The organism is Amorphus sp. 3PC139-8, assembly GCF_040750475.1.
GTDB lineage: Bacteria > Pseudomonadota > Alphaproteobacteria > Rhizobiales > Amorphaceae > Amorphus.
The window spans coordinates 115,344-229,882 of sequence record NZ_JABJVY010000001.1 but is presented as its reverse complement, the minus strand read 5'-3'; the positions used below and the strand labels follow the sequence as shown (position 1 = coordinate 229,882).

Sequence of the window (114,539 nt, the reverse complement as noted above, 5' to 3'; positions counted from 1 at the left end):
GCGCAAGGTAGAAGCGGGATGAGGGCGGACGAGAACTGGGTGTTCGGCCGCGGTTCAAATTCTCTAGTCTAGGAGTGCTGGTCCCTTGGACGGAGTCGACGTCTCCTATCTCGTCACCGTCTACAACAAGGCCGAGGCCCTGCCGGCCGTCTGGGCGAGTCTTAAGGCACAGACCGGATCGCACAGCCGGGAGTTCGTGTTCGTCGACGACGCCTCGACCGACGACTCCGTCGAGGTGTTGGAGGGGTTCGCGCGGGAGGATGATCGTGTCCGGCTGATCCTGCACGCGGACAACAAAGGCCCGGCGATCCGGCTCAACGAAGCGGCGGATGCTGCGCGGGGGCGCGTCCTGCATCCGATAGACGGCGACGACCTGCTGCCGGAAAACGCCACCGACTGGATGCTTGCGAAGCTCGCTGAAACCGGCGCGCCGCTGATCTATGGTCGGCGGAAGAAGGCGACGCTGGCGCCGATTTCCGACGATGCGGCCGTTATCGTGAGCGAGGCGCCGCTGGTGATGGCGGCCCGGCGGCCGATCGTGCATATCGCGCTTTTGGTGGCTCGGGATCTCTTTCTTGCCTCCGGCGGCTGCGACGAGGCGGTGTTCATTCAGGATCAGTCGCTGTCGCTGCGTCTGGCGGCGAAGGCGGATCGGATGGCGCTCACCGACGCAACCGTCGTCTGTGCGCCGGAGCAGGCGGCCTCGACGCTCTCGGCCGACAAGCGGCAGCAGCACCACGACCGGTTCGTGTCCGCCTACAGGCTGTTGGCGGGCCTGCCCAAGGATCACCCCGCCCGGCCGGCGCTGACCAGGCTGTGCGTGTCGGCGGCTTGGAAGCTGCGGCGCGATCAGGGCGGTCTCGCCTGGGCATCGCCGGCGTTCGCGCGCTATCTGTCGGGCGAGCTCGGCCTTCGGGTGGGGTCGGCCGTGCTGGAGAGAATTGCCGCGGAGATGGCGGCGCTTCCCGGCATCCGCCGTCCTTGAGCGTTATTGCGTTTCCGTCTGAACGGGAAAGGTTCTTGGCACGCGCACGCGGCAGCGCCAGAGAAGCGTCAGTCCGCGCAAGCCGACGAACGTGACCAGCGCCAGCCACAGGCCGTGATTGCCCAAGAGCGGGTGCGCCACCGCCCAGACCGCGAAATAGGCGGCGAGCGAAACCAGCATCATGTTGCGCATGTCGTCGGTCCAGGTCGCGCCGATGAAGACGCCGTCCATCTCGAACGCCAGCACGCCGGCGAGCGGCATCAGGATTGCCCAGACCATGTAGTGGCGTGCGGTTTCGCGCACCTCCGGCGCAGTGGTGATCAGGTCGATCAGCGCGCCGCCGCCGAGGATGGTGGCAAGCGACAGGATGGCCGCCATCGCGAACCCCCAGCCGACGCAGAGCCGGACCGCCCGCTCGAAGGCGGGGCGATAGCGCGCGCCCAATGCCCGGCCGGTGAGCTGCTCGGCGGCGGTCGCAAAACCGTCCAGGAAGAAAGAGCAGATCATGAAGAAGTTCATCAAGACGGCGTTCGCTGCCAGCGTGACGTCGCCTGTGCGTGCACCCTGGGCGGTGAAGAAGGAGAACGCCACCATCAGCGTGATGGAGCGGATCATGATGTCGCGATTGACGCTGCCCATGCGCAGGAATTGCGTTTTGTCGGAGATCCGGCTCCACGAAGGCCAGGCATTTGTCCGCGAGACCCGCAGCACGAGAAGGATGGCGACGATCAGCGCCGTCGCCTCGGCCGCGACGGAGGCCCACGCGACGCCGGCCACGCCGAAGTCCCAGACCAGCACCAGGAGGATGTTCAGTGCGACGTTGACGGCGCAGAGCACGAACTGGATCGCAAGCCCGGTGGCCGCGCGACCAAGACCGAGCAGCCAGCCGAGCAGCGCGTAGTTCATGAACTGGAGCGGGGAGGCCAGCACGCGCACGCCGAAATAGGTGCGGGTGGCGGCGTCGACCTCCCGGCTCGCGCCCATCAGCGCCAGGAAGGCCGACAGGATCGGCCCCTGCAGCACGATGACCAGCAGTCCGGCGCCTGCCGCCACGATCAGCGCACGCACCAGAACGGCCTGCACCTCTGCAAGGTCGTCGGCGCCGAGCGCCTGGGCGGTCAGGCCCGTGGTGCCCATCCGCAGAAAGTTGAACGTCGTCCCGAGAAAATCGAACAGCACCGCGCCAACGGCGATCGCGCCCAGCACGGCGGCATCGCCGAGCTGGCCGATCACCGCGGTGTCCGAGATGCCGACCAGGGGCGTGGTGACGTAGGCGAGCGTCATCGGCACGGCGATCGCCAGCACCATCCGGTGGCTCACCGCGAACGGGCGGATGCGAGCGGCGGCGACGCTGTCCATGTCGGATGGTCCTCAGGCGGGCGATCGAGCGGCTGTCGGCTTGACGCAAATCCGGATGGAAAAGCCGGTCCCCACCTTTCCTGGATTTGCTCTAAAGCATGAACCCGATTGCCTCGGCGGCCGCAACCCGAGATCCCGTCGTAGGCGTAAAAATGCGGGGTTTCGGCGCCGGCGATTTGGCGGTGCAATATCGCCATTGCCGTCGGCAATTTCTGCCCCAAAATGGGGAGCGTCATGACCCTGCCGATCGTTCACAACCCAAGCTACAATCCCGAGTTTCCGGCCGACCATCGGTTTCCGATGGGCAAGTTCAAGCGGATCGCGGAAATTCTGACCGAGGAAGGGCTCGCCGGCCCGGGCACCTTCCATATCCCCGGCGAGGCGCCGGCGTCCTGGATCGCGCTCGCCCACGACCGCGCGTATGTGGACCAGGTGTTCGCCTCAGAGGTGCCCACCGCGATTGCCCGCGAGATCGGCTTTGCGATGACGCCGCCGGTGGCCTTGCGCGCGCGCTGCGCCAGCGCCGGCACGCTTCTGACCGCGCGGCTTGCATTGGAGCATGGCCTTGCCTGCAACACCGCCGGCGGCAGCCACCATGCGCGGCGGGCGCAAGGGGCGGGTTTCTGCGTCTTCAACGATGTCGCCGTGGCGATCCGTGTGCTGATGGCGGATGGGGCGATCGAGCGGGCGATGGTGATCGATTGCGACGTGCACCAGGGCGACGGCACCGCCTCGATCTTCGCCGACGATCCGGCGGTGTTCACGCTGTCGCTGCATGCGGAGAACAACTATCCCGTCCGCAAGGTGCCGTCCTCGCTGGACGTGCCGCTTGTCGACGATTGCGAGGACGACAGCTATCTGGAGGCGGTGCGCGCGGTGGTCGCTCCGGCGCTGGCGGCGTTTCGCCCCGACATCGTGTTTTACAATGCCGGCGTCGACCCGCATCGCGACGATCGGCTCGGCCGGCTGGCGCTGTCGGACCAGGGGCTGATCGACCGCGACCGGTTCGTGATCGACGCGGTGCGCGAGGCCGGCATTCCGCTCGCCGGCGTGCTCGGCGGCGGTTACGAGCGCGATATCGATCGGCTTGCCCGCCGCCACGCGACGCTGCATCGGGTGGCGGCGGAGTTTGTGTGAGGGGAGATCCTGCAGCGAAGCGTCCAAAATTTTGTGGACGCTCTGTGCGAAAAGGTTGGCGCAAGGCAATTTCTGCAATTGCTCGGCCGTCGTGGTCGCTCCCGAAAAGCGAATCCATCTCAAAGAGATAGGGAGAACCTTGAACGATTCATCAAAGCCAATGTCGCAGAATGCCTGAATTATAACCGTTGACTAATGACTCTGTGTGATTCAATGTCCAGCGAATCATGGCCGCTATGCGATCAACGCACCCTTGTCAACCCTCTTCGCAGGGGCCAATTCCGATATCGACATCTCACAGACATAGGATCGAAGCAATGACGGTGCTTTCGCTTACCGATCTCCTGCGATCTATGATCGGTGGGGAGAAAAAAAAGAAATCCGCATTTCGCAGTGAAAAAGAAGCTTACGATTTCTGCCGGCAAGTGTACAAAGAGTCGGGCGGCATAGCTCCGGAGCTTCGCCGCGCGTACGAAGCATACATGCGGCATACCGAGAACTGCGATCAGTTCGTTGGACCTGAACACAGTAAAAATAGCACCCCTGGCCTCGAAAGATAGTGTTCGCAGATTCCATTGCGGAGTCAGCGAAATTGACAATTGGGCCAAAGAAAAAGCATATAAATGGCACGATCAAGGGAGAGTGCGCGTTTTCTGCGCTCATGAAGCCCAAAGCTCTTCACCCTCCGGTTTTTATGTATTGACTTTTTCCTCTGAAAATTCAGAGAAAATAGACTATAACCGATGGGGAGCAACCAAGACTCAGGCGGTTCCGCTACTCTATATTCATTACCTTGCAATTCAGAGAAGTTGCCAACGTTCAGGGCTTGGCGGGCACATGTTGGTTGACGCGCTGCATCGCGCATACATCGTTTCGAACCATGTAGCATTTTATGGTGTAGCGCTGCGCTCGTTAAATGAAGACACGACGAAACTTTATTCGCGCTACGGATTTAAGATTGCCCCTAAGGAGAAAAACCATCCCCTTATGGTATTACCAATATGGTCTATTAAGGATTTGTTCCAAATCCGGAACTAAATATATAAAAAGACTAGCTTCTCGATAGTTTTCCCAAGAATTGACCAGCCAACATGCCTTTCCTCACGGGCTGGTCAATCCCTGCTTTTACGCTGCGATCGCCCCGTGCGGGTCGATGACGAACTTCTTGGCCGCGCCGCCGTCGAAGTCCGCATAGCCCTGGGGCGCCTGGTCCAGACCGATCATCTGCACGTTCACCGCCTTGGCGATCTCGACCCGGTCGAACAGGATCGCCTGCATGAGCTGCCGGTTGTAGCGCAGCACCGGGCATTGGCCGGTGTGGAAGGAGTGCGACTTCGCCCAGCCGAGGCCGAAGCGGATGCTGAGCGAACCGGTCTGGGCCGCCTTGTCTTCCGCACCGGGGTCTTCGGTGACGTAGAGACCGGGAATGCCGATCTGGCCGCCGGCCCTGGTTAGTGCCATCGCGGAATTGAGCACGATGGCGGGCTGCTCGTGGGAATGGTCGTGGCCGCAGCCATGGGCCTCGAAGCCGACGCAGTCGACGAAGGCGTCGACCTCGGGCTCACCGACGATCTGGCGGACCATCTCGCCGAGATCGCCGTCCTGGCGCAGGTCGATGGTCTCGCAGCCGAAGCTTTCCGCCTGATCCAGGCGCTCCGCGATCATGTCGCCGACGATGACGCAGGCCGCGCCCAGGAGCTTCGCCGAGGCGGCTGCGGCCAAGCCCACCGGGCCGGCACCCGCAATATAGACGATGGAACCGGGGCCGACGCCGGCGGTTACGCAGCCGTGGAAGCCGGTCGGGAAGATGTCGGAGAGCAGCGTGAGATCACGGATCTTGGCCAGCGCCTGGTCGCGGTCCGGAAAGCGCAACAGATTGAAGTCGGCGTAGGGCACCATGACGTATTCCGCCTGGCCGCCGACCCAGCCGCCCATGTCGACATAGCCGTAGGCCGCGCCCGGACGCGACGGGTTCACGTTCAGGCAGATGCCGGTTTTGCCTTCCTTGCAGTTGCGGCAGCGTCCGCAGGCGATGTTGAACGGCACGGAGACGATGTCGCCTTTGTGGATGAACTCCACGTCGCGGCCGCACTCGATCACCTCGCCGGTGATCTCGTGGCCGAGCACAAGGCCCTGCGGCGCCGTCGTGCGCCCGCGCACCATGTGCTGGTCCGAGCCGCAGATGTTGGTCGTCAGCACCTTCAGAATCACGCCGTGATCGCAGCGCCGGCTGCCCAGGGCGAGCTCCGGAAACGCGATCGTCTCGACGGTGACCTTACCCGGCCCCTGATAGACGACGCCTCGATTGCCACTCATGGTTTCCTCCAGATGAGTTGTTATGGAAGCGAGTGTCTGCCGATCGGGCGTTCCTGTCTGAACTGGAAGCGACAGGAAGCGCATCCGCAGCGACGTGGATGGGCCGGCTCACAGGACCACATCCGCTCCGTCTTTGCGCACGTCGCGCGACATGCTACATTTTAGCCTGACCGGCTTTTTGGCTTGTGGGCATGCGATGATCCTCAGCTTCCGCCACAAGGGACTGAAGCGCTTCTATGAGAAGGGGGATCGCAGTCGATCGCCGGCGGAGTTGGTGGAGCGGATTCGGGATATCCTGACGGCACTCGATACTGCAGACAGCCTGGAGACGATCGATCGTCCATCCTTTCGGCTGCATCCGCTGAAGGGCACGCGTAGCGGAGAATGGGCGGTTACGGTTCGAGCCAACTGGCGGATCGTCTTCCGGTTCGAGGTTCCAAATGTCGTCGACGTCAATCTCGAAGACTATCACTGAAGGGTCGGATCAATGGCGATGCACTCTCCGTCTCATCCCGGTCGCCTGATCGCGGCTGATTTGGACGCGCTTGGGCTAAGCGTCGCAGACGGCGCCCGCGCGCTCGGCGTAACCCGATCCCAGCTTTACCGTGTTATCAAAGGCGAAAGCGCTGTCTCTCCTGAAATGGCGCTCCGGCTCGAAGCCGTGCTCGGTTCCACGGCCGATCACTGGTTGCGCATGCAGGCGGCCTTCGATCTCGCCGCACTCCGCAACGACCCCGAAAATCCTGCCAAAAGTCTCAAGCGGCTCCACGCTGCTTGAGACTCCAAAGGCCGGCTCACAGGGCCGGCAGGATCCGCGCCATGATCTGAGCGGAGGAGGCGGAAACGGCGTCGACGAAGGCGTTGAAGTCGAGACGGGACGAGTGGCCGGCGAGGTCCGACAGCGCCCGGACGACGACCCAGTCGACACCGTGCATCTCCGCGGTTTGGGCAAGTGCCGCCCCTTCCATCTCCACGGCCTGACCGCCATAGGTGCTGAAGAGCCGCTCCCGGGTCGCCTCGCAATTGACGTACTGGTCGCCGGTGAGGACGGTGCCGAACACGACCTTTGGCGTCCGCGCCGCGCCGCCGGCGGCACTCGCCTCCATCGCCGGCAGCGCGACCCCTTCAAGGGCTGCTTCCAGGCGGGAGCGGGTGTCCGGCTTGAGATCGTAGCCGAAGGTCTCTGTGGCGTTGAAGAAGGGCAAATGTCCAGCCTGGTAAGGCTTCATTTCGCCTCGGTCGAACCAGCCGAAATCATGCTGGACCAGCCGCTCCGCGACCACCACGTCGCCGATGGCAAGCGCCGGGTCGAGCCCGCCCGCGACGCCGGAAAACACGATCGTCTCCGCGCCGAAGCGATCGATCAGCAAGGTGGCGACCATCGCGGCGTTGACCTTGCCGATGCCGGTTCCGACCAGCACGACGTCGCGCCCGAAAAGGGTGCCGTGATCGAAGCGCAGATGGGCGATTTCGACGCTTTCGCGGTGGTCGAGCTCGGCGCGGAGCACGGCCAGCTCCTGCGGGATGGCGCATTGGATGGCGATGGTCATGGGGCATGGTTCCGCTTGCAGTCGGTGGCGCGCCATGAAAAGCCGAGCAGAGCCCAGGCGGCAAGCGGCGCAAGCGCGCCCCCGAGGAAGAGGGCAATCGGCATCGGTGGGCTTGGGTTTGCCGTTTCGAGGCCCATTTTGTGGTGCAATAGAGGGGCTTCGGCTTCGTTGTCGATGCGGTACGGTCCGGCCGGATCAAGTCGTATCGATACCGATTCCAATAGGTTAGAGCAGAGTGTGGCGGGGAACCGGTTCCCACTTTTCCTCGTCCCGCTCCCAAGCTGTTGCCCGATTGTTCCATTCGGCTCAGGATCAGCGAATGATTCGCTCCACTGACGGCTCGGCCATGCCCGCGATCGCGGGGTTCGAGGAAAGTGCGCCCGCGCCCCGGCCCGGCGGCATTGCCGCGCGGGCGCTCGGTGGTGCGCGCCCCGAGGCCAGCTATCTCGACAAGCTGAACCCGGAACAGCGGCGCGCGGTGGAAACCGTCGACGGTCCGGTGTTGGTGCTGGCCGGCGCCGGCACCGGCAAAACGCGGGTGCTGACGACCCGCATCGCCCATATCCTCGCCACCGGCCGCGCCCGGCCGAGCGAAATCCTCGCCGTGACCTTCACCAACAAGGCCGCGCGGGAAATGAAGGAGCGGGTCGCCGGCCTGGTCGGCCCGTCGGCGGAAGGCATGGCCTGGCTCGGCACCTTCCACGCCATCGGCACCCGCATTTTGCGCCGGCATGCCGAGCTCGCCAATTTGCGGCCCGATTTCACCATCCTGGATGCCGACGATCAGATCCGGCTTGCCAAGCAGATCATCCAGGCCGAGGGCCTCGACGAGAAGCGCTGGCCGGCCCGTCAGCTCCATTCCTTGATCGATAGCTGGAAGAATCGCGGCCTCGGCCCCGAGGAAGTGCCGCTCGGCGAGGCGCGCGCCTTTGCCAACGGGCGCGGCGGCGAACTCTATAAGGCCTATCAGGAGCGGCTGAGGGTCCTGAACGCGGTCGATTTCGGCGATTTGCTGCTGGAGCCGATCCGGCTGTTCCGCAGCCATCCCGACGTGCTCGCCTCCTACCAGCAGCGCTTCCGATACATGCTGGTCGACGAATATCAGGACACCAACGTCGCACAGTATCTCTGGCTGCGGCTTTTGGCCCAAGGCAACAGGAATCTCTGCGTGGTCGGCGACGACGACCAGTCGATCTATGGCTGGCGCGGGGCCGAGGTCGACAACATCCTGCGGTTCGAGCACGACTTTCCCGGCGCCGTCGTGGTCCGGCTGGAGCACAACTACCGCTCCACGGCGCCGATCCTGGCGGCCGCCTCGCACCTGATCGGCCACAACGAGGGCCGGCTCGGCAAGACGCTGTTCACGCAAGACCTGGACGATGACGCCGACAAGCTGACGGTCGCGTCCGCCTGGGATTCGGAGGAAGAGGCGCGCGCGATCGGCGAGGAGATCGAGCAGCTTCAGCGCAAGGGCCTGTCTCTCGACGAGATGGCGATCCTGGTGCGCGCCTCGTTCCAGATGCGCGAGTTCGAAGACCGCTTCGTCACTCTGGGGCTGCCCTACCGCGTGATCGGCGGCCCGCGCTTCTATGAGCGCAAGGAAATTCGCGACGCGCTGGCGTACTTCCGCGTCATTGTGCAGCCGGCCGACGATCTCGCCTTCGAGCGGATCGTGAATACGCCGAAGCGCGGCATCGGCGAAGTGGCGGTGAAAACGCTGCACGACACCGCCCGCGCCCGCCGGATCCCGCTGCTGCAGGCGGCCGCCGAGCTCACCCAGACGGAGGAGCTGAAGCCGAAGACGCGCACGGCGCTGAAGGACCTGATCACGTCGTTCGCCCGCTGGCGCTCCGAGCTCGATCGGCTGACCCACACCGAGCTTGCCGAAATCGTGCTCGACGAGTCCGGCTACACCGAGATGTGGCGGATGGACCGCTCGGCCGATGCGCCGGGCCGGCTGGAAAACCTGAAGGAGCTCGTCCGCGCCATGGACGAGTTCGATTCCATGGCGAGCTTCCTGGAGCACATCTCGCTGGTCATGGACACCGACAGCGACAGCGGCGGCGAAGCCGTGACCATCATGACGCTGCATGCCGCCAAGGGGCTGGAGTTCGACACCGTGTTCCTGCCGGGCTGGGAGGAGGGCCTGTTTCCCCACCAGCGCGCGGTCGACGAGAACGGCCAGGCCGGCCTGGAGGAAGAGCGCCGCCTCGCCTATGTCGGCCTCACCCGCGCCCGCAAGCGCGTGTTCGTCTGGTTCGCCGTCAACCGCCGCGTCCATGGGCTGTGGCAGTCGACCGTGCCGTCGCGCTTCCTCGACGAATTGCCGGAAGCGCACGTGGAGGTGCGCGAGCAGGGCGGTTACGGGGGCTATGGCGGCTACGGCCAAAGCCGCTTCGACCGGGTCGAGCCGTTCTCGTCCACCTATTCGACGCCGGGCTGGGAGCGCGCCCAGCGACGCAAGTCGCAAGGCGGCGCGAGCCGGACCCGCGAACCGATGACGATCGAGGGCGAGCTGGTGGCCAAAAGCGTGGCCGATCACGCGCCCGCCTTCGAACTCGGTGCGCGGGTGTTCCACCAGAAATTCGGCAACGGCACCATCGCCGCGGTGGAGGGCAACAAGCTCACCGTCGATTTCGACAAGGCCGGCCGCAAGCGCGTGTTGGATTCGTTTGTCCAAAAGACGTGATCCCGATCGGTGCGCCGCGCTTGCACCTGGCGCGCCCGTAGGCTAGTTGCGTTGGTCCTTCGGGGGGCGCCACGTTTGAAGGAACACGGCTCATGGATCGGATTCGGCTGAGGGGTGGTGCCCCGCTTGAGGGGACGATCCCGATCTCCGGCGCGAAAAACGCTGCCTTGCCGCTGATGATCGCGAGCCTTCTGACCGACGAGACGCTGACGCTGGAGAACGTTCCGCGCCTGCGCGACGTTCAGCAGCTCTTCCACATCCTGTCGAACCACGGCGTCGACTGGTCGGTGGAAGGCAAGCGCGCCGGCCAGGACGGCATGTCCGGCCAGACCATTCATCTCTGCGCCCGCGCCATCGTCGACACCACCGCGCCTTACGAGCTGGTGTCCACCATGCGCGCGAGCTTCTGGGTGATCGGTCCGCTGGTCGCCCGGATGGGTGTCGCTCGCGTGTCGTTGCCGGGTGGCTGTGCCATCGGCACCCGGCCGGTGGATTTCTTCATTCAGGGGCTGCAGCAGCTCGGGGCCGAGATCGAGATCGATCAGGGCTACGCCATCGCCAAGGCGCCGAATGGGCTCAAGGGCGGTCGGGTCGATCTGCCGCGCGTGTCGGTCGGCGCCACCCACACGCTGATGATGGCGGCGAGTCTGGCGAAGGGAGAAACGCTGATCACCAACGCCGCGCGCGAGCCGGAGATCACCGATCTCGCCGCCTGCCTGACCGCCATGGGGGCGAAGATCGAAGGGGCGGGAACGCCGGAGATCGTGATCCAGGGCGTGGATCGGCTTTCCGGCGCCCGTCACCGGGTGCTGCCCGACCGGATCGAGACCGGCACCTATGCCATGGCGGTCGCCATGACCGGGGGCGACGTGACCCTCGATCACGCCCGGGCCGACCTCCTGTCGGCGCCACTCTCCATCCTGGAAGAAGCCGGCGCGGAGATCACCAACACCAACCGCGGCATTCGCGTGCGGCGCAATGGCGCCGGCATCCGTGCCGTGGATGTCACCACCGAGCCGTTCCCGGGCTTTCCGACCGACCTCCAGGCCCAGTTCATGGCGCTGATGACGCGGGCGCGGGGCACCTGCCGGATCACCGAGACGATCTTCGAAAACCGCTTCATGCACGTCCAGGAGCTCGCCCGGCTGGGTGCCAAGATCCATCTCGACGGCCAGGTCGCAACGGTCGAAGGCGTCGACCAGCTCCGTGGCGCGCCGGTGATGGCGACCGATCTGCGCGCGTCCGTATCGCTGGTGATCGCCGGTCTTGCCGCAGAGGGCGAGACCATGATCAACCGCGTCTACCATCTGGATCGCGGCTTCGAGCGGCTCGAAGACAAGCTCGGCCGGTGCGGTGCGGACATCGAGCGGATTTCGGGGTGAGATTCCTGGTCCGTCGGTGATTTCGCCCGGCGCCGGATTGCGCTAGGAAGAGCGGAGGCGCCGGCCGGCGCTCCTGTCCGCAGCTAGACGACGGATCGACCCCTCGCCATGGCACCCTTGAAGCTCGCGGCTTTCGACAGCGAAGACCTCGCGGTCCTTTCCGCGCACGTCCAGGACGCGGTCCTGACCGTCGGCGATCTGCGCTGGCGTCCGAACGACCAGCGTTTCGTCGTGGTTCTGAATCGGTTCGCTTGGGAGGCGGACGGCAAGAAGCGCCGGCAACCGGGCGAGCGCCGGCGCGCCGTGTTGGATTTCGCCCATGTGCTGTCGGCGAAGGCGACGAAGTTGCGCCGCGATGCGCCGGAGGCCGTTCTGTCGCTCCTGGCGGTCACGTTCGAGGAGGGCGAGGCGCCGGGCGGACATGTCACGCTCGATTTTTCCGGCGGCGGTGCGATCCGGCTCGAAGTCGACTGCATCGAGGCGACGCTGACCGATCTCGGGCCGGTCTGGGCGGCGCGGGCGCGTCCGGCACACGAGCTTGATGAATGAAAGCGAACCCGACGGGAGCCGGACTGTGCCTGTGAGGCTGACCACCACCGACGCCGATTTCGAGGCGCGTTTCGTCGAGCTCTTGTCGACCAAGCGGGAGGCTTCCGCCGAGGTCGACGAGACCGTGCGCGCGATCGTGACCGACGTACGGGCGCGCGGCGATGCGGCGCTGATCGACTATACCGAGCGGTTCGATCGCATCGACGTATCCGGATCGGGCCTTGCGATCGATGCGGCGACCATTGCCGATGCCGTGGCCCAGGTGCCGGAGGAGGAGCGCGACGCGCTGCGCTTCGCCAAGGCGCGGATCGAAGCCTATCACCGCCGCCAGCGGCCGGATGATCTGAGCTTCGTCGACGAGGCGGGGGTCGAGCTCGGCTGGCGTTGGTCGGCGGTTCCGTCCGTCGGCCTCTACGTTCCGGGCGGGACGGCGGCCTATCCGAGCTCGGTTTTGATGAACGCGATGCCGGCCAAGGTGGCCGGTGTCGAGCGGATCGTGATGGTGGTGCCCACGCCGGACGGCAAGATCGTGCCGGCGGTGCTGGCGGCCGCCGAGATCGCCGGCGTCGACGAGATCTACCGGGTCGGCGGGGCCCAGGCGGTGGCCGCGCTCGCCTACGGCACCGAGACGATCGACCCGGTCGCCAAGATCGTCGGTCCCGGCAACGCTTACGTAGCCGCCGCCAAGCGGCAGGTGTTCGGCACCGTCGGCATCGACATGATCGCCGGCCCCTCCGAGGTGGTCGTGGTGGCCGATGGCGCCAACAACCCCGACTGGATCGCCGCCGACCTATTGGCCCAGGCCGAGCACGACGTGGCCGCCCAGTCGATCCTGATCACCGACGATGCCGCGTTTGCCGACCAGGTGGCGCGGGCGGTGGAAGCTCAGCTCACCACGCTGAGCCGTGCCGACATCGCCGCGGCGAGCTGGCGCGATTTCGGCGCGATCGTGCTGGTCGCCGATTTCGACGAGGTTCCGCCGCTGGTCGACCGGCTGGCCCCGGAGCATCTGGAGCTTGCCGTTGCCGATCCCGACGCGCTTGCCGGACGCATCCGGCATGCCGGGGCGATCTTCCTCGGCGCCTACACGCCGGAGGCGGTCGGCGACTACGTGGCCGGATCCAACCATGTGCTCCCGACGGCGCGTTCGGCGCGCTTTTCTTCGGGGCTTTCGGTGCTGGACTTCATGAAGCGGACATCGCTTTTGCGCTGCAATGCCGACAGTCTCGCCCGGCTCGGCGGCGCGACCCGAACCCTGGCGGCGGCGGAAGGGCTCGATGCCCACGGTCGCTCCGTCGCGATCCGGCTGAATAGGTAGCTCACGGCCATGGCGTCATCCCCGACCTTCGGCGAAACCAAATATCTCGTCGCGGTCGATCTCGACGAGGCCTCCATCGCGCGTTCCACCCCGGACATCGAGCACGAGCGCGCGGTCGCGATTTACGATCTGATCGAAGAGAACGCGTTCGCCCCGGTGGGAGACGCCCCTGACGCCGGCCCCTATCGGCTGGCGCTGGCGATCGTGGAAAATCGTCTGGCGTTGGCTGTGACCCGGGAGGACGGCAGCGAGGTTGTCACCCATGTCCTCTCGCTGACGCCGTTCCGGAAGATCGTGAAAGACTATTTCCTGATGTGTTCGAGCTATTTCGAAGCCATCCGGACCGCCTCTCCCAGCCAGATCGAGGCCATCGACATGGGCCGGCGCGGCGTTCACAACGAGGGCTCCCAGATCCTGATGGATCGCCTGGCCGGCAAGATCGAGGTGGATTTCGACACTGCGCGCCGCTTGTTCACCCTGATTTGCGCGCTCCATTGGCGAGGTTAGCCGGTGACCTCCGCGCATGGTGGTCGCCCGGGATCTGTCTTGTTCGTCTGCCGGCAGAACGCCGTGCGCTCGCCGATGGCGGCCGAGCTGGCGCGCCACTATTTCCCGCACAGCCTCTACGCGCGCTCTGCCGGCGTGGTGCATGGCGAGGCCGATCCGTTCGCGGTTTCGGTGATGCAGGAGCTCGGGCTCGACATTTCCAAACATCATCCGCGCACGCTGGAGGAGCTCGCCGACACCAGCTTCGACCTGGTGGTGACGCTTGCGCCGGAGGCCCATCACCGCGCCCTTGAGATGGCGCGCACGGAAGCTTTCGACGTGGAATATTGGCCGACGCCCGATCCGTCGGTCACATCGGGTGCGCGCAACCAGATCCTGGATGCCTATCGGGCCGTGCGCGATGGGCTCGGCGCGCGTATCAAGGCGCGGTTCGCGGAATGACGGCAGGTGCGCCCCCTAGTTTTTTGGTCTAGCGCCCTGGCCCTCGATGCGAGAAGTGTTTCCAAGCGCGGTGTGATTCGGTAGTTTCTCGCGACCTCGGACCCGCAGAGATCCCCGAAGCGCATGGCCAAAGAAGAAGTTCTGGAATTTCCCGGCACGGTGACGGAGCTTTTGCCGAACGCGACATTTCGAGTAAAGCTCGAGAACGACCACGAGATCATCGCCCATACCGCAGGCCGGATGCGCAAGAACCGCATCCGCGTGCTCGCGGGCGATAAGGTCCTGGTTGAAATGACACCCTACGATCTGACCAAAGGGCGGATTACCTATCGCTTCAAGTAGGCGCGAGGCCGTGGCCGTCCCCTTCGTTCCGGCATAGTAAGTCTTAAGTCTCATGACCGATCGTCCCGTTCTCGTCCTCGCCTCCGGCTCCCCCCGACGGCTGGCGCTTCTCGAGCAGATCGGGATCGTCCCCGACCATCTCGCCCCGACCGATATCGACGAAAGCCCGCTGGAAGGCGAGGCACCGGGCCGGCTTGCCCAGCGGCTGGCACAGGCCAAGGCCGAAGAGGCGGTGGAGCGCGTGCGGGCCGACAAGTCGGTCGGCAAGGCCTATGTGCTGGCCGCCGACACGGTGGTTGCGGCGGGGCGCCGCGTGTTGCCGAACGCGGAGGACATTGGCGAGGTGGAGACTTGCCTCTCCACGCTGTCGGGGCGCGGCCATCGCGTGTTCACCGGCCTCTGCCTGATTTCTCCAAAGGGTCGGCTGCGGGTACGCACGGTGGAGAGCCGGGTGCGCTTCAAGCGGCTGTCGAAGGAGGAAATCGAAGCCTATCTCGCTTCGGGCGAGTGGCGCGGCAAGGCCGGCGGGTACGCGATCCAGGGCTTGGCCGGCGCGTTCGTCACCAAGCTGGTGGGCTCTTATTCCAACGTGGTCGGGCTGCCGCTGTTTGAAACCGCGACGCTGCTGACCGGGGAGGGGTATCCGGTCACGTCCGGGTGGCGGCCGGGCGGTCGCGACGAGGCCGATACGCCTTCCGAGATCAAGGCGGTGCCGGCGTGAAACCAGAACGGATGATCACGCGTTCGCGCAGCATGCTCGACGAGACAACGCGTCCTGATGCGTCGTCCGAGGGCCCGGCCGACGATCGCAGCGGAACCGGCGATGGCGGCGCGCCGTCGGGCGGATCGAGCCGCAACGGCGGGCGGCGTTGCCCGATCTGCGGCAAGCCGACGGTGCAATCCTTCCGTCCGTTCTGCTCCAAGCGCTGTGCCGACGTGGACCTCCACAAATGGCTGGGCGGCGGCTACGCGATCCCGGTCGTGGAAGAGGACGGGTCTGCGGGGGACGGCGGTCCGGAACCGGAGGACTGAGCGTTCGCCGGTGTTGACAGCGACCGTCCGAAGCCCCATACATCCGGCCTTCGGATGAAAGTGGGCGCGCGCGGAGCCCGTGCGCGCCTTTGTCGTTTGCCCAGGGTCCGACCGATGAAAATCAAGAACTCGCTCAAGGCGCTCCTGAAGCGCGACCGCAACAACCGCCTCGTGCGCCGCAAGGGCCGCGTCTTCATCATCAACAAGAAGGCGCCGCGCTACAAGGCGCGTCAGGGCTGATCCTGTTCCGCATCGCGTGGCATCGGCGCGCGCGATCGTGATCGTCGGCACCGCGTGTGGTCCTTTGACGGAGCCGGGTCCGCGCCCCATAATTCGGGCATGACGATCCGTCTTCCCTCAGTGCTGATTTGTGTCGGCGTTCTCGCCGCTGCACCCGCGTTCGCCCAGTCCGAGCTGGATCAGATTCCGCAGGACGAGGAGCGCCTGGAGCGGGCGATCGAAGCGCCTCCCGAGGCCCCGCCGGAGGTGGAGGAAAGTCGAGAGGTCCGCCTCGACCGGCTGTTCGCGCGCCTGAAGGTGGCGAAGACGCCGGAGCAGGCGCGGCAGATTTCCGGGACCATCCAGCGCGAGCTGTTGCGCTCCGGCAGTCCGACGACGGATCTCCTGATGAAGGAGGCCGCTGCGGCGATCGAGTCGAAGGATCTGCCGGTGGCGCTCGACGTGCTCGATGCCGTCACCCGGCTGTCGCCCGACTATGCCGAGGGCTGGAACCGCCGCGCCACGGTCTATTTCATGCGCGAGGAGTATGGCCGCTCGCTCGCCGATCTGGAGCGCACGCTTGCGCTCGAGCCGCGCCATTGGGGCGCGATCAACGGCCTCGCCACCATTCTCAGAAGCCTCGACGACACCGAGGCGGCGGCCGAGGCCTACGACCGCGCGCTGGCGATCTATCCGCTGCAGGAGCAGATCCAGAAGGCGCGGGAAAGCCTCCACGACGACGTGGATGGGGAAGAGATTTAGGGCCCTTTCCGCTCAGATGAAAACATCTGAGCGATAAGAAATGGCTGCAAATTCACTCGGTTGAGCAAGTCCCGAGACGCAGGGATCGGTTCGCCCGTTCCGAAGGCGCCGCCAGGGCACGCCGCGTGTCCCGCGACCTTCCCCATAGATTTCCTGTTTTTTGCGGACCGAGCCGGAAAACCTCCCGGCGCTTACGCGCCGGGTTTGGGACCGCCCTTGGAAACGCCGACCTTTGCCGGGCGCAGCACCCGCTCGCCGATCAGGTAGCCGGGCTCGACCACCTGCACGATGGTCATGTTCGGCACGCTCTCATTGGGGACCTCGAACAGTGCCTCGTGCTTGTTCGGATCGAAGCGCTCGCCTTCGGGATCGTCCTTCACGATGCCATGCTTCTGAAGCGTGTTCAGAAGCTCGCGCTCGGTCATCTCGATGCCTTCGATCAAGGCCTTCACGCTCGGATCCTGGGCGATCTCGCCCTCCGGGACGGCCTTGAGCGCACGATTGAAGTTGTCGCTGACCGACAGCATGTCGCGCGCGAAGCTCGCGATCGCGTAGCGCCGGGCATCGGCAAGGTCGCGTTCTGCGCGGCGACGGGTGTTTTCCGTTTCCGCCAGGGCGCGCAGGAGCTGGTCTTTCAGGTCCGCGGTTTCGCGCTCCAGCCGCACGACCGGGTCGTCGACGCCGCTCTCGTCAGCCTCCGACGCCGGCGCCTCCGTGCTTTCGGAAAGGTTCGGGTCGACCTCTTCGTTGGCCTTGTTCGCCGTCTCGTTGCTCATCATCGCTCGTCTTCGACTTTCTGTGAGCGGGTGTGTCCCGATTAGGAACCGACCCATCGCTCAAAGGTAGCGGGTCGAGCGGAACGCGTCATGCTATTCCAGCCCGGCCGGTATTTAGTCACTCCGACACGAAAATACGAGCCCGACCGTCGCTGGCCGGACTCGCGCGTGTCCTCGCCGCAAGGGGCGTCAGATCGAACCGTTGATCCACTCGACGAGCTTGCCCTTCGGCACCGCGCCCACCTGGGTCGCCGCCGGGGCGCCGTTCTTGAACAGGATCAGGGTCGGAATCGAGCGGACGCCGTACTTCATGGCGGTCTGCTGGTTCTCGTCGACGTTCAGCTTGGCGATCTTCACCTTGCCGCCCATCTCCTGAGAGATTTCCTCCAGCGCCGGCGCAATCATCTTGCACGGGCCGCACCATTCCGCCCAGAAATCGACAACGACCGGCTCGTTGGAATCGATCACGTCGCTCTGGAACGAGGAATCCGTAACTTTGGTCGTCATGGCAATACCTCGATTGAAGGGCCATGGCGCGCCCAAGACTATGCTTGCGCGACACCTTGCCCAAAGGAAAAAAGCTCGGGATACGAGACCGCGAAAGCTGCCGCGCCCCCGGCATTTCAGGTTGTCCGAAAGTTAGGGAGCGGGACCTTGAGCGTCAAGCGACCGGCGTGTCACGTTGCCGTTCTCCTCAGTCTCCCGCCGCATGGGCGTGGACTGCGGCAAGGGCGCCATCCAGCGCATCGGCCGGAATGGTCATGAGGTGCGCCGAATCGGTCCAGATCAGGGCCGCCTCGACCGGCCGGCCGGCCGACAGCGGCCCGAGGATCTCGCGATAGAGCGCAAGCTGGGCCAGATAGGCATCGGGCACCTCGGCAAGCGCCTCGGGTGCCGGACGGTCGCTCTTGTAGTCGACAATCAGGATGCGCTCGGGACCGTGCACCAGCCGGTCGACCCGACCGGTGACCAGCCGGCGCTCCGAGCCGATCGTCAGATGGCCGGCAAGGCCGACCTCGGCGCGGCTTCCCGGCCCGAATACGGGCGCGATCGCAGGGTCCTCCAGGATCGCGAGAACGGCCGCGATCATCGCGGTGCCGTCGATCTCTGCGCTTCCCGCCTGGGCCTCGAAGACCCGTTGGGCCGCCTCCGCCCGCCGCTCCGGTGACACGTCGGGCAGGACCTCGAGCAGGCGGTGGGTCAGGGTGCCGCGCAAGAGCGCGGTCCGGCGGGCGATTTCCGGATCGATGCGCTGCGTGATCTCTACGGATTGCGATGCGGGAGCGGCCTTGCGGCGCGCATCGTGGGGCAAGGCGCCGGAGGGGCTCAAGGCGGGCGCGCGAATGATCGGAGGCGGTGCTGCGACCCGCGCCCAGTCCGGCAACGGTGTCGGCGCCGGCGGGGGCGGCGCGGTTTCGCCGCTTTCGGCCGGCCCGCGCCGGTACGCCACCCCGCGCCAGTCCCGGGCGAGCAAGGTGCCGTCGGCGTCGGTGATATCCTCCAGCGCCGGCTCGAGGCCGGCTTCCACCAGCCGGTACCAGGAGCGGGGATGCGGCCCCTTCTTCGGCTGCCAGCCGCAGACGATGAGCTGATCTTCCGCGCGGGTCATGGCGACGTAGAGCAGGCGGGCGTACTCGTCCTCCTGGCGTGCCTGATCTGCTTCGATCACGGCCGAGACGGGCGCCGGCCGATGCTCCCCGTTGGGCGTCCAGACCAGCGGCGGAGGCGCGTTCGGATGCTCGGCCGGCGGGATGGCGACGATCTTCGGCGCCTGGCTGCCGTGAACCGGCGCACCGCAGCCGTCGGCCAAAAACACGATCGGCGCCTCCAGCCCCTTCGCGCCGTGCACGGTCATGATGCGGACGGCTTCCGCGGCGGTGTCGCTCTCGCGCTTCAGCTCCGCGGCGGTGGCCGTCAGCCGGGCGAGAAAGCCTTCCAGAGTCGGAACGCCGGTGTGCTCGTAGTCGAGCGCAAGGTCGAGGAAGGCATCCAACACCTCGTCCACCTCCGCGCCGAGCCGGGCGCGAAACAGGCGCCGGCCGTCGTCGGCGCCGAGCACGGTGGCGTAGAGATCGAACGGGCGATCGGCGAGCGCGATCCGCCGCCAGCGGGCGAGCCGGTCCGCCATGGCGGCCAGCCGCGGATCGTTGGCGCCGGCGGTGCGCAGCGCCGATTCCAGGGTGCCGGATCGGTTGCAGGCGAGACGGAACAGCTCCTCCTCGCTCACGCCGAACAGAGGACTTTTTAGAACCGCGGCCAGCGACAGGTCGTCGGCCGGCGTCAGCAGTGCGCGGCCGAGCGCGATCAGGTCCTCCACCGCGATGTGTTCGGTCACGGTCAGCCGGTCGGCGCCGGCAACGGGCACGCCGGCGGCCTTCAGCGCACGGATCACCACATCGGCGAACGGCTTGCGCTTGCGCACCAGGATCAACACGTCGCCGGGACGGATCGGGCGCCCGTCCGCGCGGCGTTCGCCGCCGTCCAGCCAGCCGCGGATGGTGGCGGCGATGCGCTCCGCCAGCCGCCAGGGGCCGGAGGAGCCGGCCTCATGGTCGATCGGCAGGGTCCAATCGTCGGGCTCGTCGACGGCGATGGTTTCGGTGAGCGGCCAGAGCGTCACCCGACCGGGATGGTGGGCGCGGATCGGCTCGTGCACCAGCGCGTCGCCGGAACTCTCGATGCGGCGATGGAGCTCCGGATCGGCGAACACGGCGTCGACTGCGCCCAGCACGTCCGGTGTGGAGCGGAAGGATAGCGTCAGCCGGACCGCGTTGAAGGTCATCTCCGCACCGGCGGCCTGACCCTGGAAATGGCGAAGTTGGCGGTCGAAGGCTTCCGGCGCGGCCCCTTGGAAGCCATAGATCGACTGCTTCTCGTCGCCGACGGCGAACACGGTGCGCGGGCCCGGCCGCGCGCCGGCGCCGGCGAAAAATTCCGAGGCCAGCGCGTTCACGATCTCCCACTGGCGCGGGCTGGTGTCCTGGGCCTCGTCCACGAGGATGTGGTCGATGCCCTGATCGAGCTTGTAGTGGATCCAGGCGGCGGCATCGGCGCGCGCGAGAAGCGTGGCGGTGCGGGCGATCTGGTCGTCATAGTCGACAAAGCCTTCGCGCGCCTTCTCCGCCTCCACGTGGGCAATCACCCGGTCCGCGAGCCGGGCAAGGGCTGCGGTCGCCTCGACGGCGCGGATCGCCTTGGCCTTGTCCAGGAGATCGACCAGGCGGGCCTGTTCGGCGGCGAAGCGCTCGCCGAGGTCCGGGAGTTGCGCCTGAACCGCCTTGGTGCCCGCGCCGGTGGCGCTGCGCGGTTCGCGCTTGGCTGTGAGGAAGATGTCCAGCCAGGCCTCCGCGCGGGCGTCCTGCGACTTGGTGGCGTCCTGCGCGGCTTCGATGCGGGCGAGCTGCTTCTGGTCGTTGGCGCTGCCGGCGGCGAGCGCGGTCGCGTAGCGGGCCGCGAAGGCCGGGTCGATGTGCGGGGAGACCAGGATCTCCTGGGCAAGGCCCTGCAGCGTGTCGCGGGGAGACAGGCCGAGGGCGGCCTGCAGCCGGGCGATGGCGTTGTCGAAATCATTACAGTCGCGAAGCCAGAGCCGGAACGCCTCGCGCTGGCTCACCATGGCGCGGATCGCGCCGATCAGGGTCAGGTCGGCGGAAAGCGGCAGGATCGTCGCGATCGCCTCGGCGAGCGGGCCGTCCGGATCCCCAGCGGCTTCGGCGAGCGTAGCGGATATCGCGCTGTCGACCAACTCAGCGGCGGCCGCATCGTCCAGCACGGTGAAGCGGGCCGCCAGGTTCGCCTCCAGCGGAAATTGATGCAGGAGGGCTGCGGAAAAGGCGTGGATGGTCTGGATCTTAAGGCCGCCCGGCGTCTCCAGCGCCTCGGCGAACAGCCGGCGGGCCCGGGCTCGCTCCTCCGCACGGACAGGGTGCGGTAACCGAGGCGCAAGCAGCTCATCGAGTGCGTCATCGTCGGCGCGGGCGAAATTGGCCAGCCGATCGAACACCCGCTGGGACATCTGGGCCGCGGCGGCGTTGGTGAAGGTGAGGCACAGGATCCGGCCCGGCGCGACGCCGGCAAGCAGCAGGTTCACCACCCGCTCCACCAGAACATGGGTCTTGCCTGAGCCGGCATTGGCGGAGACCCAGGCGGAAGCGAGCGGATCGGCCGCGCGCGCCTGGGCGATCCGGGTCGCCTCGGGGATGTCGCGCGGGCTCATTCGCCGCCCTCCACCGAAAGCGCCCACTCCCGTGCCCGGGCAAGATGGTCATAGTCGCCGCCGAAGGCGCCTTCGAGCTTGACGCGGGCGCGGGAGAGGTAGCGGCTTCCTTCAAGGGCATAAGCGCCGAGCAGCCGCGCAAGTTTGGCATCGACCTCGGCGACCAGGGTGGCGGCGTCCTTGCCTTGGGTGTTGGCGAGCACGGAACGCAGGCGAAGCGGCTCTTTGGCGCCTTTCAGCTCCAGATAGGCCATCTCCGAAAGCGGCCGACCGACGGGCACGCCCTTGAGACCACCTTCGGCCGCCATCAAGGCTTCGATGGTGAGCTGAGGCTCCAGATGGGCGGCGACCTCCTGAGGTGAGGGCGCAGTGCCGGTCTTGTAATCGTAAAGGGCAAGCGTGCCGTCGCTGCGCTCGTCGACGCGGTCGGCCCGGCCGGTGATCTCGAACAGCCCGGCAGGGGTGTAGCGGGTCAGACGGCCGGAAATCTCTACGTGGCGCGTGGCAATTCCGCCGGCGCTCTCCGCCTCGAACGCGACGAAGGCTTCCGCGATGCGGGCAAAGCGCGGCAGCCAGAGCGCGGTCACCTCCGGCTCGTCATGCTCGGCGAAGGTCTCCCTGGCGATTTCCACAAGGGTGGCGACCGCGCTGGCATCGTAAGGCCCGGCATAGCTGCGCCCGAACCCGGCCAGGATCTCATGGATCGCAGTGCCCCGCTCGGCCGCTTCCAACGGCGGTGCGATCGGGTCGAGCGGGCGCAGGCCCAGCACATGGCGGGCGTAGATCGCGTAAGGGTCGCGGATCAGGGTCGCGATCTCGGTGACGCTCAAGCGCGACGGCCGTTCGATCACCGGCGGCGCCGGTGCGGGTCGCGGTGCCGGCACTGGTGGCCCGGCGGGCGCGTCGAGGGCAGCCGCCCAATCCTGGTAGATGCGGCCGCGAGCACGGACGGTCTCGGCCGCCTCCTTTCCGGCCACGGCCAGAAGCCGCTGCAGCCAACGCGAGGCGACGGTGGGTGCGCCGGAGACCCGCTTGGCACGGGTGACGATCACATCGCGCGCGCCAAGCGCCTGGGCGACGTCATGGGCGGCGAGACCGATCCTCCGTTCCGGCGGCTCCAGCCCGAAGGTGTTCATCATCGGGCGCGACATCCACGGCCCGATTTCCACGGCGGCCGGCCAGGTGCCCTCGTTGAGGCCGGCGATCACCAGCCGGTCGACGGACTGCAGTCGGGCTTCCAGCGGCCCCCAGATGAAGAGCCGGTCGTCGGTGGGAACCGGACCGCGCACGGCCGCGTCGCCCGCCAGCGCCTCGACCAGAGGCGGCCAGTCGACCGGGCGGACGTCGAAGTCCACGTCGCCCGCCGCCGGGATGCCGTCCAGAGCCGCAAGCAGGACCTGGCCGTCGGTGCGGCGGGCCAACGGATCCGGCCGGTCGGGATCGGCGGCGAGGGCGTCCACGACGGCGCGATGCGCGATCGCGAGCTCCGAGATCGCGACCGGCGCTTCCGCCAGGGCCAACGTTTCCAGCGGGGCGAGCGCGCCGGCAAGCCGGGCGATCAGGTCGGCGGCGCGATCGAGCGTCTCCGGCGGACAATCCTCTTCGAGCGGTTCCGCCCGGCGTCGATCGAGGGCGGCGCCGAGGGCGGCCGTGCCCGGACGCAGCCGATAGCGGCGCAGCACCTGTCGCTCCAGCGCGTCGACAGCGGCGAGGTGTTCCGCCGGGGGTTGGCCCAGCCGGCAGAGCGGATGCTTCAACAGAGCGATCAGCCCATGGGCATCGCCGATGGTCGCCGCGGAGGCGGCAAGTCGGGCGAACACGCCGGCGGTGGTGGTGCCGAGCGGGCGCCCGGCGGAATCGTCGACGGCGATCTCCCAGCGCTTCATTTCGGCGGCGACGCGGCGGGCGATCGCGCGGTCCGGGGTCATGAGGGCGGCGGTCGCACCCGGCGTCTCAAGGGTTTCGCGCAGGGCGAGCGCGATCGAAAGCGCCTCCTCGCGCGCGGTTTCCGCCTCGATCAGCGCCAACCCGCCCGCCGCCTCGCTGGAGGCTGCGGCATCGAAGCTACCGGCCCAGGCGTCGGTGGCGGCCGCTGGGCGGAAGGCGGCGGAAACGAGCCGGCTGCGCGCCGTGGTCGCGTCGGTCGCCGGTGCTGCGGCGAGATCGGGCACGTCGTCGCGGTTGAGGCGGATCCGCTTCAGGAGCTGCTTGAGGCCGTATTGGGGATGGCTGAAGGCCGGAGAGGGAGCGGCATCGATGGCCGCCCAGGCATCGTCGTCCAACTCCCGGTCGAGCCCCGGCAGCACCACGGCGCCGTTGGGCATCCGCGCGATGGTGGCGATCAGGCGCGCGGTGGCGGGGATCGAGCCGGTGGAGCCGGCCGCGATCACGGGACCTTTCGGGGGCGCCGAAGCCAACCGGCGGGCTTCGGCATCGACCAGCAGCCGGCGGCGGCGGGCCGGCTCGACCGCGCCGCGCTCGTCCAGAAAGGCCGGCCAGGTCTCGATCGCGATGCCCAGGAAGGTGGTGGTCACCTGCCAGTAGGCGGCAAGCTCTTCCGGCACCAGGTGGGCGAGCGCGTCCCAATCGGCCTCCTGGGTCTCCACCTGGTCCATCAGGGCGAGAAGATCGATCGCAAGACGGGCGGCATCGGCCGGCGAGGTGGGGACGGCCACGGTCTCGCCGGGCAGGAGCTCGAGCGTGGCGGCGGTGAGCCGCGCGGCCCAGTGACGGACGAGTCCGGCCATGGCGATCCGGCGCGTCAGCGGAGGGAGTTCCGGTTGGAGCGCGCCGTCGCCGCCGGCCTCCTCGTCGAGCACCAGGAGATCCTCGGCGACGTCGCCGATCGCGCGGATGTCGGGCAGGACCGCGCTATCGCCGGGGGCGGCGGCCAGAACCGCGGCCTCCAGGGCGCGCACGGCCCGTCGGGTCGGCAGGTAGATCGTGGCGTCGGCAAGGGCCAGCGGGTCGTCCGGCAACTTGCCGCCCGGCCACAAAGTGCCGTCCGTCAGCGCCCGCACCAGGGTCGGCAGGAACGGGACAGAGGGGGGGATGGTGAAGACCCGGGCGTCCGTCACGATGTCGGTGAGACCTCCCGTGTCTCGGTTAAGCCGCGCTTTCGGAGATCGCGGTCTCTGCGTCGCGGATGGCACGCGGCGTGCCGACATGGAGCCAGAGCCCGTCCATGCGCAGCCCGTACATGCGGCCGGCGTCGATCGCCCGGTCGAACAGCATGTTCAGCGAAAAGGCACCCTGGGGCGCGCCGGCGAACAACGCCGGTGACAGGATGCCGGCCCCGGCATAGGCGAACGGCGCCACCTGTCCCTCGTCGCGGCGCGCAAGCCGCCCATCCGGCGCGAGCTGGAAGTCGCCGGCCCCGTCATAGCCCACCGAAGTGACCGTCGGCGCGAGCATCAAAAGCCCGTCCATGACCTCAGGGTCCCATCCCTCCGACAGAAGTTCCAGGTTCGGGCGAACGCCCTCCAGCCAGAAGGTGTCGGAGTTCAGCAGGAAAAACGGCTCGTCTCCGAAATGGGAGAGCGCTTTGGCGATGCCGCCTCCGGTGTCGAGCAGCTGGTCGCGCTCGTCGGAGATGATGACGCGTGGCGTCTTCCGCCGGACGAGATGCACTTCCACCAGATCCGCCAGGTAGTGCACGTTGACCACCACCTCTTCGACACCCGCCGCCTCCAGCCGGTCGAGGCCGTAGTCGATCAGCGCGCGGCCGGCGACTTCCACCAGCGGCTTCGGCGTTGTCGCCGTGACGGGACGCATGCGCTTGCCGATGCCGGCGGCAAGCACCATCGCGCGTTTCGGGTGGTTGTTCTTCTTGATCATGGCCGGTCGTTGTCGGGTATCGGGCGGAGCCCTGTTGCAGGTCAGGAGCGAGAGAGATCGATCGCGGACAGCGCCGGATCGTAAAAGGCTCTCAGGTCGGTGAAAATGGGGTCGGCGAGCGTCCGCCGGAGATCGTCGGCCAGGCGGGGCAGGTGGGAGAGATAGGCGGGCTTGCCGTCGCGCACGTTGAGGCGGGCAAAAATGCCGAGCACCTTGGTGGTGCGCTGGGCCGCCATGAGCGCGTAGGCGCGCCGGAAGCCGGTTTCGTCGAAGGCGGGATCGCCGGCGCGGCGCGCGGCGATGTAGCGGGCCAGGAGCCGGGTCTCGATGTCGGCTGCGACAGTGACGCGAGCGTCCTGCAGGAGCGAAGCGAGATCGTAGGCGGTCGGGCCGATCAAGGCGTCCTGATAGTCGATCAGCCCGATCCGGGCGAGGCCGTCGCGCTCGGCAAGCCACATCAGGTTGGGCGAGTGGAAATCGCGCAGAAGCCAGCCCATTTCGGCGTCTTCGACCAGCGGCCAGAGCGCGTCCCAGGCGTCGAGAAAGTCTTCGCGGGTCGCCTCGGGCATCGGAGCGCCGGTGGCGTGCGGCACGAACCAGTCGGGATAGAGCGACAGCTCGATCCTGAACACGCCGGGATCGAACGGGGGGAGCTCGTAGGTGGAGCCATCGGGGAGCGCCACCGTGCCGGGCATCGGCCCGGCATGCATGTCGGCGAGGAGGTCGGTCGCGACCGCGTAGCGCTCCTCCACGACAACGCCACGCTCCAGTACGGTGGTGGTGCCGAGATCCTCCAGGAGCAGGAAGCCGTGGTCCAGATCGAAGGCGAGAATCGCCGGGGCGGCATAGCCACGGCTGCGAAGGGCTTCCCCGATCGCCACGAACGGACGCACGGACTCCGCCAGATGCGCCACCCGCGAATAGGGCTTGCCGTCGTAGATCGGGTCGCCGTCCGGTTGGGTCGGCGCGTTCATCAGCACCGCTTTGGGTGACGGTGAACCGGTGCCCACTTCACCCGGAAACGCTTTGAGATCGACGCGCTCGTAAGTGCGGCTGGAGGCGTCGCCCTGCAGATAGCGACGGCGGGCGGCCGGGTAGCCGGCCCTGTCGAGGAAGGCGCGGACTTCGAGACTTCGTGCCAGCCGGCCTGCGAGCCCTGGCGCTGCCGTGAAGGTCACGGTGCGGGCCTCGGCGGCCTCGCCGGGGGCGATGTCGATTGCGAGATCGGCGGGTGGCAGAACGCCTGCGCCCTGCTCGGGCCATTCCACCAGTACCGCGCCGTCGGAAAGCAGATCTTCCAGGCCGAGTTCGATCGCCTCCTCCGGATCCGCGAGCCGGTAGAGATCGATATGGGCAAGCGTCAGGCGTCCGAGCGTGTAGGGCTGCAGCAGCGTGTAGGTCGGGCTCGGGACTTCCAGCGCCTCGTCGTCGGCGATAGAGCGCAGAAGCGCTCGGGCGAATGTGGTCTTGCCGGCGCCGAGCGGGCCGGAGAGGGTGACCAGATCGCCACGGGCGAGAAGCGTGGCGATGTCCTCCGCCAGCCGGCGCATTGCGGCTTCGTCGGCAACGGCGATCGTCAGGGAAGCGGCGGTCATGCGCGGGGCGGCAACGAGAGGATCTGGGCGTCGCCGGCGGGCGTGGCGGCGACATCGGGGCGGTTCGGGAAACGGACGGTCACGGTGGTGCCCGCCCCCGGCTCGGAATGGATCTCCACCGAGCCGCCGTGAAGTTCGACGAAGCTCTTCACGATGGCAAGCCCCAAACCGGCGCCGCGCCGGCGTCCGCCAGAGGGATCCGACACGAAGCGGTCGAACACCGCCTCGATCTGGTCCGGCGCGATGCCGCGACCCTGGTCGGCGACGGTCAGCACCACATCGTCGCCGTCGCGCCGGCCGGTGATCTCGATGGTGCTGTCGTCGGGCGAGAAGGTCACCGCGTTGGCGAGCAGGTTGTAGACCACCTGCCGCACGCGCTTCTCGTCGGCGGCGAAGGTCCCAACCTCCGGCGCGATCCCGGTGCGGACGGTGAGCCGCGCCTCCTTGATGCGGTCCTGCAGTCCTTCGGTGGCCGATGCCACGATGCTTGCGACATCGACCTCTCCCAACTCCAGCTCCATGATACCGGCGTCGATGGTGGTTAGGTCCAGAATGTCGTTGACGATCGCCAGCAGGGCTTCCGTGGAGGAGTGAATGTAGCTGGTATATTCGCGCTGCTTTTCGTTGAGCGGGCCCACACCCGGCCCGGTCAGAAGCTGGGTAAAGCCGATGATGGAGGTGAGCGGCGAGCGCAGCTCGTAGGAGACGTGGCCGATGAAGGCGCTCTTCAGCCGGTCGGCCTCTTCCAGTGCCTGGTTGCGCTCCTTCAGCGCGCGCTCGACCTTCACGGTGTCGGTGACGTCGACGAAGGTGGCGAGCGTCGCGCCGTCGGGCAGGGGCACGGTGGCGAAGTCGATCACGCTGCCGTCGTCGCGCTCCAGACGGTCGGCGATCGGGACCCTTCGATCGTCGAGGCTGGTGACGGCGGCGGCAATCTTGACCCAGGCGGCGCGGTCGGCCGGGCTGGTGGCAGAGGCGTGGCTGACCCGGGTGATGTGGGTGCGGTCGGCGAGCGCGCCTTCCGGCAGGCGCCAGAGCTGGGAGAACACCGGGTTGCACAGCCGTAGCCGGCCGTCCGGGCCGAACACCGCCACGCCTTCGGCCAGATGATCGAGGGTCTCGCTCTGCACCCGGATCAGCGCGTTGTAGCGGCTTTCCAGATCGAGCCGCTCCGTCACGTTCTCGTAGACGTAGGTCACGCCGCCATGGGGATGCGGATTGGTGATGACGCGCAGCGTCTGCCCGTCGGGCAGGTGCCACCACTCCTCGAAGCTCTCCACCGCCTGGTAGCCACGGGTGACATGGGCGACCCAGGCGTCGAAATCGGCCTGTTCGGGCAGCTTGCGTTCGGCGCGCAGAGCCTTCAGTAGCGCTTCGTCCTGGGGGTGGCTGTCGAGATAGCCGGCATCGAGGCCCCAAAGTGCGCGGTAGGCGGGGTTGTAGAATTGCAGCCGCCGGTCGGGACCGAACACGGCCACGGGAGTCGCCAACTCGTCCAGGGTGCGGGCGTGAAAGTCGACCGTGCGGCGCAGCACCGCATGGGTCTGCTCCAGTTCGGTGACGTCGATGGAGACGCCGACGCTGCCGTTCGGGCCGGTGATCTCAACCACGTCGAGGGTGCGGTTCTCGCCGTGAATGACGGTGGAGACCCGGACCTCCGCCCGGCCCGACCCGCCGCGCGCGGCCGCCACAGCCTGTCGGCCGGCGGTGTCCAGAAGTTCGTCGCCCGCCGCCACGGCCGCGGCCGCATCCGGATGATCGACGGCGGCGGCATAGGCGGCGTTGACCCAGCTCAGCCGGCCCTCCGGCGTGCGCATCCAGACCGGATAGGGCAGGCGCTCCAGGAAGGCCGCCAGCGCATCCTCCGACGGAGTGGGAAGCGTCGGCGCGAGGGCGCCCGCTCTCGAAGGCGCAAAGGCGATCGCGACCGCAGCCCCCGCCACCCGGCCGGTGCAAGCGACCGGATCGCCGGCTGTGGTCTGGACGATACGCTCGAAGCCGCGCCCGCTCTCGGTAAGGGCGGCGACATCGTCGGCAAGGGCTTTAGCGTCCGAGTCGGAGAGCCAGGCTGAAAAGTCCCTAAGCTGCGCGGGGTCGCGCGGCACACCCGCGAGTTCGCCGCTCCCCACCACCGTGGGTACGGCGTCGCCAAGCGGCAGCACCAGGATCCGGAGATCGCCGGTTTCCAGCAACAGCTCCGCCTGCTCGGCGCGCACTGCGGCCTGGTCTGCACGCGCGGCGTGAAGATGCGCCTGGCGCCGGAACCGCCAGGCCAGCGCGCCACATGCCAGCGCCGCGATTGCGGCCGCGGCTGTTGCGGCCCAGGCGAGCGGGGCCGTCTCCACCTTGCCCGTCGCCGCGGCGGCAGGCGCGATGCCGGCTGACAGCCATGCGGCAGAGACGAGCAGGCCGGCGATCGGCCGGGGTGAAGGAACGGTCATGGTCGGCGCGGTGGCTCTCGAGCAAATCCAGGAAAATGGGAATCGGTTTTCCGTAAGGATTTGCGACAATACAGATAGTCAGAGCAGGTTCGTCGGCATTGGTGTCAAAGAACCGGCTCCGGGTCCGGAACGGGATCGCGCTCTACGCGAATCGCGTGGTGGCGATGGTAGTCGATCGGCGGTGCGGATGGGACCCGCCGCGTTGGCTCCATGCCGTCTGGAGACGACATAAAAAAGGCACCGGCCCGGATGGGTCGATGCCTGAGAGTTGCCGCCGGGAGGTCCCGGCGGCGATGCGGAAGGACCGCTTATAGATCATTTGGAGTTCAAGCGGGATCCGGGCGGAAAACCGGTTCCCACTTTTCCTGATCCCGCTTTAATACCGATACAGATCGGACTTGAACGGGCCGCTGACCGGCACGCCGATATAATCGGCCTGCTCGTCGGAGAGTTTGGTGAGCTCGGCCGACAGCTTGCGCAGGTGCAGCTCGGCGACCTTTTCGTCCAGATGCTTCGGCAGCACGTAGACCTTCTTGTCGTACTGGTCGCCCTTGGTCCAAAGCTCGATCTGGGCCAGCGTCTGGTTGGAGAACGACGCCGACATCACGAAGCTCGGGTGGCCGGTGGCGTTGCCGAGGTTCACGAGGCGACCTTCCGACAGGAGGATCATCCGCTTGCCGTCCGGATACTCGATCAGGTCGACCTGCGGCTTCACGTTCTTCCACTTGAAGTTCTTCAGGCCGTCGACCTGAATCTCGTTGTCGAAGTGGCCGATGTTGCAGACGATCGCCATGTCCTTCAGCGAACGCATGTGATCGACGGTCAGCACGTCCTTGTTGCCGGTGGCGGTGACCACGATGTCGGCACGCGGCGCGCCTTCCTCCATGGTGACGACCTCGAAGCCGTCCATGGCGGCCTGCAGCGCGCAGATCGGGTCGATCTCGGTGACCAGCACCCGGGCGCCGGCGCCCGACAGCGACTGGGCCGAACCCTTGCCGACATCGCCGTAGCCGGCGACGATCGCCACCTTGCCGGCCATCATCACGTCGGTGCCGCGACGGATCGCGTCCACCAGGGACTCACGGCAGCCGTACTTGTTGTCGAACTTCGACTTGGTGACGGAGTCGTTGACGTTGATCGCCGGGAACGGCAGCTCGCCGCGCTTCTCCATCTGGTAGAGGCGCATCACACCGGTGGTGGTCTCTTCCGAGACGCCCTTAATGTTGGCCTTGCAGCGCGAATAGAAGGTCGGGTCCTTCTCCAGACGACGCTTGATGGTGGCGACGAGCGCCTTTTCCTCGTCGTTCTTCGGATTGTTCAGCACCGACGGATCGCTCTCCGCCTTGGAGCCGAGCATGACGAGCATGGTGGCGTCGCCACCGTCGTCGAGGATCATGTTGCAGGTCTCGCCGTCGCCCCAGTCGAGGATCTTGTCGGCGTAGTCCCAGTATTCCTCAAGCGTCTCGCCTTTGACGGCGAACACCGGCGTGCCGGTGGCGGCAATCGCCGCGGCGGCCTGGTCCTGGGTGGAGAAGATGTTGCACGACGCCCAGCGGACGTCGGCGCCAAGCGCGACCAGCGTCTCGATCAGGACAGCGGTCTGAATGGTCATGTGGAGCGAGCCGGCGATGCGCGCACCCTTCAGCGGCTTGGTGGCCGCATACTCTTCGCGCACGGCCATCAGGCCCGGCATCTCGGTCTCGGCGATGTCGATCTCGGTGCGGCCCCAGTCTGCCAGGCCGATATCCTTCACGACGTAGTCGGTGGCGGGCTTGTCGAGCATGTGTGGCGCTCCTTGTTCGTATTTGCGGGTCGAAGGCGCGCGCGAAAGGGCCGCGGCGCGCCACGTGGGGCCGGATATAACGGGACTGGCCGCTAGGTGCAATAACGATATAAAGATTTCTTTATATTGACTAGAGGCTCGCTCCGGTCCGAATCCCGGCATGGCGGGACCAAGCGGGGCCGCTCGCCGGCGGGGTGGAGCCGTCGCGTTCCTCGCCTATGATCATGAAATAATTGGAGGCTTCAGCCGCCCGGCAGGCTGTCTTCGCCGAACCCGTCTTCGATCAGCTTGGTCAGGGCGGCGATGGCCTCATCGGCTTCGGCGCCCGAGGCGCTGACCACGATCTGGGTGCCCTTGCCGGCGGCGAGCATCAAAAGGCCCATGATGGACGTGCCGCCCACGCTTTGGCCATCGCGTTCCACCGTAACCGCCGCATCGTAGGCCTCGACGCACTTCACGAACTTCGCCGACGCACGGGCGTGCAGTCCGCGCTGGTTCACGATCGTCAAGGTGGCGGTGCGTTCTGCGGTGGATGGTTCGCTCATCGACCGGTGAGGACTTGGCTCGCGACGCTGATATATTTTTGACCGGCGGTCTTGGCGTCATCAACCGCCTTTACGAGATCCGTCTCGCTTCGGATGCTGGCGAGCTTGACCAGCATCGGCAGGTTCACCCCGGCGATGACCTCGATCGCACCGGCGCGCATCACCGAGATCGCGAGATTGGAGGGCGTGCCGCCGAACATGTCGGTGAGCACGACCACGCCCGACCCGTCGTCGACGGCGCTGATCGCGTCCACGATGTCGGTGCGGCGCTGCTCCATGTCGTCGTCCGGGCCGATGGAGATCGTCGCGACGCGCTCCTGGGGCCCAACCACATGTTCGAGGGCTGCCTTGAGCTCCTCGGCGAGCCGGCCGTGCGTAACAAGAACGAGCCCGATCATGAAACCTCGCGATCCATCGACCCTGGACGGCGGCGGCCGGAGCCGGGCGAGCGTTTGGAAGAGTGAGGCGACAGGGTGATAATCGAACAACCTCGCAAAATGGAGGCCGGACAAAAAGCCGGCGTGCCGGCCAAAATCGGCCAGGGCGCTATCCGATTCAAGTTAAATCGACGGCAACCTTGCGTTCTCTCCCGCCGAAAGCGCGCGTATGCACGCCCGGATTGCGGGAAGTGCCTGGACGCGATCTTGCGGTACCGCAATTCGGGCCAGACGCACGCCCGCCACATGCGTCCACAACGCCTCGGGTTCCGGTATCCGCTCCACTGTTGTGGGGTCGACCAGATCCACCACGAGGCGAACGACGGCCGCTGGCTCATGATCGACGCGCTCGATCCCGAAGCCGCGCACCTCTATTCGGCCGGCGATCGCTGCCGGCGCGCGGGCGATGAGCCGGCCGTGGCTCTTGGCGATCGCGACCCGGTCGTCGGCGACGAGCGCGGCGAACCCGCCATTTCGCCGGGTCTCCTCGATCAGGTCGGCGGCGAGTTGGCTCTTGCCCGAACCCGACGGTCCACGGATCAGCACGCCGATACGACCGACCAGAAGACCGGTGGCGTGGATCGTGTCGGTCACGATTTTTCGCCGTAGAGCGCGGGCAGCCGAACCACGAAGCGCGCGCCTTGAACGTGCTCGTCTTCGATCCGGTTCTCCGCGGAGATTGTACCGCGATGGGCCTCGATGATCTGACGCGAGATCGACAGACCGAGACCGGAATTATCTCCGAAGCCCTGGGCCTCCGGTCGGTCCGTGTAGAAGCGCTCGAAGATCCGCTCGATCTGCTCGGCCGTGATGCCGTGCCCGCAGTCGTCGATCACCACCTCGATCCAGTCGTCGACGCGCCGGGCGGTAACGCTGATCGTGCTGTCGGGGGGCGAGAAGGAACGGGCATTGTCCAACAGGTTGGTGAAAACTTGGCTGATCCGGCTGTCGTGGCCGTTCACCAGATAGGCGTCCCGGCCGCCACGGCCGCTCGCTGTGTCGATGGCGAGCGAAATCGCGATCCGGTTCGGCCGGGCGAGTTCGCGCTGGAGTTCGACCACCGCCTCCAGAAGGGCGGCGAGATTGAGCGGTTCGGCATCGCGCCGGGCCAGTTCGGCATCCAGGCGCGAGGCATCGGAAATATCCGAAATCAGCCGGTCGAGCCGGCGCACGTCATGCTGGATGATGCCGAGAAGGCGCTCGCGGGATTCGTCCGTCTTGGCCCGTGGCAGCGTCTCCACCGCGCTTCTGAGCGATGTGAGCGGGTTCTTCAGCTCGTGCGCCACGTCGGCTGCGAAGGCTTCGATCGCATCGATTCGATTGTAGAGGGCGTCGGTCATCTCCTTCAGCGCCCGGCCGAGATGGCCGATCTCGTCGGTGCGCTCGGAAAAGGAGGGGATCGCATGCCGGCCGCGCACGCCCCGGCGCACGCGCTCGGCCGCCGCCGCCAGCCGGCGGATCGGCCCTGCGATGGTGCCCGCCATCAGGATCGACAGCACGGCCATGACGCCGGCGGAGACCAGGAACACCCGCACGATCGCCAGCCGCTCGGCGCGCAGGATGGAATCGATGTCGCCACCCTGGGTGGACAGCAGCAGCACGCCCAGGATCGCCCGGAAGCGCTGGACCGGAACCGCGACGGAGACGATCAGCTCGCCCTTGTCGTTGACCCGGACCTTGCTGGAGGGGGCGCCGGAAAGGGCGCCTTCGACTTCCGGATATTCCTTGCCGTTGGCGCCGCCGATCTCCTTGTAGGCGGGCAGGTCGCCATGCAGGGTCCAGGCCTTCAGCCGCTCCCAGATCCGCTCCAGCATGCCCGGCTCCGCCTCCTGGGGTGGCGGTAGGTCGAAGCGCAGGATCTGTCCGCGGGAATAAAGATGGCGAGAGTCGAGCAGCAACAGCCCGTCGCGATCGTAGATTCGGGCGCGGGTGCGGGTCGGCGAGATCAGCCGGCGCAGGATCGGCGCGACCCGCTCCGGGTTGATGGGAAAGTCGAGGGCGTGAGCGCCCTGGTCGATCGGCGCGACGCTCTCGCCGGCCTGCAACTCCAGGAGACGTTCCGGATCGACGGAGATGGTGTCGGTGTCGACGGTCGCGGAGGCGGCGATCGCGGCAGCGATGATCTCGCCCTGGATCAGCAGGCTTTCCACCCGGGCGTCGATCAGCCCGGCGCGGAACTGGTTGAGATAGAGCGTGCCGGAGACCAGGGCGACGAGGCCGACCAGGTTAAGGACGAGGATGCGTCGGGTGACGCTGGAAAAGACGTAGGTCGACAGCACTCCTCCGAGCGCGCGGCCGAGCCGGGCGACCACGCGGCCGGCAAGCCGGATCGGTCGACGCCGACGCCGGCCAGGCTTGGTCGTGCTTGCGCTTTCGGTCTCGACCGTCATCTCGGCCGGTGCAGCCTCCTCCACGTGAACGGCGTCCAATTCCGAATGTGCGCCGATTTCGGCCCGCCGAAATCAGACGCGCGACCGCGGCAAATCTCTAAATTTCTTTGAACCGGTAGCCGACGCCATAAAGCGTCTCGATCATGTCGAAGTCGTTGTCCACCGATTTGAACTTCTTGCGCAGCCGCTTGATATGGCTGTCGATGGTGCGGTCGTCGACATAGACCTGATCGTCGTAGGCGGCGTCCATCAATGCGTTGCGGCTTTTCACCACGCCCGGGCGCTGGGCGAGCGCGAACAGAATCAGAAATTCCGTCACCGTCAGCGTGACCGGCTCGCCCTGCCAGGTACAGGTGTGGCGCTCCTGGTCCATCTTGAGCTGGCCGCGCTCCAGGATCTTGCTGGCATCAGTCGCCTTCGGCGCCGAGCCGTCGCGCGGCTGGGCTCGGCGCATCACCGCTTTCACACGCTCCACCAGCAGGCGCTGGGAAAACGGCTTCCGGATGAAATCGTCGGCGCCCATCTTGAGGCCGAACAGCTCGTCGATCTCCTCGTCCTTGGAGGTGAGGAAGATCACCGGCATGTCGGTCTGCTGGCGCACGCGGCGCAGAAGCTCCATGCCGTCCATGCGCGGCATCTTGATATCGAAGATCGCGAGGTCGGGCGGATCCTGGGACAGACCCTGCAGGGCCGAAGCCCCGTCGGTGTAGGTCTGCACCCGATAGCCTTCCGATTCGAGCGCGATCGAGACGGAGGCCAGAATGTTCCGATCGTCGTCGACGAGGGCAACCGTCGCCATGAAGCGTCCTTTCGTCGCGGAGCTGTGCGCATAAGGTCCAGGCGCATCTCCTGCGCATTTGCCTGGAATCGTGCCTGTTGGTGTCGTAAGAGGCAGCAATTACGAGGAAAATATGGCCTTCGGGCCAGCATATAGAAGCCCCGATAGGGTTGCAGCGGTTGCGGTGGGTCGCAATTCGGGCCCTAAAGGGGGCCTTCCCTTCCTTCAGATCGCTTTCCGGCGCCAGGTCGATACCGCGCCTTTGCGATCTCTTCACTCAGAGACGGGTGGCCGATGTCGAGCGAATTCGATGCGATTGCGACGACCAAGGATCTCATTCGCCGGGCGTTTCATGGCGCGCTCGGAACCCTCGAGCCCGAAGGAGGGGCGCCGCACGTCTCGCTGGTGACGGTTGCGACCATGCCCGACGGCGCGCCGATCCTGCTTCTGTCGGATCTGGCGGTGCACACCCGCAATCTGCGCGCCGATCCGCGGGTGTCGCTGATGGTGAGCCAGCCGATGCTGCCGGGCGATCCGCTCGCGTTGGCCCGCGTGTCGGTCGCAGGCCGTCTGACGCGCTTGGAAGACCCGAGCGAGGCGCGCCGGCGTTTTCTCGCGCGCCAACCCGAGGCAGCGGAATATGCCGACTTTCCCGATTTCGGCTTCTATCGGCTGGAGCCGGACGAGGCGCGCCTGGTTGCGGGCTTCGGCCGCATCGTGACGCTTTCTGCCGCCGACTTCATGACTGATGTGAGCGATTGCGCCGATCTGCTCGCCTCCGAAGAAGGTGCGGTGCAGCATATGAACGATGATCATGCTGACGCCGTTACCCTCTACGCCACCCGCCTGGATGGCCAGCGGGAGGGGCACTGGCGGGTGAGCGGTCTCGATCCGGACGGGGTCGATCTGGTTGCCGGCCATCGCGCGGCACGGGTCGGTTTTCCGGATCGGGTGACCTCGCCGGGCGCGCTGCGGAGCGCGCTCAAACAGCTCGCGGAGCGGGCGCGAACAATTTGAGCACGCCGCCTAAGCGTGCAAGTCGCGACGAATTGGCGCGTATGCCCCCCGAGTCGCACTTGTTTCGCTTGTCACCATCATGGCGGTTTACTAGGGTCTCGCGAGTTTTCGCGCGGGGGGTGCGAGTGGAGCGACAGTCGCTGGCGACTGAGAATCCGTCTTATGCTGCAATGCAAAATAAAACACGGATCGATCCTCCGACGCGCCGGCTGATCAACGAGAGGTAAAACTGTGAAAGAAATCGGCTTGCGAAATCCTGTCGCTGGGGTCGAGACGATCGGGCTGGCCGGTCTCGCGTCGATCCGGTGGAACCTTACCGCTCCGAACCTCTATGAGGAGGCCCTCCGTCGCGAGGAAGGTGTTCTGACCGCAGCGGGGACGCTCGCGGCCGATACCGGCGTGCACACGGGCCGCTCGCCCAAGGACAAATATGTTGTCCGCAACGCCGACACCGCGGATCAGGTCTGGTGGGACAACAACGCCGCCATGGAGCCGGCGTCGTTCGACGTCCTGATGCAGGACATGCTGGACCATGCCAAGGGCATGCACCTGTTCGCCCAGGATCTCTATGGCGGCGCCGATCCGGAGCACCGCATCAGCGTGCGCGTCTACACCGAGTATGCTTGGCACTCGCTGTTCATCCGCAATTTGTTGATCCGGCCGGACCACGACGCGATTGCCAGCTTCGAGCCCGAGCTTACGATCATCGACCTGCCGAGCTTCTCAGCCGATCCCGCGCGCCATGGCTGCCGCTCCGAGACGGTCATCGCCTGCGACTTCACCCGCAAGATCATTCTTATCGGCGGTACGTCCTATGCCGGCGAGATGAAAAAGTCGGTGTTCACGCTGCTGAACTACCTGTTGCCGCCGAAAAAGGTGATGCCGATGCATTGCTCGGCGAACCTGGGATCGGGCAACGACACGGCGATTTTCTTCGGCCTGTCCGGCACCGGCAAGACGACGCTGTCGGCCGATCCGAAGCGCAAACTCATCGGCGACGACGAGCACGGCTGGAGCGAGAACGGCGTCTTCAACTTCGAAGGCGGCTCCTACGCCAAGATGATCAAACTCTCCGCCGAGGCGGAGCCGCAGATCTGGGCGGCGACCCATCGCTTCGGCGTGATCTACGAGAACGTTACCCTGGATCCGGAAACCCGCGAGCCCGACTTCGACGACGATTCGAAGACGGAAAACACCCGCGGCGCCTATCCGATCGAGTTCATGCCGAACATCGCGCCCGGCTCGGTCGGTCCGCATCCCAAGAACATCATCATGCTGACGGCGGATGCCTTCGGTGTGATGCCGCCGATCGCCAAGCTGACCCCGGCCCAGGCGATGTACCACTTCCTCTCCGGTTACACCGCCAAGATCGCCGGTACGGAGAAGGGCGTGACGGAGCCGCAGGCGACGTTCTCCACCTGCTTCGGTGCGCCGTTTCTGCCGCGCCACCCGGTCGAATACGGCAACCTCCTGCGCGCGCTGATCGCCGAGCACGAGGTCGATTGCTGGCTGCTCAACACCGGCTGGACCGGCGGCGCCCACGGCGTTGGCCACCGCATGCCAATCGCGGCAACCCGCACGCTGCTCGACGCCGCGCTCGATGGCTCGCTGCATGAGGCGACCTTCCGCACCGACGCGAACTTCGGCTTCGCGGTGCCGGTGGCGGTTCCGGGCGTCGATGCCACGATCCTCGATCCGCGCGCGACCTGGTCCGACAAGGCCGGTTACGACCGCCAGGCCGCCAAGCTGGTCTCCATGTTCGTCGATAATTTCGGCCGCTTTGCCGACCACGTCGACGCGAGCGTGCTGAAGGCCGCACCGGAGCTGAAGACCGCCGCGGAATAACGTTCGCCTCGATCCCGAGGATCGAGCGATCGGTTCAGGAGAGAGGTCCGCGTCGTGGTGACGCGGGCCTCTTTCTCTGTCTACGAAGCCACTTCCAGGATCGTCACGGCGGTGTCGCCATAGTCCCGGCGTTCCAGCACGGTGAAGCCGTCGAGCGCGTCGATCTCCTCGCGGGCGGTTTCCTCCAGAAGACACAGCGCGCCGGGCTTCAGCCACCCGCCGGCACGCGCCGAGGCAAGGGCCGCCGTGCCGAGGTCTTGGCCATAGGGCGGGTCGGCGAAGCAAAGATCGAACGGGGCGAGCGTGCCGACCGGCCCGAGCTTGGTCGCGTCGCGCCGCCAGATCCGGACCAGGCCGGTCAGCCCCAGCCCGTCGGCATTTTCCCGGATGACGGCGCGGGCGCCGGCCGCTTGCTCCACGAACAGGCAGAAGGCAGCGCCGCGCGACAGAGCCTCGAACCCGAGCGCGCCGGTGCCGGAGAAGAGGTCGAGCACTCGGGCACCTTCCACCGGGTCGTCGTAGCCGTGCTGCAGCACGTTGAAGAGCGCCTCGCGCAGCCGGTCGGTGGTGGGACGCGTGGCCTGGCCCGAAGGAGCGGTAAGGGGACGCCCTCGGAACCGGCCGCCGACGATCCTCAAGAGCGCGGTCCCTTGCTCGGTCCCTTACCGGGGCCGCTGCGCGGGCCGGAGCCGGGTCCCGGCCGACGTGGCTTGCCGCTGGGCGTACGAGGCCCCTGACCGGGCTTGGCCGGACGCCCGCCGGGCTTGGCCGGACCGGAGCGGCGCTCACCCTGGGGCCGGTCGCTGCGAGGCCTTGTGTCGCGCGGACTGTCCTGCGCGGGCCGCTCGTTGCGCGAGCGGTTCGTGCCGCCGCGCTCGTCGCGATCGCGGGGAGGCCGCGAGGGGCCACCCCGGTCCGGACGATCTCCGCGCTTGCCCCAAGGGGCCTCGCCCGAGCGGTCCGGTCCGAAATTCTCGCGCGGTTTGCTGCGCTCGCCACGGCCTCCGCCGGGCCGGTCCTGCCTCGGCCGTTCGCCGGATGCTGCCCGGGCCGGCCGATCGCCGCGCGGCGCGCGATCGGGACGCTCGCCCTGCGGACGATCGCGGTTGCCGTCGCGGGAATAGGGGCGCGGCCTCTGCTCTGTGTCATCGCGGCGCGGGCGCGGACCCGGCGGGCCGGAGCGGCGGGCATCGCTCTGGTCCGTGCGCTCCTCGAACCGGCGTCCGCCGCCACCTGGGCGATAGCCGCCGGGACGAGGCGCGCTGCTGCGCGCGCCCGGTCGCCGGGCGGGGCCGCCGGTCTCGTCATGTCGGGGCCGCTGCACCAGCGGGGCGTCGAAATCGGCGCCGGCCTCGGTCGCGAGCTTCTGGCCGAGCTGGTCGCGCAACGTCCGCCCGGCCACCTCCACGGCCTCGCCGACCGGGATCTCGCCGAGCTGGAACGGACCGAACGAGATCCGGATCAGGCGCGAGACCTGCAGCCCGAGCGCGCCGAGCACATTCTTGATCTCGCGATTCTTGCCTTCGCGCAGGCCCATGGTGATCCAGGCATTGGTGCCCTGAACCTGGTCCAGCGTGGCGGTGATGGACCCGTAGAGCACGCCGTCGACGGCGATGCCGTCCTTCAGCTTGTCGAGATCGGCCTGGGTGACGTGGCCATGGGCGCGCACCCGGTATTTGCGCAGCCAGCCGGTGGCCGGCAGTTCCAGAACGCGTGACAGGCCGCCGTCATTGGTCAGAAGCAGGAGGCCTTCGGTGTTGATGTCCAGCCGGCCGACGGTGACGACGCGCGGCAGGCCGTCCGGCAGCCGGTCGAATACGGTCGGGCGGCCCTCCGGATCGCGAGCGGTGGTCACCAAGCCGCGCGGCTTGTGGTAGAGCCACAGCCGGGTGCGCTCCTTGACCGGCAGCGCGCGGCCGTCGACGGTGATTTCGTCGTCCGGGCCGACGGTGACGGCGGGCGTGGTGAGCGTTTGGCCGTTGACGGTTACGCGGCCGTCGGCGATCCAGGCTTCCGCTTCGCGGCGCGAGCACAGCCCGGCGCGGGCGATCACCTTGGCGATCCGGTCTTGGGACGAGGGGGCGGATGGTTCGGTCATGACGGAATGTCTAAGTAGCGGGCGGCCGGCGGCCTCGTCCTTCATGGCCGAGGCGCTAGTGGCGGCACGGGACGCCGCAGGTCGGGGAGAGGTGCCCGTCGGCGCGGCAATCGTCAAGGACGGAAACGTGATGGCGGTCGCGGGAAACCGCACGCGCGAGCTTTTGGACCCCACCGCGCATGCCGAAATCCTGGCAATTCGGGCCGCCTGCCAGGCGCTGAACGACGAGCGGCTGAGCGGTTGCGATCTCTATGTCACGCTGGAGCCGTGCCCGATGTGCGCCGCGGCGATCTCGTTTGCCCGCATCCGCCGGCTTTATTTCGGCGCGGCCGACCCCAAAGGCGGCGGGGTGGAGCACGGTCCGCGCATCTTTGCCCAACCCACCTGTCACCATGCTCCCGAGGTCTATGGCGGCATCGCCGAAACGGACGCCGCCGACCTGCTCAAGACCTTCTTCCGAGACCGACGCTGACGGCGGGTCCCGCCCCGGCACGTCAGCCGTTCGCCACATCCGAGAGCAGACTTGCCGCCACCGCCAGCCGGGAGACGGTGATGGTTTCGGTTTCGCCGAGCTGGGTGACGGTTTTGAGCGTGCGTTCTACCTCGTGGGCGCGCTCCGCGATCCAGTTCTCCACCGCCAGCGACGCCTCGCTCGTGCCGGCGTCGGCGACCACCTTGCGGGCGATGACCCGGTGGGCCTCCGCGAGCGTGCGCCGCGCCCGATCCAGCGCGAGGCCGTCGAAATAATCCTCCACGACCATGGCCCGGGCGAGTTCCTCGATCCGGCCGATGCGGAAGCGGCCGTCGATGGCGAAATAGATTTCGGCCGCCCGCTCCAGCGAGGCGCCGGTGGCCTCGGAAACCAGCACGATGTCGGGAACGGTGGTGGTGGTCGCAAGCCGGGCCACGCGCTGGGCGAATGCGGCCGGAACGCCGGCTTCCGCCCAGATGCGGGCGGTTTCGTCGGTCGCCTCCTTGACGTGCGCCGGCATCACCCGGTCCAGGTTCGGCTCCAGCGTCTCGATGCCGGAGCGGAAGCGCGCGACTTCGGCCTCGATGCCGTTCTCGTAGCGCACATTGCGGATGAACCAGACGGTTGCATCGATCACCAGATCCTGGACGGCGCGATAAAGCTCGATCTGAACGCCGCCGGGAACCTTGGTGTCGAGGGCGTCGATTTCGCCGTTGAGGGCGGTGAGCTGGAACGCATCGCGGCAGGTGGCGAACGCCTGGGCGATCCGCTCGACTTCCGCCCCGGTTTGGTCGCTCATGCGAACGACGAAGGTCGGCCCGCCGCGGTTGATCATCGAATTGGCAAGCATGGTCGCGATGATTTCCCGGCGAAGCTGATGGGCTTCGATCTGGCCCAGGAAGTCGGCCTGCATGCGTTGGGGGAAGTAGCGCCGCAACTCCCGGCCGAGATAGGGGTCGTCCGGCACAGAACTTCCCAGGATCTGGTCGTAAAGCGTGATCTTGGCATAGGCCAGAAGCACCCCCACCTCCGGCCGCGACAGCCCTTCGCCACGGGCGGCACGGGCGGAAAGTTCGGCATCGGTGGGCAGCGTCTCCAGCTCGCGGTCGAGGATGCCGCGTTCGCCGAGAAGCTGCATCATCCGCATCTGGAAGCCGACATCCTCCACGCCGAGAGCCCGGCTGAGCGAGATCGCCAGCGTCTGCAGATAGTTGTTGCGCAGCACGATGGTGCCGACCTCGTCGGTCATCGCGGCCAGGATCTCGTTGCGCTGTTCCCGGTCGATCACGCCTTGGGTCTCGGCGGCGCCGAGCGCGATCTTGATGTTGACCTCCACGTCGGAGGTGTTCACGCCGGCGGAGTTGTCGATGGCGTCGGAATTGCAGCGCCCGCCGGCGCGGGCAAAGGCGACACGGGCCTTCTGGGTGACGCCGAGATTGGCGCCTTCGCCGATTACCTTGACCCGCAGTTCCTCGGCGGTGACGCGGATGGAATCGTTGGCGCGGTCTCCGACGTCCAGGTTGGTCTCGCCGGCGGCGCGAACATAGGTCCCGATGCCGCCGAACCAGAGCAGGTCGGCGTTGGCCCTCAAAATCGCGCGCATCACCTCGAACGGCGTGGCATGTGCCTTGTTGAGGCCAAGCAGCGCCTGGATCTCCGGCGACAGCGGGATCGACTTCGCCGCACGCGAGAACACGCCGCCGCCCTTGGAAATCAGCTCGGTGTTGTAGTCCTGCCAGCTCGTGCGCGGCGCATCGAACAGGCGCTTGCGCTCCTCCCAGGAGGTCGCCGGATCCGGATCGGGATCGATGAAGATGTCGCGATGGTCGAAGGCGGCGACCAGCCGGATCGCCTTCGACAACAGCATGCCGTTGCCGAACACGTCGCCGGACATGTCGCCGACGCCGACGACGGTGAAGGGTGTCGACTGGATGTCTACGTCCATTTCGCGGAAATGGCGTTTCACGGCCTCCCAGGCGCCCCGGGCGGTGATGCCCATGGCCTTGTGGTCGTAGCCCTGGGAGCCGCCGGACGCGAACGCGTCGCCGAGCCAGAAGCCGCGGCGCTCCGCAATCGCGTTGGCGGTGTCGGAGAAGGTCGCCGTGCCCTTGTCGGCCGCCACCACGAGATAGGGGTCGGCGTCGTCGTGGCGCACCACGCCCTGAGGCGGCACCACCCGGCCTTCCACCAGATTGTCGGTCACGCCCAGAAGCGCGTTGATGAAGATCTTATAGGATTCGGTGCCTTCGGCGAACACCGCCTCGCGGCCGCCCGCCGTCGGCAGCTTCTTCGGCACGAAGCCGCCTTTCGCGCCGACCGGAACGATGACGGCGTTCTTTACCTGCTGTGCCTTGACGAGGCCCAGGATCTCGGTGCGGAAGTCTTGGGCGCGGTCGGACCAGCGCAACCCGCCGCGGGCGACCTCTCCGAAGCGCAAGTGCACGCCTTCCACGCGCGGGCTGTAGACCCAGATCTCCCGGAACGGGCGAGGGGCCGGCAGAATGTCGATCGCGCCCGGATAGAGCTTGAAGGCGAAGGTGTCCGGCGCATTGCCGCTCTCGTCGACCAGGAAGAAGTTGGTCCGGAGCATGGCGTAGAGCAGGTTCGTGAACCGGCGAATGATGGTGTCGTCGTCGAGGTTGGAGACGGTCTCCAGCTCGGCATCGATCTGCTGCTGCAGGCGAGCGGCGGCGAGCGAGCGGTCGGTCGAAGCCTCGCGCGGGTCGAAGCGGATATAGAACAGGTCGACCAGAAGCTTGGCGACCACCGGATAGCGGATCAGCGCCCCCCAGATATAGTCCTGGGAGTAGGGCACGCTCGCCTGGCGAAGATAGCGCGCCAGCGCCCGCAGCATGGCCACGTCGCGCCAGCCGATCCCGGCCGCCACCAGCAGCGCGTTGAAGCCGTCGCTTTCCGCCCGCCCGGTCCACACCGCCATGAACATGGCTTCCAGCGGCGTCGCCAGAGCGTCCAGATCGATGGAGCCTGTCCCGGTGCGCGCCAGCGTCATGTCGTGGACGTAGATGCCGTGGTCGGCCTCGATTTCGATGCGGAAGGTGCGCTCGTTGATGACCCGGAACCCCATCGCTTCGATGATGGGGACGCGGTCGGAAAGCGGAATCGGCTTCAAGTGGGAAAACAGCTTCAGCGAGGCCCGGCTTTCCGCATCGCCGGCGCGGCGGAAAAAGGAGATCGCGGTTGGCCGTTCCTGGGAAACCCGCTCGATGATGGCGATATCGCCGACGGCGATGTCGGCGCCATAGGTGGCGCGATAACTGCCGCCGAAAGCCTGGGCGTAGCGGTCGAACAGCCGCGCGGCGGTGTCGTGGTCGTGATAGCCGGCGAGCGCCTCTTCCAGGTCGTCCGCCCAGGTCCGCACAATCCGGGCGACGCCGGCCTCCAACGTTTCGCGGCTGGGATGGGGCGTTTCCCCCTCGTAGCGGCCGATGATGTAGTGGATGCGGGCGAGCGGGCCTTCCGGCAGCGCGAAATAGGTCGCCGAGACCCGGCCGGCGTAGAGCTGCGCCAGATAGGCGCCGATCTCATCCGATTGTTCGGTGGTGTAGCGTTCGTTGGGTACGAACACGAGCACGGAGACGAAGCGTTCATAGGCGTCGGTGCGCGGAAGCACCCGGATGCGGGGGCGCTCGCCGAGCTCCAGGATCGCGATCGCGAATTGGTAGAGCAGTTCGACATCGACCTGGAACAGGTCGTCGCGCGGATAGGATTCCAGCACGTTCAGCAGCGCCTTGCCGGAATGGCTTTCCGTGTCGTAGCCGGCACGGTCCAGCACGGCCTGAACCTTTTCGCGGATATAGGGGATCTGGCGCACCGAGCCGGTATAGGCGCGCGAGGAGAACAGGCCGACCAGCCGGACTTCGCCCACCAGGCGTCCGTCCGGCCCGTAATTCTTGATGCCGACGAAGTCGAGATGAACGTGGCGGTGCACCCGCGAGCGGGCGTTCGCCTTGGTGATGATCAGCGGTAGGTCGGAACGCAGGAACTCTCGGATCTCCGGGGTCATCACCACGAACTCGCTGCCGCGTCGCAAAACCCGCACCGACGGGTCGCGCAGAAGGCCGAGACCCGATTCCAGAAGGGGCGTGAGCTCTCCGACCTCCACGTCGCCGTCGAGCCGATATTCGCGCAGACCGAGGAAAATGAAGTCGTCCGCGGCCAGCCACTCCAGGAAAGAAACCGCCTTGGCGAGTTCGGACGGCTCGATCGGCAGCCCGCCCTCCTTGTAGCGGCCGATCACCTCCTGCACGCGGGCGCGCATCGGCTTCCAGTCGTCGACGGCGACCCGCACGTCGTCGAGGGTTTGGCCGAGGCGTTCAGCAAGCGCGCTGCGGCGTTCGGGGCTTTCGATGCGGCCGATGTGGATGTGGATCAAGCTGTCGCGCTCGGCACCTTCGGCGCTCGAGGCATCGCCGCCGAACGCGATCAGATGGCCTTCCGGATCGCGGCGGCAATCGAGGATCGGGTGCAGCACCAGTCGGACATCGGCGCTGAATTCGATCAGCTCGTTCATCACCGAATCGAACAGGAACGGCATGTTGTCGTTCACGATGTTGATGACGGTGACGCCACGATGGGCGCGGTCGGCGGTGGCGAATTCCGGGTTGGTAACGGTTATCAGCGCTTCGCGCGGCGGGCGCTCCTGAAACAGGGTCCAGGCGGCATCGGCAAGGGCGACAAGTTCGTCTGCGCCGTACTGGATGACGTCTTCCGCCGAGCCTCTGGCGTAGAAGGCTTCCGTGAAGCGTCGGCGGTCCGCGCCGTCTCCATCGGCTGGAATGGTTTCGACGGCGGCGGCGATCTTTTCGGTCTTTTCCGCGTCGTAGCGATCGAGCATTGCGCCCTCCGAACGGTTCCTCACCAGAAAGTCGTACCCGGCTCGTCGGCCCTGCGGCAACAGCGCGCAGTTCATCGGTTGGCGATGCCGGCTGAATGGGCTCCTATCGCACGCGGATTTCGTTCTTTTCATGAAGCTTTTGGGGGGAGGGCCGTTGATCCCAACCTGCGGTCGCGGGAAGCTCGTTCGACAAAATCGCGAAACCGCCGGCTGCCGGCGGAAAGGGAGGACGACCATGAGCGATCAACAGCCCGCAAGCCCCGACTTCGACGATCCGGTGACCGCGCTTGATGTCTCGCGCGGCGAACCGTTGAGCGCGGCGACCGAGGCTTATTTCGCCAAGTGCGAGGAAAAGCTCGGCCTGGTGCCGAACGTGCTCAAGGCCTACGCCTTCGACGAGACGAAGCTGCGCGCGTTCACGGACATGTACAACGATCTCATGCTGGGCGAGTCCGGGCTGTCGAAGCTGGAACGCGAGATGATCGCCGTTGTCGTGTCCAGCGCGAACCGCTGCTACTACTGCCAGGTCGCGCACGGGTCGGCGGTCCGCGAGCTCTCCGGCGATCCGGCGCTTGGCGAGCTGATGGTGATGAACTACCGCGCCGCCCGGCTGAGCGAGCGCCAGCGCGCCATGCTCGACTTCGCCTGGAAGCTGACGGAAACCCCGTTCGATGTTGGCGAGGGCGATCGCGAGGTGCTCAGGGCCGCCGGCTTCACCGAGCGGGAGATCTGGGACATCGCCTCGGTGATCGGATTCTTCAACATGTCGAATCGGGTCGCGACCGCGACCGACATGCGCCCCAACGCCGACTACCACGCACGCGGACGGTGAGCGCGATTCGCGTGAACTCGGCTTGGAGCGGGATGAGGAAAAGTGGGGACCGGTTTTCCGCCCGCATCCCGCTCCATGAATGAAGAGCGATCAACTCGTCCCATCGGACGGTGTCCGAAGGGGTTGATCTTGAGCGGGATGAGGAAAAGTGGGGGACCGGTTTTCCGCCCGCATCCCGCTCCATGAATGAAGAGCGATCAACTCGTCCCATCGGACAAGAGCCCGAAGGGGTTGATCTTGAGCGGGATGAGGAAAAGGGGGCACTGTTTTCCGCCGGCATCCCGCTCCATTAGCAGGGTCGATCAGCTTGTCTCTTCAGACAAGCCGCAGGGCTTGCGGCGGCGATCGGCTTGCGCAACACTGGGTGTCGTTCCGAGGGGTGTTCGCACACGCGAGCTGAGATGGTGCCGGCCGGTACCGAACCCTTTGAACCTGATCCGGGTCATACCGGCGAAGGGACGGACACGACCGCCGCTCGTCATCCCCGGATCTCCCGATTCCGCTTGTTTTGGACGGTAGATCCCATGCTGCATCCTCTTCTTTTCTCCCTCGACGTCTCGCGGCCCCGTGCGCAATGGGCCGTTGCCGGTCAACGCCGGCACGTGACCGCGCGCGTCTGACGCGTTCGCTCCACGCGTCCCGCGTCTTCGCTGCGATGTCCGTTCTCCGCGCCATTCTGGTGGCAGCCGGTCTCGTCCTCCTTTGGGAGGCGGTGATCCGGGTGTTCGCCTTGCCGCCGTTCATCCTGCCACCCCCGTTGGAGGTGGCGAGCGCGTTCAACACGCGCGGCGCCTACCTCTTGTCCAATGCGTTGGTGACGGCGAGTGAAATCCTGCTCGGGCTCGCCATCGGCGTCCTGTCGGGCATGGTGACGGCGCTGACCATGAGCGCGTTCCCGCCGGCGCGCCGCGTGATCCTGCCGGTGGTGATCGCCACCCAGGCCCTGCCGGTGTTCGCGATCGCGCCGCTGTTGGTGCTTTGGTTCGGCTATGGCATGGCCTCCAAGATCGTGATGGCGACGCTGATCATCTATTTCCCCGTGGCCTCCGCCTTCTATGACGGGCTTGTACGGACCGAGGCCGGCCTGTTGGAGCTCGCCCGGCTCAATCGGGCGAGCCGGCTGCAGACGCTGGCGCTGATCCGCGTGCCGGCCGCGCTGCCGAGCCTGTTGTCCGGGCTCAAGGTGGCCGCCGCCGTCGCCCCGATTGGGGCCGTCGTTGGCGAATGGGTGGGCTCCTCCGCCGGGCTTGGCTTCGTGATGCTGCACGCCAATGCCCGGCTGCAATCCGACGTTTTGTTCGCCGCGTTGGCGCTTCTCGCCGTGATGGCGGTCGCGCTCAGACTCGCGGTCGACGCGCTTGCCCGACGGCTGACGCCGTGGGCGCCTGAAACGCAATAGGGCCTGAGCCTCCGACGGTTCCCGGCGCCGGAGGCTCTGATCTCTCCTTCCCGTCACTTAGCCGCGAAATAAAATCGCAAGGAGACTTTCGTCATGTTCCGATTGGCCGCTGCGGCCCTGCTATCCGCCTTGATTTCCGTCGTGCCCGCCAGGGCTGCGGAGCCCCTGACCGTGCTGCTCGACTGGTACGTCAATCCCGATCACGCCCCGCTCGTGATCGCCAAGGAGAAGGGATATTTCGCCGACGAAGGATTGGACGTGGAGCTCGTCGCTCCCTCCGATCCGAGCGCGCCGCCGCGGCTGATCGCGGCCGGCGATGGCGATGTTGCGGTGACCTATCAGCCGAGCCTTTATCAGCAGGTGGCGGAGGGGCTCCCGCTGGTGCGGATCGGGACTTTGGTCGCGACCCCGCTCAACACGCTGCTCGTCCTGGCCGACGGACCGGTGAAGGAGCTGTCCGATCTCAAGGGCAAGACCGTCGGCTATGCGGTTGCCGGCGTCGAGGACGCGCTGCTCGGCACCATGCTCGCCTCGGCCGGAGTGTCGATCGACGATGTGGAGCTGATCAACGTGAACTTCGCATTGTCGCCGGCGCTCTTGTCCAAGAAGGTCGATGCCGTGATCGGCGCCTACCGCAACATCGAGCTTCCGCAGCTTCGGTTGCAGGGCGTCGACGCCCGCGCCTTCTATCCGGAGGAGCACGGGGTTCCGACCTATGACGAGCTAATCTTCGTCGCCAAAAACGACCGACTCGACGACCCGCGCTTGGCCGCTTTTCTGAGGGCGGTCGAGCGGGCGGTGATGTGGCAGACCAATCATCCCGAGGAGGCGTTCGAGGTGTACGCGAGCGCACATCCCGATCTGAACGACGAATTCAACCGCGAGGCCTTTGCCGCCACGCTGCGCCGCTTCGCGCTGCGTCCCGCCGCACTCGATCACGGCCGCTACCAGCAGTTCGGCGCCTTCATGAAAGAGCGCGGGCTGATTGAGGAGACGGTCCCGGTCAATCAATTCGCCGTCGAGCTGGACCCGCATTGAGCGGGTGTGCCGGGCGAACCGGTTTTCGACTTACCGGGAATCGCTGAGACCGGCGACGATCGGCCGCCTGTCGGCGTATTTCGTTTGGGGCTAATGTGCGTATGCGGCGGGGAACGGGAAAATCTGTTTCGCACCCCGCCGCAAGAACGAGACGCCATTTCTAGATCTCAGGGGCTGCGAGGCCCACATAAACGAACACCCAACGAAGGAGGTACGTGCCATGGCTCTGCTCATCGGCGATACGGCGCCCGACTTTGAGGTCGAGTCGACCAGCGGCCCGATCAAGTTCCATGACTACATCGACGGCTCTTGGGCCGTCCTGTTTTCGCATCCGGCCGACTTCACGCCGGTGTGCACCACGGAGCTCGGCTATACCGCCAAGCTGAAATCGGAATTCGACAAGCGCAACGTCAAGGTGATCGGCGTGTCGGTCGATCCGCTCGACGACCACGAGCGCTGGTCGAAGGACATCGAGGAGACTCAGGGCACGGCTCTGAACTTCCCGCTGATCGCCGATCCCGGCCGGGTGGTCGCTTCGCTCTACGACATGATCCACCCAAATGCGGACACCACCTTCACGGTCCGCTCGGTGTTCATCATCGGCCCGGACAAGAAGATCAAGGCGACCTTCGCCTATCCGGCCTCGTCGGGCCGCAACTTCGACGAGATCCTGCGGCTGATCGATTCGCTCCAGCTTACCGCGAAGCACCAGGTCGCCACGCCGGTGAATTGGAAGTCGGGCGAGGACGTAATCATCGTGCCGTCGGTGTCCGACGAGGACGCGAAGAAGAAGTATCCCGACGGCTGGAAGGCGCTGAAGCCCTACCTGCGGCTCGTTCCGCAGCCGCAGGACTAGAGCGCGTTTCCAGGCCAAGTGGAAACCGGTTGTCCGTTCGGACGCGCGTCGAAACAAGAACTTCGACCCGCTCCGTGACTCCGGGAAAGCGGGCCGGGTCTCGTTTTTGCGCAGACCGCCGACCAAAGCGAGTTCCGTTTTTCGCAAAGGCCGGCGCGATAGAAAAAGATCGAGAGCATCAGGCGATGCTGATCGTTTGCTGATGCTCTCGGTCGAAAGTGGCGCTCCCTCGTTCCGCTCGCCCCGGCGAAGGCCGGGTGAGGGCTGAGTGGGTAAAGCGCGCGAATTCAAACGATTGTCCCGCTCTTGAAGAGCGGTCGATAGAGCCTGTGCCGTTCGAATTGACTCAATTTGAACCGGACATGCTCAACCTATTGAATCTGCAGTCATTTCTTATTGCTCGGATGTTTCCATCTGAGCGGAAAAGTCTTCAGGGCCCGTGCTTGGGAAAGGCGCGGGCTCTTTTTGTGCGTGGGGGAAAAGACGAAGTCTCGGGGCCCGTGGGGCTCACCAGGTCCGCGAGAAACTCGCGAGCACGGTGCGGCTGATATCTTCCGACATGACATTGCTCACGGAGGCCGAAACGCTCAGGCCGAAGCCGAGCGCCTGTTCGGCGCGCAAGTTGGTGTGCCAATCGTCGTCGTCGATGGAACGGAGATTTTCCGCCACGAAAGCGGTTCCACTCGGCTTGTAGTCGACGCGGAAGGCGTTGATTGCACCCCAATCCGCCTCGGCGCTGGTTTCATTGCGGACCAGCGAATAGGTGTCGGTGAAGCTGGCCGAGACCCGTGCGCCGATCGCCCACGTCCGCGTGGTCGAGACGTTGATCGTGCTGGAGCGGGCGGATGGGTCGACCCGAAACTCAAGCTTCGCGCTATCCCAGGCAAGCCCTGCGCCACTGCCGGGCAGGGTGAGCGACGACCACACCGCTCCGGTGGGTTCGGACGGCGGCAATCCCGGACGCACGCTCGGGATCGGCGGCGCGGCCACCTGGAAATTGAGATCGGTGCCCACCTTCGGGATCCACCAGCGCGGAGTGCGGGTGCTCACCGTCACGGCATAGTTGCGGTTGGTGTCGCCTGACAGGGCCAGATCCAATGGCCGCACATCGTCGGCATATGCCGAAGCGGCGGACGCCGTCAGAAGGGCGGCTAAGGTCAGACGGGTCAAAAAGGCCTTGGTGCTCATCACACAAGAATCCGATACGCGGCGGTGCGGCGCCTCCTTCCGCACCGAAGATGAATGACTTGTTTTCGGATTTTGTTGCGTTGCACACTATCACGGAATTGGACCTGTCCGAAGCCGAACTTTTCGGCAATCTGGACTTCCCCCCTCAAGTCTCTGCGAGGGCGGAACAATTCCGCGAACAAACGAAATTGGCCGATGCTTTTGCCCAATTCCGCGTCACTCGGCTCGAACGGGGCGGAGATGGACGATCAGGGCCGACCCTTTCCGCATCCCGCTCTCTTGAGACGCAGATCGACGCGTCCCGCCGGATGTCGGGGTCAGATCCAGCCGGGCATCGCCGGCACGATTTCGATGTGATCCTCCACCGATTTGACGCCGGCGGTGTTCTCCGCCGCGATGCGCAGCGCGTCGCGGATGCGTCCATCGACGACGGCACCTTTCAGCTCGACGACGCCGTTAGTCACGAGCACTTCGATGCTGGAGGTCGGAACCCAACCGCGCTCATGAATCTCGTCCACGATCTTGGAGCGGATCTCCAGGTCGTCCGCCGTCGCCGGGGGCGTGCCTTCGGCCCGGCGCACCAGCGCACGCAAAAAGTTGGCGCGCGCGACGATGCCCGTCACCTTTCCGTCCTTGACCACGGGCAGGCGGCGGTAGCCGTGCTTCTCCATCATCGCAACCACGTCGGAGAGCGAGGTGTCGGGCGACACCGTCACGACGTCGCGGGTCATCACGTCGGCCACCGTGCGGGCATGGGCGCGAACATATTCGTCGGCGAGCTTGGTCGCGCTCATGACCAGCTCCATCCAATGGGCATGGTCCTGCTCGGTGCCGATTTCGGAGCGGCGCAGAAGGTCCTTCTCCGTCACCATGCCCAGGAGCGCGCCATTGGCGTCCACCACCGGAAGTCCGCTGATGTGGTGCTCCAGCATCAAGCGGGCGGCTTCCGCGATCGTGGTCTCGGGCGAAACGGTCGCCGCGCCCACCGTCATGATGTCTCCGACCTGCATCTCACTACTCCCTGATGTTCGCTGCGCGTGGTGCACAAGGCACGTGCGACCGGTTGAATTGGCTACGCCCGAACAATTTATCGGGCGAACGGAAAAGCAATCCCTTGCGCGACGTCAATGCGGCCGCACATGAGATCCGTCAACGTCCTCCTGAGGGCCTGCCGTCGAGGCGGGCCGAGCAGGTTCGCGGAGTAAGCGGGTGCCGGTTATCCGCCCGCATCCTGCTCTGCTTTTTTTGAAGTGGCTGCAATGGCTTTCACGATCGCGGCCCGGAGAGAAGGGAGTTCACCATGTCTGACCAGAAGCAGCAGGAAACCGGCGCGCGCGCCTTTGCCGACGTGTTCGATTTCCGTCCCATGTTCGCGGAGAACGTGGTCTATCCGGGGCCGTTCTTCACGCTGTGGAAACGGATGGCGGTCGATGTTCCGCTCACCGTCGCGTCCGAAGCGCTGCGGTTCGCGGGCCATCGACTTGAGGCCCAGGCCGAACTCTATAGCGAACTCGCCAAGTGCGGCACCCTTTCGGAAGTGATCGACGCCCAGTCCACCTACATGCAGGACACCGCCGGCGACGTGAGCGCCGCGACCTCCAAGATGATGGAAGAGGCGCAGGCGGTCATCAGCCGGGAAGCGGTTTGATTTCGCAGAACGCTGCCAGGCGAAGCGGAAAACCGCTTCGCCTTACTTTGCTTTCGGGCTCTGTTCTTATTTCTGCATGACGTAGGTGCCCGGCGCGTCGCAAAGCGGGGGGTAGCCGGCGTCGGAATTGCCCATAGTCGGCGGCGCGACCCGATCCGGGGAGGAATGGTTGGCGAGCCAGTCGGTCCATGCGCTCCACCATGAGCCATCGCGTTGCGGCGCGGTGGCAAGCCAGGTGTCGGGGTCGACGTAGGGCCCATCCTCCAGCTTTTCCAGAATACGGTGGTGCGCCTTCGGATTGGAGGGCGGCGCGACGATGCCGACATTGTGGCCGCCGCTTGCGAGCGCGAACGTCACGTCGGCATCGGTGTAGAGGTGCAGCTTGAACACCGAGCGCCACGGCGCAACGTGGTCATGTTCGGTGCCGACCGCGAAGATCGGCGCACGGATGTCCGACAGCGCGATCGGCCGACCCTCGACCTCGAAGCGGCCCTCCGACAAATCGTTTTCTAGAAACAGCCGGCGCAGATATTCCGAATGCATGCGCGCCGGCATCCGCGTGGCGTCCGCGTTCCAGGCCATCAGGTCGGACATCGGCGCCCGATCGCCCATCAGATAGCTGTGCACCAGCCGCGACCAGATCAGATCGTTGGAGCGCAGAAGCTCGAACGCGCCGGCCATCTGCTTGGAATCGAGCGTGCCCTGGGACCACATCAGGTCCTCCAGGAAGCGCACCTGGCTTTCGGAGATGAACAGGGTGAGCTCGCCGGCTTCCTCGAAGTCGACCTGGCCGGCGAACAGGGTGGCGCTCGCCAGTCGGTCGTCGCCGTCGCGGGCCATGGTGGCGGCTGCGATGGAAAGCAGCGTGCCGCCGAGGCAGTAGCCGGTCGCATGGATCTTGCGGTCCGGCACGATCGCGTTGATCGCGTCGAGTGCCGCCATCACGCCGAGCTCGCGATAATCGTCGATCGAAAGCTCGCTGTCTTCGGCGCTCGGGTTCAACCAGGAGACCATGAAGACGGTGAAACCACGTTCGGTCAGGAAGCGCACCAGCGAGTTTTCCGGCGACAGGTCCAGAATATAATATTTCATGATCCAGGCCGGCACGATCAGGACCGGCTCGGCATTCACGTCCTGGGTCGCCGGCTCGTACTGGATTAGTTCGATCAACCGGTTGCGGTAGACCACCTTTCCGGGAGTGACCGCGACGGTCTCCCCGGGCCGGAAATCTTCCGCACCCACCGGCTGATCGCCGGTCGCGCGGCGCTGCCAATCCTCCAGGAAGTTCTGCGCGCCTTCCAGGAAGTTGCGCCCGCCGGTCTCGAAGCCGCGCTTCAACACCACCGGATTGGTCGCGACGAAGTTCGACGGGGAGACCATGTCGAGAAGCTGCCGGGTGGCAAACTCCACGATCTGCTCGTGATGTTTCGACACGCCGGGAACGCCCGTGGTCGCGTTGTGCCACCATTGCTGCTGCAGCAGAAAACCTTGCTGGATCAGATTGAACGGCCACTTCTGCCATTCCGGATCGGCGAAGCGCTTGTCCTGATGCAGCGGCTCGATGCAGGGCGTCGGGGTGTCGGTGGAGGTGGCGCAGCGCCCGGCATACTCCGCCAGGCGCGTCAATTTCCGGGCCGCCTTCACCGAAAGCTGGACATTCTTGCCTGGCGCCCAGGCTAAATGCGTGCCCCAGTCGAAAAAGGCGGAGGCCATCGCCATTGGCGCGAGCCCGCCAGTCACGCGGGCGACGGAGGCGTGGGCGGCGCGATCGATCGTCTCGGCAAGCTCGTCGAGCGCGTCCGTCTTTTCGCCGTCGCTCAGCGGCGCCGGTGGGGCCGACCCATCGCTTCGGTGTTCGGGCTTGGGGGCAGGCCAAAAAGGAGTGGCGAAAGCGAGGGGGGAGGGCGCGGATTGCGTCTGCGTCGGATGGGAGGTCACGGTTCCGACTCCGGATCATCTAGGGGAGAACACGCGGCGCGACCGGCAGGGAGGAACTGCCTCGTCAGCCGCTTTCATATTTCAGATGGGAGTGTCGGCGGCCATCCTCAACGCCGCGGGCGCATTATGCCGCAAGTTGGCGGCGGCGCACCGTGATCTTGCGTGACCCCTCCAGCGAGATCACGCCGAGGTCCTGGAGCTGCGTGATCGTGCGCGACACCGTCTCGATCGTCAGCCCGAGATGATCGGCAATGTCCTGGCGCGACATGGGAAGCTCCACGACGCCGGCATTGGCGTGATGACGGGTCAGCGCTTTCAGGAAGGCGGTCACGCGCTGTTGCGCGCTCTTGTGGCCGAGCAGGACCACATGGGCCTGGAGCTGCGCAAACGAGGTTGCGACCGTTCGACACATGGCAGCGCAAAGGGTTGGTTCGCGCGAGGCCGCATCCTTGAACGCCGACTTGCGTGCCATGGCGAGCTTGCACGGCGTGACCGCTTCCGCGGAGAAAGCGTGGACCTCGTCGAGCTCGAAACCGAACACGTCGCCGGGGAAATGGAAGGCGCAAATCTGCCTGCGGCCGTCTTCCAGATAGCTGCAGATCCGCACCACTCCGGACATGACTTCGTAGACGTGCTCGGCCGGCTCGCCATCGGCGTAAATTTCGCCGTTGCGTTCGACCAGAATGGTTCCGCCGAGGCGCAGAAAGACATCGCGGAGGCTGGCGTCCGGCATGGCTTCGTCCGGTGCGCTCAGCGCGGAATAGGTGCTCTCGGAGCGATCGAGAAGGTGAGACTGCAGCATCACTGGCCCTCCACAAACGTGGGGAACGTTATCGGCCCGAGCGGCCCCCGACTATTCAGACATTGCCCCTAAGGGATTCTCCTTACGTAGCCGCACCAGCTCGCGCATGTCGGAAAATACCCTCACATCGGTGCGGGATATTGCCGCTTCGGCACTCCAGGGTTTATCGAAACTGTCCGGATCGAAAGGTATCCGTCCTTTGGCTCCCCGTTTGCATCGCCGCATATCCGGCGGTCGCGTTGATTCACGTCAAGGGGTCCGCGGCGGGTGCTTTCTACCATCGTCACCTGGGCGTTCGGAACGAAGCGGTCAGGTTCGCTACCGAAGCTCAAGGACCAGACGATGGGCCGGTTTGGGGACTACCGATGGTCAGAAGCGACACATTGGCAATGGATGACACACTTTTCAGTGCTAGCGACGTCGACGGCGAAAGCGCCGCAGACCGAGCCGAGGCGGCGACTTTCGACCCGGAGTCGCCCCCGCGCGCGCAAACCGAAGTGCTGCTCGTGGAAGATGACGACGCGGTTCGGGAATCCCTGCGCACGGTTTTGGAACTCGACGGCTATGCCGTGTCGGAATTTCACAGCGCCGAGGACTTTCTGAAGGCCGCCCGCTTCTCGGCGCTGAGTTGCGCCATCATCGATGTGAACCTGCCGGGCATCAGCGGATTGAAGGCGCTGGAGAAGCTGCGCGCGGCGGGGAACTGGGTGCCGGCGATCGTGGTCAGCGCGCGTGCAAGCGAGGAAACCCGCGCCGAAGCACGCCGTCTGAATGCGCTCAGAGTGCTCGACAAGCCGATCGATCTGTCGTTGCTGCTGACCGCGTTGGCGGGCATCGGGCTTTGAGAGGGGTCAATCGGCCGTAGTGGGCGCGTCGGTGTGCAAGAGCCCCTCCGCCACGAAGGTCAGCCGGACCAGCTCCGACAGGCTCGACACCTTCAGCTTGTGCATCACGTTGGCGCGGTAGATCTCAACCGTGCGTGGGCTGATGCCGAGATTGTGGGCGATGACCTTGTTGGCGTGGCCTGCGATCAGCCCTTCAAGCACGTCGTGTTCGCGGTGCGTCAGTGCGGCAATGCGCGAGGCGGCATCGGCGCGGGTCTGTTCGCTGCGCCGGGCCTTTTCCCGCATATCCAGGGCGGCAAGGACACGCTCGACGATCTGGTCGCCGTCGAACGGCTTTTCGATAAAATCGAAAGCACCGGATTTGAGGGCTTCGACCGCGAGCGGCACGTCGGAATGGCCGGTGATGATGATGACCGGCAGCACGCGGTCGATCTCGGCCATGCGGTGAAGCAAGTCGATGCCGGTCGTGCCCGGCATTCGCACGTCGGTAATCACGCAGCCGCAATCGCCGTTGCCCACGTCCTCCAGAAAGGACGCGGCGGATGCATGCGCGATCGGAATCAGCCCCGCCTGCTCAAGCAGGGTCGATAAGGCATCCCGAATCGCTTCGTCGTCGTCGATGATGTGGACGGATCCCGTCCCGTCCATGGTGCCGCGCCCCCTTCGTCCCGATCTCGACTACCGGATTGGTCCATGACCTGAACACTCTGATATTAGCATGTGTTCATGGAATGGCAGTCGCAAATCATTTTCGTTTTCATGGAAACTGCGACAAATGGCCGTCGTTTGGGCCGACGGTTCCAGAGAGTGCTCCGTTCGGGCTCACTCAATCCGAACAAATCGGATCTTATCAAGCTATTGAATCATTTATCTTTTATCGATTCGGCGATTCCGTGGGAGCGGAAAAGGCTCTAGGTGCGCTGCTGCCGGAAGGTTTCGCAGGCCCCGTCGTCGAGCGCGGCAAGGCAGGCATCCACGATGCTGGCGTCGTAGCGGCTGCCCCGGCCCTCTTTGATTTCCGCGATCGCGGCTTCCAGCCCGAGGGACGGCCGATAGGGGCGGTGATCGGTGATGGCGTCGACGACGTCGGCGACCGCCACGATCCGGCCTGCAAGCGAGATCGCATCGCCGGAAAGCCCTTGCGGATAACCGCTGCCGTCCAGCCGTTCGTGATGCTGTAGGACGGCGAAGCCGATGTCCTCGGGCAATCCGGCATCGCGGACGATTTCGTAGCCGACCTGGGTGTGGGTCTTCACCAGCGCGAACTCTTCCTCGCTCAAGCGCCCGGGCTTGGTCAGGATCTCGACCGGAACGCCGATCTTGCCGATGTCATGGATCAGGGCGCCGAGGCGGAGCGTGTCTACCCGCTCTTGCGGCAGCCCGAGCCGTTTGGCGATGAGCGTGACCAGTGTCGCGACCCGGCTCTGGTGGCCGGCGGTGTGCGGGTCGCGCTTTTCGATGGTGCGAGCGAGGGCTTCGATCGCGGTCGTGAGCAGGTGCCGCTCGCGCTCCAGCGCTCTCAGCCGAGCCGATTCGGCAACCTGGTACCGGTCTTCGCTTTCCAGGGCGACCAGAGCATGGCCGATATCCTGGCCGATATTTTGAAGGATGGCGCGGTCGTTTTCCTCAAAAGCGCCGGCATCCGCACCGAAGACCGCAAGCGCTCCCCGCGCGCGTCCGGTTGCGGCTTCCTGGATTGGAATGGTGATCGCCGACCTCAGCCCGTGGCTGTCGGCTTCGCTGCGCCAGGAGGCGTGGGCAGGCTCGGTGCGTAGATCGTAGGCGAACTGAACCTCGCCGGTGCGGATCGCCCGGCCGATCGGGCCGGGGTCGGTGGTCGTCGTTTCGTGCCAGCCGGCGGGCGACGTTTCCGACGCGTTGGTCCATTGGCCGGCCGAGGCGACGAGACGAACGGTTTGGCTTGCGTCGTCGGAGATGAGGCCTGCCCAAACCAACGCAAAGCCTCCGACGTCGGCCAGCGATCGACAGACGGCCTCGAACATCGATTGAGGGTCACGGGCGGAGACGATCGCCCGATTGGCATGAAGGAAGGCGCGCAAACCGCGGTTGGCGTGTTGGAGGCGCGCGCGCAGCGCTTCGCGGGTTGCGGTATCGACGAACACGCCGACGAGGGTATGAAGCCGACCGGACTCGTCGAACATGGCGCGACCGCGGGCCAGTACCCAGTCGGTCCTGCCGTCGCGGCGTTGCAGGCGGAACGAGGCCTCGTAATGCTGAGGATCCGCGCCATCGGAGCGGGTGTGCGGCAGCGTCACACCCTCCCGGTCCTCCGGCAGGATCCGCTCGGTCCATTCGCGCAGCGAGAGCGATTTGGTCGGTTCGCCGAGAATCGCCTCGAAGCTCGGATAGGCGGACACCTGGTTGCTGGCCCGGTCGTAGCGAAACGCTGTGGTGCCGGTGGCCGCCATGCCGAGCCGAAGCAGGTCGTGGGTGCTGGTGGCGTCGCGTTCGGCGGTTTCGCGCCGGCGTATCTCCAGGCGGACAAGGGCGAAGATCAGGATCGCCGAGAGGGTAACGAAGGCCAGGCCTTTTCCGGTCTGCATTGCCTGGCTGGTGGGGCCGTCACCGAAGAGGGCAAGCACGATCCGGTCGCTTGCCAGAACCCAGAACACCGCGAGCGCGAGATAAAGACCGGCAATGCGAAGGGCCGCTTGGCCATTGTGCTTCGCCTGGCCTTTCCAGTTCGATTGCATGTCGCGCGCCGAGGTTTTGAGAATGGGTCGGTGTCCAAATCCCTGTGGCCGGACCTGCCGCCCCCCATGCAGCGCGTTCCGTTGAAAATTTCAGGTCAGATCTTGGCTGCGATTGTAGCAGGGCTGGATGGAGCCTTTGACTTAGGAAGACTGCGTATTTAAGTGCGGGCCCGATTGGAGTGGCGAGCAGGCGAATGCGCTGCTCTTCATCCTCCAGATACTCCAGCACGGAAGCTTACGCCGCCCATGACCTCCAGTGCCCCGCTACCCGATACCGTCCGCGGCCACTGGGTCGAACGCTATTCGCCGGCCTGGTTCCTGCCCTACGCGCGAATGGCCCGGCTGGAACGGCCGATCGGCTGGCAACTTCTGTTGTGGCCGTGCTGGTGGTCGCTGGCGCTGGCGAGCGATGCAGCCGGCTATGCGATCCCGAACCCCTGGTACTGGGTGTTGTTTCTGATCGGGGCCGTCGCCATGCGCGGCGCCGGCTGCGTTTTCAACGACATCGTCGATCGCGACCTGGACGCCCAGGTCTACCGCACGCGCGGCCGGCCGATCCCGTCCGGTCAGGTCACGACACGGCAGGCGGCGGTGTTCCTGGCCATCCTTGCGCTGATCGGGCTTGTCGTCCTCCTCCAGTTCAACCGCTTCACCATCGGCATGGGGATCGCCTCCCTGTTCGTGGTCGCGATCTACCCGTTCATGAAGCGGATCACCTATTGGCCGCAGTTCGTGCTCGGCCTGGCCTTTTCCTGGGGGGCGTTTTTGGGCTGGACGTCAGTGTTCGGATCGCTGGATTGGCCGGCGGTGTTCATCTATGTCGGCGCGATCCTATGGACCATTTTCTACGACACGATCTACGCCCACCAGGACAAAGAGGACGACGTCCTGGTCGGCATCAAGTCCACCGCGCTCTTGTTCGGGCCGCGCACCAAGCCGATCCTGGCGGCGTTCGGCACCGGGGCGGTTCTGGTGCTCGCGCTCGCCTGCGGTCTGATCCAGGCCGGCCCGCTCGCCTATCTGGGCCTTGCCGGCTTTGCCGGTCATCTCGCCTGGCAGGTGAAGACGCTCGACATCTCCGATTCGACCGTGTGTCTGCGGCTGTTCCGGTCCAACTGGCATGCCGGCTGGTTCTTCTTCGCGGGTCTGGTCGCCGATTCGCTGGTGAGGAATGGCGGCTTTTTCTGACCCGCGACGGACGCGGACGCGCTCCCGGATTGAGCGTCTTTTCCCTCGAAAGAGGTTAGTTCCGGGCAATGATCTCGCGTTCGCCGCGATGAACTTGGCCGCTCGGACGGCCGGTGCTGCGGCGCCGCGCGGTGCGGCTGCGGCGACCCACCAGCGCCGATCCCTTGCGGCGCGAGAGCGGCTTTTCCGCGAAGATCGCGCCGAGCTGGTCGAGCCGGGCCGCGACCGTGCCGTCGGGATCGAGCACCAGAAGCGGACGATCCAGGGTGGTCGCCCAGGAGCGCCACGCGCGGCCGATCTCGGAGGTGCAGCTACCACTGGCCAGCGGCACCGAGAGGCTCGGATCCGGGTGGCAGAGCGTGAGCTGGAACACCGCGCCGCTGGCGGCGTCGTAGGATGCGCTCACCGCCACGCCCCGATAGGCCGACATCGGAACCACGGCGGTGTCCGTTCCCTCGGCGCCGACCCGGCGGATCAGCGCACGGTCCTGGTCGAGATGGACATGCAGCGTCGCGTCGTCGACGGCGACGGTGAACTTGGCGGGAACTTTGTAGGGCTCCGCCGGGTGGTCGACCGCTGCATCGAACGCAACCGCCTGCGTCTCGTGAAGGGCCTGCATCATTTCGCCTCTCCTGCTGATGCGGCCGGCGTTTTTTTGTGAGCCGGTCCGCGTCGTCATGAGGCCACTATAGGGACGCCGCTTTTCGGCCCCATTAAACAGGGCACCACAATTCGGGAGATCGTGGGAACCTTTCTTAAACCACTTGCGCACGGATCGGCCCGTTGCGGCGTAAGCTTCGGAACCTTTCTTAAACCACTTGCGCACGGATCGGCCCGTTGCGGCGTAAGCTTCGGGACGGCGGGCTCTGCGCTTGCGGCCAGGGCGCGGGCTCCGTACATGACGACCAGCCTGTTTTAATCGGCGGACGTCAGTGGCGGGGAGATCGTCTCGCGCTGTCCGCCGCAACGCTCAATGACCCTCTGGGAGGTTCGATGACCGACACCGCCGATCTTACCGCGCTCACCGATGCTGCCGAGCGGCTGGTGTCGGCCGCAAAAAATGCCGGTGCCGATGCCGCCGATGCCGTTGTGGCGCTTGGCACCGCGCTGTCGGTGAGCGTGCGCGAGGGCAAGGTGGAAGAGACCGAACGCTCCGAAGCCGCGGATGTGGGGCTCAGGGTGTTTTCCGGACGGCGCTCGGCGGTGGTCTCGGCCAATCTGAGCGAAGATCCGGTCGCGCTCGCCGAGCGCGCGGTCGCGATGGCGAAAGTGGCGCCGGAAGATCCCTTCGCCGGGCTCGCCGATCCCGATCGACTGGGTCGCACGGATCGGGATCTCGACCTGGATGGTGGCCGGCTTCCCGATGCGGCAAGCCTCACCGAAGCCGCCCACCGGCTGGAACATGCGATGATGGCGGTGGCCGGCGTGAGCCGATCGGGTGGCGCGTCCGCCTCCTCGGGCTCCGGCGGGGTCGTGCTGGTCACCTCGGACGGGTTTTCCGATGGCTACCGTACCACCCGGCACGGACGTGCGGCCTCGGCGATCGCCGGCGGCGGCAACCGGATGGAGCGCGATTATTGGGCGGAAAGCCGGGTCCATCTGGAGGATCTGCCCGGCGAAGCGCAGATCGGCACGCGGGCGGGAGAGCGCGTGGTGCGTCGGCTGGAGCCGGAGAAGATCACAACGCGGCGCGGTACGGTGGTGTTCGAGCCGCGGATCGCCGCGAGCCTGGTCGGCCATCTTCTCGGTGCCGTCAACGGGGCGGCCATCGCCCGCAAGACCAGCTTTCTGCGCGAGCGCATGGGCGAGAAGATCTTACCCGACGGCGTGAACGTCCTCGACGATCCGTATAAGCCGCGCGGGCTCAGCTCGCGCCCCTTCGACGGGGAGGGGATTGCAGGCGAGCCATTGGCCTTGGTGGAGGACGGGGTGCTCCGCCATTGGCTGTTGGACAGTGCGACCGCCCGCGAACTCGCAACGGTGAGCAACGCGCGCGCCCGGCGCGGTGTCGGCGCTCCCGGCCCCGGTCCGACGAACGTTACCCTGTCGTCCGGTGCGATCTCGCGCGACACGCTCCTACGCGATGTGGGAACCGGTCTCCTGGTCACCGAACTGATCGGGCAGGGCGTCAATCTGGTGACCGGCGACTATTCGCGCGGGGCGGCGGGGTTCTGGATCGAAAACGGCGAAGTCGCCTACCCGGTCAGCGAAATCACCATCGCAGGCAAGCTCGACGACATGTTCCGCGCTATGGTGATGGCGGATGATCTGGAAGAGACCCGCGCCGTCAACGCCCCGACGGTCGCGATCGAAGGAATGACGATTGCTGGACGATGACGCTCCCGCCGGCGCGCTGGACCTGGGCACTGACGCCGGCCTCCTGGAGGAGGCTGCGCGCGAGGCCGGACGAATCGCGCTCGGCTATTTCGATACCGATGTTCGCCGTTGGACGAAGGGAGATGATTCGCCCGTCACCGAAGCCGACATCGCCGTCGACCGGTTTTTGAGGGAGCGGCTGGGCGCGGCGCGACCGGAGTTCGGCTGGCTGTCGGAGGAAACCGCCGACACCGCGGAGCGGCTGTCGCGGCAAAACGTGTTCGTCGTGGACCCGATCGACGGCACGCGCGCCTTCATTCGCGGGGCAGACGAATGGACGATCAGCCTTGCGATCGTCACCGACGGGCGACCGGTCGCCGCCGCCGTCTATTGTCCGCGCCGCGACGAGATGTTCCTGGCCGCCAAGGGGAGGGGCAGTTTTCTTGGTGGAACCCGGCTTGCCACCGCCAAGACGGATCAGCTCTCGGGCGCACGCATCGCGGGTCCGCGCAAGGTCACGGCACATGCCGCGGCCAAGGCGGCGGGTGTCCGTGAGGTGGCGTTCGTTCCTTCGCTCGCCTATCGGTTGGCCCTCGTCTCGGCCGGGCGGGTGGATGCTGCCGCTTCGACCCGCGGCCCCTGTGATTGGGATCTTGCGGGCGCCGACCTTTTGGTGCACGAAGCCGGTGGCCGCCTGTCGCAGCTATCGGGGGATCCGCTTCTCTACAATCGGGAGCGACCGGTTCATCCGCCGATCGCGGCATCGGGCGCGCCGCTTCACGCTGCGCTTTTGTCGTTGCTTGAGACCACGCTATCGGAATCCTAAAGCCGCCAGGATGGATGGGACCGGTGTTCCGGCTGTCCCGATTCTGGGCTTGAGGATCGCTCACGTTTCATGATCAGCAGCGGCCCGAACGGCCGTGCCAGGTTCGCGAAGAGGTGACCGGATGCCCGAAGGCAATGAGCCGAAACAGCTGCTTCATCTCGTCTTCGGCGGCGAGCTGACCCATCTCGGGTCGATCGAGTTCCGAGATTTGAACAAGCTCGACATCGTCGGCGTCTACCCCAACTACAAGTCCGCCTACGACGCCTGGCGCGCTAAGGCCCAGGAATCCGTCGACAACGCGCACATGCGCTATTTCATCGTGCACATGCATCGCCTGCTCGATCCGGAGGCCGGCGACGATCCGCACGCCTGAGCCGCGCCGAGGACGGCTCGTGCGGCGGGATACGATTTGAATGTGGAAACGCTTAATGCGGTCCGAGCGCGCCCGCCGTGCGCTCGGCCTTACCATGGCCAACTATCTGGGCTTCGTTCATCGCACCAACAAGCTCCGCCTGGAGCCGGAACAGATGGCCGAGGAAGCTGCCCCGCACCTGCCCGCGATCGTGGCCATGTGGCACGGCCAGCATTTCATGATGCCGTTTGCCCGGCCGAAGGAGTGGCCCGACTGCCGGGTCATGATCTCGCGCTCCGCCGATGGTGACGTCAACGCGATCGCCGCGTCCCATCTCGGGCTCGGACTGATTCGCGCCTCCGGCGGGCGCAATCCGCACCAGATTCGCAAGAGGCGCGGCGTGCGCGGCTTCCTGGAAGCGATGTCGGCGCTGGAAGAGGGGGCCGTGGTCGCGATGACGGCCGACGTCCCCAAGGGGCCCGCACGGGTCGCCGGCGACGGTATCGTGCTGCTTGCCTCCAAATCCGGGCGGCCGGTGATCCCGGTCGCGTTCGCCACCAGCCGCCGGATCGACCTGAACTCCTGGGACAAGGCGACCGTGAACCTGCCGTTCGGTCGGTCGGCCTGTGTCGCGGGCGAGGCGATCTATGTGGATCGTGAGCTGTCCGACGAAGGCTTCGAGGAGGCACGCAGCCGGATTGAGGCGGGGCTCAATCAGGCGACCGAGCGGGCCTACGCCATCGTGGACGGCCATGACGGCTGATGCGGTCCTCTACGCCGGGTGGCGCGGCCTCAGCCGGGTGCTGGCGCCGGCCATGCGGTTCTTGCTCGCCCGGCGCCTCAGCCGCGGCAAAGAGGATCCCGACCGGATCAGCGAGCGGCGCGGATACGCTTCGCTGCCGCGTCCGGAGGGTCCGCTGGTTTGGATCCATTGTGCCAGCGTGGGAGAGACCAACGCCGTCTTGCCGTTGATTGGCCGGCTGGTCGCGCGAAATGTCTCCGTGCTTCTGACAACGACGACTGTGACCGGCTCTCGGGTTGCGGCGAAAAGGCTTCCCGATGGAGCGATCCATCAGTTTGCGCCGATCGATGTCGTACCTTTCGTGACGCGGTTTCTGGGCCATTGGCAGCCGACGCTCGCCCTGTTCGTCGAATCGGAGCTGTGGCCGATCGCCCTCGACGAGCTCTCCCGTACCGGAGTGCCGCGCGTGGTGGTCAACGGCCGGATGTCGAAGCGTTCGGCACGCGGCTGGTCGCGCTTTCCGCTGGTCCATCGCGCGATCTTCGGCCGGATCACCCAAGTTTTGGCCCAGTCCGCCGACGACCGCGATCGTTTCGCCGCGCTGGGCGTGACCGCGGTTCAGGACGTGGGCAACATGAAATATGACGGTGGCCCGCTGCCTGCCGATCCGGCCGCGCTGGAGGCCGTGCGCGCCGCACTCGGCGAACATCCGCGCTGGCTTGCGGCTTCGACCCATCCGGGCGAGGAGGCGCAGATTGCCGAAGCCCACCGCATCCTGGCGGCGCGCTATCCGGGGCTCGTGACGCTGATTGCGCCGCGCCATCCGGAGCGTGGGCCGGCGATCAAGGCGGAATTGGCGAATGCCGGCATTGCCGTTGCGCTCCGCTCGGAGAGCGAGCCGATTCCGAGCGAAGGCGGGCTTTATCTTGCCGACACGATGGGAGAGCTCGGGGTGTTCTACCGGGTCGCCACGATCGTGCTGATGGGCGGATCGCTGGTGGAAAAGGGCGGCCAGAATCCGATCGAGCCGGGACGGCTCGGCTGTGCGGTCGTCACGGGGCCTCATACCGACAATTTCGCCGCCGTCTATCCCAGCCTGATTGCGGCCGGTGGTGCCGTGGTGGCGGATGGGCCTGCCGCGTTGGCGGAAAAGGTGGCGAGCCTGATCGACGATCCCGAGGCCGTGGAGGCGATGGCCGAGGCGGGTGCCCAGGTTGCGCATGCCCAATCGGGCGCTGTGGAACGGAGCATGGCAGCACTCGCCCGCTATCTGCCCCCACCGCCGGAGCCCGCGGCCCAAGCGAACGGGGGCCGCCGCGTCGCCGGGGCGGTCCGGTGACGCTGACGGCGCCGCGCTTCTGGTGGGAAGGCGGCCCGGCCGGTTGGCTGTTGTCTCCGATCGGCACGCTGGTTGGCGCCATTGCGGCGCGCCGGATGGCCCGGGCGCCGGACGGACGGTTGTCCATCCCCGTGATTTGCGTCGGCAACCCGACCGTGGGCGGTGCGGGAAAAACGCCGACGGCGATCGCGCTGGCGGCCATGCTGAAGGGCGAGGGTTTGAACCCGGCCTTCCTGCTGCGAGGCTATGGCGGGCGCCTGTCCGGGCCGACCGCCGTCGATCCCGCCTTGCACCGGGCGGCGGATGTGGGCGACGAAGCGTTGCTTCTGGCAACCCACGGCCCGACCGTGATCTCCGGAGACCGGTTGGTGGGAGGGCGGCTTGCGGAAGCCGCCGGCGCTGACATCATCGTGATGGACGACGGCTTCCAGAATCCGGGCTTGTTCAAAGACGTATCGGTCCTGGTGGTCGATGCCGCGGTCGGCATCGGCAATGGCCGAGTGACGCCGGCGGGCCCTATGCGCGCCCCGCTTGCTCCCCAGCTTCAAAAGGCCGATGCGGTCATCCTGGTTGGAGAGGGGGCGCCCGGCGAGCGCGTCGCGGAGGCGGCGAAGGTTGCAAGCCTTCCGGTGCTCTTCGCCCGTCTGGTGCCGACGGGGGCTGGGGTGCTTCGCGGCCGGCGGGTTCTGGTGTTCGCCGGGATCGGACGACCAGCCAAGGTGGCCGACACCGCCAGAGAAGCGGGGGCGGAGGTGGTGCGGCTTCTGGCCTTTCCCGATCACCACCCCTATACGGAGGCCGATGCCCGCGGCCTTCTCGATCAGGCCGATCGCGAGGGGCTGATGCTGGTGACCACGGAGAAGGACCGCGCCCGGCTTGCCGGCGGCACCGGCGCCTCGGCCGCGCTGGCGGAGCGTGCGGTCGCCCTCGCCGTCACCTTGGCGTTTGAGGATCCTGCAGCCGTGCGCCGGGTACTGGCCGGCGTTCTCGAAATTTAGGCCTGGTCTTTGATCTGTTTGTGCCGCGTCAGCGCGGCGTCGGGATCGGCGTAGGCCTCCTGAAGATCGACGTTCCAGTAGCGCAGCTCGTCGAGCGGGATCGCCTTGCCCGTCACCGCACAGCGCACGTAGCTGCCCGGCGTGATCACCTGAAAGTCGCCGTCGAGATAGCGGATCTTGGCCTCGCCGTCGTGCCGGCCCGGAGTGTGTCGGTTCATGGATTTATCTCCGATTGGATGATCGCGCGGCTTTGACGAGAGAGCGGGCGCCCACCGCCTACTTCGCAAAGAGCTGCGAGAGATCGGCAAACGCCTTGAATTCCAGCGCGTTGCCGGACGGATCGCGCAGGAACATCGTGGCCTGCTCGCCCGGCTGGCCCTCGAAGCGCGTGCGCGGACGGATCACCCAGTCGATGTCGTCGATGGCCTCCAGCCGATCGCGCAGCGACCGCCAGGCTTCCAGCGAAAGCACAACGCCGAAATGCGGCACCGGCACCGCGTCGCCATCGACCGGGTTGCTGATCGCCTTGCCGGAAAGACCGCGATCGAGATGCGCCACGATCTGATGACCGTAGAGGTCGAAATCGATCCAGGTGGTGTCCTCGCGACCTGTGCCGCAGCCGAGCACGCCCGTATAGAATGTGCGTGCGGCCTCCAGATCGTGCACCGGGAAGGCGATGTGGAACGGGGTCAGCTCAACCATTGCGGATGCTTTTCCAGATAAGATGGCCCATGCGCCTTAGAACCTTTTCCGGTCCCGTGCAAATGCTGGGCGACCGTGCCGTTCGGTCTTAATCCCAGGCTGAGGCGCTGGCTCACGTACGCCGGGGCGCGGGCTCACGCCTGCGTGCCGCCGACCGTCAGCGCGTCGAGGCGGATCGTCGGTTGGCCGACCCCCACCGGCACGCCCTGGCCCTGCTTGCCGCAGGTTCCGATCCCCGGATCGAGCGCCATGTCGGAGCCGACCATCCGCACGCGGGTCAACGCGTCCGGGCCGTTGCCGATCAGCATCGCGCCCTTGACCGGCTCGCCGATCTTGCCGTCGCGCAGCCGGTAGGCCTCGGTGCAGGAAAACACGAACTTGCCGGACGTGATGTCGACCTGGCCGCCGCCGAAGGAGGCCATGTAGAGACCGTCCTTGACCGAGCCGATGATCTCGGCGGGGTCGTGGTCGCCGCCGCGCATGTAGGTGTTGGTCATACGCGGCATCGGCACATGGGCGTAGGATTCGCGCCGGCCGTTGCCGGTGGCGACCATCCCCATCAGCCGGGCATTCTGCCGGTCCTGCATGTAGCCGACGAGCCGGCCGTCCTCGATCAGCACGGTCTCGTGGCTGGGCGTACCTTCGTCGTCGACGGTGAGCGAACCGCGCCGGGCATGCAGCGTACCGTCGTCGACCACGGTGACGGTGTCGGAGGCGACCTTCTCGCCCATCATGTCGGCGAAGGCCGAGCTTTTGCGCCGGTTGAAGTCGCCCTCCAGGCCGTGACCGACGGCTTCGTGCAAAAGAATGCCGGGCCAGCCGGAGCCGAGCACCACGTCGAAGGTGCCGGCAGGGGCGGGCACCGCCTCCAGATTGACCAGCGCCTGGCGCAACGCCTCGTCCACCGCCTTGCCCCAGGCGGCTTCGGTGATGAACCGGTCGAATCCTTCGCGTCCGCCGATGCCGTAGGAGCCGCTTTCCTGGCGATCGCCATCGCCGGCGACGACCGACACATTCAGGCGCACCAGCGGGCGGATGTCGCGCACGCGGTGACCGTCGCCCCGCAGGATTTCCACGACCTGCCAAGTGCCGGCAAGCGAGACGGTGACCTGACGCACGCGCGGATCGCGCGCCCGCGCCGCCGCGTCGATGGTCTCGATCAGCCGGACCTTGTCCTCGAAGGACGGCGCGCCGAGCGGATTGGTGGGCTCGTAGAGATGGGCGTTGGTGCCGGCCGGCGGCGCGGCATAGCTGGCTCCACGATAGCCGGTCTTGACCTGGCTGACGGCATCGGCCGCCCGCTTCAGAGCGGCCTCCGACAGGTCGTCGGAATGGGCGTATCCCACGGCTTCGCCCGCCACCGCCCTGAGTCCGAAGCCCTGGGCGGTGTTGAAGCTCGCCGATTTCAGTCGTCCGTTGTCGAACAGCAGGCTTTCCGACTGCCGGTATTCCAGGAAAAGTTCGCCGTCGTCGGTGCCGGAAACGGCGTCTCCGACGAGGTTGGCCACCCGTTCGCTGTCGAGGCCGGCATTGGCGAGAAGGTCGGGGGCTTGGTCGCTCATAAAGGTCTCCGGAACGGCTTGGGTCGAGGGGCGCGGGCACGCCGCGTGCCGATTGCGGGCCGCCTCGTTGCGGAACCATGTGCGACCAGGTGGATCGCAATCGGCAAAAAATTGGCTCCGGCTGCAAATGTTCTCAGTCGGGACGCACCGCGGGCAAAGGCCGTACTGCTCGATCCTTCAGGATATGTGGCAGCGGGCGTCCCGTTCCAAGATGTGCCGCGTTAGGGAAGCGCGTTGAAGCCGTCGGAGAAGCCGGTGAGCGAGATCGGAATGCCGATGCCCTCTTCCGGCGTCTGGAAGATGATGAAGGTGGCCGTCTGGCCGGCCTCGAATTTCGACAGCAGCTCGTCGTCGAGCACGACTTCCGCGACGCAGCCATTGGGCAGGCAGCGCACGAAGCCCGCGCGGCCCACGTCCTCGTCGTCGATGGTGAGGCCCAGGCCCGAAGGCAGCAGCACGCCAAGGGGTGCCAGCACGCGCAGGATGCGGCTTTCGCTGTCCGCCGTGCGCAAGACGATCACCGTCAGGCCGACATTTTCCCGGTCCTCCGCGGTGACGTTCTGAATCAGCGCACACTGCTCACCTTGGGCGCCGGCGGGCGTGTCGCAGCGAATCTGCCAGTCTCCATGGCTCGATTTCACCTGCCCCTGGGCGAGGGCGGCCGCGGGCACCATCAACGCGGCCAGGGTAGTGACCGCTGCAGTCTTGGCGAATCGGCGGAAGGAGAAGAAGGGCATCTGGCGTTTCATTCCGTTGTCGTTCCGTAACCTGACGAATAGCGAGGTTGTAGCAGATTGTCGTGCCGGCGCCTCAGCGACGTTTGACGGGTGTCGGTTCCCGGTGGCAGCATCGTGACTCCGGCGGTCTCGCTCCGCGCCTGGCCGGGACCTGGCGGGCAAGCGCGATCGGCGGTCTGCCGGAGGCAAAGCGGATGCCCGCGCCGCCGCCGATTTTCGACGGCGGAAAATAGCACGCGACCGGGCATGCCGAAACCGCAGGCCGATTTGGCCCTCTACCGGCCGGTTCGCTGCAGGACGCCTGAACGCCGCGTGCGTGATTCGCCGACGCCACCGACGCAGGTGAGACCTGAAAATCGCGTCCGAACCAAGGCAATGGCAATCCGCCGCCTGTGCTGATAGTCCGATGTGTGCACCTTGATCCAGCGCAATGCTCGGGCGTGGCGTTTCGTCTCGGGGCCTTGCAAATTCCGGGTGTATAAAGTTGGAGTCGTTTTAAGGCCGAGCGGCCAAACCGCATTGGCGCCGCTTTTCATCGCGCGGCGGCTGAGACATAACAAGAGCGCGGCAGATGGCCGCGACGACCAAGGATCAGACCCTGCGCCGGACCGGACGGCCGGGGCCGGGATGGAGACGGGTGCGGATGCGTGACGAGGGATCGAGCGCAATGACGAGTTGGGCAAAGGGCGGAAAGCTGGCGTCGTTGGCCTTCGGTTCGGCGCTTGCGATCGCCGCCTCAGTCGGCGCGGCGAGCGCGGCCCAGCCGAAGCCTTGGGAGATGACCTTCCAGCCGGCGGCGACCGACGTCATGGCGAGCGTGACGTGGTTCGGCAACTACACGCTGGTGATCATGATCTTGATCGTGGCGTTGGTGCTGGCGCTGTTGCTCTACTGCGCGGTGCGCTTCTCCTCGCGGTCGAATCCCCAGCCCTCCAAGACCTCCCACAACACGCTAATCGAGGTGGTCTGGACCGTCTTGCCGGTCCTGATCCTGGTGGCGATCGCGGTGCCGTCGTTCCGGCTGTTGTTCTTCCAGCTCGACATTCCCGAGGCCGACCTGACGGTGAAGGCGACAGGCTATCAGTGGTACTGGGGCTACACCTATCCGGACGAGCAATATGACGGGATCGACTTTAGCTCCTACATCCTGCAGGGCGACGATCTCTCCGACTTCCGCCAGAAGCATAATCTGTCTCCGGAACAGGCGCCGCGTCTTCTGACGGTCGATGCGGACATGGTGGTGCCGGTGAACAAGGTGATCCGGATGCAGGTCACCTCGGCGGACGTCATTCATTCCTTCGCGATGCCATCGTTCGGCATCAAGATCGACGCCATTCCGGGCCGTCTGAACGAGACCTGGTTCAAGGCGGAGAAAACCGGCACCTATTACGGCCAGTGCTCGGAGCTGTGTGGCCAGAACCATGCCTTCATGCCGATCGCGATCCGCGTGGTCGAGGAAGACCAGTTCGAGCAGTGGGCGAGTGCCGCCAAGGACGACATTCAAAAGGCCAACGACATGCTCTTCGCCTGGCAGGCCGAGGAGCGCGAGCGTCAGATTGCTGCCGTCGAGGGCGACGGCGCATCGCCGAAGGACGTGAAGGCCGAATAAGCGTTCGACCGCAGCCCGGCGCCCGCAACGGCGGCGCATGGGCGGGATCGACAGGGAGAGTGAGACGATGACCACGACAGTCGCGGAAGCCGCGCATCATCCGACCGGGTGGCGCCGTTGGGTCTATTCGACGAACCACAAAGACATCGGCACGATGTACCTGATCTTCGCCATCACGGCGGGGGTGATCGGTGGCCTTCTGTCGATTGCGATGCGGGCGGAGCTGCAGGAGCCTGGCCTGCAGATCTTCTCCAACCCGGAGGTCTATAACGTCTTCACGACCTCGCACGGTCTGATCATGATCTTCTTCATGGTCATGCCGGCGTTGATCGGCGGCTTCGGCAACTGGTTCGTGCCGATCATGATCGGGGCGCCGGACATGGCGTTCCCGCGCATGAACAACATCTCGTTCTGGCTGCTGCCGACGGCGTTCGCGATGCTCCTGATTTCGCTGTTCGTGCCAGGTTCGCCGGGCACCAACGGCTTCGGTGGCGGCTGGACCGCCTATCCGCCGCTCTCCAACACCGGCAGCCCCGGACCGGCCATGGACTTCGCGATCTTCGCGCTCCACATCGCCGGTATCTCCTCGATCCTGGGCGCCATCAACTTCATCACCACCATCTTGAACATGCGCGCCCCCGGCATGACGCTGCACAAGATGCCGCTGTTCGCCTGGTCGGTGCTGGTGACCGCGTTCCTGCTGCTTCTGTCGCTGCCGGTGCTCGCCGGTGCCATCACGATGCTGTTGACGGACCGCAACTTCGACACCGCCTTTTTCGATCCGGCCGGCGGCGGCGACCCGATCCTGTTCCAGCACCTGTTCTGGTTCTTCGGTCACCCGGAGGTGTATATCCTGATCCTGCCGGCGTTCGGCATCGTCAGCCATGTGGTGTCGACCTTCGCCAGGAAGCCGGTGTTCGGCTATATCGGCATGGCTTACGCCATGGTTGCCATCGGCGTGATCGGCTTCGTCGTCTGGGCGCACCACATGTACACCGTCGGCCTGTCCGCCGACACGCAGGCCTACTTCGTGTTCGCCACCATGGTGATCGCGGTGCCGACGGGCGTGAAGGTATTCTCCTGGATCGCCACCATGTGGGGCGGTTCGATCGAGTTCCGCACCCCGATGCTGTGGGCGATCGGCTTCATCTTCTTGTTCACCGTCGGTGGCGTGACCGGCGTGCAGCTCGCCAACGCCGGTCTCGACCGGGCCATGCACGACACCTACTTCGTCGTGGCGCACTTCCACTACGTGCTGTCGATGGGCGCGGTGTTCGGTATCTTCGCCGGCTGGTACTACTGGTTCCCGAAGATGTTCGGCTACATGTACAATGAGACCGTCGGCAAGATTCACTTCTGGCTGACGTTCATCGGCGTGAACCTGATCTTCTTCCCGCAGCATTTCCTGGGCGTTTCCGGCATGCCGCGCCGCTACGCGGACTATCCGGATGCCTTCGCCGGCTGGAACTTCGTCTCCTCGATGGGCTCCTATCTCTCCGGCATCGCGCTGCTGGTGTTCTTCTTCGGTGTGATCGAAGCCTTTTCCAAAAAGCGGGTTGCGGGCAACAATCCGTGGGGCGCCGGCGCGACCACGTTGGAGTGGACGCTGACGTCGCCGCCGCCGTTCCACCAGTTCGAGACCTTGCCGCGGATCAAATAGCGGTCGCGGCATAGCGGGCGGCGGAAGCGCCGCCCGTTTGCATCCGACTGGCTCGGCTGGACGCGGTCCGGCTTGGCCTCAAACACGTCGAACCGATTGCGGGGCCCCTTAACGGACCGCTGCCGCGATTGGCTCGGAAGTAGATCTGGCGCCACTTCGGATCGATCCGGCCGGTTGGTCCGGTCGACGACGGCGCCAAAGGGACGGAACGATTTCGTGACGACGGCGCACGCCAGCAGCTCCATCTCCGTCGAGCCCGACCTGTTCGTCGGCGAAGCCTCGGTCGGTGACTTTATCGCGCTCCTCAAGCCGCGGGTGATGTCGCTCGTCATCTTCACCGCGCTGGTTGGAATGGCGATTGCGCCGACCGGCATTCATCCGGTTCTGGCGGCCATTTCGCTGATGGCGATCGCTGTGGGGGCCGGGGCCTCCGGCGCCTTGAACATGTGGTGGGATGCCGACATCGACGCCGTGATGACGCGGACGCGGACCCGGCCGTTGCCCGCCGGCCGTGTCGCGCCCGAAGCCGCCTTGGCCTTCGGCCTAACTTTATCGGTCGGATCGGTCCTCATCCTGGGGCTTGTCGCCAACTGGTTCGCGGCCGGGCTGCTCGCCTTCACCATCTGGTTCTACGCCCATTTCTACACGATCATTTTGAAGCGCCGCACGGCGCAGAACATCGTGATCGGTGGCGCGGCGGGAGCGCTGCCGCCGGTGATCGGCTGGGCCGCGATGACGGGCGGCGTGTCGATCGAGCCGCTGGTGCTGTTTGCCATCGTGTTCCTTTGGACGCCTCCGCATTTCTGGGCGCTCGCGCTTTTGAAGCATGAGGACTATGCCCGTGCCGGGGTGCCGATGCTGCCGGTGGTGGCGGGCAGCGCGGCGACCCGCTGGCAGATCCTGCTCTATGCCGTCGTGCTTGTGCCCACGGCGATGGTGCCTTTCTTCCTCGGCTTCGCCGGAACGACCTATCTTGCGGTCTCGGTCGGGCTTGGTGCGGTTTTCCTCGCAGCTTCGGTGGACGTTCTGGTCCACCGCGAGGGCGCGCGGGCGCGGCGCGCTTGCGGCCGGATGTTCGGCTTTTCGATCGCCTACCTGTTCCTTCTGTACGCCACGCTCCTTGCCGAGCGGGTCGCCGGGCTGATGTGATCGGGGCGGTATGGGTGACGAACCGGACGATGGGATCCGCCTCACCGAGGCGCAGAAAAAGCGACGCCGGTCCCGCTCCATCGCGATCGCCGTGGTGCTCGTCTTCTTGGTGGTGCTGTTTTACGTGATCACGATTTTCAAAATGGGGTCGGGCGTGGTCGACCGCCCGATGTAGCGATCGCAAACGGAGAGTAGAGACCGGAATGGGCGAGACGACGGACAGCGCGGGCAAGAAGGGACGGAACAATCTTCCGCTCGCTTTGGCGTGCGTGGCGTTTGTCGGCGCGATGGTCGGGGCGGCCTATGCCGCGGTGCCGCTCTATCAGTTGTTCTGCCAGGTCACCGGATATGGGGGCACCACGACGGTCGCGACCGCCGCGCCGATCGAGCCGATCGACCGGGAGATCACGGTCCGGTTCGACGCCAACGTGTCGGCAAAGGTGCCGTGGACGTTCAAGCCTGTCGACCGGTCGATCAAGTCGCGGCTCGGCGAGGTCGTCGAGGCGGAATATGTGATCGAGAATACGTCGGACCGGCCAACGGCGGCCCAGGCGGTTTTCAACGTGACCCCGTTCGCGGCAGGTGCCTACTTCTCCAAGCTCGATTGCTTCTGCTTCACGGAGCAGACGCTCGGGCCGGGCGAAAAGCGGCGGGTGACGGTCACCTACTATGTCGACCCGGAAATGGTCGAAGACCACGAAGCGAATAAGGTCGGGACGATCACCTTGTCCTACACCTTCTTCCCCGCTGCGGTGGCGGCAGACGCCAACGGCGCGGAGACCGAAGCGCTGGCGAAGCCAACGCGGCGGCTGTAAAACACGAAAACGGCGACCCGGAGCGGGACACGAAGGACGAGGATCGGGGACGAAGCGATGGCCCACGCGCAGCAGAAAAACCACGACTACCATCTCGTCGAGCCGAGCCCATGGCCGTTCCTCGGGTCGATCGGGGCGTTCGTCACGGCGTTCGGCGCGGTCTGTCTGTTCCGCTGGCATCAGGGCGAAGAGCTTTCCGTCTTTGGCCTGCGCACGGAAGGCTGGGGCCTGTTCGCGCTCGGCGTCCTCATCGTGCTGTACACGATGTACGGCTGGTGGTCGGCGACGATCCGCGAGTCCCTGGGCGGCGACCATACCCGGGTGGTCAAGCTGCACCTGCGCTACGGCATGATCCTGTTCATCGCCTCCGAGGTGATGTTCTTCGTGGCCTGGTTCTGGGCCTATTTCGACGCGGCGCTCTTCATCAACGCCCCGAACGAATATCTGAAGCTGGAGCACACCGGGGGCGTTTGGCCGCCGGAGGGGATTGAGACCTTCAATCCGCTGCATTTGCCGCTTCTGAACACGCTGATCCTGCTGACCTCCGGCACGACGGTTACCTGGGCGCACCATGCGCTGCTGCATGACGATCGCGAAGGCCTCAAGTGGGGGCTCCTGATCACCATCCTGCTCGGCCTCAGCTTCAGCTATGTGCAGTTCGTCGAGTACACCCATGCCGATTTCGCCTTCGCCGGCGCGATCTACGGCTCCACCTTCTTCATGGCGACGGGCTTCCACGGCTTCCACGTCATCGTCGGCTCGATCTTCCTGATCGTCTGCCTGATCCGGGCCTTGTCGGGACACTTTAACAAGGAACACCATTTCGGCTTCGAAGCCGCTGCCTGGTACTGGCACTTCGTCGACGTGGTCTGGCTGTTCCTGTTCGCCTGCATCTACATCTGGGGCGCGTCGCCGCACGTGTTCGACGCCTGACCCTCTTGTGTTGCGTGCCGGGCCGCGCAGGCCGATAACGACTTCAGAGAACGCGGCGATCTCGCCGCGTTCTTCGTTTTAAGCGACGACGACCGGCAGGAGGCGGACCAAGGATGAGCGACGACGCCAGCCCGGAACCCCAGGCGCCTCGAACCGCGATGCGTCAGCGTTCCTATCCGCCGCTGCCGGCGACCCAGACAGGCCTCGCCGGCCGCTGTCCGCGTTGCGGCGAAGGCAAGCTGTTCGATGGCTTTCTGTCCATCCGGGAACGCTGTCCGGTGTGCGGGCTGGATTTCCGCTTTATCGATTCCGGCGACGGTCCCGCCGTGTTCGTGATCTTGATCGTCGGCTTCCTGGTGGTCGGTCTGGCGCTGGTCATGGAAGTGCTCTGGCAGCCGCCGATCTGGGTCCACCTGATCGTGCTGGGGCCGCTGACACTCGGGCTCTCGCTCGGCATGATTCGGCCGTTGAAGGGCGTGATGATCGCCCAGCAATATCAGACCAAGGCCGCCGAAGGGCAGCTTGAGGAGTAGGCTTTGAGCGATTTCAGGAAAAGTGGGAACCGGTTTTCCGTCCGAAATCGCTTTGCCCTAATAGAATCGATCACGTTTTACGTTTTCGGGCGGAGCGGGCCCCAAAACGTCGTGATCTGGAGCGATTTCAGGAAAAGTGGGAACCGGTTTTCCGTCCGAAATCGCGTCAAAAAGTAGAATGAACCTTGCGCGATTCGACGATGAATAAGTCGATCAAAGCCGCCCATGGGCCCTGGCGCAGCCTGCTCTGGCCCACGCTCTTGACTGTGATCGCCCTCGCGATCCTGATCGCGCTCGGCAATTGGCAGGTCCGCCGGCTCGCCTGGAAAGAGGGGCTGATCGCCGCCGCGGAAAGCCGCAGCGTCGCCGCGCCGGTCGCCGCCCCGGGGCCATCTACCTGGCCCTCGTTCGATATGGACGAGTGGATCTATCAGCGCGTCGCCGCAACCGGACATTTCGAGGACGGCGAGATCCACGTCTATATGGCGCTTACCGAGCCCAACGGGCCGCTTGGGGGGCCGGGCTATCTGGTGTTCGCCCCGTTCACCACCAGGGATGGTTGGACGTTGCTCGTCGACCGGGGTTTCGTACCGCTCGAGCGGAAGGATCCCGCCACCCGTCCCGGTCCGCCAGCCGGCGACGTCACGATCCATGGCCTGATCCGCAAGGGAGAGACGCCGGCTTTCTTCTCGCCGGACCCGAACCTTGAGAAAAATGAGTGGCTGGTGCGTGACATTCCGGCCATGAGCCGGACGCTCGGACAAGCTCCGGACGAGGTCGCGCCCTATTATGTCTCGCTCACGGCGGATATGACGCCGGCCGGCGGTGTGCCCCAGGCAGGAGAGACGCCGCTGACCTTCGCCAACAGTCACCTGCAATATGCGGTGACCTGGTACGGGCTGGCGGCCGTGCTCGTGTGCATCTATGCCGTTTTCGCGGTTCGGCGGTTCCGAAATAAGTTCGGTGCTTCGAGCGAAGACTGAACACGCCGTACGGCGCGTCAGCTTGGAAATGTCGCGTCCGCAGCGGCTTGCTCGAACGAGAGCCTGGTGTCGAGGTCCGATAGCGGCGTAGCGGTGGCGAGCAGCGCTTTGGCTTGGGCGCTGTCGGCATCCATTTGCGCGACGAGCGCGTCCACACTGTCGAATTTGAGTTCCGGTCGCAGGAAGGCGAATACGGAAATCCGCGTCTCCTTGTCGTAGAGATCGCCGGAAAAGTCGAACAGGTGGGTTTCGAACAGTGGAGCGCCATCGTCGAACATCGGGCGCCGCCCGAAGCTCGCCACGCCGTCATAGAGGCGGCCATCGACGCGGGCACGGACGGCGTACACTCCATGGCGCAGCCCGCAGGCCGGATCGAGACGCAAGTTCGCGGTCGGATATCCCAGCACACGGCCGCGCTTGTCGCCGTGCACCACGGTGCCAACGACCAGCCAGCGATAGCCGAGAAGCTCGGCGGCAATGTCCGGCGACCCCGCCTCCAGCGCGGTGCGCACACGGGTGGAAGAGATCGGCTCGCCGTGGGCGTCCACGCCGGGCGAGACCACTTCCACTTCAAAACCGTCCGCCGCGCCGCGCTCTCGCAAGAAGTCCGGCGTGCCGGCGCGTCGTTTGCCGAAGTGGAAATTGTAACCCACCACGGCCCCCGCCACGTTCAGCCGATCGCGGAGGATCTGGTCCACGAAGACATCGGCCTCGGTGGCCGCGAGCTCCGCGTTGAACGGCACCACCACCATGCCGTCCAGGCCGAGGGCCTTCAGAACCACGGAGCGCTCCGGTGGCGGGGTCAGGCGGAACACCGGTTGGTCGGGGCGAAAATAGCTGCGCGGATGGGGCTCGAAGGTCAGCACCAGCGCCGGTCGTCCGGCCTCGCGGGCCATCCGGCTTGCGACCCCGAGCACCTCCTGGTGCCCCCGATGAACCCCATCGAAATTGCCGATCGCGGCGATCCCGCCACGCAGCCGCTCGGGCACGGCATCAATGGCGGCCGCAAAGGGCGCGTCTGGGCGATCGGGACGAGGGCTGGTCATGGGCGTGAAGGAGATCCTCTCGGCAGGCCGCGACGCTGCCGCGTCTCGGAGATGGGGTCAAGCCTGAGCTTCGCTCGCCAGTTCGGCGCGGCTCGGCACCTTCACCAGGGCCTCGCCGTCCAGCACGATGGTGTCGTCGACCCGGCATTCGCAGGAAAGCCGCGCTCGGTTCTTCTCGCCGATCAGTTCGACCACCTCGACGGAAACGGTGACGGTGTCGCCGATCTTCACCGGCGCGCGAAAGTTCAGGCTTTGGGACAAGTAGATGGCGCCGGGGCCGGGCAGACGGGTGCCGAGCAGCGCGGAAATCAGGCTCGCGGTATAGAGCCCGTGGGCGATGCGCGTCTTGAAGGGAGTCTTTGCGGCGAAGTGCTCTGAGAGGTGAATCGGGTTGCGGTCGCCGGACACCTCGGCAAAGCCCACCACGTCCGACGCCATTACGATCTTGTCGAAGGCATCGCGCATGCCCACCGACAGATCTTCGAAATAGAGCGTCTGCAGCGTCAAGGTCATGGTGTCCTCCCTGGTTTTGTCTTTTGCTGTTCGTTGTGAGCGGGTGCGGGCGGAAGACCGGTTCCCACTTTTCCCATCGCGCCCTTGGCCCGCACTACCACATGAGACGCGGCAGTACGGCACGCACCGCCAAGCCTTCCCGGGCGAGATGATCGGCCACCCGTTCCGGATCCGGCGCGTCGGCGGGGCCGAAGGCCGTGCCGTGGATGCCGCCGGTGATGAACACGCAAGAAAGCCCCTGGCCGACCGCACCGCGAATGTCGGTGTGCAGTCCGTCGCCGATCGCAAGCACACGTTCCCGGTCGAGTTCGCGGCCAAGATGGGCGCCGAGGCGGGCAAGAGCGGCCTGATAGATCGGTGGGTAGGGCTTGCCGGCCTGGTGCACCGTGCCGCCAAGTTCCTCGTAGAGGTTGGCCAGGCTGCCGGCGCAGTAGATGATGTGGTCGCCGCGCTGAACCACCACATCCGGATTGGCGCAGACGAACGGCAGCCTCCGATTGGCCAGGGCGGTGAGCTGCTCGCGGTAGTCGTCCGGCCCTTCGGTGTAGTCGTCGAACAGGCCGGTGCAGGAGATCGCCTCCGCCTCGTCCGCACCGACCAATGTGACGTTGAGCGACTCGTAGAGCGACAGATCGCGATCGGGCCCGAGATGGTAGAGCTTGCCGGCCCCCAGAGAAGCAAGCGTATCGCGGGTGACGTCGCCGGATGTCACCACCGCGTCGAAGGCTTCGCGCGGCACGCCGAGCTCGGAAAGCTGGTCGACCACCGGTGGTGCCGGCCGCGGTGCGTTGGTGATCAGCACCACCGCGCCGCCGGTTTCGCGCCGGAAGCGCACCAGCGCTTCGCTCGCGGCCTCGAAGGCCGCGACGCCGTTGTGGATCACGCCCCAGACGTCCACGAGCAAACCGTCGTAGTCGCCGGCGAGGGCTGCAAGACCGTAGGGGAAGTCCGGGATGGCGTTTTTCATGCCATCGGCATCGCCTTCCACGCGCGCCGGGTCAAGATGCTGCGGCGCGAAAACGTCGGCTGCCTCGGTATTGCGATCGGTGGACATAACGGCGCAGGGGCCTGACGGCGGGCCGCGAATCCGGCATTCTCTACCAATTCAGAAATTTCAACGGGACCGCAATGGCCGTCCGCCAACTCACCAGTGACGTTATCAATCGGATCGCCGCCGGCGAGGTGGTCGAGCGTCCGGCGAGCGTGGTGAAGGAGCTCGTGGAGAACGCGATCGACGCCGGCGCGCGCTCGGTGGAGGTTGTGACGGCGTCCGGTGGTAAGGGGCTGATCCGCGTTATCGACGATGGCTCCGGCATGAGCCGCGAGGACCTGGTGCTCGCCGTGGAGCGCCATTGCACCTCCAAGCTGAGCGAGGAGAACCTGTTTTCGATCGCCACGCTCGGCTTTCGCGGCGAGGCGCTTCCCTCGATCGGCGCGGTGGCGCGGCTCGCCATCACCACCCGCACCCGCGACGCCGACACCGCCTGGACGCTCTCCGTCGAGGGCGGGACGGTCGACGAAGCCAAGCCGGCGGCGCTCAATGGCGGGACCATCGTCGATGTCCGCGATCTCTTTTTTGCCACTCCCGCGCGGCTGAAATTCTTAAAGTCCGATCGCGCCGAGGCGAATGCGATCACCGATGTGGTGCGCCGGCTGGCGCTCGCTCATCCGGAGGTGCGGTTCGTGCTGACCGGTTCCGACCGCAGCCGCACGGACTATCCCGCCCGCACCGGCGAAGATGCCGTTTCGGCACGGATTGCCGACGTGCTCGGCCGCGACTTCGTGGAAAACGCGTTGGAAATCGACGCCGGCCGCGAAGGCGTCGGGCTTGCCGGCCTGATCGGGCGGCCGACCTTCCACCGGGCCAACAGCCTGTCCCAGTTCCTGTTCGTGAATGGCCGTCCGGTGCGCGACAAGCTTTTGCTTGGGGCGTTGCGCGGGGCGGTCTCCGACGTCATGGCCCGCGACCGACATCCCGTGGCAGCCCTGTTCCTGACGCTCGACCCGGCCGAGGTCGATGTGAACGTGCATCCGGCCAAGGCGGACGTGCGCTTCCGAGATCCGGGGCTGGTGCGCGGCCTCTTGGTCGGGGCGATCAAGGCGGAACTCTCCCGCGTGGGGCTTTCGGCCAACACCACGACGGCGCATGCGGCCCTGGCGGCCTTCCGCCCCGAACCCGCCGGTGCGGGATGGGAGGCCGGTCCCGAAGTGGCGACAGCGCCGCGCTCTGCCCCCCTGGGAGGGTGGTCGCCGGCCCCATCGCCTGCGTCGGGTCGTGCCTATGCGCCGGCCAGCGAGAGTCGTCCGATCGGCTTCGGGGAGGACACCCAGGCCGCCTTCGCCGCGATTGCAACCCCTTCGGCGGAGACGAGGGCCTGGACACGACCGGAAAGCGATGCTGGCCTGGACAGGCCACTCGGTGCCGCGCGCGCCCAACTTCACGAGAACTACATCCTGGCCCAGACCCGCGACGGTGTCGTTATCGTCGACGCCCATGCAGCCCACGAGCGCCTGGTCTACGAACGTCTGAAGGCCGAACGCGACCGTTCCGGAATCGCCCGGCAGATGCTGCTGGTGCCGGAAATCGTCGATCTTCCCGAGGAGGATGTGGCGCGACTTGCTGCCGCAGCCGAGACTCTCGCGGAGAGCGGCCTGGTGGTGGAGCCGTTCGGGCCCGGTGCCATCGCCGTGCGCGAGGTGCCGTCGGCGCTTGCCGGGCGGCTGGACATTCCGGGCCTGGTGCGCGATCTGGTCGACGACCTTGCCGAATGGGAGTCTTCGACCCGTCTTGCCGACCGGCTCGACCATCTCGCCGCCACGATCGCCTGCCACGGGTCGGTCAGAACCGGGCGGCGGCTGAAGCCGGAGGAGATGGACGCGCTGTTGCGCGACATGGAAGCCACGCCGAAAGCCGGCCAGTGCAACCATGGCCGCCCCACCTTCGTCGAACTCAAACTCGCCGACATCGAGCGCCTGTTTTCGAGGAGGTGACGGCGTGGGCTGCTCTCTCGGGCTGCCACCAGGCAGACCCATTCGGATAGATCGCACTTCATGACCGACTGGCCAGATCTCGCAGGCAGGCTCGACGGCCGGCACCACCGGCTGCCGATCCGGGTCTATTTCGAGGACACCGATTTTTCCGGCATCGTCTACCACGCCACCTATCTGCGCTTCATGGAGCGCGGACGGTCGGACTTTCTGCGCCTGTTCGAGGTCCATCATCGCGACCTTGCAGACGGCAGCTACGGCACGCCGGTCGCCTTCGCGGTCAAGAAAATGACGCTCGATTTCCGCGCGCCTGCCCGCATCGACGACATTTTGGAAGTCGACACCCAGCTTGCCCAGATCACCGCGGCGCGCCTGACGTTGGATCAGGAAGTTCGCCGCGGCGAGCAGGTTTTGGTGGCCGCCCAGGTGGAGGCGGTGGTCATCTCGGCGGACGGGCGGCCGCGGCGTCTGCCGAAGCCGGTTCTGGAGCGCCTGAAGCCGCTGCTTCCCGACGCTGTCGACGGTTCAAACGAATTGTCCGGGCGGGGTTAATCCTCTGTTCACCCTAATTCGCGAGAGCTTGTCGGACTCCGCTTCCTTCCGCTGAGTCGAAGTTTTGACAAACTCTGTGCCGACAGAAGCGCCGTCTGGCGGGCGTCCGCCACGCCGTTCACATGTCTTCTCGACGCACCCGGGGCAGTATCGATCCGAATGCCCCGTCCGGGGCGAGAAGCAAAGTCGGGACGAAAGATGGATTCCAACGTCGCAGTTGCCGGCGCCGAGCTTGCCGCAAAGGCCGGTGACTTCTCGCTGTTCGCCCTGTTTTGGCAGGCCCACATCGTCGTCAAGATCGTCATGCTCGGGCTGTTGTCAGCCTCGGTGTGGTGCTGGGCGATCATCGTCGACAAGACCCTGCTTTATCGCCGCCTGCGCGGGCAGATGAACCGGTTTGAGGATGCGTTCTGGTCGGGCCAGTCGCTGGAAGATCTCTACCGCACCTATTCGACACGGACGAATAGCGGGCTTTCGGCGGTGTTCGTGGCGGCCATGACGGAATGGAAGCAAAGCCATGAGGGCTCCCATCCGGCGGTGGCGAGCCTTGCCCAACGGCTCGACCGGGTCATGACCATGACGATCACCCGCGAGGGCGAACGGCTGGAAAGCCGGCTCGCCGTGCTCGCCTCGGTCGGTTCCGCTGGTCCGTTCATCGGCCTGTTCGGCACCGTCTGGGGAATCATGACCTCGTTCCAGGCGATCGCGGTGTCGGAAAGCACGAACCTGGCGGTGGTTGCGCCGGGCATCGCAGAGGCGCTGTTCGCCACCGCGCTTGGCCTGCTCGCCGCGATTCCGGCGGTGATTTTCTACAACAAGCTATCCGGTGACGTTGCCAAGCTGATCACCCGCATGGACGGGTTCGCCGACGAGTTCCTGGCGATCCTGTCGCGCGAGATCGACGAACGGCTGGAAGGGGAGCGCTACTGATATGGGCGTCCAACTTGCCAGATCCGGCGGCAGCGGCCGCAGCCGGCGTCGCGCGGCGCGCTATCAGCCGATGAGCGAGATCAACGTCACGCCGTTCGTGGACGTGATGCTGGTGCTCCTGATCGTGTTCATGGTGTCGGCACCGCTGTTGACGGTGGGGGTTCCCATCGATCTGCCGCAATCGCGTGCGAAGCCGCTGGAAGGTGACACCGAGCCGTTGACGGTGTCGATCCGCGCCGACGGCGAGATCTTCCTGCAGGACAGCGAGATCTCCCTCGACGACCTAGTGCCACGGCTGACCGCGATCGCCGAGAACGGCTACGACGAGCGGATCTATGTGCGCGGCGACCAGGAGGCGGGCTACGGGGCGATCATGCGGGTGATGGGGCGGCTGAATGCGGCCGGCTTCCGGCGCATCGGCCTCGTCACCGAGCAGGAACCCCAGGGCGCGGCGAACTGATGACGGACCGGCCCGGCCGCCTGCCGGCTTTGGCGGTCAAGTCCCGGTCGTTGTCGGACCACGAAGCGTAGCGAAGGCGAAGATCTCTCCATCATGCGGGTCGGCCTCATCGTCTCCCTGATCGGACATGCCGCCATTCTCATCTGGAGCGTGGTGGCCTGGCCCGATGCCGACTCCTATGCCGCGCGGCCGATCGAGGCGCTGCCGGTGGAGCTTGTGACCATTGGTGAGGTGACCGACATCGCCAAAGGCGCGCCGGAAGCGGAGCTGCAGCCGGAGCCCGAACCCGACCAGGATACCGTGGAACGCGACAGCGAAGCGGAGACGGCGGGCGAGACTGACACGCCGAACGACCGGGCCGCGGATCAGGAAAACCCCTCCCAGGCGGAATCCGCTGCGCCGCAGCCGAGCGAGGAGGCCCAGGCCCCTGCCGAGGAAGCCGCCGCGCCGGAGGCCGAGGCGGAGCCGGAACCGGCTCCCGCGCCGGAACCGCAGCCGGAAGCCGAGCCGGAGCCGACACCCGCGCCGGAACAGCAAGCGGAAGCGGAGCCCACCCCCACCACCAACGTGGTGCCCCGGGCGCGCCCCAATCCGCCGCCGCGCCGACCGGAGCCGACCCGCTCCACGACGGCGCAATCGAACGAGAGTTTCAACGCCGACCGGATCTCCTCGCTGCTCAACAAGGTGGAGCCATCCGGTGGCGGCAGCGGTTCGTCCCAGGCGTCCGCCGGCATTCGATCCGGCGGCAACAACGCCGCCATGACGATGACGGAGCTCGACGCCTTGCGTGCGCAGATTCAGCGCTGCTGGAACCCACCGATCGGAGCTCAGGGCGCCGACGATTTGTTGGTCACGGTGGCCATGTCGCTCAATCCCGACGGCAGCGTCTCCGGGACGCCGCAGGTGCTGAATTCCAGCTCCAACCCCTTCTTCCAGGCGGCCGCCGACAGCGCCAAGCGCGCCGTCCTGAGGTGCCAGCCCTACAATTTGCCCTACGCCAAGTATGAAACTTGGCGCGAGGTGCGCGTTACCTTCGATCCGAGAGACCTGTTCTGAGTCCCGTTGCCCTGCCTGAACGAGACGATGAGAGGATGAGACAGCCCATGGCCTTCGACACCGTGCTTCCGGCTCCGACCGCCGCCCCCTCCATTCTGAAGGGATGGCGGCAGCGCTTGGCGGCGCTCGCCGTCGCCTTTCTCGGGGCCGTCGCGCCGGCCCAGGCGTTGGTGCAGATCGATATCACCCAGGGGCAAATCGAGCCCCTTCCGATCGCGCTGCCGACCTTCGGTGCTGCCGGCGGCGAGTCCGATCTCGCCCGGCAGATGACCGAGGTGATCACCAATGATCTCCAGCGCTCCGGGCTGTTCCGGCCGATCGATCGGCAAGCCTATGTCGACCAGTCGATCAATGCCGCCTCGGTGCCGAATTTCGCCAACTGGCGCGCCATCGACGCCCAGGCCCTGGTCGCCGGCACTTTGTCGCGCGAAGGCGATGGCCGCCTGAAGGCGGAGTTTCGCCTGTGGGACGTCTATGCCGGCGAGCAGATGATCGGGCAGCAATTCTACACCCAGCCTGACAATTGGCGTCGGCTGGCGCACATCATCGCGGATTCGATCTACGAGCGGCTGACCGGCGAGAAGGGCTATTTCGACACTCGCGTGGTGTTCGTCTCGGAGACCGGACCGAAGAACGATCGCACCAAGCGTCTCGCCATCATGGATCAGGACGGCGCCAACGTGCGCTATCTGACCAGGGGCGACGATCTGGTGCTGACGCCGCGCTTCTCGCCGTCCAGCCAGGACATCACCTACATGTCCTTCGGCGACCAGACGCCTCGTGTCTATCTCCTGAACATCGAGACCGGCGAGCGCGAAGTGCTCGGCAACTTCCCCGGCATGACGTTCGCGCCGCGCTTTTCGCCCGATGGCCGCGACGTGATCATGAGCCTGCAGCAGGACGGCAACGCCAACATCTACGCCATGGATCTCGGTTCGCGCCGGACCACGCGGCTCACCAACTCGCCCTCGATCGACACCTCGCCATCCTATTCGCCCGACGGCAGCCAGGTTGTGTTCGAATCCGATCGCGGCGGATCCCAGCAGCTCTACATCATGAACGCCGACGGCTCGAACCCGCACCGGATCTCGTTCGGCAACGGCAGCTATTCCACGCCGGTCTGGTCGCCGCGCGGCGATCTGATCGCGTTTACCAAACAGGCAGGCGGCCGGTTCGCCATCGGCGTCATGAAACCCGACGGATCGGGCGAGCGCATCCTGACGGAAGGCTTCCACAACGAAGGCCCCACCTGGGCGCCAAACGGTCGGGTGGTGATGTTCTTCCGGGAGTCCGGAGGGGCGCAGGGCGGCCCATCGCTATGGAGCGTGGACATCACCGGCCACAACGAGCAGCGGGTGAAGACGGAGACGTTTGCCTCCGATCCGGCCTGGTCGCCGCTGTTGGATTAGGAGCGTTTCCAGGAAAAGTGGGCACCGGTTTTCCGCGCGGAAACGCGTTGGAATAGACTTTGCGCTCACGCGAGTTCGCTTCGCTCACCGCTGCGCGGGCGCGGCCTCCGGCCGGCGCGCGGTCGCGCGTTGGCTTCGCTTTCCGGTTGGCAATGCCGCCCAAGAAAAGCCGATCGGAAATGGCCGCGGCCGGCTTTTTGCCACACCGTGGCCATGCTGCTATGCCCCTACAGCGGTAGGGCACGCATCGAACAGGTTCGGATCTGGTTACCGGATTCGATCGAATCGTCGATGTTAACCCTCTTTCGGAACCGACTCTTTACCACCCCGGCCTAGCGTCCCGCGCTGCATCGCCCCATGGGTTCTGGGGGCAAAAGGAGCACTTGGAGATGGTCACCAATTTCGGTCTGGCGCGGCTCAGCCGTGCGGCGCTCGTCATTCTCGTCGCCGCGTTCGTTGCCGCATGCGCTCAGAAACAAGAGCAGCTCGACGGGCAGGTGACGCCCGGCTCGGCGCAGGACTTCGTGGTCAATGTCGGCGATCGAGTCTATTTCGCCGTCGACAGTTCCGATATTTCGTCCACCGCCCAGGCCACGCTTGCCAAGCAGGCTCAGTGGCTGCAGCGCTACAACCGCTACACCGTGACGATCGAAGGTCACGCCGACGAGCGCGGCACCCGGGAATACAACCTCGCCCTGGGGGCCCGCCGGGCGAGTGCGGCGCGCGCCTATCTCGTCAGCCAGGGGATCTCGCCGAACCGGATTCGGACGATCTCCTACGGCAAGGAACGGCCGGTGGCGGTCTGCGACAATGAATCCTGCTGGTCGCAGAACCGGCGTGCGGTCACGGTTCTGAACAACGCGGGAAGCTGATTGCCCGCGGCCATCGGGAAAGGCGCGTTGCGCGCAATCCACTTGGGACGGGCCGGTCATCCGGCCCGTTTTGGCTGTCGGACCGAGATGGGCGCGGCGATTTCGACCAAAACCATCGTGAAGGCGCCGAAGTTGGCGTATGGTCCGGCCGAGTTCCGCCGTCGTGATGGCGAGATGTCGAGGCGGTATCGGTCGACTGTCATCGAGGGATCGAATTCATGAGGATCAACGCGACACGTCTTGCAGCCGCCAGCTTTGCGATCGCCGTCGCGCTGCCGGCGACCGCTGACGCGGCGCCCGATCGGCCCCTCGTGCCGGTCCAGTTCGGCCTGGGCTCGCGCCAGCAAGGCGAGCTTCAGCTCAAAATCAGCCAGCTCGAAGAGCAGATCCGGCGTATGAACGGCCAGATCGAGCAGCTTTCCCATCAGATTCGGCAGATGCAGGATCAGATGCAGCGCATGCAGGAAGATACCGAATATCGCCTGCAGGAGTTGGAAGGCTCGCGCCCGCGTCGCCAGAATTTCGAGCAGCCGAGCGCGACGCCCGAGCCTCAGCGCGACGCCGCGACGAACGACCCGCAAACCACCGGCTCGATCGGTGGCCCACTCGATCTCTCAGCGCTCGCCCGTGGCGATGTGATCGGCAGCGCCATCGAGCAGACCTCGCCGTCGGCCTCCGTTACCAACACGCGGCCGAGCTCGGATGCGACCGAAGCCTATGAGGCGGCCTATCAGAAGGTGATGTCGGGGGACTATTCCGGTGCGCAGCAGGGCTTTCGCAACTTCCTTGCCGCCTATCCGGACGATCCGCGCGCTGGCGACGCGGAATTCTGGATCGGGGAGTCGCTGTTGCAGTCCGGCCAGCACCGGGCGGCGGCCGAGGCGTTCCTGAAGGCCTACACCGACCATCCCGACAGCGACAAGGCGGCTGACAGCCTGCTGAAACTCGGGGTCGCGCTTTCCGGCATGGGCGAGACCGATGCGGCTTGCTCGTCCTTTTCAGAGCTTTTGACGAGCTTCCCCTCCGCCGACCCCTCGCTGTTGGATCGGGCGCGCCGGGAGCGCCAGCGTGCCGGCTGCGCCTGACGCGCTGCCGGTCGGTCCCGACGCGCGCGATCGCCTGTTCGCCGCGCTTTCCCGCTACGATCGGATAGTGCTCGCCGTCTCCGGCGGCGCCGATTCCATAGCGCTCATGACGTTGTTTGGTGAGCATCGCGCCGCTTGTCCGAGCGCGCCGGCTGCCATGGTCGCCACCATCGATCACGACCTGCGCGCGGGCTCTGCCGAAGACGCGGCCTTCGTCGTAGAGGCCGGCAGGGAGCTGGGGTTTGAGGTGGTGGCGCGGTGCTGGAGCGGCGAGAAGCCCACCTCAGACCTGCAGGCGGCTGCGCGAGCCGCCCGCTACCGTCTTCTGGAAGAGATCGCCCTGGAAAAGGGCGCGGGCGCCGTCGTCACCGCCCACACCCGCGACGACCAAGCCGAGACATTTTTGTTGCGGCTTGCGCGCGGCTCGGGGCTGAAAGGGCTGTCGGCTATGGCGCCGGTGCGTCGGCTCGGTGCGATCGATCTCGTGCGCCCGCTGCTGGGCGTCGGCCGGGATCAACTCCGCGCGACCCTTGCGGTCAGCGGCACGCCGTTTCGCGAGGATCCGTCCAACGCCAACCGCCGCTTCGCCCGGGTGCGGATCCGCGATCTGATGCCGGCACTTGCGAACGAGGGCATGGATGCGACCCGGCTGGCCAAGACCGCCGAGCGTCTGGCACGCGCCGATCGCGCGATCGAACACGGGATGGATCGGCTCGCCGCCGAGGCGCTCGCGGTCGATCCAGGCGGCTTTGCACGGCTCCAGATGGCGCCGTTTCGCATGGCGCCGGAGGAAATTCGCCTGCGCCTTCTCGTCGCGGCGCTCGGCTTTGTCGGCGGCGCGGCTTATGGCCCGCGGCTTGAGCGGTTAGAGCGGGTGGCGGTGCGCCTCCTGGAAGCGGACCAGGTCCGCCTGACGCTGAGCGGTGCGCGGCTGGTGCGCGCCGGCGAGCATATCCATATTTTTCGAGAAGCCGGTCGGGGCGGCCTGCCGGACACGCCGATCGCTCCCGGCGAGCGCATCGTCTGGGATGGTCGGTTTCGTCTTGTGCTGGCCGAGACCGCACCGCAAATGGCGGCTGTGCGTCCGCTCGGCCCAGCTTGGCGCAAGCTGGTCACACCACAAGATCGGGGCGGGGCGCCTGCCGCCGCGCTGGCGGGGGTTCCCGCGTTTTTCGTCGGCGAGGCGCTGGTTGCCGTGCCCGCCTTTGGCCATTTTGCGAACCGAGAGTGGGCGCAATCGATTGAGGCCGGTTTCGTCGTCGCGCCGCCTGGGGAGCCGGACTCGACACATGATTGAGGCGTGATAGGTCAGGTGGGGGCGGTTTTCGTTTAACCGTAGCCGATTGGCGCGTGCGCCGCGACTTGGCACCGGCCCACCGGGACCCTATGTTTTCGGCTAACGATCGGCCTGCCGGCGTCCGCGCCTCTGCACGACGGCGACCGGAACAGAATTCAAGTTAACGCGGGCTGCGAAAGGGCCGTGATGAACAACACGTTTCGCAATTTTGCGCTTTGGGTGATCATCGGTTTGTTGCTGATCGCCCTGTTCCAGCTTTTCCAGAGCCCCGGCCAGCGCACCAGCAGCTCAGAAATCTCGTTCTCGCAGTTCCTCGATGAGGTCGGGCAGGGCAACGTTCGCGCGGTCACGATCACGGACCAGCAGATCGCCGGCAAATACAATCACGGCGGCTCGTTCCAGACCTACGCCCCGTCCGAGGCGAACTATATCGACAAGCTTGAGACCGCAGGCGTTTCGATCACGGCGAAGCCGGCGAACGAGGGCTTCTCTCTGCTCGGCATCCTGGCGACCTGGTTCCCGATGCTGCTTATCCTCGGCATCTGGCTGTTCCTGATGCGCCAGATGCAGGGCTCCGGCGGCAAGGCGATGGGCTTCGGCAAGTCGAAGGCCAAGCTTTTGACGGAGGCGCACGGCCGCGTGCTCTTCGAGGATGTCGCCGGCGTCGACGAGGCCAAGGAAGACTTGCAGGAGATCGTCGACTTCCTGCGCGATCCTCAGCGCTTCCAGCGTCTGGGCGGCCGCATCCCGCGCGGCGTGCTGCTGGTCGGTCCTCCCGGCACCGGTAAGACGCTGCTGGCCCGCGCGATTGCCGGCGAGGCCAATGTGCCCTTCTTCACCATCTCCGGCTCCGACTTCGTGGAGATGTTCGTTGGCGTTGGCGCGTCGCGTGTGCGCGACATGTTCGAGCAGGCCAAGAAGAACGCGCCGTGCATCATCTTCATCGACGAAATCGACGCTGTCGGCCGCCACCGCGGTGCCGGCCTGGGCGGCGGCAACGATGAACGCGAGCAGACGCTGAACCAGCTCCTGGTGGAGATGGACGGCTTCGAGCCGAACGAGGGCATCATCCTGATCGCCGCCACCAACCGGCCGGACGTGCTGGACCCGGCGCTTCTGCGCCCGGGCCGCTTCGACCGCCAGATCGTGGTCCCGAACCCGGATATCGTCGGCCGCGAGAAGATCCTGAAGGTGCACGTGCGCAAGGTGCCGTTGGCGCCGGACGTGGACCTGAAGACGGTGGCGCGCGGCACGCCGGGCTTTGCCGGTGCCGACCTAATGAACCTGGTCAACGAGGCGGCCCTGATGGCGGCGCGGCGCAACAAGCGCCTGGTCACCATGCAGGAGTTCGAGGACGCCAAGGACAAGGTCATGATGGGCGCCGAGCGGCGCACCCTGGTGATGACCGAAGAGGAAAAGAAGCTCACGGCCTATCACGAGGGCGGCCACGCTCTGGTGGCGCTCCACATGCCGGCTTCCGATCCGATCCACAAGGCGACCATCATTCCGCGCGGCCGTGCGCTCGGCATGGTCATGCGGCTTCCCGAGCGCGACCAGCTCTCGCTGACGCGCGAGAAGTGCAAGGCGGATCTGGCGGTTGCCATGGGCGGTCGCGTCGCCGAGGAGCTGATCTTCGGCCACGAGAAGGTGACCTCGGGCGCGTCGGCCGATATTCGCATGGCGACGAAGCTGTCGCGGGCGATGGCGACCCAGTACGGCATGTCCGACAAGCTCGGGCCGCTGATGTATGGTGAGAACGAGGAGGAAGTCTTCCTTGGCCACTCCGTGGCACGCTCCCAGAATGTCTCCGACGAGACCCAGCAGACTGTAGACGCCGAGGTGAAGCGCTTCGTCAACGACGGCTACGAGACCGCTCAGGCGATCTTGAAGTCGCACCTGGACGAGCTGCACACCATCGCCAAGGGGCTGTTGGAGTACGAGACGCTGACCGGCGACGAGATTCGCGATCTCCTCAACGGCAAGCCGCCTGTGCGCGAGAGCATGGACGACACGCCGAAGGGTCCGCGGGTCGCCACGGTTCCTTCCACGGGCGGCTCGCGCGAGCAGGGCGACCGGGGCGGCGAGCCCGGCGGACTGGAGCCGCAGCCGCAGGGTTAAGCAAATCCCAGGAAAAGTGGGAACCGGTTTTCCGTCCGGGATTTGCGGTTAAAAATAGAGCTCGCGGCTGCGCGGGCGCGGCCACGAGCGTTTCCAGGCGAAGTGGACACCGGTTCGCCGTTCGGAAACGCGGGGTAAGAGAGGCCGGCGCGCGGTCGCGCGCTGGCTTCGCGAAATCCCAGGAAAAGTGGGAACCGGTTTTCCGTCCGGGATTTGCGTTGAAATGAGTGCGAGAGGCCGGGTGGCAAGCCCGGCCTTTTTCGTGCGGAGCGCGTCGTGCGCAACCTTCTGTAACATTCTCCCATCATTTTTGAGCAGGCGGATGACGACATCCGCCCCATTCTCGGTCTATCCCTTTTCCCACCTGGGGCGGAGCGCGTTCGGATAACCGGCGGTGGATGGAGGAATATCGAGCGATGCGCAGCTTTTTCGGCACCGACGGAATTCGCGGACAGGCCAATCGCTGGCCGATGACGCCGGACATTGCGCTCAAGGTCGGCATGGCCACCGGGCTCGCGCTCCTCAACGGTGACGACCAGCACCGGGTCGTGATCGGCAAGGATACCCGGCTCTCCGGCTACATGATCGAGAACGCGCTGGTGGCCGGCTTCACGGCGGTGGGAACCGAGGTGTTCCTGCTCGGGCCAATGCCGACGCCGGCGGTCGCGATGCTGACGCGCTCGCTCAGGGCCGATCTGGGCGTCATGATCTCCGCTTCGCACAACCCGTTCGAGGACAATGGCATCAAGATTTTCGGCTCCGATGGCTACAAGCTGTCCGACGCCGTGGAGCTGGAAATCGAGCGGTTGATGCAGGAGGATCTTTCCCGGCGGCTTGCGACCGGCGCCTCGATCGGCCGCGCGCAGCGCCTGGAGGGCGTGCGCGATCGCTATATCGAGTACATCAAGGGCACGTTTCCGCGCTCGCTCAGCCTCGATGGCCTGCGGGTGGTGGTGGACTGCGCCAACGGGGCGGCCTACCGGGTGGCGCCGGAGGCGTTGTGGGAGCTCGGCGCCGAGGTGGTGGCGATCGGCAACCAGCCGAACGGCACCAACATCAACGCCGAGTGCGGCTCCACGTCGCTCGCCCAAGTGCGCAGCAAGGTGGCTGAGGTCCGGGCCGATATCGGGATCGCGCTCGACGGCGATGCCGACCGTCTGATCGTGATCGACGAGACCGGTCGTCCGGTGGATGGCGACCAGCTTCTGGCGGTGATCGGCGAATCCTGGCGCACGGCCGGCCGGCTTTCGTCCCCCGGCATCGTGGCGACCGTGATGTCCAACCTGGGGCTGGAACGCTATCTCGACAGTCTCGGCCTTGCGCTGGCGCGCACCAAGGTCGGCGACCGCTACGTGGTCGAGCATATGCGGGCGAACGGTTACAATCTCGGCGGCGAGCAGTCCGGCCACATCGTGCTTGCCGACTATTCGACCACCGGCGACGGCTTGTTGGCCGCGCTGGAAGTTCTCTCCGTGGTGGTCGCCACGGGCAAGCCTGTTTCGGAGGTCTGCCATCGGTTCGAGCCGGTTCCGCAGATCCTCAAGAATGTGCGCTACAGTGGCGGCAAGCCGTTGGAGAACGAGATCGTGATCAAGGCGATCGACGACGGACGCGGACGGCTTGGCAACGCCGGCCGCCTGGTTGTGCGCCCGTCGGGCACCGAGCCGTTGATCCGCGTGATGGGCGAGGGCGACGACGCCATTCTGGTGCAGTCTGTGGTTGACGATATCGCAACTGCAGTCGTTCAGGCGGCCTGACCCTCCACCCGTTCCAGTTCGCCTTGAAATGGCTCAAGCGATTGAAGCTGGAGCCATTTCTTGTGGCTCAGATGTCTCTCTCCGAGCGGAAACGGCTCCAACCGGCCTGTCCGTCAGCGATAGAAGCCGAGGCTGCGTGAGATCGCCTCGGCTTCGGCGCGGGCCGCTCGCGCGGCCGGACCATAGGGCGACACGTCGAAGGATGGGCTTGAGCCCAGCACGGTGAGAACCTGAATGACCCGGCCATCGTGATCGAAGACGGGGGCGGCAACGGCCGAAATACCCTCCAGCAGCTCATCGCGGGTCCAGGCGATACCGGCTGCGCGGATGTCGCCGATCAACGATGCGAGATCGTCGCGGCCGATTTCCTTTTCGGCCGCCAAGCGCACCGCCGGATCGTCGTGAAAGGCCAGAAAGGCCCGGCCGGTGGCCGAGCGCGTCGCCGAGAGCACCGAACCAACGCGCACCGCCATGAACACCGAATGGGTCGCGGCCTCCACCGCCACCACCGTGGCGCCGCGATTGGCAAAGACGGCAAGCAACGCGGTCTCGTCGAGCCTTTGAGCAAGCGTACGGATCGCGTCGCGGCCGAGGCTTTCGGGATCCAGACGCCCAAGCGCCGACAGGCCGATCGAGACCGCCATCGGGCCTAGATCGTAGCCGCCGCTGGCGGGATCGCGCGCTACGAGGCCGCTGCGCACTAGGCTCGCCATGTAGCGATGCACCTTGGGGGGCGCCATCCCGCTCGCCTGGGCAAGCGCCGTCAGAGACATCGGAGCCTCGGCTGCGAGCATCAATGGCAGCAGCGACAGCCCGACCTCGACCGAGCGGACGCCGGGCGATCCGCTCGCCGCTGCGTCGTCGGTCTCGGGGTCGACGTCCGTGCTCTCCAAGATTGACATCATCGGGCCTCAAATTTACTCAGGACGTAATTCGGTTACGAAATACAGAAAACCTGCCGCTGGCAGCCCGCCGGACGGCGCGCGAAGGGAGGTTCCTCATGACGCTTCGATCCTCGATCTTTTCCGTGCAGGATCACTATCCTGGCCGAGGCCGGAGCATCCCCGAGCTTTACGAGCAAGTGCTCGCCCAAGCCAAGTTCGCAGAGGATGAGGGCTACGACACCTTCTTTGTCGCCGAACATCATTTTCATGAGTATGGGGTCGTCCCCAATCCGCTGATCATGCTGTCCTCGATGGCCCAGCGCACCAGCCGGATTCGGCTTGGAACGGCGATTTCGATCCTGACGTTCCATGATCCGCTGACCGTGGCGGAAGGTTACGCGATGCTGGACGTGCTCTCCGGCGGCCGGCTCGTTCTGGGCGTCGGCTCCGGCTATCTGAAGCACGAATTCGAGGGCTATGGCGTCCACCCTTCCGAAAAACGGGAGCGATTCGACGAGAATCTCGCGATCGTGGAGCGGATGCTGTCCGGCGAGCGGGTGCGTTTCGACGGCAAATGGCGCAGCGTGCAGGACGTGGCGCTGAACGTGCTGCCCCTCCAGCGTCCCACGCCTCCGATCTATGTGGCGATCCTGGCGGCGGAAGCGGCCTACCATATCGGTAAGAAGGGGCAGCGCATCTTCACCGTGCCCTATGCCTCCGTCGGAACCTTCAGCGACATTCGCAATCTGGTCGAAGCCTATCGCAACGGCCAGGCGGACGCCGGCATTGATGGCGGTCCCGACGACATCCTTGTGACGCTTCACGCTCATGTGGCCGAGACCGACGGGGCGGCGCGGAAGATCGCGGCCGAACCGTTCGACCTCTACGTCGATACCCGGCTCTATGCGCGCAAGCAGACCTACGACGACATCATGGCGTCCGAGCTGTCGCTGATGGGCGGGGTGGCGACGGTGGGCGAGAAGCTCGCTGAGCTGATCGAGATGGGCGTGCATCACGTCGTAACGCTGCACAATTTCGGGCTGATTCCGTCCGTCGAGGTGGAGAATTCCATGCGTCGCCTTATGCGCGAGGCTGTCCCGGCGGCCGTCGACCGGTCGATTCTCGCCTGAGTTTCGCCGGCCGTCCCCTGGTTCATGGGGCGGCTTGGTTAACGGGTACGGTTAACGCGGAATTAACGGGCCATTCGCCACAGTGCCGGCGGTCGATGCGGCGCGTCCTTCGGGGCGGCGCTGCAAGCGTTGGGTGATGGAGGCGTCATGGTCCGCCGAACTGTTCAGTTGGTCGCGACAAGCGCGCTCGCGCTCGCGTCGATTTCGGGTGTCAGGGCGGCGGAGCCCGAGCCGGCGGGCGAGGAGCCGGTTCTGGTCCACACCGACGATATTTTGCCCGACGAGGTCGAACGGCGCGGCGCGTATGTTCGCTTCGATGTCGGCGGTATGTTTTCGCCGTCACCCGGCGTGTCGATCGTCGACGCGCCGCCGGGTGTAGCGAGTGTCGGCTCCGGCTCCCTGGACGGTCAGGCGAGCTTCGGCGCTGGCGTCGGCTACCGTTTTTCCAACTGGTTCCGCAGCGATGTGAGCGTGGTGCATGCGCCCGGCCGCGATTTCGACGCGCCGACCACCGGCGTGGCAGGAGGAACGGGGACCGTATCCGGTTCCCTGAGCTCGACGGCGATTCTGGCCTCCGCCTATGCCGAATTCGCACCTGAATCCTGGGTCCGGCCCTATGTCGGCGCTGGCCTCGGCACCGGCAACCTCTCCATTAATTCGGCTGTGGAGACGCTTCCCTCCGGCGGGCAGCGCTCCTATGGCGATCATTCGGACTGGACGCTCGCCTGGTCGCTTGCTGCCGGCGTGACCATGGACATCTCCGAGCGCATCGAGCTCGATGCCGGCTATCGCTACGTCAATTTCGGCGAGGCGGAAAGCGGTGTGGCTTCCGATGGCAGTCGGCTCTCTCTCGATACGGTCGAGACCCACGAGATCCGCTTCGGCATGCACTTCTTATTTCGTTAGAAAATCCAAAATCACTAGCAAGCTATTGGCCCTATTGGATCTTCTGAATTTGACATTTGAGATGCGGACTCGCGGTAAGCGGGAGGTAAATGTCAAATTCGATCCCCTAGAGACGTTCTCACTTGACTGCCTTCGCGTTGCCTTGGCCGCGATGGAATGCTCTACTCGCGACTCGGCCCTTGGTGGTTCTGCATGGCTCTGATCACCAGTATCGGTGTGTCGTTTTATAGATTGAGCGGGGGAAAATGTCGGCGGTCATAGATTTTCTGAACACGATCTTCTGGGGCTACGTGCTGATCTACGGGCTCCTGGCCGTCGGCGTGTTCTTTACGATTCGCCTCGGATTCCCACAGTTTCGGCACTTCCCGGAAATGTTCCGGGCGGTGATCGGAAGCGGCGAGAACGACAAGTCCGGCATCACCCCGTTTCAGGCGCTTTGCACCAGTCTTGCCTCGCGCGTGGGCACGGGCAATCTCGCCGGCGTTGCCGTGGCGCTCTATCTCGGGGGCCCCGGCGCCATTTTCTGGATGTGGATCGTCGCGCTCGTCGGTATGGCGACGGCCTACGCCGAATCGTCGCTGGCGCAGCTCTACAAGGTTCGCAACGAGCAGGGCGACTATCGCGGTGGCCCAGCCTTCTATCTCGCGCGTGGCCTGCGGGCGCCATGGGCTGGCGGCATCTTCTCCGTCTGTCTGATCCTGTCGTTCGGACTGATCTTCAACGCGGTTCAGGCCAACTCCATCGCCGACGCGGTGCAAGGCGCGTTCGGCGTGCCGAAGTTGTGGGTCGGCCTCGTCGTGGCCGCCATCTCCGGCATCGTGATCTTCGGAGGCATTCGGCAGATCGCGCGGGTCGCGGAGATCGTCGTCCCCTTCATGGCGGCCGCCTATCTCCTGATGGCGATCCTCATCCTGGTTGCGAATTTCTCCGAAGTGCCGGCGGTGATCGGCTCGATCGTGGGCAATGCCTTCGGCTTCCAGGAGGCCGCGGGCGGTGTCACCGGTGGCGTCATGGCGGCCATGATGAACGGCGTGAAGCGGGGCCTGTTCTCCAACGAGGCGGGCATGGGTTCGGCACCGAACATCGCCGCCGTCGCCACCCCTGATCCGCATCATCCCTCGTCCCAGGGCTTCGTCCAGGCGCTCGGCGTGTTCATCGACACGATCCTGATCTGTACGGCGACCGCGATCATGATCCTGCTGTCGGGCGTGCTGGAGCCGGGCAACGGCGTGACCGGCACCCAGCTCACCCAGGCCGCGATGTCCTCGCAGATCGGCGCGATCGGTGATTATTTCATCGCGGTGGCGATCTTCTTCTTCGCTTTTACTTCTATCATCGGCAATTATTCGTATGCCGAGAATGCGATGACCTTCCTAGGGGCCGGAAGCAAAGCGCCGCTCTCGGTGCTGCGGGTCGGCGTGCTGGCAATGGTGGTGTGGGGCGCGGTCCAGAGCGTTTCCACCGTCTTCAATGCCGCGGATGCTTCCATGGGGCTGATGGCGACGATCAATCTGATCGCGATCGTGCTTTTGTCGGGAACCGTTACGAAGCTCACCCGCGATTATTTCGACCAGAAGAAGCAGGGGCTCGTGCCGCATTTCCATGCTGCGGCCTATCCTGAGCTGGCTGGCCATATCGATGGCGAGATCTGGGCGGAGCGGCCGGAGAAGTAGAGCGGTTTCGGGCGAAGCGGGAACCGGTTCGCCGTTCGCAAATGCGGACAAATGAGACTGGTCGCTCACGTTAGCTCGGCTCACGCTCGCGGCTGCGCAGAGTGGCGCGTTCAAATCGGGCGGCGCTCGGGAGGCTCGGCTGCGGCCTCCGAGACCGGCCTTCCTGTGGCAGCTTGTCGCAGGCTGGGCGCGCCGGGTCGAAACCGCAAAAAGCGTCCTTTTGCCAAGTTTGTAGGTGTGGTTGGCGGGCTCCGATCGGGCTGCGGCCACGCCCCCATCCGCAATCTTCCGGATCCGATCGGCGCTTGATTGCAAGCTGCCATAGGAGTATCGCCGTCCGTGGGACACGCCTCCCCAACGAGGCGCGACTATCTGGAAGGGTAGCTCCAACATGAGCACGACTAAGCAGCCGGACGTGCGTCCGGCCAATCCGAATTTCTCGTCCGGTCCTTGTGCCAAGCGGCCCGGTTGGTCGCTCGAAGCGCTGAAAGACGCGGCCCTCGGCCGCTCGCACCGCGCCAAGATCGGAAAAGCCAAACTCCTTCAGGCGATCGAAGACACGCGCGAAATTCTCGGCGTGCCGGCTGACTACAAGATCGGCATCGTTCCTGCGTCCGACACCGGCGCGGTCGAGATGGCCATGTGGTCCATGCTCGGCGAGCGCGGCGTGGATATGGTGGCTTGGGAGTCCTTCGGCGAAGGCTGGGTCACCGACGCCCAGAAGCAGCTTAAGCTGGAAGACTGCCGCATCCTGAAGGCGCCCTACGGCGAGATCGTCGACTTCGCGGAAATCAATTTCAACCGCGACGTGGTGTTCACCTGGAACGGCACCACTTCCGGCGTGCGCGTGCCGACCGGCGACGCCATTCCGGCCGACCGGGCCGGGCTCACCATCTGCGACGCGACCTCTGCGGCGTTCGCCCAGGACCTCCCCTTCGATAAGCTCGATGTCGTCACCTTCTCCTGGCAGAAGGTGCTTGGTGGCGAGGCGGCCCACGGCATCCTGATCCTGTCGCCGCGCGCGGTGGACCGGCTGGAGACCTACACCCCGCTGCGGCCGCTGCCGAAGATCTTCCGTATGACCAAGGGCGGCAAGCTGAACGAGGGCATCTTCAAGGGCGAGACCATCAACACGCCCTCGATGCTGTGCGTGGAAGACTATCTCGACGCGCTCGCCTGGGCTCGCTCGCTGGGGGGCAAGGAAGCCCTGTTCGCCCGCGCCGACAAAAACGCTGCGGTGCTTGCCGACTGGGTCGCCAAGACGCCTTGGGTCGATTTTCTGGCGGCGAAGCCGGAGATCCGCTCCAACACCTCGGTTTGTCTGAAGATCGTCGATCCGGCGATCGCGAACCGCTCGGAAGACGAGCAGGGCGCGTTCGCCAAGGCGATCGTCTCGCGGCTCGACAAGGAAGGCGTCGCGTACGATATCGGCGCCTATCGCGACGCCCCGGCGGGCCTTCGCATCTGGGCGGGCAGCACGATCGAGGCGTCCGATCTCGAAGCGCTGACGCCGTGGCTCGACTGGGCGTTCGAGGTCGAAAAGGCCGAGCTCTCCAAAGCCGCCTAAATAGGGCGAAAGCGGTGGCCGGCCGACGCCGGCCGACCGCCTCTCGATCCTTCATCCCTTCATTTTCTCGCGCGACCGCCCGGCTGGGCCGGGACGTCGCTGCGCATCCGATCGAAAGGACCGGACCATGGCTCCTCGCGTTCTCATTTCCGACAAGCTGTCCCCCACCGCCGTCGACATCTTCAAGAATCGCGGCATCGAGGTCACCTATCAACCGGATCTCGGCAAGGACAAAGACAAGCTCGCCGAGGTGATCGGCGACTATGATGGCCTCGCGATCCGCTCGGCGACCAAGGTCACCGAAAAGATCCTGGAGAAGGCGACCAACCTGAAGGTGATCGGCCGCGCCGGCATCGGCGTCGACAATGTCGACGTGCCAGAGGCGACCAAGAAGGGCGTGATCGTGATGAACACGCCGTTCGGCAACTCCATCACCACCGCCGAGCATGCGATCGCGATGATGTTCGCGGTTGCCCGTCAGATCCCTGCGGCCGACGCCTCCACCCAGGCCGGCAAGTGGGAAAAGAACAAGTTCATGGGCGCGGAGATCACCGGCAAAACGCTGGGCGTGATCGGCTGCGGCAACATCGGTTCGATTGTGGCTTCGCGCGGTATCGGGCTCTCCATGCGCGTCGTCGCCTTCGATCCGTTCCTTTCGGTCGACCGGGCTCTCGAGCTCGGCGTGGAGAAGGTCGAGCTTGAGGATCTCTTCAAGCGCGCCGACATCATCACGCTGCACACGCCGCTGACCGACAAGACCCGCAACATCGTCGATGCGGCCGCGATCGCGAAGATGAAAGACGGGGTCATCATCATCAACTGCGCCCGCGGCGGCCTGGTGGTCGAGGAGGACCTGCGCGCTGCCCTGGATTCCGGCAAGGTGGCCGGGGCCGGCGTCGATGTCTTCGCGGAGGAGCCGGCGAAGGAGAACGTGCTGTTCGGAGCGCCGAACCTGGTCTGCACGCCGCATCTGGGCGCTGCCACCACGGAAGCGCAGGAAAATGTCGCGCTGCAGGTTGCCGAGCAGATGGCGGACTATCTGCTCACCGGAGCCGTCACCAACGCCCTCAACATGCCGTCGATTTCGGCGGAAGAGGCGCCCCGGCTGACGCCGTTCGCCAAGCTCGCCGAGCAGCTCGGCTCGTTCGCCGGTCAGCTCACCGAATCCGGTCTGCGCGGCGTTCGTCTGGAGTATGAAGGCGACGTGGCGGAGATGAACACCCGTGCGCTCACTTCGGCCGCGCTCACCGGCCTGATGCGGCCGCTGCTTCAGGACGTGAACGCGGTGTCGGCGCCGGCGATCGCCCGCGAGCGGGGCATCAATGTGGAAGAAGTCCGTCGCGAGCAGCGCGGCGCCTACGAGAACTACATCCGCCTGACCGTGATCACCGAGCGTCAGGAGCGGTCCGTGGCCGGCACGGTGTTCACTGACGGCAAGCCGCGCGTGATCCAGGTGAAGGGCATCAATATGGAAGCCGAGCTCGGCGCCCATATGCTCTACGTCACCAACGAGGACAAGCCGGGCTTTATCGGCCGCCTCGGCACCACGCTGGGCGATGCCGGCGTCAACATCGCGACCTTCAATCTCGGCCGCGACACGCGAGGCGGCGAAGCGATCTGTCTGGTGGAGATCGACGAGCCGGCGAACCAGGACGTGCTCAAGGCAGTGAACGCGCTGCCGCTCGTCACCCAGGTGAAGGCGCTGGCGTTCTAAACTTTTTCGTCTCCCAAGGCCTGATCAGGTCGACCTTGCGGCGGGCCCTCGGGCCCGCCGTTTTTCGTTTGGCGCCGGATTGTTTGCTCAGCTCGACTTCACGCGCGCCAGGTTCGACTTCACCGCAACGTTGGTCGCGTCGAGGTTCGGCTTGTCCGTGACCGGCACCAAAAACTCCAGCTCCACGCCGGGGCGGAAAATCAGGCAGTGGGTCGACCCGCCGAAGTGGAACATGCCGATCTGATCGCCCTTTTTGACCGTGTCGCCTTTTTTCACGGTGATCTCGCAGCTCGAGACCTCCGCCATGCCGACCGGTACAATCGCCATCAGCCCGATCGCCGGGTCGTCGGCCCGGATAAAAATGATGCCGCGGGTGGCGACGGAGGTGATGAAGGGCTGGGAGGCGTTCGGTGCGGACGGATCTGCGTCGTCGCTGTAGATCCCTTCCCAGGGGCTCTCCAGATAGTAGGATCCGTCGACCACGGCCGTCTTTTCGATCACGCCGTCGACCGGGCTGTTCCAACGGTGGTAGCTAAGCGCGCTCAGGAATGCTTGGTAGACCGTGCCGCCCTCGAATTGGGAGGCGAGGGGATCGCCGTTCAGCATGTCGTGGAGGGAATAAGGCTGTCCCTTCGCCCAGATGTTCTCCTCCAGCGCCACGCCGGTCTTCACCTGTAGCGGGGCCGATTCGCAGGCGTTCACGATCGGCGCGTCGCCGATCGGCCGCTGGCCGTCTTTGAAGATGCGAGTGAAGAAATCGTCCCAGGACCGATAGCCGAGATAGCTTGCGTCGGAGGGATCGGGGACGGCGAAGATGTCCTCGAAGGTCTGCCCGGATGGGGGATCTGAAAAGGGTTGCTGCGCCACGGCCACCATCTGCGCCTTCGCCGGATCGCTCAGCCAGGCAATCGTCTCGGGGTCGCTGGTCGCGTCCCCTTCGGCCAGCACGTAGCGCGACGGCTCGGTGGTGAGGAACCGTCCCCAATAGGCGAGCACGTCCTTCATCGCCGCATTGAACGTGGCGTCCTGAAACACCGTCACGCCCGATGCGGTACCCATCGGCCAGTCGAGCAGCGCATTGATCGGAAAGCCGACCAGGCCCTGGGCCTCGTCGTTGCCCGTGTCCACCATAAACTCCGGCGAAGTGGTCATGACCGCGTTCAGAAGCTTCAGGAACTCGTCCCAGCTCTGCACGGCCGGAGCGCCCGTCGGCTCGTCCTTGGCGTAGGCCAGCGCTTCCACGAACATTGCTTCTGTCGCAGCCTTCAGAAGCGCGTTCGCCTCCACCGTCGCCTGCAGGGCTTTGATCGGGGGAATATAGTCGGCTTCTGCCGTGTCGGCGGCCTTGGCCTTGAGCTTCAAAACCCACTTGCGGATCGCTTCGTGGTCGGTGCTCAGCCAGTCGCCCGGGCGATTCCTGTTCGGTCGCGACATGAAGTTTTCTGCCCTTGGAACGTGAAATGACGGGAGACCCGTTCTGAAGCGGTCCGGATGCAGACAGTCGATGTGTGGGCGAACGAGCGCGCCCACACCTATTTCGCAGGGTCCAACCCGATATTAGGCCCGGCCTGCTTTTCACAGAACCACAGAACGAGCCTAATTCTATTTTCTAAGGCGATTCCGGACGGCTGACCGGTGTCCGCTTGGCCTGGAAACGCTCTCTAGTCGTGGCTGTCCTGATCCTGCTGACGGACGGATTGCACGGTTTCCTTGCACCCGGCGGACACCTCGTCGATGTGCTCTTCCAGGCACATCGGAACCTCGATCGGCTCCACATCGCTGCACAGACGCTCCACGTCGCTCTTACAGGCGGCGCGAATGTCTTCCGATTGCGGACCCGACTGGGCGAGCGCAGCACCGGTTGCAAATGTGAACACGAGGCCGGCGGCGACCAAAGACTTCATCATGCGCATTCCTCCTTCGACGATGCGGCCTGCCCGATCGCGAACCGCCAGCTGACCCTGACCTGGGAGGTCGAAGGGCGCAATAGGAGAGGCGCGTTTTGTGTGGGGGATGCGAAGGGCCGACGTGGCCGGCCTCCTCGGCCTCGGCGCGGCCGTACATCTAAGGCCGATGCTATACCATTTTAACGTCTCAGGCGCCGGGTCTCGTCGCCCGAGATCTTGTCCACGAGCGCGCGCGGGCGTTCGGCAGGAGCTGCGAACACAAGCGCTGAACGGCGTTCTCAGGCGAGGAAGCGGACCGACATGATTTCGTAGGAGCGCGCACCGCCGGGAGCCGCTACCTCGACCGTGTCGCCGACGCTCTTGCCGATCAGGGCGCGCGCGATCGGCGAGGAGATCGAGACCCGGCCTTTCTTGGCGTCGGCCTCGACATCGCCCACGATCTTGTAGGTCTTCTCTTCCTCGGTATCCTCGTCGGTGAGGGTGACCGTGGCGCCGAACTTGACGGTTTCGCCGGAGAGCTTGCTCACGTCGATGACCTCGGCGCGGGAGATTTGATCCTCCAGCTCGACGATGCGTCCCTCGTTGTGGCTCTGCGCCTCTTTTGCCGCGTGATATTCCGCGTTTTCCGAAAGGTCGCCATGGGCGCGCGCTTCGGCAATCGCCTGGATGATCCGCGGGCGTTCCTCCGACGTCCGCCGCTTAAGCTCGGCTTCGAGCGCGGCGTAGCCTTCAGCGGTCATCGGAACCTTTTCCATAGACACTTGAACCTTCTTTGCTGCCGGACACCCGTCCGGACTTCAAACGCACACGGCTCCACAGGGAACCCAAACGCGGGACGCGGCGACGGATCCTCCGCCGATCGCGTTCCCGCGATCGTCACTCAGCCGACGCGAAATAGGATTGCAGCGGCCGCACCTCAAGAACGCCGGTGCTATAGGCCTCGATCCCTTTGGCCGCAGCGATGGCGCCTGCGACGGTGGTGTAGTAGGGCACCTTCTGAATCAGCGCGGCGCGGCGCAACGACCGACTGTCGGTGAGAGCCTGGGCCCCTTCGGTCGTGTTGAAGACAAGCTGGACCTCACCGTTCTTGATAGCATCAACGATGTGCGGGCGACCTTCAAGCACCTTGTTGATCTTGCGCGCGGGAATCCCGTTATCCGCAAGGAAGCGCTGGGTGCCCGAGGTTGCCATCACCTCAAACCCGAGGCGCGTCAACGTGCGTACGGGCTCCAGGATCTTCGGCTTGTCGGCATCGCGCACGGCCACGAAGACGGTGCCTGAGGTGGGCACCCGCGTTCCGCCGCCGAGCTGGGACTTGGCGAAGGCGATGGGGAAGGCCCGGTCGAGGCCCATGACCTCGCCGGTGGAGCGCATCTCCGGGCCGAGCACCGTGTCCACGCCTGGGAAACGGGCGAACGGGAACACGGCCTCTTTCACCGCCACATGGTCCAGGGTGTGTCGCTTCAGCCCGAACGTCGACAGCTTCTCGCCGGCCATCACCCGAGCGGCGACCTTGGCGATCTGGACGCCGATGGTCTTGGCCACGAACGGCACCGTGCGCGAGGCGCGGGGATTGACCTCCAGCACGTAGATCTCGCCGTCGCGGATCGCGAACTGCACGTTCATCAGGCCGACCACGCCGAGGCCAAGGGCGAGCTTGCGGGTCTGCTCCTCCAGCGCGGCGATCGCGGCATCGGAAAGCGAATGCGCCGGCAGCGAGCAGGCTGAATCGCCGGAGTGGATGCCGGCTTCCTCGATGTGTTCCATGATCCCGCAGACGAACACGTCCTCTCCGTCGGAGATCGCGTCGACATCGACCTCGATCGCGTCGGCGAGATAGCCGTCGATCAGAACCGGGCTTGTGCCGGAGACGACCACGGCCTGGGTCACGTAGCGCTCGAACTGGCTTTCGTCGCGCACGATCTCCATCGCGCGTCCGCCCAGCACGTAGGACGGCCGCACCACCACCGGATAGCCGATAGTGGCGACGATCGCGCGGGCGGCGTCGAGGGAGCGGGCGATGCCGTTCTTCGGCTGCTTCAGGTCGAGGTCGATCAGAAGCCGCTGAAAGCGGTCGCGGTCTTCCGCAAGGTCGATCTTGTCGGGATCGGTGCCGAGGATCGGGATGCCGGCGGCCTTGAGGCCCTGGGCGAGCTTCAGCGGAGTCTGGCCGCCATACTGCACGATCACGCCGTGCAGGCGTCCCGCGTCCCGCTCGACTTCCAGGATCGCGAGCACGTCCTCCACCGTCAGCGGTTCGAAATAGAGCCGGTCGGAGGTGTCGTAGTCGGTCGACACGGTCTCCGGGTTGCAGTTGACCATGATCGCTTCATAGTCCGCGTCGCGCAGGGCGAACGCGGCATGGCAGCAGCAATAGTCGAACTCGATGCCCTGGCCGATCCGGTTCGGGCCGCCGCCGAGGATCACCACCTTGTTGCGCGTCGACGGGCCCGCCTCGTCCTGGAGCGCGCCGGCGAGGGCGGGCTCGTAGGTGGAGTACATGTAGGCCGTCGGCGCGGCGAACTCCGCTGCGCAGGTGTCGATGCGCTTGAATACCGGCCGCACGCCCAGGCGCTGGCGCAGCGCTCGAACAGCTTTCTCTTCGGTGCCTGCGAGCTTCGCCAGACGAACATCGGAAAAGCCCATCGACTTCAGGTGCCGCAGAACGGCGGCATCCTTCGGCAGGCCATGGCGGCGGACCTTCTCCTCCATGGCGATGATGTCGGCGATCTGCTCGATGAACCAGGGATCGATCTTGCAGGATTCGTGCACTTGCTCGGCGTCGAAGCCGAGCCGGAGCGCCTGGGCGACCTTCAGGAGCCGGTCCGGTGTCGGCGTGCCCAGGGCGGCGCGGATGGCATTCTTGTCGTCGCCGACGCCAAGTCCCTCGATCTCGACCTCGTCGAGGCCGGCAAGATCCGTCTCCAGGCCGCGCAGCGCCTTTTGCAGAGATTCCGCGAAGGTCCGGCCGATCGCCATGACCTCGCCGACGGATTTCATCGAGGTGGTCAGGATCGGATCGGCGCCGGGGAACTTTTCGAACGCGAAGCGCGGGATCTTGGTGACGACATAGTCGATGGTCGGCTCGAACGAGGCCGGCGTCGCGCCGCCGGTGATGTCGTTCTCCAACTCGTCGAGGGTGTAGCCGACGGCGAGCTTGGCGGCGATCTTGGCAATCGGGAAGCCGGTCGCCTTGGAGGCAAGCGCGGAGGAGCGCGAGACGCGTGGATTCATTTCGATCACGACCATGCGCCCGTCTTCTGGGTTGATCGCGAACTGCACGTTAGAGCCGCCGGTCTCCACGCCGATCTCGCGCAGGACCGCAATCGAGGCGTCGCGCATGCGCTGATATTCCTTGTCGGTCAAGGTCAGCGCCGGGGCGACGGTGATGGAATCGCCCGTGTGAACGCCCATCGGATCGATGTTCTCGATGGAGCAGATAATGATGCAGTTGTCGTCCTTGTCGCGGACGACCTCCATCTCGAACTCTTTCCAGCCGAGAACCGATTCCTCGATCAGGACCTCGTTCGTGGGAGACGCGTCGACGCCGCGCTCGACGATGTCGAGGAATTCCTCGCGGTTGTAGGCAATGCCGCCGCCGGTGCCGCCGAGCGTGAAGGAGGGGCGGATGATCGCCGGCAGGCCGATCTCCTCCAGCGCCACGAACGCCTCGGTGAGGGAGTGGGCGAGCTTGGAGCGGGGGCTTTCCAGCCCGATCTTGTCCATCGCCGTGCGGAAGAGCTCGCGGTCCTCCGCCTTGTCGATCGCTTCGGCCGTGGCGCCGATCATCTCGACACCGAATTTCTCCAAGACGCCCATCTTGCGCAGCGACAGCGCGCAGTTGAGGGCGGTCTGTCCGCCCATGGTGGGCAGGAGCGCATCCGGACGCTCTTTTTCGATCACCTTGGCCACCAGCTCGGGCGTGATCGGCTCGATGTAGGTGGCGTCGGCAAGCTCCGGGTCGGTCATGATCGTCGCCGGATTGGAGTTCACCAGGACGATCCGATAGCCCTCCTCCTTGAGGGCTTTGACGGCTTGCGCCCCGGAATAGTCGAATTCACAGGCCTGGCCGATGATGATAGGGCCGGCTCCGATGATCAGGATGGTTTTGAGGTCGGTTCTTTTCGGCATCCGGGCTCGCAGGGCGGCTCCCGGCGCCACACCAATAGGTGGGCCGGGCGGCCGGTCGGTCGCGGGAAACGTGGACGGGTCATCCGGGACAGCCGCAAGGGCTTCGCGCTGTCCGCGCCATTCTCCCCGCGCGGGGGGACGCCGTTACGGTTTGCCGAACGTCCCGCGGGCCCCAGGATGTAACCCAAAACTCGCGGGCTTATAGAAGACTTCGACAAAGCAGGAAAGGCCTAGGGTCAGGACCCATAAATCCGGAGGTCATGGGTGGAGGCGATTTGGTCGATTGCACCGATCGGCCCGCGTTCGGCAGGTGCCGAATGTGGACGAGTCGATCCGAGCTTTCAGCGTCGAGCATCTTATCGGCGCGCAGGATGCTCGATGAGCGAGAGCGCAGGAAACCCGGGCGGTTTTGCTGTTGCGGCTTCTTCGAGGGGCCAGCTCTTGCGACGCCGCAGTCGGGCAAATCGATCCATTCCTTCGGACGCCAAAACGGCTGCGATCTGCGTCGTCGAGCCGCTCGGGCGGGCGAAAGGCCCCGTCCGTTGCGGCTCTCCTGGCATCTCTTTGCCGTTTCAGGCGCCATGGCCTGCAGATTTATGAGTCCTGACCCGAGAGGCACGGCTTTGAGCCGGCTCACTCCGCAGGCGCGGATTCCGGCTGCATCCCGCCTTCGATGGCTTTCAGGACAACCGGCCCCTCGCCCGGCACCACCGGCCCCGTCGAGACCTGTTCGCCATCGAAATCCAAAATATTATGCGACAGGGCATAGCAGGCCAACCGCACTGTCTTGGGGATTTTCACGGCTTTGCCGTCGCGGTTGCCCTTCTCATAATACTGGATCATCCGCTTCTTGAGGCCAAGTCGGTCGGCGGCCTCTTTCTGCTTCAGTCCCAAGGCCTTACGCCAAGCCCGAAACTGCTCCGGGCTCATTTCGAAGGCCTCGTCAATTTCCTTCGTCTTCAGATCAGTCACCTACAGACTCCCGGTAAAGCGCACGATGTGCGTTTCCCTGTTGACTTTAGCGCACATGGTGCACATATTCCTTCCACAAGCGCACTGCGTGCTCCCTCTCGGTCGGGTTACCGGTGACCACCCGCCGACCGAGGTCCGGAATGCGTTTAGCGCCATCCTCGCTTTGAAAGGAGTTGGTGCCATGCTTAGCTATCTTGTTCTCGCCAGGTCCGCGCTTCGCGGTGGACAGGTTGGATCGGACGCAAACGCGCCGGACCAGGTCCGTGCGGACCATCGCCGGTGGCAGCTCATCCACCGCCTCTATGGCATGATTGGCTAATCGGACGATGAAGTTGCGGGCGGGTCGCAAGGCCTGTCCGCGGCCCCGACTTTTCGAGGTCCGCGTGCCCAGATCATCCGGCCGGCGACACGGCCGACATTCCGCCCAGGACCGATGACTCCGCCCACGGTTCACGCGACAGCTCATTCAAACCGAGCCTTTTTTCGATCAGGTTTAGGCGCCCGATCGATCAAAATGGCTCTCGTTCCAAGACCTTGAGCACTTCGTCCTCAGGCGGGTCGAGGCGACCCGTATGAGAAGGCTCTAGCGCAACTATTGCACCCATACCCGATCTGCTTGGCTTTCGGTAGTCCCTCGCGCGGCTCGAGGGAGCCTGTACACATTCTCAATCCAACGCCCTTCGTCCCGTTTCTCGCGTCATGAAGACCCGAGGGGCGCTGTTTGCGGATGATGGGTCGGGGAAAGGGAAAGCCGCACTGCGAAAGAGTGTCGCCGTCACGTTTCCTGAGTTGTTCCGGTTTTCGAAGCGCGACGCCGGATGGCGAACTGGTTCCCGCTTTCGCGAAGCCAGCGTGCGAGCAAAAAGTTTTTTCTTCTCGCAACGCCGGACGGAAAACCGGTCCCCACTTTTCCTGACGTTGCTTGTCAGCGCTTCTTGGAGATCATCAGAAGGAACGGGATCTCGCCGCCATTTTCGCGGATGAGAGATCCGATGCCGGTCACGACACCAACGTCCTTGTTCCGCATCGCCGCGTTGAGCTCGTAGTCGATGTGCTCGGACGGCAGGATCTCCTTGTCGACGATCTCCATAAAGTGACGGATCACGCGCACCGGCGTCTTGTGCAGAAGATCGTCCGGTCCCTCGAATTCGTACTTGTTGTCGCTGCCGGTTTCGGCATCCATCAGACTCGCAACGAACTGAGCCATCGCCCTCTCCGCCCTCTTCGTTCAGTGTTGACGGCGTCCGGTTCCGCGATCTGATCGGATGCGCCGTGGTTCGCCACCCCGCCTACAGGCGGCGGCCGGCCATCCTCGGGTTGAGCCCGCGCTGCCAAGCGCGGCCCCTATCAACTTCCTATAACGAAACGATGACGCGGCGGACGGCCCGCTGGCCCCTTCGGTTTTTCCTGGAAGCGCCAAACGGGTCTAACCGCTTGTTTTGGCGCATTTCCGGACGGCCAACCGGTCTCCACTTGGCCTGGAAATGCTTGTCGCCCGTCAAGCGCGCTCTGGTTCGGTCGGTTCGCCCTTGCGCTCGCGAATGAGGTTCACGAACCGCTTGAACAGGTAGTGGCTGTCCTGCGGACCGGGCGAGGCTTCCGGGTGGTACTGCACCGAAAACACCGGGCGGTCCTTCAGCCGGATGCCGCAATTGGAGCCATCGAACAGGGACACGTGCGTCTGCTCGACCTCCGCCGGCAGGCTGGTGGGATCGACGGCGAAACCATGGTTCATTGAGGTGATTTCCACCTTGCCGGTGGTGTGGTCCTTCACGGGGTGGTTCGCGCCGTGATGGCCTTGGTGCATCTTCGCGGTACGGCCGCCAAGCGCCAGCCCGAGGAGCTGATGGCCGAGGCAGATGCCGAACACCGGCACGTCCTGCTCCACCAGCGTCTTGATGGCCGGCAGCGCGAATTCGCCGGTGGCCGCCGGATCGCCCGGTCCGTTCGACAGGAAAACCCCGTCCGGCTCATGGGCAAGGATTTCCTCCGCCGTGGCCGTCGCCGGCACCACGGTGACGCGGCAGCCCTCGTTGGCAAGCAGCCGAAGGATCGTGCGCTTGATGCCGAAATCGACGGCGACCACGTGGTAACGCGGCTCGGCCTGGCGCCCGTAGCTCTGGGTCGGCCAGTCCCAAATCGTCTCGTCCCAGACGAAGGTCTGGCCCCCGGTGACCTCGCGGGTGAGGTCCATGCCCTCCAGGCCCGGCCAGGCGGACAGCTCCGATTTCAGCTTGCCGTAGTCGAACTGGCCGCTGCGGTCATGGACGATCACCGCGTTCGGCATGCCGTGCTCGCGGATGCGGCCGGTCAGCGCCCGTGTGTCGATCCCGGTGATGCCGATGATGCCGCGCGCGGCGAGCCAACGGTCGAGATGGCGGGTCGCGCGGTAGTTCGACGGCTCGGTGATCGGGGCCCGGAGAACGCAGCCGAGCACGCCGGAGCGCGCGGCCATGTTCACCGTCTCGATGTCGTCGTCGTTGGTGCCGACATTCCCGATATGGGGAAAGGTGAACGTGACGATCTGTCCGGCATAGGAGGGATCGGTCAGGATCTCCTGGTAGCCGGTCATCGCGGTGTTGAAGCAGACTTCGCCCACAGCATAGCCGGTCGCGCCGACGCCGTAGCCGGCGATCTCCGTTCCGTCCGCCAGGATGAGCCGGGCCGTCGTCATGGGTGCCGCCCAGGCTTCTGCGCCGGGGGTATCTTGTGTATCCAGCATGGACCAATTACCTCTTGCATCGATGGAACGCGCGCGATACACGCGCCGCGTCCGGCGACAGACGGCCTTGGGCCGCCGTCGGATCGCGAACACCGACGATGTCGAGGCGATCGAGGTCAGGACGCTAGGCCATGACAGGGCGCGCGTCAACTTGCGATCTGAGTTCCAAACGCGAGTGTTTTCAACAGTTTAAGCTAGGCGTGGTGGATTGTCACCGGCGCCGGGTATGGGTATTTTGCTGCACGCGTCAGACACATTGACGAGAGCGACGATGCGCGACGAGATCAACAAGGCGTTGAAAGCGGCCGTATCGGCTGAAGACAAACGCCGGGCCTGTACGCTTCGGCTGATCCAGACCGCCATCAAGGATCGCGACCAAGCGGCGCGCGAACGCGGCGAGGAAGGCATCGGCGACCGCGAGGTCTACGATCTGCTCCTGAAAATGATTGAGCAGCGCCGCGAGTCGGTGGCGAATTTCGAAGCGAGCGGCCAAATCGCCCTCGCCGACCAGGAACGCCAGGAAATCGGCGTTATCCGTGAGCTTCTGCCGGCGCAGCTCGACGACACCGCCATGCGGTCGGCCTGCGTGGAGGTCGTCGAAGACATCGGCGCGGCCGGGCTGCGCGATGTCGGCCGCACCATGGCCGCTTTGAAGCGTCGCTATCCGGGCCAGATGGATTTCGGCCGCGCGAGCTGCGTCGTGAAGGACCTCTTGCGGTAAGCACACCTTCGCCCTGTTGAATGGGCAGGCCCTTATCCACAACATTCTCGCTATTATCCACAGCCGGCGAATCGTCGTTGGACGACGCGGACCGTTTTCTCCGAGGTGTCTTCCCGGAGGGGGACGCGCTGGCGCACTGTGGCGCGTCTGCGGCTGCGAAGCCGTTTCGAGTCGGCGCGACCGCGCGCCGGATGAACACCATTTCAGGATGGGTCGGCCGAACGATCCCGAGAGCCATGCGATTTCCGCCCGAGTTTCTGGATGAGTTACGCAATCGGCTGCCTTTGTCGGAGGTGGTCGGCCGGCGCGTGACCTGGGACCGGCGCAAGTCGCAGTTCGGCAAGGGCGACTATTGGGCCTGCTGCCCGTTCCACGAGGAAAAGACGCCCTCCTTCCATGTCGACGATCGCAAGGGCTTCTATCACTGCTTCGGCTGTGGCGCGTCCGGCGACCACGTCCGCTTCCTTACCGACGCGGAAGGGCTCTCCTTCCCCGAGGCGGTGGAGCGGTTGGCCGAACAGGCGGGGGTGTCGATGCCCGCCGCCGATCCCCAGGAGGCTCGCCGCGCCAAGGTCCGCGCGAGCCTTGCCGACGTGATGACGCTTGCCGCTCGCTTCTTTCAGGAGCGTTTCGCCTCGGATGCCGGTCGCGACGCCCGGTCCTACGCAAGCCGCCGCGGCCTCGATCGGGAGACGCTTGCGACCTTCGAGATCGGTTATGCACCGGGCGAGCGCACGGCCTTGAAACAGTATCTGGCTGGCCACGGCGTCGAGGAAACGCAGATGGTCGACGCCGGGTTGGTGATCCGGCCGGACGACGGCCGCGCCAGCTACGATCGCTTCCGCAACCGGCTGATGATCCCGATCCACGACCATCGCGGCCGTGTGGTCGCCTTCGGCGGGCGCGCCCTTGGCGCCGACCAGGAGCCGAAATATCTGAACTCTCCGGAAACGCCGCTTTTCAACAAGAGTGCGGTCCTGTTCAACCTGCACCGTGCCCGTGCCGGCGCGCACAAGACCGGCGCCGCGATCGTGGTGGAAGGCTATCTCGACGCGATCGCCGTCTACAAGGCCGGCATTCCCCATGTGGTGGCGAGCCTTGGCACGGCCTTCACCGAGGACCAGATCCGCGCCATGTGGCGGCTCGCCCAGGAGCCGGTGATCTGCTTCGATGGCGACAAGGCCGGTGTGGCTGCCGCTCGGCGAGCCGTCGATCGCATTCTGCCGCTTCTGGAAAGCGGCCGCTCCTTCAATTTCTGCTTCCTGCCCGATGGACAGGACCCCGACGATCTGATCGCGAACGGAGGCCGCGACGGCTTCCTGGCCGAAGTCGCCAGCGCCCGGCCGCTGGTCGACGTGGTCTGGGAGCGCGAGCTTGTCGCCGGCCGGATCGACACCCCGGAGCGCAAGGCGGCGCTGGAAGCCCGGATCGAAGGCCTGATCGAGCAGATCCGCGACACCCGGGTCCGCCGGCGCTATCATTTCGATATGCGCGGTCGGCTCTCCGAGCTGTTCCGTGGTCGGCCCAAGGGGCCGGCGGGTGCCGGCGCCGGCGCGGCCGATCCGCAGGTGCTGGCGGCGCTCACGGCCGCCGGCAGCGACCTGGCCGAGTTGGAGCGGATCGTGCTTGGCGTGTCTGTCGCCTTTCCGCGCTTCGTGGACAGCCACTGGGAGCGGATCGAGAGAGTGCGGTTTTCTTTCGATCCTCACGAACGGCTGAAGCGCGCGATCCTGTCCTTTGCGATCGACGCCGGCGAAATGAACGCGGAGGCGCTGCGCGCGAGCCTGTCGGATGACCTGAAGGCGCTCTTGGCCGAGGTCTACGGCGATCCGTCCGGATCCGCGGCCCGCCTGGCCATGCGCTTTCCCGTGCTTTCGGCGGAGCCGCCGGACGGGTTTGTGGAGCGCTGCCTGCTGCATTTTCTCGACCGGCTGGACCTGAAGGTGCTGGAGGCGGACCTGGAGGCGGATATCGCCCAAGCCGACGAAACCCTGACGGCGGAGGGCGAAGCGCGGATCCTCGGCCTGTCGCGCGAGCTGGTGCGCCGCAAGCAGGCCTTTCAGGACGAGGACCGCGATCTGGCCGATCAGGCGAAGGAGATTCGCGGCGCCTATGTCGAGGCGGCACGCGGGCCGACGGCGCCGACGCCGGTGGCGTAAGGGGCCGTCGGTGCGTGGCACGGAATCCACGGTTGCGAAAAGTGATTCGCATCAAGTGATTCCCGCTGCTTGCGAAATTCAGGGGCGACGCTATGTAAACGGTTCCGGCGCAGTCGGACCCGATGTGGTAGGGTTGTGGCCCGCCTTGGATGTGCGGCATGTCCGCCGGCCAGGCTCCGAGCCCGAAACCACGCGAGAGACGTTGGATTTGAGGAGTGCCCGATCGAAGCCGAAGGCGTGTCCAGCCGGTGGCACAAGGCCGGTGAACGTTCGCTTCGAGGCACGAGTGGATCGGCGATTGTTGGGAGTCCGGAAACCGAATCGCGGCATGCTTCTACGCAAAGTGTCGAACCGGGATCCGTTGACTGTCGGAGACGACGGTGCGCTGCAAAGGGCGCTGTGGCACGGATCGCCGGAATGCGCGCTGGACATGAACCGTTGGGAACGGCTTCCTCGACTGATGCAACACGAATAACCCGCGCGGTGCGGCGAGATTACTCGTCCGATCGGGTGCGGGTTGAAGGAGAACGCGGCATGGCGACCAAGACGACGGAATCCGAAGCGACGCAGGACGCTCAGCCCGAGACGAGCGA

At 65.8% G+C, this 114,539-nt stretch carries 101 protein-coding genes and 1 riboswitch (1 of these 102 only partly in view); of the genes, 60 read left to right on the top strand and 41 right to left on the bottom strand.

The genetic code is table 11. The features are described 5' to 3' along the window. Window positions 1-85 precede the first annotated feature (85 nt). Window positions 86-985: a glycosyltransferase family 2 protein gene (locus tag HNS03_RS01015; protein WP_367192416.1), complete on the top strand. Its 900-nt coding sequence runs from the start codon at window positions 86-88 to the stop codon at window positions 983-985. Between the two features lie 3 nt (window positions 986-988). On the opposite strand, the gene HNS03_RS01010 is transcribed toward HNS03_RS01015, so the two are convergent. Then, window positions 989-2,344, bottom strand: a complete 1,356-nt coding sequence (locus tag HNS03_RS01010) for an MATE family efflux transporter (protein WP_367192415.1) — start codon at window positions 2,342-2,344, stop codon at window positions 989-991. 234 nt (window positions 2,345-2,578) lie between these two features. Here HNS03_RS01010 and HNS03_RS01005 point away from each other — a divergent pair, with 234 nt between their 5' ends. Next, the gene (locus HNS03_RS01005; RefSeq protein WP_367192414.1) at window positions 2,579-3,481 is read left to right on the top strand and encodes a histone deacetylase; all 903 of its coding nucleotides are present in this window, start codon (window positions 2,579-2,581) and stop codon (window positions 3,479-3,481) included. A 513-nt stretch (window positions 3,482-3,994) separates the two neighbouring features. Further along, on the top strand, window positions 3,995-4,519 hold the full coding sequence (locus HNS03_RS01000; protein WP_367192412.1) for an N-acetyltransferase: 525 nt from the start codon (window positions 3,995-3,997) through the stop codon (window positions 4,517-4,519). 87 nt (window positions 4,520-4,606) lie between these two features. Here the strand turns inward: HNS03_RS01000 and fdhA are convergent, their stop codons facing one another. Further along, a complete protein-coding gene (gene fdhA, locus HNS03_RS00995) occupies window positions 4,607-5,797 on the bottom strand; it encodes a formaldehyde dehydrogenase, glutathione-independent (RefSeq protein ID WP_367192411.1) in 1,191 nt (396 codons plus the stop codon). Between the two features lie 196 nt (window positions 5,798-5,993). Here fdhA and HNS03_RS00990 point away from each other — a divergent pair, with 196 nt between their 5' ends. Then, window positions 5,994-6,272 carry a type II toxin-antitoxin system RelE/ParE family toxin gene (locus HNS03_RS00990; protein ID WP_367192409.1) on the top strand — a complete coding sequence of 93 codons (279 nt, stop codon included), beginning with the start codon at window positions 5,994-5,996 and terminating at the stop codon, window positions 6,270-6,272. Between the two features lie 12 nt (window positions 6,273-6,284). Continuing rightward, window positions 6,285-6,575, top strand: coding sequence for a HigA family addiction module antitoxin (locus HNS03_RS00985; RefSeq protein ID WP_367192407.1), 291 nt, complete (start codon window positions 6,285-6,287; stop codon window positions 6,573-6,575). 16 nt (window positions 6,576-6,591) lie between these two features. On the opposite strand, the gene HNS03_RS00980 is transcribed toward HNS03_RS00985, so the two are convergent. Then, on the bottom strand, window positions 6,592-7,347 hold the full coding sequence (locus tag HNS03_RS00980) for a 5'-methylthioadenosine/adenosylhomocysteine nucleosidase (protein ID WP_367192405.1): 756 nt from the start codon (window positions 7,345-7,347) through the stop codon (window positions 6,592-6,594). 346 nt (window positions 7,348-7,693) lie between these two features. Between HNS03_RS00980 and HNS03_RS00975 the strand changes: the two genes are divergently transcribed. The 11 genes from HNS03_RS00975 (at window position 7,694) to HNS03_RS00925 (ending at window position 16,588) form a co-directional block, all read left to right on the top strand. Beyond that, window positions 7,694-10,036 (top strand): ATP-dependent helicase, encoded by a 2,343-nt coding sequence (locus HNS03_RS00975; RefSeq protein ID WP_367192803.1) that lies wholly within the window; start codon window positions 7,694-7,696, stop codon window positions 10,034-10,036. Window positions 10,037-10,128: 92 nt separating this feature from the next. Beyond that, window positions 10,129-11,418: a UDP-N-acetylglucosamine 1-carboxyvinyltransferase gene (murA, locus tag HNS03_RS00970; RefSeq protein WP_367192403.1), complete on the top strand. Its 1,290-nt coding sequence runs from the start codon at window positions 10,129-10,131 to the stop codon at window positions 11,416-11,418. A 108-nt stretch (window positions 11,419-11,526) separates the two neighbouring features. Next, a complete protein-coding gene (locus HNS03_RS00965) occupies window positions 11,527-11,967 on the top strand; it encodes a DUF2948 family protein (RefSeq protein WP_367192401.1) in 441 nt (146 codons plus the stop codon). 25 nt (window positions 11,968-11,992) lie between these two features. Continuing rightward, a complete protein-coding gene (hisD, locus tag HNS03_RS00960) occupies window positions 11,993-13,285 on the top strand; it encodes a histidinol dehydrogenase (RefSeq protein ID WP_367192400.1) in 1,293 nt (430 codons plus the stop codon). A 9-nt stretch (window positions 13,286-13,294) separates the two neighbouring features. Beyond that, entirely contained in the window at window positions 13,295-13,792 is a 498-nt protein-coding gene (locus HNS03_RS00955) for a UPF0262 family protein (RefSeq protein ID WP_367192399.1), read from the top strand. Window positions 13,793-13,795: 3 nt separating this feature from the next. Further along, window positions 13,796-14,233, top strand: coding sequence for a low molecular weight phosphatase family protein (locus HNS03_RS00950; RefSeq protein ID WP_367192397.1), 438 nt, complete (start codon window positions 13,796-13,798; stop codon window positions 14,231-14,233). Between the two features lie 123 nt (window positions 14,234-14,356). After that, window positions 14,357-14,575, top strand: a complete 219-nt coding sequence (infA, locus tag HNS03_RS00945) for a translation initiation factor IF-1 (protein ID WP_367192396.1) — start codon at window positions 14,357-14,359, stop codon at window positions 14,573-14,575. A gap of 52 nt (window positions 14,576-14,627) precedes the next feature. Further along, a complete protein-coding gene (locus HNS03_RS00940; protein WP_367192395.1) occupies window positions 14,628-15,296 on the top strand; it encodes a Maf family nucleotide pyrophosphatase in 669 nt (222 codons plus the stop codon). 155 nt (window positions 15,297-15,451) lie between these two features. After that, a complete protein-coding gene (locus tag HNS03_RS00935) occupies window positions 15,452-15,607 on the top strand; it encodes a DNA gyrase inhibitor YacG (RefSeq protein ID WP_367192801.1) in 156 nt (51 codons plus the stop codon). 114 nt (window positions 15,608-15,721) lie between these two features. Further along, entirely contained in the window at window positions 15,722-15,847 is a 126-nt protein-coding gene (gene ykgO / locus HNS03_RS00930) for a type B 50S ribosomal protein L36 (protein ID WP_026319121.1), read from the top strand. Window positions 15,848-15,946: 99 nt separating this feature from the next. Continuing rightward, a complete protein-coding gene (locus HNS03_RS00925; protein ID WP_367192393.1) occupies window positions 15,947-16,588 on the top strand; it encodes a tetratricopeptide repeat protein in 642 nt (213 codons plus the stop codon). A gap of 191 nt (window positions 16,589-16,779) precedes the next feature. Here the strand turns inward: HNS03_RS00925 and grpE are convergent, their stop codons facing one another. The 13 genes from grpE to HNS03_RS00860 all read right to left on the bottom strand — a co-directional run bounded on the left by grpE (window position 16,780) and on the right by HNS03_RS00860 (window position 35,407). Next, on the bottom strand, window positions 16,780-17,367 hold the full coding sequence (gene grpE, locus HNS03_RS00920) for a nucleotide exchange factor GrpE (RefSeq protein ID WP_367192391.1): 588 nt from the start codon (window positions 17,365-17,367) through the stop codon (window positions 16,780-16,782). 186 nt (window positions 17,368-17,553) lie between these two features. Next, on the bottom strand, window positions 17,554-17,871 hold the full coding sequence (gene trxA / locus HNS03_RS00915; protein ID WP_367192389.1) for a thioredoxin: 318 nt from the start codon (window positions 17,869-17,871) through the stop codon (window positions 17,554-17,556). Between the two features lie 187 nt (window positions 17,872-18,058). Continuing rightward, window positions 18,059-21,580, bottom strand: coding sequence for a double-strand break repair helicase AddA (gene addA / locus HNS03_RS00910; protein WP_367192387.1), 3,522 nt, complete (start codon window positions 21,578-21,580; stop codon window positions 18,059-18,061). Next, window positions 21,577-24,657, bottom strand: a complete 3,081-nt coding sequence (gene addB, locus HNS03_RS00905) for a double-strand break repair protein AddB (protein WP_367192385.1) — start codon at window positions 24,655-24,657, stop codon at window positions 21,577-21,579. Before addB ends, addA begins: the two co-directional genes overlap by 4 nt. Window positions 24,658-24,685: 28 nt before the next feature. Then, window positions 24,686-25,417, bottom strand: a complete 732-nt coding sequence (locus HNS03_RS00900; RefSeq protein ID WP_367192384.1) for a nucleotidyltransferase family protein — start codon at window positions 25,415-25,417, stop codon at window positions 24,686-24,688. A 41-nt stretch (window positions 25,418-25,458) separates the two neighbouring features. After that, window positions 25,459-27,012 carry a tRNA (adenosine(37)-N6)-threonylcarbamoyltransferase complex ATPase subunit type 1 TsaE gene (gene tsaE / locus HNS03_RS00895; RefSeq protein ID WP_367192383.1) on the bottom strand — a complete coding sequence of 518 codons (1,554 nt, stop codon included), beginning with the start codon at window positions 27,010-27,012 and terminating at the stop codon, window positions 25,459-25,461. Continuing rightward, entirely contained in the window at window positions 27,009-29,453 is a 2,445-nt protein-coding gene (locus HNS03_RS00890) for an ATP-binding protein (RefSeq protein WP_367192381.1), read from the bottom strand. Before HNS03_RS00890 ends, tsaE begins: the two co-directional genes overlap by 4 nt. A gap of 376 nt (window positions 29,454-29,829) precedes the next feature. Next, complete coding sequence (gene ahcY / locus HNS03_RS00885; protein ID WP_367192380.1) at window positions 29,830-31,236, bottom strand: adenosylhomocysteinase; 1,407 nt, start codon at window positions 31,234-31,236, stop codon at window positions 29,830-29,832. Between the two features lie 242 nt (window positions 31,237-31,478). Then, window positions 31,479-31,781, bottom strand: coding sequence for an HPr family phosphocarrier protein (locus tag HNS03_RS00880; RefSeq protein ID WP_367192379.1), 303 nt, complete (start codon window positions 31,779-31,781; stop codon window positions 31,479-31,481). After that, window positions 31,778-32,179, bottom strand: a complete 402-nt coding sequence (locus tag HNS03_RS00875) for a PTS sugar transporter subunit IIA (protein ID WP_367192378.1) — start codon at window positions 32,177-32,179, stop codon at window positions 31,778-31,780. Before HNS03_RS00875 ends, HNS03_RS00880 begins: the two co-directional genes overlap by 4 nt. Window positions 32,180-32,341: 162 nt before the next feature. Beyond that, window positions 32,342-32,812: an HPr kinase/phosphorylase gene (locus tag HNS03_RS00870; RefSeq protein ID WP_367192376.1), complete on the bottom strand. Its 471-nt coding sequence runs from the start codon at window positions 32,810-32,812 to the stop codon at window positions 32,342-32,344. After that, window positions 32,809-34,608, bottom strand: a complete 1,800-nt coding sequence (locus tag HNS03_RS00865; RefSeq protein ID WP_367192800.1) for a stimulus-sensing domain-containing protein — start codon at window positions 34,606-34,608, stop codon at window positions 32,809-32,811. Before HNS03_RS00865 ends, HNS03_RS00870 begins: the two co-directional genes overlap by 4 nt. Before the next feature lie 97 nt (window positions 34,609-34,705). Then, window positions 34,706-35,407: a response regulator transcription factor gene (locus tag HNS03_RS00860; protein ID WP_367192374.1), complete on the bottom strand. Its 702-nt coding sequence runs from the start codon at window positions 35,405-35,407 to the stop codon at window positions 34,706-34,708. 273 nt (window positions 35,408-35,680) lie between these two features. On the opposite strand from HNS03_RS00860, the gene HNS03_RS00855 reads away from it, so the two are divergent. After that, a complete protein-coding gene (locus HNS03_RS00855) occupies window positions 35,681-36,403 on the top strand; it encodes a HugZ family protein (RefSeq protein ID WP_367192373.1) in 723 nt (240 codons plus the stop codon). Between the two features lie 231 nt (window positions 36,404-36,634). Next, window positions 36,635-38,248, top strand: a complete 1,614-nt coding sequence (locus tag HNS03_RS00850; RefSeq protein ID WP_367192372.1) for a phosphoenolpyruvate carboxykinase — start codon at window positions 36,635-36,637, stop codon at window positions 38,246-38,248. Window positions 38,249-38,328: 80 nt separating this feature from the next. Here the strand turns inward: HNS03_RS00850 and rsmD are convergent, their stop codons facing one another. Then, on the bottom strand, window positions 38,329-38,886 hold the full coding sequence (gene rsmD / locus HNS03_RS00845) for a 16S rRNA (guanine(966)-N(2))-methyltransferase RsmD (RefSeq protein ID WP_367192370.1): 558 nt from the start codon (window positions 38,884-38,886) through the stop codon (window positions 38,329-38,331). After that, window positions 38,883-40,346 carry a pseudouridine synthase gene (locus HNS03_RS00840; protein WP_367192368.1) on the bottom strand — a complete coding sequence of 488 codons (1,464 nt, stop codon included), beginning with the start codon at window positions 40,344-40,346 and terminating at the stop codon, window positions 38,883-38,885. The genes rsmD and HNS03_RS00840 overlap by 4 nt, the downstream gene beginning before the upstream one ends. Window positions 40,347-40,389: 43 nt before the next feature. On the opposite strand from HNS03_RS00840, the gene HNS03_RS00835 reads away from it, so the two are divergent. Continuing rightward, complete coding sequence (locus HNS03_RS00835; RefSeq protein WP_367192799.1) at window positions 40,390-40,818, top strand: nucleoside deaminase; 429 nt, start codon at window positions 40,390-40,392, stop codon at window positions 40,816-40,818. A gap of 22 nt (window positions 40,819-40,840) precedes the next feature. On the opposite strand, the gene HNS03_RS00830 is transcribed toward HNS03_RS00835, so the two are convergent. After that, window positions 40,841-45,673: an NAD-glutamate dehydrogenase gene (locus HNS03_RS00830; RefSeq protein ID WP_367192367.1), complete on the bottom strand. Its 4,833-nt coding sequence runs from the start codon at window positions 45,671-45,673 to the stop codon at window positions 40,841-40,843. A 235-nt stretch (window positions 45,674-45,908) separates the two neighbouring features. Between HNS03_RS00830 and HNS03_RS00825 the strand changes: the two genes are divergently transcribed. The 4 genes from HNS03_RS00825 (at window position 45,909) to HNS03_RS00810 (ending at window position 49,798) form a co-directional block, all read left to right on the top strand. After that, window positions 45,909-46,505, top strand: coding sequence for a peroxidase-related enzyme (locus HNS03_RS00825; RefSeq protein ID WP_367192365.1), 597 nt, complete (start codon window positions 45,909-45,911; stop codon window positions 46,503-46,505). Window positions 46,506-46,870: 365 nt separating this feature from the next. Continuing rightward, a riboswitch (TPP riboswitch) is annotated at window positions 46,871-46,981 on the top strand. Window positions 46,982-47,160: 179 nt separating this feature from the next. After that, complete coding sequence (locus HNS03_RS00820) at window positions 47,161-47,904, top strand: ABC transporter permease (RefSeq protein WP_367192363.1); 744 nt, start codon at window positions 47,161-47,163, stop codon at window positions 47,902-47,904. Window positions 47,905-47,997: 93 nt separating this feature from the next. Beyond that, window positions 47,998-48,942, top strand: a complete 945-nt coding sequence (locus tag HNS03_RS00815) for an ABC transporter substrate-binding protein (protein WP_367192362.1) — start codon at window positions 47,998-48,000, stop codon at window positions 48,940-48,942. 220 nt (window positions 48,943-49,162) lie between these two features. Continuing rightward, window positions 49,163-49,798: a peroxiredoxin gene (locus HNS03_RS00810; RefSeq protein ID WP_367192360.1), complete on the top strand. Its 636-nt coding sequence runs from the start codon at window positions 49,163-49,165 to the stop codon at window positions 49,796-49,798. A 507-nt stretch (window positions 49,799-50,305) separates the two neighbouring features. On the opposite strand, the gene HNS03_RS00805 is transcribed toward HNS03_RS00810, so the two are convergent. Then, entirely contained in the window at window positions 50,306-50,986 is a 681-nt protein-coding gene (locus HNS03_RS00805) for a hypothetical protein (protein ID WP_367192358.1), read from the bottom strand. A gap of 317 nt (window positions 50,987-51,303) precedes the next feature. Continuing rightward, window positions 51,304-51,996: a CBS domain-containing protein gene (locus tag HNS03_RS00800; protein WP_367192356.1), complete on the bottom strand. Its 693-nt coding sequence runs from the start codon at window positions 51,994-51,996 to the stop codon at window positions 51,304-51,306. Between the two features lie 290 nt (window positions 51,997-52,286). Here HNS03_RS00800 and HNS03_RS00795 point away from each other — a divergent pair, with 290 nt between their 5' ends. Beyond that, entirely contained in the window at window positions 52,287-52,634 is a 348-nt protein-coding gene (locus HNS03_RS00795) for a phasin family protein (RefSeq protein ID WP_367192355.1), read from the top strand. 66 nt (window positions 52,635-52,700) lie between these two features. Here the strand turns inward: HNS03_RS00795 and HNS03_RS00790 are convergent, their stop codons facing one another. Then, window positions 52,701-54,455, bottom strand: coding sequence for a PHA/PHB synthase family protein (locus tag HNS03_RS00790; RefSeq protein ID WP_367192797.1), 1,755 nt, complete (start codon window positions 54,453-54,455; stop codon window positions 52,701-52,703). Between the two features lie 241 nt (window positions 54,456-54,696). Beyond that, on the bottom strand, window positions 54,697-55,374 hold the full coding sequence (locus tag HNS03_RS00785; protein ID WP_367192353.1) for a helix-turn-helix domain-containing protein: 678 nt from the start codon (window positions 55,372-55,374) through the stop codon (window positions 54,697-54,699). Between the two features lie 365 nt (window positions 55,375-55,739). Here HNS03_RS00785 and HNS03_RS00780 point away from each other — a divergent pair, with 365 nt between their 5' ends. Further along, complete coding sequence (locus tag HNS03_RS00780) at window positions 55,740-56,219, top strand: response regulator (RefSeq protein WP_367192351.1); 480 nt, start codon at window positions 55,740-55,742, stop codon at window positions 56,217-56,219. Window positions 56,220-56,225: 6 nt separating this feature from the next. On the opposite strand, the gene fixJ is transcribed toward HNS03_RS00780, so the two are convergent. Together fixJ and HNS03_RS00770 are read right to left on the bottom strand one after the other, a co-directional pair. Further along, a complete protein-coding gene (fixJ, locus tag HNS03_RS00775; RefSeq protein WP_367192349.1) occupies window positions 56,226-56,867 on the bottom strand; it encodes a response regulator FixJ in 642 nt (213 codons plus the stop codon). Window positions 56,868-57,130: 263 nt separating this feature from the next. Further along, window positions 57,131-58,933 (bottom strand): HD domain-containing phosphohydrolase, encoded by a 1,803-nt coding sequence (locus HNS03_RS00770; protein ID WP_367192347.1) that lies wholly within the window; start codon window positions 58,931-58,933, stop codon window positions 57,131-57,133. Between the two features lie 246 nt (window positions 58,934-59,179). Here HNS03_RS00770 and ubiA point away from each other — a divergent pair, with 246 nt between their 5' ends. Next, window positions 59,180-60,121 carry a 4-hydroxybenzoate octaprenyltransferase gene (gene ubiA / locus HNS03_RS00765; RefSeq protein ID WP_367192346.1) on the top strand — a complete coding sequence of 314 codons (942 nt, stop codon included), beginning with the start codon at window positions 59,180-59,182 and terminating at the stop codon, window positions 60,119-60,121. Between the two features lie 55 nt (window positions 60,122-60,176). Here the strand turns inward: ubiA and HNS03_RS00760 are convergent, their stop codons facing one another. Next, a complete protein-coding gene (locus tag HNS03_RS00760) occupies window positions 60,177-60,743 on the bottom strand; it encodes a DUF6101 family protein (RefSeq protein ID WP_367192345.1) in 567 nt (188 codons plus the stop codon). A 371-nt stretch (window positions 60,744-61,114) separates the two neighbouring features. Here HNS03_RS00760 and HNS03_RS00755 point away from each other — a divergent pair, with 371 nt between their 5' ends. The 6 genes from HNS03_RS00755 to lpxK all read left to right on the top strand — a co-directional run bounded on the left by HNS03_RS00755 (window position 61,115) and on the right by lpxK (window position 66,694). Beyond that, window positions 61,115-62,458 (top strand): TldD/PmbA family protein, encoded by a 1,344-nt coding sequence (locus HNS03_RS00755; protein ID WP_367192343.1) that lies wholly within the window; start codon window positions 61,115-61,117, stop codon window positions 62,456-62,458. Further along, entirely contained in the window at window positions 62,445-63,263 is an 819-nt protein-coding gene (locus tag HNS03_RS00750; RefSeq protein WP_367192342.1) for a 3'(2'),5'-bisphosphate nucleotidase CysQ, read from the top strand. The genes HNS03_RS00755 and HNS03_RS00750 overlap by 14 nt, the downstream gene beginning before the upstream one ends. 121 nt (window positions 63,264-63,384) lie before the next feature. Then, window positions 63,385-63,636 carry a DUF4170 domain-containing protein gene (locus HNS03_RS00745; RefSeq protein ID WP_367192341.1) on the top strand — a complete coding sequence of 84 codons (252 nt, stop codon included), beginning with the start codon at window positions 63,385-63,387 and terminating at the stop codon, window positions 63,634-63,636. 55 nt (window positions 63,637-63,691) lie between these two features. Beyond that, window positions 63,692-64,378: a lysophospholipid acyltransferase family protein gene (locus HNS03_RS00740; protein WP_367192339.1), complete on the top strand. Its 687-nt coding sequence runs from the start codon at window positions 63,692-63,694 to the stop codon at window positions 64,376-64,378. Continuing rightward, complete coding sequence (locus tag HNS03_RS00735; protein WP_367192337.1) at window positions 64,368-65,696, top strand: 3-deoxy-D-manno-octulosonic acid transferase; 1,329 nt, start codon at window positions 64,368-64,370, stop codon at window positions 65,694-65,696. The genes HNS03_RS00740 and HNS03_RS00735 overlap by 11 nt, the downstream gene beginning before the upstream one ends. Then, on the top strand, window positions 65,693-66,694 hold the full coding sequence (lpxK, locus tag HNS03_RS00730; RefSeq protein WP_367192335.1) for a tetraacyldisaccharide 4'-kinase: 1,002 nt from the start codon (window positions 65,693-65,695) through the stop codon (window positions 66,692-66,694). Before HNS03_RS00735 ends, lpxK begins: the two co-directional genes overlap by 4 nt. On the opposite strand, the gene HNS03_RS00725 is transcribed toward lpxK, so the two are convergent. The 4 genes from HNS03_RS00725 to HNS03_RS00710 all read right to left on the bottom strand — a co-directional run bounded on the left by HNS03_RS00725 (window position 66,691) and on the right by HNS03_RS00710 (window position 69,632). Continuing rightward, a complete protein-coding gene (locus HNS03_RS00725; protein ID WP_367192333.1) occupies window positions 66,691-66,912 on the bottom strand; it encodes a DUF2093 domain-containing protein in 222 nt (73 codons plus the stop codon). The two genes, lpxK and HNS03_RS00725, sit on opposite strands and share 4 nt — an antisense overlap. 58 nt (window positions 66,913-66,970) lie before the next feature. Then, entirely contained in the window at window positions 66,971-67,396 is a 426-nt protein-coding gene (locus tag HNS03_RS00720; protein WP_367192331.1) for a VOC family protein, read from the bottom strand. A 134-nt stretch (window positions 67,397-67,530) separates the two neighbouring features. Continuing rightward, window positions 67,531-68,958: a metalloprotease TldD gene (gene tldD / locus HNS03_RS00715; RefSeq protein ID WP_367192329.1), complete on the bottom strand. Its 1,428-nt coding sequence runs from the start codon at window positions 68,956-68,958 to the stop codon at window positions 67,531-67,533. A 221-nt stretch (window positions 68,959-69,179) separates the two neighbouring features. Beyond that, window positions 69,180-69,632: an invasion associated locus B family protein gene (locus tag HNS03_RS00710; protein ID WP_367192796.1), complete on the bottom strand. Its 453-nt coding sequence runs from the start codon at window positions 69,630-69,632 to the stop codon at window positions 69,180-69,182. Between the two features lie 730 nt (window positions 69,633-70,362). Between HNS03_RS00710 and coxB the strand changes: the two genes are divergently transcribed. The 8 genes from coxB (at window position 70,363) to HNS03_RS00670 (ending at window position 77,377) form a co-directional block, all read left to right on the top strand. Then, window positions 70,363-71,304, top strand: coding sequence for a cytochrome c oxidase subunit II (coxB, locus tag HNS03_RS00705; RefSeq protein ID WP_367192328.1), 942 nt, complete (start codon window positions 70,363-70,365; stop codon window positions 71,302-71,304). Window positions 71,305-71,371: 67 nt separating this feature from the next. Further along, the gene (ctaD, locus tag HNS03_RS00700; RefSeq protein ID WP_367192326.1) at window positions 71,372-72,964 is read left to right on the top strand and encodes a cytochrome c oxidase subunit I; all 1,593 of its coding nucleotides are present in this window, start codon (window positions 71,372-71,374) and stop codon (window positions 72,962-72,964) included. 216 nt (window positions 72,965-73,180) lie between these two features. Beyond that, the gene (locus HNS03_RS00695) at window positions 73,181-74,113 is read left to right on the top strand and encodes a heme o synthase (protein WP_367192325.1); all 933 of its coding nucleotides are present in this window, start codon (window positions 73,181-73,183) and stop codon (window positions 74,111-74,113) included. A 10-nt stretch (window positions 74,114-74,123) separates the two neighbouring features. Next, window positions 74,124-74,288 (top strand): hypothetical protein, encoded by a 165-nt coding sequence (locus HNS03_RS00690; RefSeq protein WP_367192323.1) that lies wholly within the window; start codon window positions 74,124-74,126, stop codon window positions 74,286-74,288. A 28-nt stretch (window positions 74,289-74,316) separates the two neighbouring features. Then, complete coding sequence (locus tag HNS03_RS00685) at window positions 74,317-74,928, top strand: cytochrome c oxidase assembly protein (protein ID WP_367192322.1); 612 nt, start codon at window positions 74,317-74,319, stop codon at window positions 74,926-74,928. A 57-nt stretch (window positions 74,929-74,985) separates the two neighbouring features. Beyond that, complete coding sequence (locus HNS03_RS00680) at window positions 74,986-75,861, top strand: cytochrome c oxidase subunit 3 (protein WP_367192320.1); 876 nt, start codon at window positions 74,986-74,988, stop codon at window positions 75,859-75,861. A 113-nt stretch (window positions 75,862-75,974) separates the two neighbouring features. After that, window positions 75,975-76,394 carry a DUF983 domain-containing protein gene (locus HNS03_RS00675; RefSeq protein WP_367192318.1) on the top strand — a complete coding sequence of 140 codons (420 nt, stop codon included), beginning with the start codon at window positions 75,975-75,977 and terminating at the stop codon, window positions 76,392-76,394. A 200-nt stretch (window positions 76,395-76,594) separates the two neighbouring features. After that, a complete protein-coding gene (locus HNS03_RS00670) occupies window positions 76,595-77,377 on the top strand; it encodes an SURF1 family protein (protein ID WP_367192317.1) in 783 nt (260 codons plus the stop codon). A gap of 17 nt (window positions 77,378-77,394) precedes the next feature. Here the strand turns inward: HNS03_RS00670 and HNS03_RS00665 are convergent, their stop codons facing one another. The 3 genes from HNS03_RS00665 to HNS03_RS00655 all read right to left on the bottom strand — a co-directional run bounded on the left by HNS03_RS00665 (window position 77,395) and on the right by HNS03_RS00655 (window position 79,990). Further along, entirely contained in the window at window positions 77,395-78,423 is a 1,029-nt protein-coding gene (locus HNS03_RS00665) for a bifunctional riboflavin kinase/FAD synthetase (RefSeq protein ID WP_367192315.1), read from the bottom strand. 57 nt (window positions 78,424-78,480) lie between these two features. Next, entirely contained in the window at window positions 78,481-78,936 is a 456-nt protein-coding gene (locus HNS03_RS00660; RefSeq protein ID WP_367192313.1) for a MaoC family dehydratase, read from the bottom strand. A 94-nt stretch (window positions 78,937-79,030) separates the two neighbouring features. Further along, complete coding sequence (locus tag HNS03_RS00655) at window positions 79,031-79,990, bottom strand: TIGR01459 family HAD-type hydrolase (RefSeq protein ID WP_367192312.1); 960 nt, start codon at window positions 79,988-79,990, stop codon at window positions 79,031-79,033. 74 nt (window positions 79,991-80,064) lie between these two features. On the opposite strand from HNS03_RS00655, the gene mutL reads away from it, so the two are divergent. The 11 genes from mutL (at window position 80,065) to glmM (ending at window position 93,460) form a co-directional block, all read left to right on the top strand. Further along, entirely contained in the window at window positions 80,065-81,927 is a 1,863-nt protein-coding gene (gene mutL / locus HNS03_RS00650; protein ID WP_367192310.1) for a DNA mismatch repair endonuclease MutL, read from the top strand. A gap of 60 nt (window positions 81,928-81,987) precedes the next feature. After that, window positions 81,988-82,476, top strand: a complete 489-nt coding sequence (gene ybgC / locus HNS03_RS00645) for a tol-pal system-associated acyl-CoA thioesterase (RefSeq protein ID WP_367192309.1) — start codon at window positions 81,988-81,990, stop codon at window positions 82,474-82,476. 198 nt (window positions 82,477-82,674) lie between these two features. After that, window positions 82,675-83,406, top strand: a complete 732-nt coding sequence (gene tolQ, locus HNS03_RS00640; RefSeq protein ID WP_367192307.1) for a protein TolQ — start codon at window positions 82,675-82,677, stop codon at window positions 83,404-83,406. Between the two features lies 1 nt (window position 83,407). Beyond that, window positions 83,408-83,866, top strand: coding sequence for a protein TolR (tolR, locus tag HNS03_RS00635; RefSeq protein WP_367192306.1), 459 nt, complete (start codon window positions 83,408-83,410; stop codon window positions 83,864-83,866). A gap of 93 nt (window positions 83,867-83,959) precedes the next feature. Further along, window positions 83,960-84,922, top strand: a complete 963-nt coding sequence (locus tag HNS03_RS00630; RefSeq protein WP_367192305.1) for a cell envelope biogenesis protein TolA — start codon at window positions 83,960-83,962, stop codon at window positions 84,920-84,922. A gap of 35 nt (window positions 84,923-84,957) precedes the next feature. Continuing rightward, on the top strand, window positions 84,958-86,331 hold the full coding sequence (tolB, locus tag HNS03_RS00625; protein ID WP_367192303.1) for a Tol-Pal system beta propeller repeat protein TolB: 1,374 nt from the start codon (window positions 84,958-84,960) through the stop codon (window positions 86,329-86,331). A gap of 389 nt (window positions 86,332-86,720) precedes the next feature. After that, window positions 86,721-87,203, top strand: a complete 483-nt coding sequence (gene pal / locus HNS03_RS00620; protein ID WP_367192302.1) for a peptidoglycan-associated lipoprotein Pal — start codon at window positions 86,721-86,723, stop codon at window positions 87,201-87,203. A gap of 218 nt (window positions 87,204-87,421) precedes the next feature. After that, a complete protein-coding gene (gene ybgF / locus HNS03_RS00615; protein ID WP_367192300.1) occupies window positions 87,422-88,288 on the top strand; it encodes a tol-pal system protein YbgF in 867 nt (288 codons plus the stop codon). Continuing rightward, window positions 88,272-89,585, top strand: a complete 1,314-nt coding sequence (tilS, locus tag HNS03_RS00610; protein ID WP_367192298.1) for a tRNA lysidine(34) synthetase TilS — start codon at window positions 88,272-88,274, stop codon at window positions 89,583-89,585. Before ybgF ends, tilS begins: the two co-directional genes overlap by 17 nt. A gap of 186 nt (window positions 89,586-89,771) precedes the next feature. After that, window positions 89,772-91,703 (top strand): ATP-dependent zinc metalloprotease FtsH, encoded by a 1,932-nt coding sequence (gene ftsH, locus HNS03_RS00605; RefSeq protein WP_367192297.1) that lies wholly within the window; start codon window positions 89,772-89,774, stop codon window positions 91,701-91,703. A 416-nt stretch (window positions 91,704-92,119) separates the two neighbouring features. Next, the gene (gene glmM / locus HNS03_RS00600) at window positions 92,120-93,460 is read left to right on the top strand and encodes a phosphoglucosamine mutase (protein WP_367192295.1); all 1,341 of its coding nucleotides are present in this window, start codon (window positions 92,120-92,122) and stop codon (window positions 93,458-93,460) included. Between the two features lie 113 nt (window positions 93,461-93,573). On the opposite strand, the gene HNS03_RS00595 is transcribed toward glmM, so the two are convergent. After that, window positions 93,574-94,365 (bottom strand): IclR family transcriptional regulator, encoded by a 792-nt coding sequence (locus HNS03_RS00595; RefSeq protein ID WP_367192294.1) that lies wholly within the window; start codon window positions 94,363-94,365, stop codon window positions 93,574-93,576. A gap of 95 nt (window positions 94,366-94,460) precedes the next feature. On the opposite strand from HNS03_RS00595, the gene HNS03_RS00590 reads away from it, so the two are divergent. The 5 genes from HNS03_RS00590 (at window position 94,461) to serA (ending at window position 101,334) form a co-directional block, all read left to right on the top strand. Beyond that, the gene (locus HNS03_RS00590) at window positions 94,461-95,474 is read left to right on the top strand and encodes an LLM class flavin-dependent oxidoreductase (RefSeq protein ID WP_367192292.1); all 1,014 of its coding nucleotides are present in this window, start codon (window positions 94,461-94,463) and stop codon (window positions 95,472-95,474) included. Window positions 95,475-95,621: 147 nt separating this feature from the next. Next, window positions 95,622-96,380 carry an outer membrane protein gene (locus HNS03_RS00585; protein ID WP_367192291.1) on the top strand — a complete coding sequence of 253 codons (759 nt, stop codon included), beginning with the start codon at window positions 95,622-95,624 and terminating at the stop codon, window positions 96,378-96,380. A 245-nt stretch (window positions 96,381-96,625) separates the two neighbouring features. Next, on the top strand, window positions 96,626-98,053 hold the full coding sequence (locus HNS03_RS00580; RefSeq protein WP_367192290.1) for an alanine/glycine:cation symporter family protein: 1,428 nt from the start codon (window positions 96,626-96,628) through the stop codon (window positions 98,051-98,053). A 391-nt stretch (window positions 98,054-98,444) separates the two neighbouring features. Further along, window positions 98,445-99,620, top strand: a complete 1,176-nt coding sequence (locus tag HNS03_RS00575) for a phosphoserine transaminase (protein WP_367192288.1) — start codon at window positions 98,445-98,447, stop codon at window positions 99,618-99,620. A gap of 127 nt (window positions 99,621-99,747) precedes the next feature. Then, window positions 99,748-101,334: a phosphoglycerate dehydrogenase gene (gene serA / locus HNS03_RS00570; protein WP_367192286.1), complete on the top strand. Its 1,587-nt coding sequence runs from the start codon at window positions 99,748-99,750 to the stop codon at window positions 101,332-101,334. Window positions 101,335-101,421: 87 nt separating this feature from the next. Here the strand turns inward: serA and HNS03_RS00565 are convergent, their stop codons facing one another. The 5 genes from HNS03_RS00565 to HNS03_RS00545 all read right to left on the bottom strand — a co-directional run bounded on the left by HNS03_RS00565 (window position 101,422) and on the right by HNS03_RS00545 (window position 108,344). After that, window positions 101,422-102,768, bottom strand: coding sequence for a phosphatidylserine decarboxylase family protein (locus HNS03_RS00565; RefSeq protein WP_367192285.1), 1,347 nt, complete (start codon window positions 102,766-102,768; stop codon window positions 101,422-101,424). Between the two features lie 227 nt (window positions 102,769-102,995). Beyond that, entirely contained in the window at window positions 102,996-103,241 is a 246-nt protein-coding gene (locus HNS03_RS00560) for a hypothetical protein (RefSeq protein ID WP_367192284.1), read from the bottom strand. Window positions 103,242-103,519: 278 nt separating this feature from the next. After that, window positions 103,520-103,996 (bottom strand): transcription elongation factor GreA, encoded by a 477-nt coding sequence (greA, locus tag HNS03_RS00555; RefSeq protein WP_367192282.1) that lies wholly within the window; start codon window positions 103,994-103,996, stop codon window positions 103,520-103,522. Between the two features lie 121 nt (window positions 103,997-104,117). After that, window positions 104,118-107,372, bottom strand: a complete 3,255-nt coding sequence (carB, locus tag HNS03_RS00550; protein ID WP_367192280.1) for a carbamoyl-phosphate synthase large subunit — start codon at window positions 107,370-107,372, stop codon at window positions 104,118-104,120. A 633-nt stretch (window positions 107,373-108,005) separates the two neighbouring features. Further along, window positions 108,006-108,344, bottom strand: a complete 339-nt coding sequence (locus tag HNS03_RS00545) for a helix-turn-helix domain-containing protein (protein WP_367192279.1) — start codon at window positions 108,342-108,344, stop codon at window positions 108,006-108,008. A 181-nt stretch (window positions 108,345-108,525) separates the two neighbouring features. Between HNS03_RS00545 and HNS03_RS00540 the strand changes: the two genes are divergently transcribed. Beyond that, window positions 108,526-108,663 carry a hypothetical protein gene (locus HNS03_RS00540; protein WP_367192277.1) on the top strand — a complete coding sequence of 46 codons (138 nt, stop codon included), beginning with the start codon at window positions 108,526-108,528 and terminating at the stop codon, window positions 108,661-108,663. A gap of 606 nt (window positions 108,664-109,269) precedes the next feature. Here HNS03_RS00540 and HNS03_RS00535 read toward each other — a convergent pair. After that, the gene (locus HNS03_RS00535) at window positions 109,270-109,551 is read right to left on the bottom strand and encodes a hypothetical protein (RefSeq protein WP_367192276.1); all 282 of its coding nucleotides are present in this window, start codon (window positions 109,549-109,551) and stop codon (window positions 109,270-109,272) included. 291 nt (window positions 109,552-109,842) lie between these two features. Next, complete coding sequence (gene carA / locus HNS03_RS00530) at window positions 109,843-111,066, bottom strand: glutamine-hydrolyzing carbamoyl-phosphate synthase small subunit (RefSeq protein WP_367192274.1); 1,224 nt, start codon at window positions 111,064-111,066, stop codon at window positions 109,843-109,845. Between the two features lie 271 nt (window positions 111,067-111,337). Between carA and HNS03_RS00525 the strand changes: the two genes are divergently transcribed. From HNS03_RS00525 to rpoD, 3 genes are all read left to right on the top strand, one after another. Further along, entirely contained in the window at window positions 111,338-111,787 is a 450-nt protein-coding gene (locus tag HNS03_RS00525; protein ID WP_367192273.1) for a GatB/YqeY domain-containing protein, read from the top strand. Window positions 111,788-112,023: 236 nt separating this feature from the next. Continuing rightward, window positions 112,024-113,946, top strand: coding sequence for a DNA primase (dnaG, locus tag HNS03_RS00520; RefSeq protein ID WP_367192272.1), 1,923 nt, complete (start codon window positions 112,024-112,026; stop codon window positions 113,944-113,946). Window positions 113,947-114,480: 534 nt separating this feature from the next. Then, window positions 114,481-114,539 carry the 5' portion of an RNA polymerase sigma factor RpoD gene (gene rpoD / locus HNS03_RS00515; RefSeq protein ID WP_367192270.1) on the top strand. The gene runs 1,921 nt beyond the window's last position, so only the first 59 of its 1,980 coding nucleotides appear in the window; the start codon lies at window positions 114,481-114,483; the stop codon falls past the right edge of the window.

Excerpts from the sequence above, each read along its gene's own strand:
- HNS03_RS00815 (WP_367192362.1), top strand. The coding sequence starts at position 47,998 with ATGTTCCGATTGGCCGCTGCGGCCCTGCTATCCGCCTTGATTTCCGTC.
- HNS03_RS00860 (WP_367192374.1), bottom strand. The coding sequence starts at position 35,407 with ATGGCGACGGTTGCCCTCGTCGACGACGATCGGAACATTCTGGCCTCC.
- HNS03_RS00820 (WP_367192363.1), top strand. The coding sequence starts at position 47,161 with ATGTCCGTTCTCCGCGCCATTCTGGTGGCAGCCGGTCTCGTCCTCCTT.
- HNS03_RS00680 (WP_367192320.1), top strand. The coding sequence starts at position 74,986 with ATGGCCCACGCGCAGCAGAAAAACCACGACTACCATCTCGTCGAGCCG.
- HNS03_RS00735 (WP_367192337.1), top strand. The coding sequence starts at position 64,368 with ATGACGGCTGATGCGGTCCTCTACGCCGGGTGGCGCGGCCTCAGCCGG.
- HNS03_RS00875 (WP_367192378.1), bottom strand. The coding sequence starts at position 32,179 with ATGATCGGGCTCGTTCTTGTTACGCACGGCCGGCTCGCCGAGGAGCTC.
- tldD (WP_367192329.1), bottom strand. The coding sequence starts at position 68,958 with ATGAGCGACCAAGCCCCCGACCTTCTCGCCAATGCCGGCCTCGACAGC.
- HNS03_RS00890 (WP_367192381.1), bottom strand. The coding sequence starts at position 29,453 with ATGACCGTTCCTTCACCCCGGCCGATCGCCGGCCTGCTCGTCTCTGCC.
- tolQ (WP_367192307.1), top strand. The coding sequence starts at position 82,675 with ATGGATTCCAACGTCGCAGTTGCCGGCGCCGAGCTTGCCGCAAAGGCC.
- HNS03_RS00900 (WP_367192384.1), bottom strand. The coding sequence starts at position 25,417 with ATGATCAAGAAGAACAACCACCCGAAACGCGCGATGGTGCTTGCCGCC.
- HNS03_RS00670 (WP_367192317.1), top strand. The coding sequence starts at position 76,595 with ATGAATAAGTCGATCAAAGCCGCCCATGGGCCCTGGCGCAGCCTGCTC.
- HNS03_RS00690 (WP_367192323.1), top strand. The coding sequence starts at position 74,124 with ATGGGTGACGAACCGGACGATGGGATCCGCCTCACCGAGGCGCAGAAA.
- fixJ (WP_367192349.1), bottom strand. The coding sequence starts at position 56,867 with ATGGACGGGACGGGATCCGTCCACATCATCGACGACGACGAAGCGATT.
- HNS03_RS00710 (WP_367192796.1), bottom strand. The coding sequence starts at position 69,632 with ATGGTGCCCGCGGCCGCCCTCGCCCAGGGGCAGGTGAAATCGAGCCAT.
- HNS03_RS00840 (WP_367192368.1), bottom strand. The coding sequence starts at position 40,346 with ATGACCGAACCATCCGCCCCCTCGTCCCAAGACCGGATCGCCAAGGTG.
- fdhA (WP_367192411.1), bottom strand. The coding sequence starts at position 5,797 with ATGAGTGGCAATCGAGGCGTCGTCTATCAGGGGCCGGGTAAGGTCACC.
- HNS03_RS00590 (WP_367192292.1), top strand. The coding sequence starts at position 94,461 with ATGACGCTTCGATCCTCGATCTTTTCCGTGCAGGATCACTATCCTGGC.
- HNS03_RS00655 (WP_367192312.1), bottom strand. The coding sequence starts at position 79,990 with ATGTCCACCGATCGCAATACCGAGGCAGCCGACGTTTTCGCGCCGCAG.
- HNS03_RS00535 (WP_367192276.1), bottom strand. The coding sequence starts at position 109,551 with ATGGCTCAGTTCGTTGCGAGTCTGATGGATGCCGAAACCGGCAGCGAC.
- ybgC (WP_367192309.1), top strand. The coding sequence starts at position 81,988 with ATGACCGACTGGCCAGATCTCGCAGGCAGGCTCGACGGCCGGCACCAC.
- HNS03_RS00725 (WP_367192333.1), bottom strand. The coding sequence starts at position 66,912 with ATGAACCGACACACTCCGGGCCGGCACGACGGCGAGGCCAAGATCCGC.
- ctaD (WP_367192326.1), top strand. The coding sequence starts at position 71,372 with ATGACCACGACAGTCGCGGAAGCCGCGCATCATCCGACCGGGTGGCGC.
- ubiA (WP_367192346.1), top strand. The coding sequence starts at position 59,180 with ATGACCTCCAGTGCCCCGCTACCCGATACCGTCCGCGGCCACTGGGTC.
- HNS03_RS00925 (WP_367192393.1), top strand. The coding sequence starts at position 15,947 with ATGACGATCCGTCTTCCCTCAGTGCTGATTTGTGTCGGCGTTCTCGCC.
- HNS03_RS00835 (WP_367192799.1), top strand. The coding sequence starts at position 40,390 with ATGGCCGAGGCGCTAGTGGCGGCACGGGACGCCGCAGGTCGGGGAGAG.
- HNS03_RS00990 (WP_367192409.1), top strand. The coding sequence starts at position 5,994 with ATGATCCTCAGCTTCCGCCACAAGGGACTGAAGCGCTTCTATGAGAAG.
- HNS03_RS01005 (WP_367192414.1), top strand. The coding sequence starts at position 2,579 with ATGACCCTGCCGATCGTTCACAACCCAAGCTACAATCCCGAGTTTCCG.
- tolR (WP_367192306.1), top strand. The coding sequence starts at position 83,408 with ATGGGCGTCCAACTTGCCAGATCCGGCGGCAGCGGCCGCAGCCGGCGT.
- HNS03_RS00795 (WP_367192355.1), top strand. The coding sequence starts at position 52,287 with ATGTCTGACCAGAAGCAGCAGGAAACCGGCGCGCGCGCCTTTGCCGAC.
- ybgF (WP_367192300.1), top strand. The coding sequence starts at position 87,422 with ATGAGGATCAACGCGACACGTCTTGCAGCCGCCAGCTTTGCGATCGCC.
- HNS03_RS00665 (WP_367192315.1), bottom strand. The coding sequence starts at position 78,423 with ATGACCAGCCCTCGTCCCGATCGCCCAGACGCGCCCTTTGCGGCCGCC.
- HNS03_RS00985 (WP_367192407.1), top strand. The coding sequence starts at position 6,285 with ATGGCGATGCACTCTCCGTCTCATCCCGGTCGCCTGATCGCGGCTGAT.
- HNS03_RS00595 (WP_367192294.1), bottom strand. The coding sequence starts at position 94,365 with ATGATGTCAATCTTGGAGAGCACGGACGTCGACCCCGAGACCGACGAC.
- HNS03_RS00805 (WP_367192358.1), bottom strand. The coding sequence starts at position 50,986 with ATGAGCACCAAGGCCTTTTTGACCCGTCTGACCTTAGCCGCCCTTCTG.
- coxB (WP_367192328.1), top strand. The coding sequence starts at position 70,363 with ATGACGAGTTGGGCAAAGGGCGGAAAGCTGGCGTCGTTGGCCTTCGGT.
- HNS03_RS00975 (WP_367192803.1), top strand. The coding sequence starts at position 7,694 with ATGCCCGCGATCGCGGGGTTCGAGGAAAGTGCGCCCGCGCCCCGGCCC.
- HNS03_RS00965 (WP_367192401.1), top strand. The coding sequence starts at position 11,527 with ATGGCACCCTTGAAGCTCGCGGCTTTCGACAGCGAAGACCTCGCGGTC.
- HNS03_RS00760 (WP_367192345.1), bottom strand. The coding sequence starts at position 60,743 with ATGATGCAGGCCCTTCACGAGACGCAGGCGGTTGCGTTCGATGCAGCG.
- HNS03_RS00575 (WP_367192288.1), top strand. The coding sequence starts at position 98,445 with ATGAGCACGACTAAGCAGCCGGACGTGCGTCCGGCCAATCCGAATTTC.
- tsaE (WP_367192383.1), bottom strand. The coding sequence starts at position 27,012 with ATGACCGCCGCTTCCCTGACGATCGCCGTTGCCGACGAAGCCGCAATG.
- HNS03_RS00540 (WP_367192277.1), top strand. The coding sequence starts at position 108,526 with ATGCTTAGCTATCTTGTTCTCGCCAGGTCCGCGCTTCGCGGTGGACAG.
- HNS03_RS00980 (WP_367192405.1), bottom strand. The coding sequence starts at position 7,347 with ATGACCATCGCCATCCAATGCGCCATCCCGCAGGAGCTGGCCGTGCTC.
- HNS03_RS00720 (WP_367192331.1), bottom strand. The coding sequence starts at position 67,396 with ATGGTTGAGCTGACCCCGTTCCACATCGCCTTCCCGGTGCACGATCTG.
- HNS03_RS00800 (WP_367192356.1), bottom strand. The coding sequence starts at position 51,996 with ATGCAGGTCGGAGACATCATGACGGTGGGCGCGGCGACCGTTTCGCCC.
- HNS03_RS00940 (WP_367192395.1), top strand. The coding sequence starts at position 14,628 with ATGACCGATCGTCCCGTTCTCGTCCTCGCCTCCGGCTCCCCCCGACGG.
- addA (WP_367192387.1), bottom strand. The coding sequence starts at position 21,580 with ATGAGCCCGCGCGACATCCCCGAGGCGACCCGGATCGCCCAGGCGCGC.
- HNS03_RS00585 (WP_367192291.1), top strand. The coding sequence starts at position 95,622 with ATGGTCCGCCGAACTGTTCAGTTGGTCGCGACAAGCGCGCTCGCGCTC.
- pal (WP_367192302.1), top strand. The coding sequence starts at position 86,721 with ATGGTCACCAATTTCGGTCTGGCGCGGCTCAGCCGTGCGGCGCTCGTC.
- HNS03_RS00685 (WP_367192322.1), top strand. The coding sequence starts at position 74,317 with ATGGGCGAGACGACGGACAGCGCGGGCAAGAAGGGACGGAACAATCTT.
- HNS03_RS00830 (WP_367192367.1), bottom strand. The coding sequence starts at position 45,673 with ATGCTCGATCGCTACGACGCGGAAAAGACCGAAAAGATCGCCGCCGCC.
- infA (WP_367192396.1), top strand. The coding sequence starts at position 14,357 with ATGGCCAAAGAAGAAGTTCTGGAATTTCCCGGCACGGTGACGGAGCTT.
- HNS03_RS00855 (WP_367192373.1), top strand. The coding sequence starts at position 35,681 with ATGTCGAGCGAATTCGATGCGATTGCGACGACCAAGGATCTCATTCGC.
- carB (WP_367192280.1), bottom strand. The coding sequence starts at position 107,372 with ATGCCGAAAAGAACCGACCTCAAAACCATCCTGATCATCGGAGCCGGC.
- serA (WP_367192286.1), top strand. The coding sequence starts at position 99,748 with ATGGCTCCTCGCGTTCTCATTTCCGACAAGCTGTCCCCCACCGCCGTC.
- HNS03_RS00755 (WP_367192343.1), top strand. The coding sequence starts at position 61,115 with ATGACCGACACCGCCGATCTTACCGCGCTCACCGATGCTGCCGAGCGG.
- HNS03_RS00780 (WP_367192351.1), top strand. The coding sequence starts at position 55,740 with ATGGTCAGAAGCGACACATTGGCAATGGATGACACACTTTTCAGTGCT.
- ftsH (WP_367192297.1), top strand. The coding sequence starts at position 89,772 with ATGAACAACACGTTTCGCAATTTTGCGCTTTGGGTGATCATCGGTTTG.
- HNS03_RS00525 (WP_367192273.1), top strand. The coding sequence starts at position 111,338 with ATGCGCGACGAGATCAACAAGGCGTTGAAAGCGGCCGTATCGGCTGAA.
- HNS03_RS00785 (WP_367192353.1), bottom strand. The coding sequence starts at position 55,374 with ATGCTGCAGTCTCACCTTCTCGATCGCTCCGAGAGCACCTATTCCGCG.
- grpE (WP_367192391.1), bottom strand. The coding sequence starts at position 17,367 with ATGATGAGCAACGAGACGGCGAACAAGGCCAACGAAGAGGTCGACCCG.
- HNS03_RS00880 (WP_367192379.1), bottom strand. The coding sequence starts at position 31,781 with ATGAGCGAACCATCCACCGCAGAACGCACCGCCACCTTGACGATCGTG.
- ykgO (WP_026319121.1), top strand. The coding sequence starts at position 15,722 with ATGAAAATCAAGAACTCGCTCAAGGCGCTCCTGAAGCGCGACCGCAAC.
- HNS03_RS00580 (WP_367192290.1), top strand. The coding sequence starts at position 96,626 with ATGTCGGCGGTCATAGATTTTCTGAACACGATCTTCTGGGGCTACGTG.
- HNS03_RS00745 (WP_367192341.1), top strand. The coding sequence starts at position 63,385 with ATGCCCGAAGGCAATGAGCCGAAACAGCTGCTTCATCTCGTCTTCGGC.
- HNS03_RS00740 (WP_367192339.1), top strand. The coding sequence starts at position 63,692 with ATGCGGTCCGAGCGCGCCCGCCGTGCGCTCGGCCTTACCATGGCCAAC.
- murA (WP_367192403.1), top strand. The coding sequence starts at position 10,129 with ATGGATCGGATTCGGCTGAGGGGTGGTGCCCCGCTTGAGGGGACGATC.
- dnaG (WP_367192272.1), top strand. The coding sequence starts at position 112,024 with ATGCGATTTCCGCCCGAGTTTCTGGATGAGTTACGCAATCGGCTGCCT.
- carA (WP_367192274.1), bottom strand. The coding sequence starts at position 111,066 with ATGCTGGATACACAAGATACCCCCGGCGCAGAAGCCTGGGCGGCACCC.
- ahcY (WP_367192380.1), bottom strand. The coding sequence starts at position 31,236 with ATGCTCGACAAGCCCGCCACCGACTACGTCGTGAAGGATATCGGCCTG.
- tolB (WP_367192303.1), top strand. The coding sequence starts at position 84,958 with ATGAGACAGCCCATGGCCTTCGACACCGTGCTTCCGGCTCCGACCGCC.
- HNS03_RS00955 (WP_367192399.1), top strand. The coding sequence starts at position 13,295 with ATGGCGTCATCCCCGACCTTCGGCGAAACCAAATATCTCGTCGCGGTC.
- glmM (WP_367192295.1), top strand. The coding sequence starts at position 92,120 with ATGCGCAGCTTTTTCGGCACCGACGGAATTCGCGGACAGGCCAATCGC.
- HNS03_RS00770 (WP_367192347.1), bottom strand. The coding sequence starts at position 58,933 with ATGCAATCGAACTGGAAAGGCCAGGCGAAGCACAATGGCCAAGCGGCC.
- trxA (WP_367192389.1), bottom strand. The coding sequence starts at position 17,871 with ATGACGACCAAAGTTACGGATTCCTCGTTCCAGAGCGACGTGATCGAT.
- HNS03_RS00660 (WP_367192313.1), bottom strand. The coding sequence starts at position 78,936 with ATGACCTTGACGCTGCAGACGCTCTATTTCGAAGATCTGTCGGTGGGC.
- HNS03_RS00810 (WP_367192360.1), top strand. The coding sequence starts at position 49,163 with ATGGCTCTGCTCATCGGCGATACGGCGCCCGACTTTGAGGTCGAGTCG.
- HNS03_RS01010 (WP_367192415.1), bottom strand. The coding sequence starts at position 2,344 with ATGGACAGCGTCGCCGCCGCTCGCATCCGCCCGTTCGCGGTGAGCCAC.
- HNS03_RS00565 (WP_367192285.1), bottom strand. The coding sequence starts at position 102,768 with ATGTCGCGACCGAACAGGAATCGCCCGGGCGACTGGCTGAGCACCGAC.
- mutL (WP_367192310.1), top strand. The coding sequence starts at position 80,065 with ATGGCCGTCCGCCAACTCACCAGTGACGTTATCAATCGGATCGCCGCC.
- HNS03_RS00560 (WP_367192284.1), bottom strand. The coding sequence starts at position 103,241 with ATGATGAAGTCTTTGGTCGCCGCCGGCCTCGTGTTCACATTTGCAACC.
- HNS03_RS00630 (WP_367192305.1), top strand. The coding sequence starts at position 83,960 with ATGCGGGTCGGCCTCATCGTCTCCCTGATCGGACATGCCGCCATTCTC.
- greA (WP_367192282.1), bottom strand. The coding sequence starts at position 103,996 with ATGGAAAAGGTTCCGATGACCGCTGAAGGCTACGCCGCGCTCGAAGCC.
- HNS03_RS00825 (WP_367192365.1), top strand. The coding sequence starts at position 45,909 with ATGAGCGATCAACAGCCCGCAAGCCCCGACTTCGACGATCCGGTGACC.
- HNS03_RS00865 (WP_367192800.1), bottom strand. The coding sequence starts at position 34,608 with ATGACGGTCGAGACCGAAAGCGCAAGCACGACCAAGCCTGGCCGGCGT.
- HNS03_RS00675 (WP_367192318.1), top strand. The coding sequence starts at position 75,975 with ATGAGCGACGACGCCAGCCCGGAACCCCAGGCGCCTCGAACCGCGATG.